The 112,793-nt window shown below is 70.9% G+C and carries 104 protein-coding genes, 2 pseudogenes and 1 riboswitch (1 of these 107 only partly in view); of the genes and pseudogenes, 54 read left to right on the top strand and 52 right to left on the bottom strand.

Translation table 11 applies throughout. The annotated features are described in order from the left end of the window. Positions 1-159: 159 nt before the first annotated feature. A complete protein-coding gene (locus ACFYO2_RS02060; protein ID WP_388342727.1) occupies positions 160-1,512 on the bottom strand; it encodes a class II 3-deoxy-7-phosphoheptulonate synthase in 1,353 nt (450 codons plus the stop codon). Between the two features lie 96 nt (positions 1,513-1,608). On the opposite strand from ACFYO2_RS02060, the gene ACFYO2_RS02065 reads away from it, so the two are divergent. Then, positions 1,609-1,665: a trp operon leader peptide gene (locus tag ACFYO2_RS02065; RefSeq protein WP_071528813.1), complete on the top strand. Its 57-nt coding sequence runs from the start codon at positions 1,609-1,611 to the stop codon at positions 1,663-1,665. 98 nt (positions 1,666-1,763) lie between these two features. Further along, positions 1,764-3,644: an anthranilate synthase family protein gene (locus tag ACFYO2_RS02070; RefSeq protein WP_388342729.1), complete on the top strand. Its 1,881-nt coding sequence runs from the start codon at positions 1,764-1,766 to the stop codon at positions 3,642-3,644. Here ACFYO2_RS02070 and ACFYO2_RS02075 read toward each other — a convergent pair. The 5 genes and pseudogenes from ACFYO2_RS02075 to ACFYO2_RS02095 form a co-directional block, all read right to left on the bottom strand. Then, positions 3,596-3,924, bottom strand: a pseudogene (locus tag ACFYO2_RS02075) (NAD(P)-dependent oxidoreductase); the annotation flags it as partial. The gene ACFYO2_RS02070 and the pseudogene ACFYO2_RS02075 sit on opposite strands and share 49 nt — an antisense overlap. A 17-nt stretch (positions 3,925-3,941) precedes the next feature. After that, positions 3,942-4,970, bottom strand: a complete 1,029-nt coding sequence (locus tag ACFYO2_RS02080; protein ID WP_388342731.1) for a 6-phosphofructokinase — start codon at positions 4,968-4,970, stop codon at positions 3,942-3,944. Between the two features lie 126 nt (positions 4,971-5,096). Further along, complete coding sequence (locus ACFYO2_RS02085) at positions 5,097-5,744, bottom strand: response regulator (protein ID WP_388343941.1); 648 nt, start codon at positions 5,742-5,744, stop codon at positions 5,097-5,099. Between the two features lie 38 nt (positions 5,745-5,782). Next, positions 5,783-7,009, bottom strand: coding sequence for a MacS family sensor histidine kinase (gene macS, locus ACFYO2_RS02090; RefSeq protein WP_388342733.1), 1,227 nt, complete (start codon positions 7,007-7,009; stop codon positions 5,783-5,785). A gap of 34 nt (positions 7,010-7,043) precedes the next feature. Next, positions 7,044-7,850, bottom strand: coding sequence for a lysophospholipid acyltransferase family protein (locus ACFYO2_RS02095; protein WP_388343943.1), 807 nt, complete (start codon positions 7,848-7,850; stop codon positions 7,044-7,046). A 160-nt stretch (positions 7,851-8,010) separates the two neighbouring features. Between ACFYO2_RS02095 and ACFYO2_RS02100 the strand changes: the two genes are divergently transcribed. Beyond that, on the top strand, positions 8,011-8,790 hold the full coding sequence (locus ACFYO2_RS02100) for an alpha/beta hydrolase (RefSeq protein ID WP_388343945.1): 780 nt from the start codon (positions 8,011-8,013) through the stop codon (positions 8,788-8,790). Then, entirely contained in the window at positions 8,783-9,391 is a 609-nt protein-coding gene (locus tag ACFYO2_RS02105; RefSeq protein WP_388342736.1) for a hypothetical protein, read from the top strand. The genes ACFYO2_RS02100 and ACFYO2_RS02105 overlap by 8 nt, the downstream gene beginning before the upstream one ends. Here the strand turns inward: ACFYO2_RS02105 and ACFYO2_RS02110 are convergent. The 6 genes from ACFYO2_RS02110 to ACFYO2_RS02135 form a co-directional block, all read right to left on the bottom strand. Continuing rightward, positions 9,388-10,134, bottom strand: coding sequence for an endonuclease/exonuclease/phosphatase family protein (locus tag ACFYO2_RS02110; protein ID WP_388342738.1), 747 nt, complete (start codon positions 10,132-10,134; stop codon positions 9,388-9,390). The genes ACFYO2_RS02105 and ACFYO2_RS02110 overlap by 4 nt on opposite strands. Positions 10,135-10,265: 131 nt before the next feature. Further along, positions 10,266-11,219 carry an ROK family glucokinase gene (locus tag ACFYO2_RS02115; RefSeq protein ID WP_388342741.1) on the bottom strand — a complete coding sequence of 318 codons (954 nt, stop codon included), beginning with the start codon at positions 11,217-11,219 and terminating at the stop codon, positions 10,266-10,268. Between the two features lie 93 nt (positions 11,220-11,312). Continuing rightward, positions 11,313-11,810, bottom strand: coding sequence for a DUF5304 domain-containing protein (locus ACFYO2_RS02120; protein WP_388342744.1), 498 nt, complete (start codon positions 11,808-11,810; stop codon positions 11,313-11,315). A gap of 57 nt (positions 11,811-11,867) precedes the next feature. Then, the gene (locus ACFYO2_RS02125; RefSeq protein ID WP_388342745.1) at positions 11,868-13,037 is read right to left on the bottom strand and encodes an ArsA family ATPase; all 1,170 of its coding nucleotides are present in this window, start codon (positions 13,035-13,037) and stop codon (positions 11,868-11,870) included. Positions 13,038-13,079: 42 nt separating this feature from the next. After that, a complete protein-coding gene (locus tag ACFYO2_RS02130; RefSeq protein WP_388342747.1) occupies positions 13,080-13,523 on the bottom strand; it encodes an SRPBCC family protein in 444 nt (147 codons plus the stop codon). A gap of 123 nt (positions 13,524-13,646) precedes the next feature. Next, positions 13,647-14,402, bottom strand: a complete 756-nt coding sequence (locus ACFYO2_RS02135; RefSeq protein WP_388343948.1) for a metallophosphoesterase — start codon at positions 14,400-14,402, stop codon at positions 13,647-13,649. Between the two features lie 359 nt (positions 14,403-14,761). Between ACFYO2_RS02135 and ACFYO2_RS02140 the strand changes: the two genes are divergently transcribed. Beyond that, on the top strand, positions 14,762-16,558 hold the full coding sequence (locus ACFYO2_RS02140) for an AMP-dependent synthetase/ligase (protein WP_388342750.1): 1,797 nt from the start codon (positions 14,762-14,764) through the stop codon (positions 16,556-16,558). A gap of 19 nt (positions 16,559-16,577) precedes the next feature. On the opposite strand, the gene ACFYO2_RS02145 is transcribed toward ACFYO2_RS02140, so the two are convergent. Continuing rightward, complete coding sequence (locus ACFYO2_RS02145) at positions 16,578-18,164, bottom strand: GMC oxidoreductase (RefSeq protein WP_388343950.1); 1,587 nt, start codon at positions 18,162-18,164, stop codon at positions 16,578-16,580. 95 nt (positions 18,165-18,259) lie between these two features. Next, positions 18,260-19,402: a glycosyltransferase family 4 protein gene (locus ACFYO2_RS02150; protein WP_388342752.1), complete on the bottom strand. Its 1,143-nt coding sequence runs from the start codon at positions 19,400-19,402 to the stop codon at positions 18,260-18,262. A 120-nt stretch (positions 19,403-19,522) separates the two neighbouring features. Between ACFYO2_RS02150 and ACFYO2_RS02155 the strand changes: the two genes are divergently transcribed. After that, positions 19,523-20,758, top strand: coding sequence for a glycosyltransferase 87 family protein (locus ACFYO2_RS02155; RefSeq protein ID WP_388342754.1), 1,236 nt, complete (start codon positions 19,523-19,525; stop codon positions 20,756-20,758). 73 nt (positions 20,759-20,831) lie between these two features. Here the strand turns inward: ACFYO2_RS02155 and ACFYO2_RS02160 are convergent, their stop codons facing one another. The 5 genes from ACFYO2_RS02160 to ACFYO2_RS02180 form a co-directional block, all read right to left on the bottom strand. Further along, positions 20,832-22,025, bottom strand: coding sequence for a hypothetical protein (locus ACFYO2_RS02160; protein WP_388342756.1), 1,194 nt, complete (start codon positions 22,023-22,025; stop codon positions 20,832-20,834). Positions 22,026-22,059: 34 nt separating this feature from the next. Then, the gene (locus ACFYO2_RS02165; protein WP_388342758.1) at positions 22,060-23,082 is read right to left on the bottom strand and encodes an NlpC/P60 family protein; all 1,023 of its coding nucleotides are present in this window, start codon (positions 23,080-23,082) and stop codon (positions 22,060-22,062) included. 220 nt (positions 23,083-23,302) lie between these two features. After that, positions 23,303-24,337: an NlpC/P60 family protein gene (locus ACFYO2_RS02170; protein WP_388342761.1), complete on the bottom strand. Its 1,035-nt coding sequence runs from the start codon at positions 24,335-24,337 to the stop codon at positions 23,303-23,305. A gap of 209 nt (positions 24,338-24,546) precedes the next feature. Beyond that, positions 24,547-25,890 carry an NYN domain-containing protein gene (locus ACFYO2_RS02175; protein WP_388342763.1) on the bottom strand — a complete coding sequence of 448 codons (1,344 nt, stop codon included), beginning with the start codon at positions 25,888-25,890 and terminating at the stop codon, positions 24,547-24,549. A gap of 32 nt (positions 25,891-25,922) precedes the next feature. Continuing rightward, positions 25,923-26,162: a hypothetical protein gene (locus ACFYO2_RS02180; protein ID WP_030039328.1), complete on the bottom strand. Its 240-nt coding sequence runs from the start codon at positions 26,160-26,162 to the stop codon at positions 25,923-25,925. A 167-nt stretch (positions 26,163-26,329) separates the two neighbouring features. On the opposite strand from ACFYO2_RS02180, the gene ACFYO2_RS02185 reads away from it, so the two are divergent. Next, a complete protein-coding gene (locus ACFYO2_RS02185; protein ID WP_388342765.1) occupies positions 26,330-27,073 on the top strand; it encodes a rhomboid family intramembrane serine protease in 744 nt (247 codons plus the stop codon). Continuing rightward, on the top strand, positions 27,070-27,351 hold the full coding sequence (locus ACFYO2_RS02190; protein WP_019758354.1) for an Lrp/AsnC family transcriptional regulator: 282 nt from the start codon (positions 27,070-27,072) through the stop codon (positions 27,349-27,351). The genes ACFYO2_RS02185 and ACFYO2_RS02190 overlap by 4 nt, the downstream gene beginning before the upstream one ends. Positions 27,352-27,361: 10 nt before the next feature. On the opposite strand, the gene ACFYO2_RS02195 is transcribed toward ACFYO2_RS02190, so the two are convergent. The 7 genes from ACFYO2_RS02195 to ACFYO2_RS02225 all read right to left on the bottom strand — a co-directional run bounded on the left by ACFYO2_RS02195 (position 27,362) and on the right by ACFYO2_RS02225 (position 36,689). Further along, positions 27,362-29,521, bottom strand: a complete 2,160-nt coding sequence (locus ACFYO2_RS02195; RefSeq protein WP_388342768.1) for a PQQ-binding-like beta-propeller repeat protein — start codon at positions 29,519-29,521, stop codon at positions 27,362-27,364. A 67-nt stretch (positions 29,522-29,588) separates the two neighbouring features. Then, on the bottom strand, positions 29,589-30,950 hold the full coding sequence (locus ACFYO2_RS02200; protein ID WP_388342771.1) for an aminotransferase class V-fold PLP-dependent enzyme: 1,362 nt from the start codon (positions 30,948-30,950) through the stop codon (positions 29,589-29,591). 161 nt (positions 30,951-31,111) lie between these two features. Next, a riboswitch (SAM riboswitch) is annotated at positions 31,112-31,228 on the bottom strand. 75 nt (positions 31,229-31,303) lie between these two features. Beyond that, entirely contained in the window at positions 31,304-32,368 is a 1,065-nt protein-coding gene (gene trpD / locus ACFYO2_RS02205; protein WP_388342772.1) for an anthranilate phosphoribosyltransferase, read from the bottom strand. A 137-nt stretch (positions 32,369-32,505) separates the two neighbouring features. Continuing rightward, on the bottom strand, positions 32,506-34,143 hold the full coding sequence (locus ACFYO2_RS02210) for a cytochrome bc complex cytochrome b subunit (protein ID WP_388342774.1): 1,638 nt from the start codon (positions 34,141-34,143) through the stop codon (positions 32,506-32,508). Continuing rightward, positions 34,140-35,198: a Rieske 2Fe-2S domain-containing protein gene (locus ACFYO2_RS02215; RefSeq protein WP_388342776.1), complete on the bottom strand. Its 1,059-nt coding sequence runs from the start codon at positions 35,196-35,198 to the stop codon at positions 34,140-34,142. The genes ACFYO2_RS02210 and ACFYO2_RS02215 overlap by 4 nt, the downstream gene beginning before the upstream one ends. Continuing rightward, positions 35,195-36,004, bottom strand: a complete 810-nt coding sequence (locus ACFYO2_RS02220) for a c-type cytochrome (RefSeq protein WP_388342778.1) — start codon at positions 36,002-36,004, stop codon at positions 35,195-35,197. The genes ACFYO2_RS02215 and ACFYO2_RS02220 overlap by 4 nt, the downstream gene beginning before the upstream one ends. 64 nt (positions 36,005-36,068) lie before the next feature. Next, a complete protein-coding gene (locus ACFYO2_RS02225) occupies positions 36,069-36,689 on the bottom strand; it encodes a heme-copper oxidase subunit III (RefSeq protein WP_388342779.1) in 621 nt (206 codons plus the stop codon). 178 nt (positions 36,690-36,867) lie between these two features. Here ACFYO2_RS02225 and ACFYO2_RS02230 point away from each other — a divergent pair, with 178 nt between their 5' ends. Next, positions 36,868-37,269 (top strand): hypothetical protein, encoded by a 402-nt coding sequence (locus ACFYO2_RS02230; protein WP_388342781.1) that lies wholly within the window; start codon positions 36,868-36,870, stop codon positions 37,267-37,269. 38 nt (positions 37,270-37,307) lie between these two features. Here ACFYO2_RS02230 and ACFYO2_RS02235 read toward each other — a convergent pair whose 3' ends face one another. The 4 genes from ACFYO2_RS02235 to coxB form a co-directional block, all read right to left on the bottom strand. After that, positions 37,308-38,567, bottom strand: a complete 1,260-nt coding sequence (locus tag ACFYO2_RS02235) for an Ig-like domain-containing protein (protein WP_388342783.1) — start codon at positions 38,565-38,567, stop codon at positions 37,308-37,310. 130 nt (positions 38,568-38,697) lie between these two features. Next, positions 38,698-39,096, bottom strand: a complete 399-nt coding sequence (locus ACFYO2_RS02240; RefSeq protein ID WP_388342785.1) for a cytochrome c oxidase subunit 4 — start codon at positions 39,094-39,096, stop codon at positions 38,698-38,700. After that, complete coding sequence (gene ctaD, locus ACFYO2_RS02245) at positions 39,093-40,835, bottom strand: cytochrome c oxidase subunit I (protein WP_388342788.1); 1,743 nt, start codon at positions 40,833-40,835, stop codon at positions 39,093-39,095. Before ctaD ends, ACFYO2_RS02240 begins: the two co-directional genes overlap by 4 nt. Next, a complete protein-coding gene (gene coxB / locus ACFYO2_RS02250; protein ID WP_388342791.1) occupies positions 40,832-41,791 on the bottom strand; it encodes a cytochrome c oxidase subunit II in 960 nt (319 codons plus the stop codon). Before coxB ends, ctaD begins: the two co-directional genes overlap by 4 nt. Before the next feature lie 270 nt (positions 41,792-42,061). Between coxB and ACFYO2_RS02255 the strand changes: the two genes are divergently transcribed. Beyond that, positions 42,062-43,438 (top strand): cysteine desulfurase/sulfurtransferase TusA family protein, encoded by a 1,377-nt coding sequence (locus ACFYO2_RS02255; RefSeq protein ID WP_388342794.1) that lies wholly within the window; start codon positions 42,062-42,064, stop codon positions 43,436-43,438. Position 43,439: 1 nt separating this feature from the next. Here the strand turns inward: ACFYO2_RS02255 and ACFYO2_RS02260 are convergent, their stop codons facing one another. Beyond that, on the bottom strand, positions 43,440-44,414 hold the full coding sequence (locus tag ACFYO2_RS02260; RefSeq protein WP_388342796.1) for a carbohydrate kinase family protein: 975 nt from the start codon (positions 44,412-44,414) through the stop codon (positions 43,440-43,442). Positions 44,415-44,564: 150 nt separating this feature from the next. Between ACFYO2_RS02260 and ACFYO2_RS02265 the strand changes: the two genes are divergently transcribed. Further along, positions 44,565-44,774: a hypothetical protein gene (locus tag ACFYO2_RS02265; RefSeq protein WP_388342798.1), complete on the top strand. Its 210-nt coding sequence runs from the start codon at positions 44,565-44,567 to the stop codon at positions 44,772-44,774. A gap of 150 nt (positions 44,775-44,924) precedes the next feature. Next, positions 44,925-46,841 carry a hypothetical protein gene (locus ACFYO2_RS02270; RefSeq protein ID WP_388342801.1) on the top strand — a complete coding sequence of 639 codons (1,917 nt, stop codon included), beginning with the start codon at positions 44,925-44,927 and terminating at the stop codon, positions 46,839-46,841. Positions 46,842-46,925: 84 nt separating this feature from the next. On the opposite strand, the gene ACFYO2_RS02275 is transcribed toward ACFYO2_RS02270, so the two are convergent. Next, positions 46,926-47,282, bottom strand: a complete 357-nt coding sequence (locus tag ACFYO2_RS02275) for an iron-sulfur cluster assembly accessory protein (protein WP_093827773.1) — start codon at positions 47,280-47,282, stop codon at positions 46,926-46,928. Between the two features lie 270 nt (positions 47,283-47,552). Between ACFYO2_RS02275 and nadA the strand changes: the two genes are divergently transcribed. After that, positions 47,553-48,737 carry a quinolinate synthase NadA gene (nadA, locus tag ACFYO2_RS02280; RefSeq protein WP_388342804.1) on the top strand — a complete coding sequence of 395 codons (1,185 nt, stop codon included), beginning with the start codon at positions 47,553-47,555 and terminating at the stop codon, positions 48,735-48,737. Positions 48,738-48,755: 18 nt separating this feature from the next. Here nadA and ACFYO2_RS02285 read toward each other — a convergent pair whose 3' ends face one another. From ACFYO2_RS02285 to ACFYO2_RS02305, 5 genes are all read right to left on the bottom strand, one after another. Continuing rightward, entirely contained in the window at positions 48,756-50,963 is a 2,208-nt protein-coding gene (locus ACFYO2_RS02285; protein ID WP_388342806.1) for a protein kinase, read from the bottom strand. A gap of 55 nt (positions 50,964-51,018) precedes the next feature. Further along, complete coding sequence (locus tag ACFYO2_RS02290) at positions 51,019-51,702, bottom strand: response regulator (protein WP_388342809.1); 684 nt, start codon at positions 51,700-51,702, stop codon at positions 51,019-51,021. Then, a complete protein-coding gene (locus ACFYO2_RS02295; RefSeq protein WP_388342812.1) occupies positions 51,699-52,928 on the bottom strand; it encodes a sensor histidine kinase in 1,230 nt (409 codons plus the stop codon). The genes ACFYO2_RS02290 and ACFYO2_RS02295 overlap by 4 nt, the downstream gene beginning before the upstream one ends. Before the next feature lie 174 nt (positions 52,929-53,102). After that, a complete protein-coding gene (locus ACFYO2_RS02300) occupies positions 53,103-53,381 on the bottom strand; it encodes a hypothetical protein (protein WP_388342814.1) in 279 nt (92 codons plus the stop codon). 23 nt (positions 53,382-53,404) lie between these two features. Further along, entirely contained in the window at positions 53,405-54,169 is a 765-nt protein-coding gene (locus ACFYO2_RS02305; RefSeq protein ID WP_388343952.1) for a PspA/IM30 family protein, read from the bottom strand. A gap of 267 nt (positions 54,170-54,436) precedes the next feature. Here ACFYO2_RS02305 and ACFYO2_RS02310 point away from each other — a divergent pair, with 267 nt between their 5' ends. Both ACFYO2_RS02310 and ACFYO2_RS02315 read left to right on the top strand, forming a co-directional pair. After that, entirely contained in the window at positions 54,437-55,066 is a 630-nt protein-coding gene (locus ACFYO2_RS02310; protein ID WP_388342816.1) for a DUF3043 domain-containing protein, read from the top strand. An 80-nt stretch (positions 55,067-55,146) separates the two neighbouring features. After that, entirely contained in the window at positions 55,147-55,848 is a 702-nt protein-coding gene (locus tag ACFYO2_RS02315) for a class I SAM-dependent methyltransferase (protein WP_388342819.1), read from the top strand. Between the two features lie 46 nt (positions 55,849-55,894). Here ACFYO2_RS02315 and ACFYO2_RS02320 read toward each other — a convergent pair whose 3' ends face one another. Continuing rightward, the gene (locus ACFYO2_RS02320; protein WP_266440745.1) at positions 55,895-56,107 is read right to left on the bottom strand and encodes a hypothetical protein; all 213 of its coding nucleotides are present in this window, start codon (positions 56,105-56,107) and stop codon (positions 55,895-55,897) included. A 181-nt stretch (positions 56,108-56,288) separates the two neighbouring features. On the opposite strand from ACFYO2_RS02320, the gene ACFYO2_RS02325 reads away from it, so the two are divergent. Further along, a complete protein-coding gene (locus ACFYO2_RS02325; RefSeq protein ID WP_388342822.1) occupies positions 56,289-57,491 on the top strand; it encodes a bifunctional adenosylcobinamide kinase/adenosylcobinamide-phosphate guanylyltransferase in 1,203 nt (400 codons plus the stop codon). Here ACFYO2_RS02325 and ACFYO2_RS02330 read toward each other — a convergent pair. Then, complete coding sequence (locus ACFYO2_RS02330) at positions 57,415-58,197, bottom strand: class I SAM-dependent methyltransferase (protein ID WP_388342825.1); 783 nt, start codon at positions 58,195-58,197, stop codon at positions 57,415-57,417. The two genes, ACFYO2_RS02325 and ACFYO2_RS02330, sit on opposite strands and share 77 nt — an antisense overlap. 137 nt (positions 58,198-58,334) lie before the next feature. Between ACFYO2_RS02330 and cobT the strand changes: the two genes are divergently transcribed. Then, on the top strand, positions 58,335-59,480 hold the full coding sequence (gene cobT, locus ACFYO2_RS02335; protein WP_388342827.1) for a nicotinate-nucleotide--dimethylbenzimidazole phosphoribosyltransferase: 1,146 nt from the start codon (positions 58,335-58,337) through the stop codon (positions 59,478-59,480). 384 nt (positions 59,481-59,864) lie between these two features. On the opposite strand, the gene ACFYO2_RS02340 is transcribed toward cobT, so the two are convergent. Next, positions 59,865-60,629, bottom strand: coding sequence for a hypothetical protein (locus tag ACFYO2_RS02340; protein WP_388342830.1), 765 nt, complete (start codon positions 60,627-60,629; stop codon positions 59,865-59,867). Between the two features lie 60 nt (positions 60,630-60,689). On the opposite strand from ACFYO2_RS02340, the gene ACFYO2_RS02345 reads away from it, so the two are divergent. Then, on the top strand, positions 60,690-61,547 hold the full coding sequence (locus ACFYO2_RS02345; protein WP_388342833.1) for an adenosylcobinamide-GDP ribazoletransferase: 858 nt from the start codon (positions 60,690-60,692) through the stop codon (positions 61,545-61,547). Positions 61,548-61,553: 6 nt separating this feature from the next. Here ACFYO2_RS02345 and ACFYO2_RS02350 read toward each other — a convergent pair whose 3' ends face one another. After that, on the bottom strand, positions 61,554-62,339 hold the full coding sequence (locus tag ACFYO2_RS02350) for an endo alpha-1,4 polygalactosaminidase (RefSeq protein ID WP_388342836.1): 786 nt from the start codon (positions 62,337-62,339) through the stop codon (positions 61,554-61,556). A gap of 536 nt (positions 62,340-62,875) precedes the next feature. Between ACFYO2_RS02350 and ACFYO2_RS02355 the strand changes: the two genes are divergently transcribed. The 7 genes from ACFYO2_RS02355 (at position 62,876) to ACFYO2_RS02385 (ending at position 73,675) form a co-directional block, all read left to right on the top strand. Further along, entirely contained in the window at positions 62,876-64,405 is a 1,530-nt protein-coding gene (locus tag ACFYO2_RS02355) for a leucyl aminopeptidase (RefSeq protein ID WP_388342838.1), read from the top strand. 473 nt (positions 64,406-64,878) lie between these two features. Then, positions 64,879-66,267, top strand: coding sequence for a dihydrolipoyl dehydrogenase (lpdA, locus tag ACFYO2_RS02360; protein ID WP_388342841.1), 1,389 nt, complete (start codon positions 64,879-64,881; stop codon positions 66,265-66,267). Between the two features lie 53 nt (positions 66,268-66,320). Then, entirely contained in the window at positions 66,321-68,114 is a 1,794-nt protein-coding gene (gene sucB, locus ACFYO2_RS02365) for a 2-oxoglutarate dehydrogenase, E2 component, dihydrolipoamide succinyltransferase (protein WP_388342843.1), read from the top strand. A 304-nt stretch (positions 68,115-68,418) separates the two neighbouring features. Further along, on the top strand, positions 68,419-69,042 hold the full coding sequence (locus ACFYO2_RS02370; protein ID WP_388342845.1) for a GntR family transcriptional regulator: 624 nt from the start codon (positions 68,419-68,421) through the stop codon (positions 69,040-69,042). Positions 69,043-69,315: 273 nt separating this feature from the next. Next, on the top strand, positions 69,316-72,027 hold the full coding sequence (gene aceE, locus ACFYO2_RS02375; protein ID WP_388342848.1) for a pyruvate dehydrogenase (acetyl-transferring), homodimeric type: 2,712 nt from the start codon (positions 69,316-69,318) through the stop codon (positions 72,025-72,027). A gap of 83 nt (positions 72,028-72,110) precedes the next feature. Beyond that, the gene (locus tag ACFYO2_RS02380) at positions 72,111-73,100 is read left to right on the top strand and encodes a helix-turn-helix transcriptional regulator (RefSeq protein ID WP_388342851.1); all 990 of its coding nucleotides are present in this window, start codon (positions 72,111-72,113) and stop codon (positions 73,098-73,100) included. A gap of 56 nt (positions 73,101-73,156) precedes the next feature. Then, positions 73,157-73,675 carry a DUF4240 domain-containing protein gene (locus ACFYO2_RS02385; RefSeq protein ID WP_388343954.1) on the top strand — a complete coding sequence of 173 codons (519 nt, stop codon included), beginning with the start codon at positions 73,157-73,159 and terminating at the stop codon, positions 73,673-73,675. A gap of 3 nt (positions 73,676-73,678) precedes the next feature. Here the strand turns inward: ACFYO2_RS02385 and ACFYO2_RS02390 are convergent, their stop codons facing one another. Beyond that, positions 73,679-73,909 (bottom strand): hypothetical protein, encoded by a 231-nt coding sequence (locus ACFYO2_RS02390; protein WP_388342853.1) that lies wholly within the window; start codon positions 73,907-73,909, stop codon positions 73,679-73,681. 95 nt (positions 73,910-74,004) lie between these two features. Continuing rightward, positions 74,005-74,808: a peptidoglycan recognition protein gene (locus ACFYO2_RS02395; protein ID WP_388342855.1), complete on the bottom strand. Its 804-nt coding sequence runs from the start codon at positions 74,806-74,808 to the stop codon at positions 74,005-74,007. Positions 74,809-74,996: 188 nt separating this feature from the next. Between ACFYO2_RS02395 and ACFYO2_RS02400 the strand changes: the two genes are divergently transcribed. The 3 genes from ACFYO2_RS02400 to ACFYO2_RS02410 all read left to right on the top strand — a co-directional run bounded on the left by ACFYO2_RS02400 (position 74,997) and on the right by ACFYO2_RS02410 (position 77,253). After that, positions 74,997-76,190: a MarP family serine protease gene (locus ACFYO2_RS02400; protein ID WP_388342857.1), complete on the top strand. Its 1,194-nt coding sequence runs from the start codon at positions 74,997-74,999 to the stop codon at positions 76,188-76,190. A 122-nt stretch (positions 76,191-76,312) separates the two neighbouring features. Next, positions 76,313-76,942: a TetR family transcriptional regulator gene (locus ACFYO2_RS02405; protein WP_388342860.1), complete on the top strand. Its 630-nt coding sequence runs from the start codon at positions 76,313-76,315 to the stop codon at positions 76,940-76,942. 92 nt (positions 76,943-77,034) lie between these two features. Beyond that, complete coding sequence (locus tag ACFYO2_RS02410) at positions 77,035-77,253, top strand: hypothetical protein (RefSeq protein WP_388342863.1); 219 nt, start codon at positions 77,035-77,037, stop codon at positions 77,251-77,253. On the opposite strand, the gene ACFYO2_RS02415 is transcribed toward ACFYO2_RS02410, so the two are convergent. Continuing rightward, positions 77,234-77,722, bottom strand: a complete 489-nt coding sequence (locus ACFYO2_RS02415) for a GNAT family N-acetyltransferase (protein ID WP_388342866.1) — start codon at positions 77,720-77,722, stop codon at positions 77,234-77,236. The two genes, ACFYO2_RS02410 and ACFYO2_RS02415, sit on opposite strands and share 20 nt — an antisense overlap. A gap of 71 nt (positions 77,723-77,793) precedes the next feature. On the opposite strand from ACFYO2_RS02415, the gene ACFYO2_RS02420 reads away from it, so the two are divergent. From ACFYO2_RS02420 to ACFYO2_RS02430, 3 genes and pseudogenes are all read left to right on the top strand, one after another. After that, the gene (locus ACFYO2_RS02420) at positions 77,794-78,690 is read left to right on the top strand and encodes a TIGR01777 family oxidoreductase (protein WP_388342868.1); all 897 of its coding nucleotides are present in this window, start codon (positions 77,794-77,796) and stop codon (positions 78,688-78,690) included. Between the two features lie 194 nt (positions 78,691-78,884). Beyond that, a pseudogene (locus tag ACFYO2_RS02425) lies at positions 78,885-79,016 on the top strand (NAD(P)-binding protein); the annotation flags it as partial. A 303-nt stretch (positions 79,017-79,319) separates the two neighbouring features. After that, on the top strand, positions 79,320-80,723 hold the full coding sequence (locus ACFYO2_RS02430) for an FAD-dependent oxidoreductase (RefSeq protein WP_388343957.1): 1,404 nt from the start codon (positions 79,320-79,322) through the stop codon (positions 80,721-80,723). 90 nt (positions 80,724-80,813) lie between these two features. Here ACFYO2_RS02430 and ACFYO2_RS02435 read toward each other — a convergent pair whose 3' ends face one another. Continuing rightward, positions 80,814-82,286 (bottom strand): regulator, encoded by a 1,473-nt coding sequence (locus ACFYO2_RS02435; RefSeq protein ID WP_388342871.1) that lies wholly within the window; start codon positions 82,284-82,286, stop codon positions 80,814-80,816. 175 nt (positions 82,287-82,461) lie between these two features. On the opposite strand from ACFYO2_RS02435, the gene lipB reads away from it, so the two are divergent. The 4 genes from lipB (at position 82,462) to ACFYO2_RS02455 (ending at position 85,755) form a co-directional block, all read left to right on the top strand. Beyond that, on the top strand, positions 82,462-83,355 hold the full coding sequence (gene lipB / locus ACFYO2_RS02440; protein WP_388342873.1) for a lipoyl(octanoyl) transferase LipB: 894 nt from the start codon (positions 82,462-82,464) through the stop codon (positions 83,353-83,355). A 180-nt stretch (positions 83,356-83,535) separates the two neighbouring features. Next, positions 83,536-84,501, top strand: coding sequence for a lipoyl synthase (lipA, locus tag ACFYO2_RS02445; RefSeq protein ID WP_388342875.1), 966 nt, complete (start codon positions 83,536-83,538; stop codon positions 84,499-84,501). A gap of 280 nt (positions 84,502-84,781) precedes the next feature. Then, on the top strand, positions 84,782-84,982 hold the full coding sequence (locus tag ACFYO2_RS02450; protein WP_388342878.1) for a hypothetical protein: 201 nt from the start codon (positions 84,782-84,784) through the stop codon (positions 84,980-84,982). A 71-nt stretch (positions 84,983-85,053) separates the two neighbouring features. Then, positions 85,054-85,755: a DUF4191 domain-containing protein gene (locus ACFYO2_RS02455; RefSeq protein ID WP_388342880.1), complete on the top strand. Its 702-nt coding sequence runs from the start codon at positions 85,054-85,056 to the stop codon at positions 85,753-85,755. Positions 85,756-85,889: 134 nt separating this feature from the next. On the opposite strand, the gene ACFYO2_RS02460 is transcribed toward ACFYO2_RS02455, so the two are convergent. After that, positions 85,890-86,357 (bottom strand): RDD family protein, encoded by a 468-nt coding sequence (locus ACFYO2_RS02460; RefSeq protein WP_388342882.1) that lies wholly within the window; start codon positions 86,355-86,357, stop codon positions 85,890-85,892. Positions 86,358-86,557: 200 nt separating this feature from the next. Here ACFYO2_RS02460 and glnA point away from each other — a divergent pair, with 200 nt between their 5' ends. The 4 genes from glnA to ACFYO2_RS02480 all read left to right on the top strand — a co-directional run bounded on the left by glnA (position 86,558) and on the right by ACFYO2_RS02480 (position 90,209). Beyond that, entirely contained in the window at positions 86,558-87,967 is a 1,410-nt protein-coding gene (glnA, locus tag ACFYO2_RS02465; RefSeq protein ID WP_388342885.1) for a type I glutamate--ammonia ligase, read from the top strand. Between the two features lie 251 nt (positions 87,968-88,218). Beyond that, the gene (locus tag ACFYO2_RS02470) at positions 88,219-88,476 is read left to right on the top strand and encodes a hypothetical protein (RefSeq protein ID WP_388342888.1); all 258 of its coding nucleotides are present in this window, start codon (positions 88,219-88,221) and stop codon (positions 88,474-88,476) included. 225 nt (positions 88,477-88,701) lie between these two features. Beyond that, positions 88,702-89,622 (top strand): zinc metalloprotease HtpX, encoded by a 921-nt coding sequence (gene htpX / locus ACFYO2_RS02475; protein WP_388342890.1) that lies wholly within the window; start codon positions 88,702-88,704, stop codon positions 89,620-89,622. A gap of 2 nt (positions 89,623-89,624) precedes the next feature. Beyond that, positions 89,625-90,209, top strand: a complete 585-nt coding sequence (locus tag ACFYO2_RS02480) for a hypothetical protein (protein WP_388342892.1) — start codon at positions 89,625-89,627, stop codon at positions 90,207-90,209. Positions 90,210-90,278: 69 nt separating this feature from the next. On the opposite strand, the gene ACFYO2_RS02485 is transcribed toward ACFYO2_RS02480, so the two are convergent. Beyond that, on the bottom strand, positions 90,279-90,560 hold the full coding sequence (locus ACFYO2_RS02485; protein WP_388342894.1) for a hypothetical protein: 282 nt from the start codon (positions 90,558-90,560) through the stop codon (positions 90,279-90,281). 241 nt (positions 90,561-90,801) lie between these two features. Here ACFYO2_RS02485 and ACFYO2_RS02490 point away from each other — a divergent pair, with 241 nt between their 5' ends. Both ACFYO2_RS02490 and ACFYO2_RS02495 read left to right on the top strand, forming a co-directional pair. Next, entirely contained in the window at positions 90,802-92,436 is a 1,635-nt protein-coding gene (locus ACFYO2_RS02490; RefSeq protein WP_388342897.1) for an alpha/beta fold hydrolase, read from the top strand. A 270-nt stretch (positions 92,437-92,706) separates the two neighbouring features. Next, complete coding sequence (locus ACFYO2_RS02495; RefSeq protein WP_388342899.1) at positions 92,707-93,891, top strand: winged helix DNA-binding domain-containing protein; 1,185 nt, start codon at positions 92,707-92,709, stop codon at positions 93,889-93,891. Positions 93,892-94,156: 265 nt separating this feature from the next. On the opposite strand, the gene ACFYO2_RS02500 is transcribed toward ACFYO2_RS02495, so the two are convergent. Further along, positions 94,157-94,471, bottom strand: a complete 315-nt coding sequence (locus ACFYO2_RS02500) for a hypothetical protein (RefSeq protein WP_388342902.1) — start codon at positions 94,469-94,471, stop codon at positions 94,157-94,159. Positions 94,472-94,645: 174 nt separating this feature from the next. Here ACFYO2_RS02500 and ACFYO2_RS02505 point away from each other — a divergent pair, with 174 nt between their 5' ends. The 10 genes from ACFYO2_RS02505 to ACFYO2_RS02550 all read left to right on the top strand — a co-directional run bounded on the left by ACFYO2_RS02505 (position 94,646) and on the right by ACFYO2_RS02550 (position 103,886). Beyond that, positions 94,646-95,005, top strand: coding sequence for an arsenate reductase family protein (locus ACFYO2_RS02505; protein ID WP_388342905.1), 360 nt, complete (start codon positions 94,646-94,648; stop codon positions 95,003-95,005). A 58-nt stretch (positions 95,006-95,063) separates the two neighbouring features. Beyond that, a complete protein-coding gene (locus ACFYO2_RS02510; protein WP_388342909.1) occupies positions 95,064-95,882 on the top strand; it encodes a hypothetical protein in 819 nt (272 codons plus the stop codon). Positions 95,883-95,989: 107 nt separating this feature from the next. Beyond that, positions 95,990-96,679 (top strand): hypothetical protein, encoded by a 690-nt coding sequence (locus ACFYO2_RS02515; RefSeq protein WP_388342911.1) that lies wholly within the window; start codon positions 95,990-95,992, stop codon positions 96,677-96,679. Positions 96,680-97,067: 388 nt separating this feature from the next. Further along, positions 97,068-98,096 (top strand): glutamine synthetase, encoded by a 1,029-nt coding sequence (gene glnII, locus ACFYO2_RS02520; RefSeq protein WP_388342914.1) that lies wholly within the window; start codon positions 97,068-97,070, stop codon positions 98,094-98,096. A gap of 144 nt (positions 98,097-98,240) precedes the next feature. Continuing rightward, on the top strand, positions 98,241-98,363 hold the full coding sequence (locus tag ACFYO2_RS02525) for a hypothetical protein (protein WP_388342916.1): 123 nt from the start codon (positions 98,241-98,243) through the stop codon (positions 98,361-98,363). An 80-nt stretch (positions 98,364-98,443) separates the two neighbouring features. Next, entirely contained in the window at positions 98,444-99,019 is a 576-nt protein-coding gene (locus ACFYO2_RS02530; RefSeq protein ID WP_388342919.1) for a winged helix-turn-helix domain-containing protein, read from the top strand. 63 nt (positions 99,020-99,082) lie between these two features. Continuing rightward, complete coding sequence (locus ACFYO2_RS02535; protein WP_388342922.1) at positions 99,083-100,117, top strand: NAD-dependent epimerase/dehydratase family protein; 1,035 nt, start codon at positions 99,083-99,085, stop codon at positions 100,115-100,117. Positions 100,118-100,169: 52 nt separating this feature from the next. After that, a complete protein-coding gene (locus ACFYO2_RS02540) occupies positions 100,170-101,453 on the top strand; it encodes a sensor histidine kinase (protein WP_388342925.1) in 1,284 nt (427 codons plus the stop codon). Further along, complete coding sequence (locus tag ACFYO2_RS02545; RefSeq protein WP_388342926.1) at positions 101,438-102,091, top strand: LuxR C-terminal-related transcriptional regulator; 654 nt, start codon at positions 101,438-101,440, stop codon at positions 102,089-102,091. Before ACFYO2_RS02540 ends, ACFYO2_RS02545 begins: the two co-directional genes overlap by 16 nt. Before the next feature lie 202 nt (positions 102,092-102,293). Next, positions 102,294-103,886: a DUF1996 domain-containing protein gene (locus ACFYO2_RS02550; protein WP_388342929.1), complete on the top strand. Its 1,593-nt coding sequence runs from the start codon at positions 102,294-102,296 to the stop codon at positions 103,884-103,886. 62 nt (positions 103,887-103,948) lie between these two features. On the opposite strand, the gene ACFYO2_RS02555 is transcribed toward ACFYO2_RS02550, so the two are convergent. Then, complete coding sequence (locus ACFYO2_RS02555; protein ID WP_388342932.1) at positions 103,949-104,389, bottom strand: hypothetical protein; 441 nt, start codon at positions 104,387-104,389, stop codon at positions 103,949-103,951. 135 nt (positions 104,390-104,524) lie between these two features. Here ACFYO2_RS02555 and ACFYO2_RS02560 point away from each other — a divergent pair, with 135 nt between their 5' ends. The 3 genes from ACFYO2_RS02560 (at position 104,525) to ACFYO2_RS02570 (ending at position 107,801) form a co-directional block, all read left to right on the top strand. After that, on the top strand, positions 104,525-105,025 hold the full coding sequence (locus ACFYO2_RS02560) for a tetratricopeptide repeat protein (RefSeq protein ID WP_388342935.1): 501 nt from the start codon (positions 104,525-104,527) through the stop codon (positions 105,023-105,025). A 49-nt stretch (positions 105,026-105,074) separates the two neighbouring features. Continuing rightward, on the top strand, positions 105,075-107,018 hold the full coding sequence (locus ACFYO2_RS02565; RefSeq protein ID WP_388342938.1) for a hypothetical protein: 1,944 nt from the start codon (positions 105,075-105,077) through the stop codon (positions 107,016-107,018). 93 nt (positions 107,019-107,111) lie between these two features. Then, a complete protein-coding gene (locus ACFYO2_RS02570) occupies positions 107,112-107,801 on the top strand; it encodes a TetR/AcrR family transcriptional regulator (protein ID WP_388342941.1) in 690 nt (229 codons plus the stop codon). 18 nt (positions 107,802-107,819) lie between these two features. Here ACFYO2_RS02570 and ACFYO2_RS02575 read toward each other — a convergent pair whose 3' ends face one another. From ACFYO2_RS02575 to pulA, 3 genes are all read right to left on the bottom strand, one after another. Further along, a complete protein-coding gene (locus tag ACFYO2_RS02575) occupies positions 107,820-108,173 on the bottom strand; it encodes a 5-carboxymethyl-2-hydroxymuconate Delta-isomerase (protein WP_388342944.1) in 354 nt (117 codons plus the stop codon). Between the two features lie 47 nt (positions 108,174-108,220). Further along, complete coding sequence (locus tag ACFYO2_RS02580; RefSeq protein ID WP_388342947.1) at positions 108,221-109,843, bottom strand: SpoIIE family protein phosphatase; 1,623 nt, start codon at positions 109,841-109,843, stop codon at positions 108,221-108,223. Between the two features lie 71 nt (positions 109,844-109,914). Continuing rightward, positions 109,915-112,793: the 3' portion of a pullulanase-type alpha-1,6-glucosidase gene (gene pulA, locus ACFYO2_RS02585; protein ID WP_388342950.1), read on the bottom strand. 2,524 nt of this gene lie beyond the right edge of the window; the window shows 2,879 of its 5,403 coding nt (coding positions 2,525-5,403); its start codon lies off the right edge, out of view; its stop codon occupies positions 109,915-109,917.

Genomic DNA, 112,793 nt, shown 5'->3' on the forward strand with positions numbered 1-112,793 from the left:
CACGACCCCCCCTCTGGCCCCCACCCCGCTAATAAAAAACAACAAACACCCCCCCCCCCCCCCCCCCCGCCCGCCGGGGGGGGGGGGGGGGGGGCCGCCCCCCCCCCCCCCCCCCCCCCACTTCACGCTCCTGTAACAGGCGCGCCTACTGGTGATCTGCTACTGGTCCCGGTACATCTCCGCGACGAGGAACGCCAGGTCGAGGGACTGGCTGCGGTTCAGACGCGGGTCGCAGGCCGTCTCGTAGCGCTGGTGCAGGTCGTCGACGAAGATCTCGTCGCCGCCGCCCACGCACTCGGTGACGTCGTCACCGGTGAGCTCCACATGGATGCCGCCCGGGTGGGTGCCCAGGCCCTTGTGGACCTCGAAGAAGCCCTTGACCTCGTCGAGCACGTCGTCGAAGCGGCGGGTCTTGTGACCGGAGGCCGCCTCGAAGGTGTTGCCGTGCATCGGGTCGGTCACCCAGGCCACGGTCGCGCCCGAGGCGGTGACCTTCTCGACCAGCTCGGGCAGCTTGTCGCGGACCTTGTCGGCGCCCATGCGGACGATGAAGGTCAGCCGGCCCGGCTCGCGGTCCGGGTCCAGGCGCTCGATGTACTGCAGCGCCTCCTCGGCCGTGGTCGTCGGGCCGAGCTTGATGCCGATCGGGTTGCGGATCTGCGAGGCGAACTCGATGTGGGCGTGGTCCAGCTGCCGGGTGCGCTCACCGATCCACACCATGTGCGCCGAGACGTCGTACAGGTGCCCGGTGCGGGAGTCGACCCTGGTCAGCGCGGACTCGTAGTCGAGCAGCAGCGCCTCGTGCGAGGAGTAGAACTCGACCGTCTTGAACTCCTCCGGGTCGGCCCCGCAGGCGTGCATGAAGTTGAGCGCCTGGTCGATCTCACGGGCGAGCTGCTCGTAGCGCTGGCCGGAGGGCGAGGACCGCACGAAGTCCTGGTTCCAGGCATGCACCTGGCGCAGGTCGGCGTAGCCGCCGGTGGTGAAGGCGCGCACCAGGTTGAGCGTCGAGGCGGAGGCGTTGTACATCCGCTTCAGGCGCTCGGGGTCCGGAATCCGGGCGGCCTCGTTGAAGTCGAAGCCGTTGACCGAGTCGCCGCGGTAGGTCGGCAGGGTCACGCCGTCACGGGTCTCGGTGCCCTTGGAGCGCGGCTTGGAGTACTGGCCGGCGATGCGGCCGACCTTCACCACGGGCACCGAGCCGGCGTACGTCAGCACGGCGCCCATCTGGAGCAGTGTCTTGAGCTTGTTGCGGATCTGGTCGGCGGACACCGCGTCGAAGGCCTCGGCGCAGTCGCCGCCCTGGAGGAGGAACGCCTCTCCCTTGGCGACGGCCGCCATCCGGGCGCGCAGCTGGTCGCACTCGCCCGCGAAGACGAGTGGCGGATACGACTCGAGGTCCGCGATCACTGCGCGCAGAGCCTCGGTGTCGGGGTACTCGGGCTGCTGCGCCGCGGGCAGGTCTCGCCAGGTGTTGCCAGCGCTGGCGCTGGTCTTAGCGTTCACGGTCACGCCCTCAACATTACGGGGTCGTGTCGACCGATTTTCCTCCGGCCCGACAGGTGAGACACGCCCACGCTCAGGTGCGTGTGGGGTAGGGTGCGTCGCATGTTCGCGCATTCGACCCAGAACTGGTGGTGGACCGCTCATCCGGCGGCCCACTGACTGCGCGTACGCAAGACTTCGCGAAGGCCGCCCGAGGGGCGGCCTTCGGTGTTTTCCGGCACTGAGGTCGTCTCTCCTTCAGAGAAGGAACACGACCGATGAACCTGCTCGACCTGCTGGACGATCCCCGTCCCTTCGCCCTGCTGCGCCGCCGCACCCCCGGCCGCGACGAGCACGCGGTCGAGCTGCTGCTCGGCCCGGTCAGCTCGCACGACCGCCTCGCCGACCTCCCCGAGCACGGTCTGGCCCTCGTGCCCTTCCGGCAGATCCGCGAGCGCGGCTTCGACGTCCGCGACGACGGGACGCCGCTGTCGGTGCTGACGCCCGAGGAGACGTACGAGATCCCGCTCGCCGAAGCCCTCGCGCAGCTCCCCGCGCACGAGGTGCGGGTGGAGGACGGCGGCTTCGACGTGGCCGACGAGGAGTACGCGGAGATCGTCGGGCGGGTGCTGCGCGAGGAGATCGGCGCCGGCGAAGGCGCGAACTTCGTGATCCGGCGGACGTACGAGGGCGCGATCCCGGGGTTCGGAAGGGCCGACGCGCTGGCGCTGTTCCGGCGGCTGCTGGTGGGTGAGCGGGGCGCGTACTGGACGTTCGTCGTGCACACCGGGGACCGCACGCTCGTCGGGGCCAGTCCCGAGGTGCATGTGCGGATGTCCGGCGGGACCGTCGTCATGAACCCGATCAGCGGGACGTACCGCTATCCGGCCGAGGGCCCCGCCCCCGAGCACCTGCTGGACTTCCTCGCCGACGGCAAGGAGATCGAGGAGCTGTCGATGGTCGTCGACGAGGAGCTCAAGATGATGTGCACGGTCGGCGACATGGGCGGGGTCGTGGTCGGGCCCCGGCTGAAGGAGATGGCGCACCTCGCGCACACCGAGTACGAGCTGCGCGGCAAGTCCTCGCTGGATGTGCGGGAAGTGCTGAAGGAGACGATGTTCGCGGCGACCGTCACGGGCTCGCCGGTGCAGAACGCCTGCCGGGTCATCGAGCGGCACGAGGTCGGCGGGCGGGGTTACTACGCCGGTGCGCTGGCGCTTGTCGGCAGGGATCCGGGCGGTGCCCAGACCCTTGACTCCCCCATCCTGATCCGTACCGCCGACATCGATGCGGCCGGGCGGCTGCGGGTGCCGGTCGGCGCCACGCTGGTGCGCGGCTCGGACCCGGCGGGCGAGGTCGCGGAGACGCACGCGAAGGCGGCGGGGGTGCTGGCCGCGTTGGGAGTACGGCCGTCCGGGCCCCGTAGGGAGCACACGCGCCCCCCGCTGGCCGACGACCCCCGGGTGCGGGCCGCGCTGGACGGGCGCCGGGCCTCGCTGGCGCCGTTCTGGCTGCGGATGCAGGAGCGGACGGACGAGCTGGCCGGGCACGCCCTCGTCGTCGACGCTGAGGACACCTTCACGGCGATGCTCGCGCACGTGCTGCGGTCGAGCGGCCTGGAGGTGACCGTCCGGCGCTATGACGAGCCCGGGCTGCGGGAGGCGGTCCGTGCGCACGAGGGGCCGATCGTCCTCGGCCCCGGACCGGGCGACCCCTCCGACACCGACGACCCGAAGATGCGGTTCCTGCGCGCGCTGACCGCCGAGGTGATCCGGGAGAACCGGCACGGCGTGCTCGGCGTCTGCCTCGGGCACGAGCTGATCGCGGCCGAGCTGGGGCTGGAGATCGTACGGAAGGAAGTGCCGTACCAGGGGGCGCAGACGGAGATCGACCTGTTCGGGCGGCGCGAGACCGTCGGCTTCTACAACAGCTTCGTGGCGCGCTGCGACGACGACGCGCTCGTCGAACTGTCGGCGCACGACGTCGAGGTGAGCCGGAGCGACACCGGCGAGGTGCACGCGCTGCGCGGGCCCGGGTTCGCGGGCGTGCAGTTCCACCCGGAGTCGGTGCTCACGTTGAACGGCGCTCTCGTCGTACGGGAGTTGGTGGGTCAGCTGCGCGGCACCAGCACGTTCTCGGAGCGGCGGCCCGTGGTGTAGTCGGGGACGTTCTTCACCGTGGCGTCGACGATCTGGCTGACGGCGTCCTCGGTGCAGTAGGCCTGGTGGGAGGTGACCAGGACGTTCGGGAAGGTGAGGCGGGCCAGGGTGTCGTCCTCGACGGCCTGTAGGGACTTGTCGAGGAAGAACTGGCCCGCCTCGGCCTCGTGGACGTCGAGGCCGACGCCCGCGAAACGGCCCGCGCAGCTCCATGACGAGCGCCGCGGTTTCGACCGGTGCCTCGGCCGGAGTTCACCAGGATCGTGTCGTCCTTCGTCGCCGCCCGGCGGTGCCGGGTCAGCCGAAGAACACCCCGACCTCCTCGTAGAGCTTCGGGTCCACCGTCTTCAGCCGGGCCGTCGCCTCCGCGATCGGGACGCGCACGATGTCCGTGCCGCGCAGGGCGACCATCTTGCCGAAGTCGCCGTCGCGGACGGCCTCGATGGCGTGCAGGCCGAAGCGGGTGGCGAGCCAGCGGTCGAAGGCGCTGGGCGTGCCACCGCGCTGGATGTGTCCGAGGACCGTGGTGCGGGCCTCCTTGCCGGTGCGTCGCTCGATCTCCTTGGCCAGCCACTCGCCGACGCCGGACAGCCGCACATGCCCGAAGGAGTCCAGCGATCCGTCCTTGAGGACCAGGTCGCCGTCCTTGGGCATCGCGCCCTCGGCGACGACCACGATGGGTGCGTACGCCGCCTTGAAGCGGGAGGCCACCCAGGCGCACACCTGCTCGACGTCGAAGCGCTGCTCGGGGATGAGGATGACGTTGGCGCCGCCGGCCAGGCCCGAGTGGAGGGCGATCCAGCCCGCGTGGCGGCCCATCACCTCGCAGACCAGGACCCGCATGTGGGACTCGGCGGTGGTGTGCAGCCGGTCGATCGCCTCCGTGGCGATGCCGACGGCCGTGTCGAAGCCGAAGGTGTAGTCGGTGCCGGAGAGGTCGTTGTCGATCGTCTTCGGCACGCCGACGCAGGGCACGCCGTACTCGTCGGACAGCCGGGCGGCGACGCCCAGGGTGTCCTCGCCGCCGATCGTGATGAGCGCCCCGACGTCCTGCTGGGCGAGGTTCTCCTTGATGCGCCGGATGCCGTCCTCCTGCTTCAGCGGATTGGTGCGTGAGGAGCCGAGGATGGTGCCGCCGCGGGGCAGGATGCCGCGCACCGCCGGGATGTCCAGACGCACGGTGCGGTTCTCCAGGGGGCCTCGCCAGCCGTCCCGGAAGCCGACGAAGTCGTAGCCGTACTCCTGCACGCCCTTGCGGACGATGCCCCGGATGACGGCGTTGAGCCCGGGGCAGTCGCCGCCTCCGGTCAGTACTCCGACGCGCATGGAAGTGTCCCTTCGCCGCGGTTGCCTGATGGGATCACGCTAGTAGTGATCCAGGTCACACAGGGATGGGCGGGAACGACAATTCCGTTGAAACGTCGAGTGGTTGATCCGGTCGGACCGGTTGATCTACTCGTCGTCGAGTCCGCGTTCTATCGCGTACCTCACCAGTTCGACCCTGTTGTGCAGTTGGAGCTTGCCGAGGGTGTTCTGGACGTGGTTCTGGACCGTGCGGTGCGAGATGACCAGGCGTTCGGCGATCTGCTTGTAGCTCAGGCCCTTGGCGACCAGGCGCAGCACCTCGGTCTCCCGGTCGGTGAGCTGCGGGGCCCCCGGCTGGTCGGTGTCGGGGGCGGGCGCGGGCTCGGCGGCCAGGCGCCGGTACTCGCCGAGGACCAGACCCGCCAGGCCGGGGGTGAACACCGGGTCGCCGACGGCCGTACGGCGCACGGCGTCCAGCAGCTCCTCCGTCGACGCCGACTTCAGCAGATAGCCGGTCGCGCCGGACTTCACCGCCTCCAGGACGTCGGCGTGCTCACCGCTCGCGGACAGCACCAGGACACGCAACGCCGGGTTGGCACCGACGAGTTCCTTGCAGACCTGGACGCCGGGCTTGGCGGGCAGGTTCAGGTCGAGGACCAGTACATCGGGCGCGGCGGCCCTGGCGCGGCGCACGGCCTGCTCGCCGTCACCCGCGGTGGCCACCACCTCGAAGCCCGACGCGGCCAGGTCGCGGGCGACCGCGTCGCGCCACATGGGGTGGTCGTCGACCACCATGACCCTGATCCGTTCCTGCCGGCCCTCGCTGCTGTCCGTCATCGCTTCTCCGCCTTCCCCCGTGAAGACTTCGTCTCCTTCGGTACTTTCAGCTCTACTTCCGTGCCCTGGCCGGGCACCGAGATCAGTTCGGCGCTGCCGCCGAGGTCGCGCAGCCTGCCCCGGATGGACAGGGCCACGCCGAGCCGTCCCTCCCCCTCGGCCTGCGCGAGGCGGCCCTCGGGGATGCCGGGGCCGTCGTCCCGTACGGTCACGATCACCTCGTCCGGCTCGTCCTCGACGAGGATCCACGCGCGCGCGTGCTCGCCGACGTGTTCTCGGACATTGTCCAGGGCGGCGCCCACGGCCGCGGCCAGCTCCCGCGCGGCCGCCGGGGACAGCGGCACCGGGGCGCCGGGCTCGGCGAGGTTGACGTTCGCGGAGGCGTACCGGGCGAGCAGTGCGCGCACGTCGACAGGGCCGGTGGAGTCGTCCGGCTCCTCTACGGCCCGTACGACCGCCCCCTCGGCCGCGTCCTCCGACACGCGGGAGACGGGCACCAGACCGCCGGAGACCAGGGTGCGCAGCGCGACCTCCTGCTCGCCCGCCATCCGGCCCAGCGCTGCCGCCTCACCGCCCAGGACGGCGCCGCGCCGCTGCACCATCGCCAGCACCTGGAGCACGCCGTCGTGGATGTCGCGGGCGAGCCGCTCCCGCTCCCTGGTCGCGGCCTCGATCTCCAGGGCGCGGGCGAGGGTGCGCTCGGAGGCGCGGGCGACCTCGACGACGTAGCCGATGGCGATGGAGGCGACCCAGACGAGGATCACGTTGTGGACGGTGTCGCGGGCCGGGCTGCCGCGCTCGACCAGGTTGGCGACGGCGACCGCGGAGGAGGCGACCGCCGCCCAGCGCCAACCACCCTTGACCGCGAAGGCCAGCACGGAGCCCGCGGTCCATATCGAGGGCAGGGTGGGTCCGCCCGACTGGATCCGCTCGTGCCCGTCGGCCACGAGGGTGAGCAGGATGCCGGTGAGCGCGATGGTGAGGTCGGCGGCGAGGAAGCGCTTGGTGCAGCTGGCCGCGTTCGCGACCTTCGGGAGGGTGGCCAGGGTCCAGACGAACAGGACGCAGTAGTAGGCGATGGCGACCCAGGGGCGCGCGAACTCGTCGTAGGCGGTGGCGAAGAACCCGATCGCGTACAGCATGGTGAGCACCCGGTAGCCGGCGAGCGCACGCCACAGCGGCTGCTCGACCGACATCCTCATGACTCTCTCGCGCCTGGCCATGTCCCCCACCCCCGGCCGACCCCCAGACTGCCGTCTAGGACTCGGCTCTGTCCTTCTCGGCCTGTTCCTGCTCCGCCTGCTCCTGCTCGGCCTGTTCCTTGGCCGCCCGTTCCTTCGCCGCCTGCGCGAGGGCGGCCCTGGCCGCCTTCTCGGCTTCCTTCTCCGCCTTCGCCGCGTCCGCGATCTGCCGCTTGGCAGCGGTCGCGTACATGTCGACGTACTCCTGGCCGGAGAGCTTCATGATCTCGTACATGACCTCGTCGGTCAGCGCGCGCAGCACGAAACGGTCATGCTCCATGCCCTGGTAGCGGCTGAAGTCCAGTGGCTCGCCGATGCGGATGCCCGGGCGCATCAGCTTGGGCATCACCTTCCCGGGCGGCTGGATCTTCTCCGTGTCGATCATGGCCACCGGGATGACGGGCGCGCCGGTGGCGAGCGCCACGCGCGCGAGGCCGCCGGGCTTGCCCCGATAGAGCCGGCCGTCGGGCGAACGGGTGCCCTCCGGGTAGATCCCGAACAGCTCGCCGCGCTCCAGCACCTCTATGCCGCTGTTGACGGCCGCCTCGCCCGCGCCGCGCGCGCCGGAGCGGTCCACCGGGAGCTGGCCGACGCCCTTGAAGAAGGCGGCCGTCAGCCTTCCCTTCACCCCGGGCGTGGTGAAGTACTCGGCCTTCGCGATGAAGGTGACCTTGCGGTCGAGGACCGCGGGCAGGAAGAACGAGTCGGAGAACGACAGGTGATTGCTGGCCAGGATGGCGGGGCCCTCGGCCGGAATGTGCTCCAGGCCTTCCACCCAGGGCCTGAAGGCGACCTTCAGCGGCCCTCCGATGGCGACCTTCATCGTGCCGTACAACAACCGAGTGCCTCCTGTGTCTGTCGGTCAGACCATAACCCGGAGCACTGGCAATGAGCCCGACGGCCCTGGTCGGTGTCAGTACGGTCGCGTACGGTGAACCACACCTGGACTCGTTCACGCCCTTCTCATGAACAGGAGACCGAAGGTGCCGGTCCTCCCTGGAGCCGAGCCGTTCCGCCACGAGGGCGGGGACACGGGGGTCCTCCTCTGTCATGGTTTCACCGGTTCCCCCCAGTCGCTGCGCCCCTGGGCGGAGTATCTGGCCGCGCGCGGTCTGACCGTCTCGCTGCCGCTGCTGCCCGGCCACGGCACCCGCTGGCAGGACATGCAGCTCACCGGCTGGCAGGACTGGTACGCCGAGGTGGACCGTGAGCTGCGCGCCCTGCGCGAGCGCTGCACGCGGGTGTTCGTGGCGGGCCTGTCGATGGGCGCCACACTCGCGCTCAGGCTCGCGGCCAAGCATGGTGACGAGGTCAGCGGCCTCGTGGTCGTCAACCCGGCGAACCGTATGCACGGACTGGCCGCCTACACCCTTCCGGTGGTGCGTCACCTCGTGCGTACGACGAAGGGCATCGCCGACGACATCGCCAAGGAGGGCGGCGCCGAGCTGGGGTACGACCGGGTGCCGCTGAACTCCGCGCACTCCCTGCGGACCTTCTTCCGGCTGGTCGACGGCGAGCTTCCGCAGGTCACCCAGCCGCTGCTGGTCCTGCGCAGCGCCCAGGACCATGTGGTGCCGGCCGCCGACTCCGCGCGCGTGCTGAGCCGGGTCTCGTCCACGGACGTAACTGAGATCGTGCTGGAACAGAGTTACCACGTCGCGACGTTGGACCACGAGGCGGACCGGATCTTCGAGGAGAGCTACGCGTTCATCGGCCGCCTCGCACCCAGCATCGGCAAGGAAGGGACGGCCGCACGTGGCTGAGCACGACTCCGATCGCGAGGACCGTGAGGAGCGCGAGGACCGCGAGCCGGACGAGCAGAACGTCCCGTTCGACGAGGAGGCCGCCTGGGCGGCCATCGTCGCCGGGTACGGCGAGGAACCGCCGGACCCGCCCGGCTCCAAGCCCTACAAGTCGGTCGAGGACCTTGCCCTGCTGGAGTCCGAGACGAACGACACGAACGACGGGGGCTCCAAAGACGCCAAGGAGACCAAGGAGACCAAGGAGGACAAGCCCGCGAAGCCGCTGGGCGGCTCCATCGCCTTCGCGCCAGGTGTCGGCCCCCGCGACTACAGCCCGCCCGAGCCGGCCGAGGAGGACTTCGAGGAGGACGACGAGGGCCACTTCGTGCCTCCGGAACCGCCGCCGCTTCCCGCCGCCGACGCCACCGCGAAGTTCGCCTGGCTGGGGCTGCTGGGCGGGCCGGTCCTGCTCCTGCTCGCCGTGCTGCTCGGCTGGGACATGACCTGGTGGCTCGCCACGCTCGGCATCGGCGGCTTCCTGGGCGGCTTCGCCACGCTGGTGATGCGGATGCGGTCGGACGACGAGGACGGCGACGACCCCGGGCGGGGAGCCGTCGTCTAGTTCGCCGGAATTCTGAGGGCGGCCAGCACCGGAAGGTGATCCGTGGCCGCCCTCAGGTGTGTCTCCGTCACCCCGGGATGGCCCAGCGGCACGCCGCAGCCCAGGACCTCGATGCCCTTCGTCGCGAAGATCGCGTCGATGCGCCGTTGGGGGTCGGTGCGCGTCCAGGTGTGTTCGCCGCCCCAGGGCGCGGTGGCCCAGCAGTCCTGGAGGTCCTCGGAGAGCTTGGCGAAGGTGCGGCCGCCGGGGCGTTCGTTCAGGTCGCCGCCCGCGATCGCGTGCTCCACACCCATGCCGGCGAGCCGGTCGAGGAGCATGCCGGCCTGCTCGTACCGCTCGTCCTGATGGAGCGAGAGGTGACAGCTGAGGACGCCGACGCGGACGCCTGCGATCCGTACGACCGCGGTGGCGAAGCCCCGCCGGTGCCGGCCCGGAGTGAGCGGGAGCAGGACGTCCTCCGTGCGCTCGACGGTCGCCCGGAGTGAGCAGAGGATCGCCGGGCCCGCGGCCGTGCCGCCGCCGGAGAGGATCACCTGGCCGGATGCCGCGGCGAGTCTTGCCAGTTTCTTGCGCCAGCGGAAGAAACGGGGCGCTTCCTGGAGAAGGACCAGGTCGGGGGCGCAGGCGGTGATCACACGGGCGAGGGCGGCGGGGTCGTCGCGCATCGAGCGGATGTTGTAGCTCAGGACGCGGATGACGGCGGAACCGTCGGGCTCGGTGCGGGAGTCGGGGAGCAGCGTCATGTGGATCAATGTACGCCTGACAGCTCGGGCGTAATTGTCCGTTTGCGACGGGCCGGTGCGTTGTGGTTGCTCGCGCAGTTCCCCGCGCCCCTTTGGGGCACGGGGAACCCACGTACCTCGAAAAGGTGCCGCTACATGATCGGGTCGGGCTCCCGCGCCAGGTCCGCCGCGCCCACCAGGCCCGCCTTGTTGCCCAGCTGGGCGGCGATGACGTCCGCCACCGGGCGCCAGTTGCCGCCGACCAGCCAGCGCTTGTACGACTTGCGGATCGGGTCGAGGACCAGCTCGCCCTCGTCCGAAAGCCCGCCGCCGACGATGAAGGCGGAGGGGTCGAAGAGGGAGGCCAGGTCGGCGAGGCCGGCGCCGGCCCAGCGGGCGAGCTCGCGGTAGGAGTCGACGGCGACGGGGTCGCCCTGGCGGGCGGCCATCGAGATGTGCTTGCCCTCGATGCCGTCGGGGGTGCCGTCGCCGAGGCCGAGCAGGATCTCCGCGTTCTCGGGGGTCGCGTTGGCACGCTGCTTGGCGTACCTCACGAGGGCACGCCCGGAGGCGTACTGCTCCCAGCAGCCCTGGCTGCCGCAGCCGCACAGCAGCCCGTCCGGGACCATGCGGATGTGGCCGAACTCGGCAGCCACGCCGAAGTGCCCGCGGCGCAGCTTGTTGCCGATGATGATGCCGCCGCCGAGGCCGGTGCCGAGGGTGATGCAGATGACGTTGCGGTGGCCCTTGCCGCCGCCGAACTTGTACTCGCCCCACGCGGCCGCGTTGGCGTCGTTCTCCACCACGACCGGCAGGTGGACGCGCGCCTCGACCTTCTCCTTCAGTGGTTCCTGGCGCCAGTCGATGTTCGGCGCGAAGTAGACCGTGGAGCGCTGACGGTTGACGTATCCGGCGGCACCGATGCCCACGCCGACGATCTGGTGACCGGCCCGCGCGCCCTCCACCGCGGAGGCGATGGCGTCCACGATGCCTGCGGACGTACCCGGGGTCGGCACCTTGAAGGTCGAGAGGATGTTGCCTTCCTCATCGACCACGCCGGCCGCGATCTTCGTGCCGCCGATATCGACGCCGATGGTGAGTCCCATGAATCCCTCAGTTTCGGTCGAGCCCCGCTACGGCCAACCGTACCCGAGGCCCTGCCGTCGGGGTCCCGACGTCCGCCCGTCAGGACGGGGCCCTCAGTCCAGGTCGATGCGTTCCCCGGGGCCGGGTTCGTCGCCCTTGCCGTGGTCGCCCTCGTCCAGGTCGCGTGGGTCGTTTCCGCGGGTCGTCCAGCGTCGTTCCTGGGTCTCGACGGCCGAGCGGTAGGCGGCGAGCAGTTCGTTGCCCGCGGCCGCCAGGTGGTCGAAGACGTCCGGGTTGCGTTCGATGACGGGCTCGACGGCGGCCTTGGCCTGCTGCACGACCTGCTTGACCACCTGCTGGGCGGCGGGCCCCGCGACCGCGCCGAACAGCGGTGACTGGAGGCCGGACAGCTTGTCCGCGACGGTGTCGACGAGCTTGCGCAGTTCCTCGGCGGCCGAGCCCGGAGGCGGGCCGTAATCGGCGCGGCGGCGGGCCTTCTCCGCCGCGAGGTCCTCGGCACACGCCGTCGCCCACGCGTCGGCGTCGGTGGCCCGCACCTCGTCGACAGCCTCGCGCCCGGCGGAGTCGAACGGGGGGAGCTCTTCGCTCATGACGGACTCCTGACTACGGTTCGTCTCTACGACGTTACCCGAACGGGCGTATGCGGTTCACCGTGTCCCGGGCCACAGATCCGGGTCGGGCGCGAAGCGGATGCGCAGCTCGCCCTCCCGCAGCGCGGCCCCGTCGACGGTGCAGCGGCGCAAGGCCGACGGGAGGGGGAGGATCCGCCGGAACCGCCCCGCGCTGACGACGAGTTCGTCGCCGCGCCGGATGAGGTCCAGTTCGTCGCGTATCGCGCCGGGCAGCGGTAGGTGCCAGATCAGGACGCCGTCCTCGGCGAGGTGGTCGGTGACGGGCCACTCGACGGTGGAGGGCTCCGCCTTGACGGTGGGGGCGACCAGCTCGGCCAGGTCGTCGGCGCCGCGCGGGTCCCGGCCGAGATGGGCGACCTCGCGGACGTCGTACGACTCCTGCCACTCCGCCAGGACCTTGCGCTGCTGGGCGACGGGCCCGGCGAGCCAGCTGTCTGCCGCCGTCTCCGGCAGGACTCGGTTGGCCACCAGCGCGTCGGGCCGCAGGCCGCGCAGGGCGAGCCCGAGGCCGGCGGTGCGGACGGCGTCGGCGCCGGCCGGGGAGGGCTCGGCGACCACTCGTACGACGGTGTTCCGGTCGGCGACGACCGCCTCGACGGCTGCCAGTTCGACGTCCCAGCGGGCGGCGGTCTCGTACAGCCACTGCGCGGGCATGGGGATGCCGGCCAGCCGGCCGAGGACGGGGCGCAGGGCGCGGGCCGCCTGTCGCTCGGCCGGGAGCAGACGGCGCAGATAGCGGCGCAGCTCCTCGGGGAGGGCGAGGAGGGCGAGGGCCTGTGGGGCGGGCGGCAGGTCGACCACCAGCAGGTCGTGCGCCTCGGTGAGGGCAGCGTCGCGCAGGGCGCGCAGCAGGGTGAGCTCCTCGGCGCCGGGGAGAGGGGTGACCTCCTCGGGGTCCAGGCGGGAGGCGCCCAGGAGGTCGAGGACGGAGGAGGCGCGGTCCTGGAAGGCGGCCAGGTCGTCACGGAAGCCCGAGGTGGCGTCGGGTCGCCAAGCGGTGAGGTTCGCGGCGGCCCGCACCGGCGCGGGGCCCGTCGGCGTGCCGAGCACCGCGCCGAGGGTGTCGGTGCGGTCGGCACTGAGGACGAGGGTGCGGGTGCCCGCACCGGCGGCGGCCAGTGCGGTGGCGGCCGCGACCGTCGTACGACCGCTGCCGCCGGGGCCCGTGATCAGGATGGTGCGCATGGGGGTGAACGGTACCTCCGCGTACCGCCGCTGCGGGGACGGCTACTTCGCCCCCGACTCCACCCGCTTCTTCAGTCCGGCCAGCGCCCGGTCGATGATGACCTTCTCCGCCTTGCGCTTGATCATGCCGAGCATCGGGATCTTGACGTCGACGGTGAGCCGGTACGTCACCTCGGTCGCTCCCGCGCCGGCAGGCTTGAGGATGTACGAGCCGTCGAGCGAGCGCAGCATCTGGGACTTCACCAGAGTCCAGGAGACCTCGTTCTCGCCGGTCCAGGTGTAGCCCAGGACCTGGTCGTCCTTGATCGCCCCGGCGTCCATGACCAGGCGGACCTGTTCGGCGCGTCCCTGAGCGTCCGTCGCCAGGACCTCCGCCTCCTTCACCTCTCCGGTCCAGTCCGGGTAGCGGGCGAAGTCGGCGATCACCCCCATGACATCGGCCGGTGCCGCCTCGATCGTGATGCTCGAGCTGGTGTGTTCCGCCATCGCTGTGGCTCCTCCAGATGCGGGCCGGTAGGCAAGTCCACCGTGCGCGAGTCTGCGCACGTGTGTGCAGCGTGAAGGCTACCGCGCGGTCGCCCGGCCGACTTCACCCCCATCTGCGGATTCTCACCATTCGAGTGCCCAGGGCTTCCCGGATCCCGCGAAGTGCCCCACGTTGACGCACTCGGTCGCCCCGATCCGCATCCGCCGTACGAGCGGCTGGTGGACGTGACCGAACAGCGCGTACCGGGGCCGGGTGCGGCGGATCGCGTCCAGCAGCGCCCGGCTGCCCCGTTCGAAGCGCCGCGCGACCGTGTCGTAGACCAGCTCGGGCACCTCCGGCGGGATGTGGGTGCACAGCACGTCCACCTCACCCACCGCCTCGATCTTCGCCGCGTACTCCTCATCGCTGATCTCGTACGGCGTCCGCATCGGCGTCCGCAGTCCCCCGCCCACGAAGCCGAAGACGCGGCCCCCGATCTCGACCCGCTCCCCGTCGAGCACGGTGGTGCCGGACCCGGCGTACTCCGGCCACAGAGGCGGCATGTCGACATTGCCGTAGGTCGCGTACGTCGGTGTGGGGAACGCCGCGAACATCTCGGCGTACTGCTTGCGTACCGCCTGTTCGATCACCTCGGCCCGGTGCTCGCCGACCCCCGCCCAGAGCCGGGCCCCGAGCTCGCGCGCCTCCTCGAAGCGGCGGGCGGTGCGCAGCTCGACGATGCGGTCGGCGTTCTCTACGCCGAAGAGGTCGGGGAAGATCCCGCGCGAGTGGTCGGCGTAGTCGAGGAAGAGGACCAGGTCACCCAGACAGATCAGGGCGTCGGCGCCCTCGCCGGCGCCGGCCAGGTCACGGGCGTTGCCGTGCACGTCACTGACCACATGAACGCGTGTCCTCCGGTTACCGGCTGGTGTGGGTGCCATGACGATCAAGCGTAAGGGTGTGGGGCATACGTGAACAGTGGCGGCGGGACCAGTGGTTACTGGCCAGTCAGTTAATGGGTGGACTACTGTGCGCCAAGGAAAACCCAATCCGTGTGACGCAGCGAACATCTCGCCGGGACCCCCTGTCGAAGAAGCCATACCGGCGGGTAACGTCCGGTCGGTCCAGTCGTGCTCAGGATTTCAACCACCGGTCCCCAAGGCCCCGGGGTGACCCACTGAGCACCCGCCCGAGCCTTGGACCGGACCGTCGCATCACACAACGTCGTGGCGCCGGCGCCCTATGAGGAGCAGCAGTCTTGCGCGAGTTCAGCCTTCCGGCTTTGTACGAGGTCCCCGCGGACGGCAATCTCACCGACATCGTCCGCAGAAACGCCGCGCAGCATCCGGACGTGGCCGTGATCGCCCGCAAGGTCGACGGTGCCTGGCAGGACGTGCCGGCCACCGTCTTCCTCGCCGAGGTGCACACGGCCGCGAAGGGGCTCATCGCCTCCGGCGTCCAGCCCGGCGACCGGGTCGGCCTGATGTCCCGGACGCGGTACGAGTGGACCCTTCTCGACTTCGCGATCTGGTGCGCGGGCGGGGTCACCGTGCCGGTGTACGAGACCAGCTCGGCCGAGCAGGTCCAGTGGATCCTCAGCGACTCGGGAGCCACCGCCTGCATCGTCGAGCTCGACAACCACACGGCCGCCGTCGAGTCGGTGCGCGACAGCCTGCCCGCACTCAAGCACGTCTGGCAGATCGAGGCCGGTGGCCTGGAGGAGCTGGGACGCCTGGGCCAGGACGTCTCCGACGAGACCGTCGAGGAGCGCAGCTCCCAAGCCAAGGCCGACGACCCGGCGACCATCGTGTACACGTCGGGCACGACCGGCCGCCCGAAGGGCTGTGTGCTCACCCACCGCAGCTTCTTCGCCGAGTGCGGCAACATCGTGGAACGCCTGCGTCCGCTCTTCCGCACCGGTGAGTGCAGCGTCCTGCTGTTCCTGCCGCTCGCGCACGTCTTCGGACGGCTCGTGCAGGTCGCGCCGATGATGGCGCCGATCAAGCTGGGCCTCGTGCCGGACATCAAGAACCTCACCGACGAGCTGGCCTCCTTCCGGCCGACGCTGATCCTGGGCGTGCCGCGGGTCTTCGAGAAGGTCTATAACTCGGCCCGGGCCAAGGCGCAGGCGGACGGCAAGGGCAAGATCTTCGACAAGGCCGCGGACACCGCGATCGCGTACAGCAAGGCGCTGGACACCCCGTCGGGCCCGTCCCTCGGTCTGAAGATCAAGCACAAGACCTTCGACAAGCTGGTCTACAGCAAGCTGCGCGCGGTGCTCGGCGGCAAGGGCGAGTTCGCCATCTCCGGCGGTGCCCCGCTGGGCGAGCGCCTGGGGCACTTCTTCCGCGGCATCGGCTTCACGGTCCTGGAGGGCTACGGCCTGACCGAGTCCTGTGCGGCGACCGCGTTCAACCCCTGGGACCGCCAGAAGATCGGCACGGTCGGCCAGCCGCTGCCCGGCTCGGTCGTCAGGATCGCGGACGACGGCGAGGTGCTGCTGCACGGCGAGCACCTCTTCAAGGGCTACTGGAACAACGAGGCGGCGACCGCCGAGGCGCTTGCCGACGGCTGGTTCCACACGGGTGACATCGGCACCTTGGACGAGGACGGCTACCTCCGGATCACCGGCCGCAAGAAGGAGATCATCGTCACCGCGGGCGGCAAGAACGTCGCCCCGGCCGTGATCGAGGACCGTATCCGCGCGCATGCGCTGGTCGCGGAGTGCATGGTGGTCGGCGACGGGCGGCCGTTCGTGGGCGCGCTGGTCACCGTCGACGAGGAGTTCCTGGGCCGCTGGGCCGCCGAGCACGGCAAGCCGGAGGGTTCCACCGCGGCGTCGCTGCGTGAGGACGCGGACCTGCTGGCCGCCATCCAGTCGGCGATCGACGACGGCAACGCCGCGGTGTCGAAGGCGGAATCGGTGCGGAAGTTCCGCATTCTGTCCTCCCAGTTCACGGAGGAGTCGGGCCACCTCACGCCCTCCCTGAAGCTCAAGCGCAATGTGGTGGCGAAGGACTACGCGTCCGAGATCGAGGCCATCTACCAGAAGTAGCAAGGTCCCTGACGGGCTGTCATGGCGCGGTGTCCTCGGCGAGGACCCGCGCCATCGTCCGTTCGGCGAGCGCGGTGATCGTCACGAACGGGTTCACCCCGATCGACCCGGGCACGAGCGAGCCGTCGGTGACGTACAGCCTCGGATACCCCTTCACCCGGCCGTAGTTGTCGGTCGCCTTCCCCAACACGCAGCCACCCAGGGGGTGGTAGGTGAAGTCGTCGGCGAAGACCTTGTCGGCCGAGCCGAACAGGTCGTATCGGTAGATCGTCGAGTTCGCCGCGTTGATCCGGTCGAACAGCTTCTTCGCCATGGCGACGGAGACCGCGCTGTGGGCGGCGGTCCAGCCGAGCTTCACACCGCCCGTCCCGCTGTCGTACGAGAACGACGCCCGCGACGGGTTCTTGGTGATCGCCAGATACAGGCTGACCCAGTGTTCGAGTCCCGTCGGCAGCGGGGCGATCTCCGCGAAGACGGGGTTCGCGGTGTTGGCCCAGTCGTCGATGCCCATGACCGGCATGGTCGACTGGTTCGCCCCGACGGTGTCCCACAGGTGGTTGGCGCGGCCGAGCATCACGTTGCCGTTGGTGCCCCAGCCGCCGCCGACGCTCGCGTCCAGGGCGGGCAGCGCGCCCGTCTCCCGGGCGCGGACGAGGAGTTCGGTGGTGCCGACGCTGCCGCCGCCGAGGAAGAGGTACGTGCAGCCGTACTGCTTGGTCTCGACGACCGTGCCGGTGGTGTCGATGCGGTCGACGGTGAGCAGCCACGAGCCGTCGGCCGCCCGGTTGACGGCCCTGACCTTCTCCAGGGTGTGGATGGTGACGTTGCCGGTGCCGAGCGCCGCGGCGAGGTACGTCCTGTCGAGGCTGCGCTTGCCGTGGTTGTTGCCGTAGATGACCTCGCCGGCGAGCGCGGACTTGGTGGCCGTACCGGCCGCCTCGCGCTGCATGTACCCGAAGTCGTAGACGTTCGGCACGAAGGTGGTCTTCAGGCCGGTCTTCTGGGCATGGGCGCGGGAGACGCGGGTGAACCGGTACCACTCCGTCGACTCGAACCAGGCGGGGTCGACGGTGTTGACGCCGAGCATGGAGCGGGCGCGCGGGAAGTAGGTGCCGTACATCTCCGCGTCGTCCACGGTCGGGAACTGCTCCTTGAAGTACGACTGCAGGGGCGTGACCGCCATCCCGCCGTTGACGAGGGAGCCGCCGCCGACGCCGCGGCCGACGTACACGGACATGGCGTCGAAGTGCACCCGGTCCAGGACGCCCGGGTAGGCGCCGATGTCCCTGTTGACGACGTCCAGCCACAGGAAGGTGGCCAGCGGGGCCTCGGTGCGGGTGCGGAACCACATGGACCGCTCGTCCGGGGCGCTGGTGGAGCAGAAGACCTTGCCGTCGGCGCCGGGGGTGTTCCATGCCCGGCCCATCTCGAGGACGAGGGTGCGGATGCCGGCCTGGCCGAGTCGGAGGGCGGCGACGGCACCGCCGTAGCCCGAACCGACCACGATGGCGGGGGCGTTGTCGACGGCGGCGGGCTCCGCGCCCGAGGCCGTCTGGAGACCGATGCGGTTGAGACCGGAGGCGGCGGCGGTCTGCAGGGCCACCATTCCAAGGATGTGACGTCTCGTCAGCTGACGCTGCATCAGTTTTGCTGTCATGTGCGCAGCATCGGCGGATTATTTCCCTCCGCCTAGGAGTCTCGCTACAGCAACGTCTTCAACTTTTCCGCCAGCAGGTCCCAGCGCCACTTCTCCTCGACCCACGCCCGCCCCCGCTCCCCCATCCGGCGGCGCAGCTCGCCGTCCCGGAGGAGAACGAGGATCCGGTCGGCCGCCTCCTCGGCAAAGCCGCCGCGGACGACCCAGCCGGTCTCGCCGTCGAGGACGGCGTCCGGGGCGCCGCCGGAGTCGCCCGCGACGACGGGCAGCCCGGTCGCGGAGGCCTCCAGGTAGACGATGCCGAGCCCCTCGACGTCGAGCCCGCCCCGCCGGGTCCGGCACGGCATCGCGAACACGTCACCGGCGCCGTAGTGCGCGGGCAGCTCCGCCCAGGGCACCGCGCCGGTGAAGTGGACCGAGTCCGCGACCCGGGTCTCGTGCGCGAGCCGGCGCAGCTCCTTCTCGTACGGCCCGCCGCCCACGATCAGCAGCACGGCGTCCGGCTCGGCGGCCAGGATCCGGGGCATGGCGAGGATCAGCGTGTCCTGCCCCTTGCGCGGCACGAGCCGGGACACGCACACGATCACCGGCCGCTCGGTCAGCCCGAGCCGCGCCCGGACCTCGGCACCGCCCGAGGCGGGGTGGAAGGTCTTCTCGTCGACGCCCGGCGGCAGCTGCACCATCCGCCCGGCCGCGGCCGGTGTCAGCGCGGCGGCGATCCGCGAGCGCGTGTACTCGCCGAGGTAGGTGATGGTGTCCGTCGACTCCCCGATCCGGCGCAGCAGCTGCCGCGCGGCGGGCAGCTGGGCCCACCCGGCTTCGTGCCCGTGGGTGGTGGCCACCAGCCGCTCGGCGCCCGCCTTCCTGAGCGCCGGCGCCATCAGCCCGAGCGGCGCCGCCGCCCCGAACCACACCGACGTGCACCCGTGCTCGCGCAGCAGCCCGACGGCCCGCCGGGTCGCCCCGGGCGTGGGCAGCAGCATCGTCGTGGAGTCCCGTACGACGGTGAAGGGCTGCTCGGCGTCGAAGGCGGCGGTGGCCTCCACGCCCTCGCGGCCGCGCTTCCAGGTGGAGGCGTAGACGACGAGCCGCTCGGGATCGAGGCGCAGCGCCATGTTGTGCAGGAACGCCTGGATGCCGCCCGGACGGGGCGGGAAGTCGTTCGTGACGATCAGGGTCTTGTGCATCGCCGCAGACCCTACCGAACCGGCTGCTCACAGTGGTCCGCGGCCGCCTTGTGGCACGCTCACAGGAGGGCAGGACATCATGTTCCCCTCAAGACCAGCGGCGAACGGGCAGGGGATCACGTGGAGACGACGGGTGCGAGGCGGTCGCTGGTGTGGCTGCTGCCGACCTGGGGCGTGACCAGGCTGTTGCTGCTGCTGTTCGTCTTCAAGGTGTACGTCTTCCCGGGTCCGGACGTCACCAGTGACGTCTCCGTCATCTACCAGGGCTGGTTCGACGTGCTGCGCACCGGCACCTTCCCGCTGGACGACGTGACCTGGCAGTATCCGCCCGCCGCGGCCCTCGCGATCCTCTCCCCCGGCCTGCTGTCCTTCCTCGACTACGCCTCGGCCTTCTTCGTCCTCGCCTTCCTCGCCGACCTGGTCGCCCTGTCCCTGCTGCTGTACGCGGCCCGGCGCCCGGACCGACGCCTGCACGGTGCCTGGGTGTGGGTGGTGGGCGTACCGCTGCTCGGCCCCACCGTCTACGCCCGCTACGACGTCATGGTCACCGCGGTCGCGGTGGCGGCCCTGCTCGCGGGCGCCCGGCACCCCCGGCTGATGGGTGCCGTCGCGGGCTTCGGGGCGATGCTGAAGGTGTGGCCGGCACTGCTGCTGCTGGGCGTTCGGCGGCGCGGTGCCTGGACGTCGGCGGTGGCGACCGTCGCCGCGCTGGCCGCGATGTTCGCCCTGGCGATGCCCGGCGCGTTCGCCTTCCTGACCTTCCAGCGCGACCGGGGCACCGAAGTGGAGTCGCTGGGCGCGCTGGTCTTCCACGTGGCCCGGCACCACGGCTGGGACGGCCAGGTGCTGCTCAACTACGGCTCGGTGGAGTTCCTCGGCCCGTGGGTGAACGTGGTGAGCACGGCCGCGCTCGCCCTCACCGGCATGACCTTCGGCTGGCTGCTGCTGTGGCGGCTGATGGCGACCCGCTTCGAGGCGCACACGGCGGCCGACGCGGCGTTCGTGGCGGTGCTCATGTTCACCGTGACCAGCCGGGTCATCAGCCCGCAGTACCTGGTGTGGCTGGTCGGTGTCGCGGCCGTGTGCCTGTGCTTCCGTGCCAGCCGGATGGGCGTGCCGGCCGGCCTGGTGCTGGTGGCGTGCTTCATGACGGTCCTGGAGTTCCCGGTGTGGTTCGGGGACGTGGTGACGAGCACCCCGCTCGGCATCACCCTCATGGTCGTCCGCAACGGCCTGCTGGTCCTCGCCGCCGCCGTCGCGGCCCGCCGACTGTGGCGCTCGACGGTGCCGAAGCCCGCACCTGCCGAGCTCCCCGACCAGACCGCCCGCACCAAGGAGACGTCGGCCTCCTCCTGACCGGACCGAGCGGGTCCGGGCAAGCGTGTCCGGGCAAGCGTGTCCGGCTCGGGGAGACCATCGCCCGGCTCGGTCAGCCCAGCTGAGCCCGCAGATACTCCCGCCACTGCGCGGTGAACTCCCCCGGCGTCGTGTCGAGCACCCTCGTCATCGCGTCCTCGACCGCCCCGGCCCGCTTCTCGTGTGCGCCGACGGCCTTGTAGAACTCCTCCAGCCGTACCTCGCCCCAGCGCTCGGCGATCATCCGGCAGGCCATCCAGCCGCCCTCGTAGGCCCGCGCGAGCCCGGCCGCGTCGCCGCCGAAGCCGAAGTCCCGGTCGGTCGGCAGGGCGGTCGGCAGCCCGCCCTCGGTCACGGCGTGCCACAGCTCGGGCGCGGCCTGGACCGGCGTACGCCCGCTGCCCCGGTAGCCGACCCAGTCGGCGTACCCCTCGGACAGCCACAGGGGCGTCGCGGGGGTGGTGTGGGCGCGGGTGGCGACATGGGTCGTCTCGTGGGTGAGCACGACCTGCTTGCCGACGGGGCCGAGGATGCCGTACGCGTCCGGGTTGACGATGATCCGGTCCGCGGGCGCCCGCGCCGGCGTCCCGGTCTCGGCGGTGGTGACCGCCGCGATCCCGCGGTAGGAGGAGGCGGGCGAGCCGAGCAGCCCCGCCATGCCCTCCAGCGACCTCGGTACGAGCACGACGACGTGCCGGGGCCAGTCCGTGGCCCATGCGTCCGACACGGCCGGTACCGCGCGGTCGGCCAGATCCGCGTAGGTGTGCAGTTCCTCGCCGGACCGGCCGACGCCGAGGACGAGGCTGTGCTCACCCCGTACGACCATGACCTCGCCCTGGTCCCACAACTGCTGGGCGGCCTTCTTCGCGGGCCGCTCGGCGTCCACGTACCACTGCCCGCCCGCGTCCAGGCTCAGGGTGAGGGTGCGGCCGACCGTGACGGGCGCCCGGTCGTAGCCCTGGACGCGGTAGCGCAACTCGGCGTCGGCGGTGGCGGTGCTGCCGGTGCGGTGCACGGCGGTGACGCGGTAGGACCAGTCCGCGAGGGGGACCGCGGTGAGGTTCGTGAACCAGCTCAGCGCGCCCGTCTTCACGAAGGCCGCCCGGTCGCGGTCCATGACCGCGGTCGCCCGCCGGTCCAGGACCCGCTGCACCGCCGCCTTCGCACGGTCGGTGGCGGGTTTCCCCCCGCACCCCACGAGGCCGACGAGCAACAGCAGACACAGCGCCACGACTCCGTGTCCCGACGCCCGCCCTCGACCAGCCACGTTCCCGATCGTACGGTGGCCCGCCGGTGGGAGGTCAGACCCTGGTGACGGTCGCTCCCGGAATCATGCCCACGGGGTCGTAGCGCACCGGCGCACCGGGGTAAGGCGCGTGGATCACCTGGCCGTTGCCCATGTACATCGCCACATGGCTGGCATCCGACCGGTAGGTGACCAGGTCGCCGGGCCGCGCCTGGGAGAGCGGGACCTGGCGGCCGGCGTAGCGCTGGCCCTGCGAAGTGCGCGGCAGGGAGACCCCGGCCTGTGCGTAGGACCACTGCATCAAGCCCGAACAGTCGAAGCCCGAGGGGCCGTTGGCCCCCCAGACGTACGGCTTGCCGAGCGCGGAGCGGGCGGCGGCGATCGCGGCGGCCGCGCGGGCGGACGGCGGGACGGCGCTGCCGAGGTCGAGCATGTCGGTATGGCCGGAGCGGGAGGCCCGGTCGTAGGCGTCGCGCTCGCCGGACGGCAGGACGTTGAGGAGCGCGCGCGCCTTGGCGAGCTTCTTCTCGACGGTGCGCTTGTGGGAGGCGACGGCCTTGCGGCTCTTCTCCAGTTCGCGGAGCTTCTCGGCCGCTACGGAGCGCTCCTGGGCGAGTTCGCGCATGGCCTCCTGGAGCTCCTTGAGCTCGCCCGCCTGGTGCGTGGTGATCCGGTCGAGGACGGATGCCTTGTCGAGGTAGTCGTCCGGGTCGTCGGAGAACAGCAGCGCGAGGGAGGGATCGAGGCCGCCGGAGCGGTACTGGGCGCCGGCGAGCGAACCGAGGGCCTCCCGCATGCGGTTGATGCGCTCCTGCTGCCGGGCGATCACGTCCTGCGCGGTACCGACCTCCGCACGGAGGTCGTCGGCGCGCTCGTCGGCCTTGTTGTAGGCCTCGGTCGCCTGCTCGGCCTCCTCGTAGAGGCGGTCCACCTCCGCGCGGGTCTCGTCGTGCGGCGCGGCGACGGCCGACGTGGCCGGCAGGACGCCGAGGGCCGCGGCGGCGGCTGACATGACGCAGAGCGCTGCACCGGCGCCCCGGTCGAACCCGGACGGTGCATGGCGGCGATGGGACCCCACGGGAAGCCGCACTCCTTCCGCTGGCGGACAGGGAAACGCGGCAGACAGTAGCCCCGCAAGGGCGCGCCCACCAACGACCTCCGTGGGCACAAAACGTGACGCCCCGCCTCAGACGCAGGTCATGGGCGGGGCGTGCGGTCAGTTCAGGTTGCCGGGATTCGCCCGAACGGGCGGCACGATGTCGGGATCTTGATGGTGATCGGACCCGTCGTGAAGGTGCTCAGACCCGGACGCCGAACTGGAACGGCATGTTGTTGATCGACTCGTAGCGGACGACCGTGCCGGTGCGCGGGGCGTGCAGCACCTGGCCATTGCCGGCGTAGAGGGCGACGTGGTGCAGGTCGCTGTAGAAGAGCACCAGGTCGCCGACCTTGAGGTCGCTCATGCTGTAGATGCGGGTACCGGCGCTGGCCTGGGCCTGCGAGGTGCGCGGGATGCCGACGCCGGCCTGCGCGTAGGCCCAGGAGGTCAGGCCCGAGCAGTCGTAGGAGGCGGTGCCGGTGGCGCCGTAGACGTACGGCTTGCCGATCTGGCTCTGCGCGGCCTGGAAGGCAGCCATCGCCCGGCCGGAGCCGGCGGGGGCATCACCGAGGTCCACGCGCTCGCCGGCGTCGCGGCTGGCGCGGGCGTCCTGGGCGGCGAGGGCGGCCTTCTCGGCGGCCGTCAGCGTGTTGAGGAGCTTCTGCGCCGCGGCGAGCTTGCTCTGGACTTCCTTCTTCTTCTTGCTCAGTTCGGTGCGGGTGCTCGCGAGGTCCTTGAGCTTCTCGGAGGCCTCGGAGCGGTCCTGGGCGAGCTCGCGCTGCTTGTCCTGGATCTTCTTCAGCGCCTCGACCTGCTGGGAGCTCAGCTGGTCGGCGGTGGACGCCTTGTCCAGGTAGTCGTCCGGGTTGGACGACAGGAACAGCTGGAGGGAGGAGTCGATGCTGCCCGTGCGGTACTGGGCGGCGGCCGCCAGGCCCATGGAGTCACGGAGCCCGTTGAGCTCTTCCTGGCCGCGGGCGACGTTGTCCTGGATGGTGGAGATCTCCTTCTGGAGCTTCTCCTGCTTCTCCTCGGCCCCGTTGAGCTTCTCGGTGGCCTGCTCCGCCTCTTCGTAGAGCTTGTCGACCTTGGCCTTGACCTCGTCCTTGCTCGGCTTCTCGCTCGGCGCGGCATTCGCGGCCTGCGAGCTCAGGGCGACCGCAGCAGCGGCTGCGGTGGTCAGCACGGTCACGCGTGCACGGCTCGGTTGCTTGGGTCGACGGTGGGACGCCACGGAGGTGAACTCCTTCTTTTGAGTGATCACCTGCTCGGAGGTTCGAAGCCAGACCCTAGTGACCTTCCCGTGATCAGTTCAAATCCTCACGAGGAAAATCTCGTCACACCAATCATTCTTTACACTCAACTCACATGCAGTGAGATGCGCTTGACGCTGGGTTGCGTGACGGATCCGTCAATTCGGGCATTAAGTACGTACGTTGACCTTCAGGACAAACGCTTGAGAAGCATCGCGGAAGCGATCGGACGCGCCCCCGCCCGAGCCACCCCGTCCGCGACCTCGCGGTCGGTCGAGGCGACGATGACCGGACGGCCCGGCGGCTCCGCGCGCACCAGCTGGCGGATCAACTCGTCGGCGGTGATGCCCGGTTTGGAGAACAGCACCCGCACCCCGCGCGGCGGCGCCAGCAGCACCGGCGCGGCCAGCTCGGCCCCGTCGAAGACGCAGGTCACCTCGGCGCCGGTCTGCGCGGCGAGCTGCGAGAGCTGCCCGAGGAGCCTCAACCGCTGCTTCTCCAGGGGCATCTGGGGATAGCCGGTCTTGGTGACGTTGTAGCCGTCGACGAGCAGATGGGCCTGCGGCAGGGCGAGGAGCTGGTCGAGGATCGCGGGGTCGTTTTCGGACAGGGCCCGCGCCGCGATGTCCTTCGGGGTCATTCGTCCCGGTTCGACAGCGTCCACGGTCTCGGCCGGCCGTACGGACACGGGCGGCAGCGCGAGTTCCCGCCGCAACCCCTGGGTCGCGTCCAGCAGGGTGTCCAGCAGCAGCCGCACCCGCATGTCCTCGACGCTGCGTCCCTCGCGGGCCGCCTTGCGGGTGGCCTCCAGGGCGGCCTCCGCCTCGCCGAGCCGTGACTTGAGCCGCCGGGACTCGCTCTCGGCGGCGGACACCTGAGCCTGCCCCTCGGCGCGCACGGTCTCCATCTCGGCGTGCACCTTGCGCAGGGCCGCCTCGCCGCGCTTGACGTCGCTGAGCGCGGCACGCAGCTTGCGGTGCAGCGACTCCGCTTCCTTCTTGGCCGAATCCAGCTCGGTGCGCAGCCGCTCGGTCTCGCCCCGGATCTGCTCACGGGCCCGGTCGAGCTCCTCGCGCAGCCGCTCAAGCTCGGCCCGGCTCTCCTCGTCGGCGCGCTCGGCGTCGGCCCGCTGGGCCTCCTCGCCGGCCGCGGTCACGAGCTTCACCCAGCCGGTGGGCCGCAGTACGTAGGCCGCGGCCGCCACGTCGAGCGGGTCCGCGGCCGGGGGCGGCGAGCCGGAGTCGAGGGCGCCGGAGAGCTCCGGCTGCGCCTCTCTGAACTTCTCCCCGATGCGCTGGCGGAACAGCGGATCGGTCTCCAGGGCGGCGGCCATGGCGTTGCCCGCGAACTTGGCCCGCCGGTTCGGCGCGAAGCGGGCGTACTGCCTGAGCTGGGCGGGCAGTTCGCCGACGGTCAGCCCGCCGAAACCGTCGGAGACGATCTGTACGACCCGTCGGCGCACGCCGTCGGGCAGGGGGCGGTCGAGCACCTCAGCGGCGCCGTCGCCCGGCCCCCCGCCTGCGGTCTCCACCATCCTCACCCCATCGCTGTGCGGGGCCCGCTCCCTCAGGAGCCGGCGCCCGGCCTGTCCACGAGTTCCACCTGGTCCACGGCGTTGCACCAGCGGCAGCGCACCGACTCGATGGTCTCACTGACCACGTCGCGCTCCTCGACCTTCGGCTCACCGGCCAGGTCGAGGTGGACGTACTCGACCACCTTCGACGAGCGGGTCACGTCGAAGCGCGTGAGGTTGCCGCAGAGGGTGCAGCGCCACCGCGTCGAGGCAGTCGGCAGGGGAACCGTCATCGTGGCTGTTCGCCTTCCTTCTTGTTCCTTCTAGTGTCCGTGACGCGCCGGGCACCCCGGTGCGTGTGGCTCGTTACCCTACGGCCTGGCGGGTACTCGCCGCTCCGCCGTCCGCCGCGGCGAGGCACTCTGTGCCGTTCGGTCCCCTTACGTCATGCTCTGTGTCCATGATCAGCAACTGGAGCGGGACGGTCGGCAGGGTGGTCGAGGTGGTCCGGCGGCCGTCGGCGCCGATGACATACGGGCTGATCACCGTGTGCTGTCTGCTCTTCCTGGTCGGCCCGGCCTCGGGACTCAATCCGTCGTACGGCTCCGGCGACGCGCTGCTCGCCGCGCAGCGCACCTATTTCCACCGCTGGGGCGTGGTCCCCGCCGAACTGTTCGAGGGCTCGCCGGGGACCGCTCTCACCCCCGCCACGGCCCTCTTCGTCCACGGCAGCTGGGTCCACCTGCTGGGCAACATGCTCTTCCTCTACGTCTTCGGCGTACTGACCGAGGAACGGATGGGCCGCGTCGAGTTCACCCTCTTCCACCTCGGCTGCGGCTACCTGGCCCTGCTGGGCTACGCGGCCGCCAACGCCGACTCCGAGCAGTCCCTGGTCGGCGCTTCCGGGGCGATCTCGGCAGTCCTCGGCGCGTTCCTCTACCTGTTCCCCGGGGCCCGCGTCACCAGTCTCCTGCCGTTCCTCTTCTTCCTCCCGCTGCGCTTCCCCGCCTGGGTCGTCCTGCCCTTCTGGGCAGCCCTCCAGTGGCTGGCCGCGGGCCAGGCCGGGCAGGGGCCGGGGGTGGCCTATCTGGCCCACCTGGTGGGGTTCGGCCTGGGGCTCGCGTTCGCGTGGGTGCGATTCGGGCGTGCGACTAGAGTGAAGCCCGCCCCAGCTCCGTCCCCCGAGGGAGAGAACCAGCCGTGATCACCGCGATCGTCCTCATCAAGACCAGCGTGGACCGGATCCCCGAGATCGCGGAGTCGATCGCGGCGCTGGAGAACGTCAGCGAGGTGTTCTCCGTGACCGGCACGTACGACCTGATCGCGATGGTCCGGGTGAAGCAGCACGAGGACCTGGCCGAGGTCATCCCGGGCCGCATCAGCAAGATCCCGGGCGTGGAGGGGACGGACACGCACGTGGCGTTCCGGACGTACTCGCAGCACGACCTGGAGGCGGCGTTCGCGATCGGGCTCGACAGCTAGTGCCTCGGCACTAGGACTTCTTGAGCGCGAGGACGGTGATTCCGTCGGCGGTCGCGGCATAGACGCGTCCGTCGCGGACGACCGGGCTCTGGGTGCCGACGGACGCTCCGCCCTCGACCCGCTTCTGCCAGGTCCGCTTGCCCTGACGGTTCAAGCCGTAGAGCGTCGCCCCCTGGCGTGCGTAGAGCGTGGCGCCGGCGACCGTCGGATCGCTGTACTGGTTCCCGTCGTCGACGAACCGGAAGGTCCACGCCGTGGATCCGTCGGCCGGGTCCACGGCGACGACTTCATAGTCGGTCGCGGCGACACCGAGACCGCCGAAGGCGACACAGCTGAAGTAGCGGCTGCCGTACAGCATCTCGTCGGCCATGTGCCACAGGGTCTTTCCGGACCGGCTGATGCCGTGCAGCGACTGCTCGCCACCCGACCCGACCAGCAGCGTGTCCCCGACCAGCGTGGGCCGCCCGGTGTCCGTTCCCGCCCGCGTCGCCCAGAGCCGATTCCCGGTCTTCGCGTCCAGGGCCTGCACCTCGTCCTGGAAGGTGCCGACGTACACCACCGAGTCCGCCACCATGGGCTCGCTGGTGGGCGCCGCCCCTGTCGGCGTGCTCCAGCGCACGCTGCCGTCGGGAGCGTACGCCCGCACCCCGCCCTCGTCCGACGAAGAGGCGTAGGAAACCAGGACAAGTCCGCCCGCGGCCACCGGGACCTGGCTGTTCGAGGGGACCGGCCTGGTCCAGCGCACCTTGCCGCCCCGGCCGAGCGCGCAGAGCTCGGAGGCGCCCTCCTGCCCGTCGAACAGCAGGCAGTACACGCCGTCGGCGGTGGCGAGCGGGGACATGACCTCGCCGCCCAGCGCGGTGCGCCAGATACTCAGGCCGTTCAGGTCCACGGCGTGCAGCGAGCCGTCCGCGCCACCGACGTACACACGCCTGCCGTCGGGCGACAGCGAGGCACAGGGCCCGTGTCCTCCACCCAGTCCCTCGACCTTGTACTGCCAGCCCACCCGAGGCGTTCCCGACGGGGAGGACCGGGCCGGGGTGCCGGACCCGCCCGCGGCGCCTGCCTCGCCGTCCGACGAGTCCCGCAACAGCAGCCATCCGCCGAGGCCACCAGCCGCCACCACCCCCGCGCCACCGGTCAGCGCCCCCAGCAACCGCCGCCGCGAGGGCGGCCGCGGCTGGGTCTCCGCGACCGCCGGCAAGTCCGTGACCGTCACGGGCGCCACGTATTCGACCCGGCTCTCCCGCTCCCCCGACCCGTGCTCCGGGATCCAGCGCTCACCGCCCCCGACGGACTCGGCCCCTTTGGAGGCACCGGTCGCGCACCACCCCGACCGCAGGCCCTCGCGCAGCGAACGCGCGGTGTGCCCCGTCGCCGCGACCACGTCCGCGGGCGTCGGCCGGGCGCCCGGATCGTCCCGCAGACACGCCTCCACCAGGGGCAGGTGGTCCTTCGGTACGGCGGACAGGTCGACGTCCCCGGTCAGGATCCGCAGCAGGACGACCGAATCCTGTCCCTCGCCGAACGGCTCCTTGCCGCCGGACGCGTACGCGAGCACCGCGCCCAGCGAGAAGACGTCACTGGCCGGCCCCACCTGGGCACCGTTGCGGATCTGCTCGGGCGAGACATAGCCGACCGACCCGACGACCACCCCGGTCCGGGTCAGCGCCGTCCCCTCCAGGGCCCGGACGATCCCGAAGTCGATCACCCGAGGACCGTCCTGCGCCAGCAGGATGTTGGACGGCTTGAGGTCCCGGTGCACCAGCCCCTTGGCGTGGATCGCTGCGAGCGCCTCGGCGAGCGCGGCCGCCAGCAGCCGTACCGCGTCTCCCGTCAGGGGGCCGCCGTCGAACACCGCGTCCCGCAGGTTCGGCCCGTCGACGAACTCGGTGGCCATCCACGGCCGTGGGGCCTCGGTGTCCGCGTCCACGACCCGCGCGGTGTACGTCCCCGCCCCGCCGACGGTCTGCGCGGCCCGCACCTCGTGCCGGAACCGCGCCCGGAACGTGCGGTCCTCCGCATGCTCGGCCCGCACCACCTTCACGGCCAGCCGCGGCCCGCGCCGCGCCTCGGCGAGATACACCTCGCCCATGCCACCGGACCCGAGCCTGCCCAGGACCTCATAGGGGCCGATGACCCGAGGATCCGTCTCGCGCAGCTCCTGCACCCCGTGTTCCCCCTACGTCGTACGGCTGCCGAGAGGGAGCGTATACGCGCCGGTGGACGTCAGTCCCTCAGACGGCCGGTACGCAGCGGCCGTCCTCCGTGCGGTACGTCCACTTCGCACCGTCCCGGACCAGTTCCTTCACGGCGCCGACGAACCGCTGCACGTGCTCGTCGGGCGTGCCCGCGCCGAAGCTCACCCGGATCGCGTTGAGGGACTTCTCGCCGGGCGCGGCCTCGGGGGCACCGCACTCGCCCTGGGTCTGGGCGTCGCTCCCGAGCAGGGTGCGAACCAGCGGGTGGGCGCAGAAGAGGCCGTCGCGGACGCCGATGCCGTACTCGGCGGAGAGCGCGGCGGCGAAGTGGGAGCTGTTCCAGCCCTCGACGACGAAGGAGATCACGCCGACCCGCGGGGCGTCGTCGCCGAAGAGGGAGAGGACCTGGACCTCGGGGACCTCGGCGAGGCCCGCGCGGACCGTGTCGATCAGGTACTGCTCCCGGGCGACCAGCGTGTCGAAGCCGGCCTCGGTGAGCGCCTTGCAGGCGGAGGCGATGGAGTAGACCCCGATGACGTTGGGCGAGCCGGCCTCGTGCCGGGCGGCGCTCTCGTGCCACTCCACGTCCACTCCCCCGTCCGCGCGCCGCGTGACCTTGCGGCTGGCGCCGCCGCCCGCGAGGTACGGCTCGGCCGCGCGCAGCCAGTCGGCACGGCCGGCCAGGACGCCGGAGCCGAAGGGGGCGTACAGCTTGTGCCCGGAGAACGCGACCCAGTCGACGTCGAGGTCCCGGACCGAAAGGGGGTGGTGCGGGGCCAGTTGGGCGGCGTCCAGGACGATCCGGGCGCCGTGCGCGTGCGCGGCGGCGGCCAGCTCCCGTACCGGCCACAGCTCACCGGTGACGTTCGAGGCGCCGGTCACGCAGACCAGGGCCGGGCTGTACGGGTCACGGTCCGCGAGGGCGCGCTCCAGGGTCGCCACCGCCTGCCGCGGGGTGCGCGGGGCGTCGAGGTAGCTGACGCGGGCGTCCTGCCAGGGCAGCAGCGAGGCGTGGTGCTCGGTCTCGAAGACGAAGACCTGGCAGTCTGCCGGGAGCGCGGCGGCCAGGAGGTTGAGCGAGTCGGTGGTGGACCGGGTGAAGACCACCTGGTCGTCGGCGCGGCAGTCGAGGAACTCGGCGACCGTCGTGCGGGCGTTCTCGAAGAGGTCGGTGGACAGCTGGGAGAGGTAGCCGGCGCCTCGGTGCACGCTGCCGTAGTAGGGCGCGTACGCCGCCACGTCGTCCCAGACCCGCTGCAGCGCCGGCGCGCTGGCCGCGTAGTCGAGCGCGGCGTAGGTGACCTCGCCGCCGGTGACGAGCGGGACGGTGACATCCCGGCCCAGAACGGGCAGCGGCGCACAAAGCGACTGGGCGGCGGCAACGGTGGAGACAGACATGGCGAACTCCCGTGACAGACAAGGCGGAATAACCGTGCGAGCGCGTACGGCTCCAGCACGGAGGAAAGTGAAAGGGGTAGGCGGAAGCGGGGCTCTGCGCCCTATCGCATTCGCTTGCTCACGAGAGACTCCTCGACGACCAGGACCCCTGGTGTGCGAGGGATCCGCGCTTGCCGTAGGCCTTGCTGCCCACGACCTGGTCTTCACCCGGGGCACCCCGCCACGGACGGAGGGTTGCCGGACAGTCGGCCGGGGCCTCATGACTGTCACTCATGACCTGTACAGAAACGTATGCGAAGTGATCGTGGTCCCGCAACCCGTGTCCGGATCGCGGGACAACACCACGTGCGGTGCTACGCGTTGCTGGCCGCCACCCACCGCTCCAGCGTCCGCTTGGCCGCCCCGGAGTCGATCGAGTGAGCCGCCCTGGCCATCCCGGCGCCGATCTGCTCGGCCAGCGGCGCTCCGGTCGGCTCCAGCGCCACCAGCGCCGCCGCCGAGTTCAGCAGTACGGCATCCCGCACCGGGCCCGGCTCACCGTCCAGCAGCCGCCGGGCGACCTCGGCGTTGTACGACGCGTCGGCGCCCCGCAGCGCCTCGACCGGCACCAGTTCGAGGCCGACGTCCCGCGGATCGAAGGCCTCCTCGGCGACCTTGCCGTCGCGCACGACCCACACCCGGGAGGTGGCCGTGGTCGTCAGCTCGTCGAGGCCGTCGTCGCCGCGGAACACCAGCGCCGAGGAGCCGCGCTCGGCCAGTACGCCGGCGATGAGCCCCGCCATCCGGGTGTCGAAGCAGCCGACCGCCGAGGCGGTGACCCGGGCCGGGTTGGTCAGCGGACCGAGGAGGTTGAAGGAGGTCGGAATCCCCAGATCCCGCCGGACCGCGCCGACGAAGCGCATCGAGGGGTGGAACTTGGCCGCGAAGCAGAAGGTGATCCCGGCCTCCTGAACCACCCGAGCGACCCCCTCGGGCGACAGCTCCAGGTTGATGCCGAGCTTCTCCAGCACGTCCGACGACCCGCTCGCCGAGGACGACGCCCGGTTGCCGTGCTTGACGACCTTCGCCCCGGCGCCCGCGATCACGATGGCGGACATCGTCGAGATGTTGACCGTCTTGGCCCGGTCGCCACCCGTTCCGACGATGTCGACGGCCGGCCCCGGGATGTCCAGCGGCAGCGCGTGCGCGTACATCGCCTCGACGAGACCGTTGATCTCCTCGACCGTTTCTCCCTTGGCCCGCAGCGCCACCATGAAGCCCGCGATCTGGGCGTCCGTGGCCTCGCCGCTCATGAAGCGGTCCATCGCCCACGCCGTGTCGCCGGCACTCAGGTCCCGCCCGCCGAGCAGTGCGCTCAGTACCTCGGGCCAGGAACGGTCCGCCGCGGTGTCGCCTCCAGCGGGGGTCACAGCGCTCATCAGCCGCTCCTGGGTGTAGTCCCGTACAACACGGGACGCGAGTCTCGACGGGTCCCACCCTATCCAGCGACGGGCACGGCGAAGGGCCCCGTCCGGTCTTCGGACGGGGCCCTTCGCCGCGCGTGGCGACGCAACGATCAGTGGTGGCCGTGGCCGCTCGTGATCTCCTTGTACTCCTCGACGGTCGGCTTGGGGATCTGGGCTTCCTCGCCGTAGTACGCCTCGCTGAGCTTGGCGCGCAGCCTCTCGGAGCCCTTCACCTTGCGCTCGACGCCGTTCCCGTCCACCGTCGGGCCGATCTGCGCCGGCACGTACTGCTCGTGCGCGGTGAGCGTGTGCAGCTGCTCCTGGCTGAGCGGCTCGTGCACCTCGATGAACTCACCGTGCGGCAGGCGCTTGATGATGCCCGACTCGCGGCCGTGCAGCACCTTCTCCTTGTCGCGGCGCTGGAGGCCGAGGCAGATCCGCTTGGTGATGACGAACGCGATGACCGGGGCGACGAAGAACGCGACCCGGACGAACCAGGTGATGGCGTTGATCGACAGGTGGAAGTGGGTGGCCCAGAGGTCGTTCCCACCACCGATCAGCAGCACCATGTACCAGGTGATCCACGCGACACCGAAGGCCGAACGCGTCGGCACGTTGCGCGGGCGGTCCAGGATGTGGTGCTCGCGCTTGTCGCCGGTGACCCAGGACTCGATGAACGGGTAGACCGCGATCGCGACCAGGACCAGCGGGAAGATCATCAGCGGGATGAACACACCCAGGACGAGAGTGTGGCCCCAGAAGTTGATCTCCCAGCCCGGCATCACACGGATCAGGCCCTCGGAGAAGCCCATGTACCAGTCGGGCTGGGCGCCGGTGGACACCTGGTCCGGCCGGTAGGGGCCCATGGCCCAGATCGGGTTGATGGAGGCGATCGCCGCGATGGCCGCGATGGCACCGAAGACCAGGAAGAAGAACCCGCCGGCCTTGGCCATGTACACCGGAAGCAGCGGCATGCCGACGACGTTGTTGTTCGTCTTGCCGGGGCCCACGAACTGCGTGTGCTTGTGGTAGAAGACCAGGATCAGGTGGCCGACCACCAGGCCGAGCATGATGCCCGGCAGCAGCAGCACGTGGATCGAGTAGAAGCGGGCCACGAAGTCGCCGCCCGGGAACTCCCCGCCGAAGAGGAAGAACGACAGGTACGTGCCGACGATCGGCACGGACAGGACCGCGCCCTCCATGAAGCGGACACCGGTGCCGGAGAGCAGGTCGTCCGGGAGCGAGTAGCCGGTGAAGCCGGTGAACATGCCCAGGACGAACAGCAGGAAGCCGAACAGCCAGTTGACCTCGCGCGGCTTGCGGAACGCGCCCGTGAAGAACACGCGCATCATGTGCACGAACATGCCCGCGAGGAAGATCAGCGCCGCCCAGTGGTGGATCTGCCGGATCAGCAGACCACCGCGCACATCGAAGGAGATGTGCATGGTCGAGTTGAACGCCTCGGACATCAGCTGACCCTGCAGCGGGACGTAGCTGCCGTGGTACTCCACCTCGTTCATCGACGGGTGGAAGAACAGCGTCAGATACACACCCGTGAGGATGATGATGATGAAGCTGTAGAGGCAGACCTCACCCAACATGAACGACCAGTGGTCGGGGAAGATCTTGCGCATGTTGGCCTTGGCCAGGGAGTAGATCCCCAGGCGGCCGTCGGCCCAGTCGGCGACCCGCTCACCGGCGGGTGCCTTCTCGCGCGAGCGCGAGTCGGAGGTGTTCGTAGTGCTCATCCGCGCTCCCAGAATGCAGGGCCGACGGGCTCTTCGAAGTCGCCGAGCGCCTCGAGGTAGCCCTCGTCGTTCACGCCGATGCGCAGCTGCGGCAGGGCGTGACCGGCGGGGCCGAAGATCACCCGGGCACCGTCGGAGAGGTCGAAGGTGGACTGGTGGCAGGGGCACAGCACGTGGTGCGTCTGCTGCTCGTACAGGGAGATCGGGCAACCGACGTGGGTGCAGATCTTCGAGTACGCCACGATGCCCTCGTGCGACCACTCGAGCTCGCGCTTGTCCTTGATGTTGTCCGGCTGGATCCGGACGATCATCAGGGCCGCCTTGGCGATCTCGGTCTGGAACTCCTCGTCGTGCTCCTCCAGGCCCTCGGGCTTGGCGAAGGTCAGCGAGCCGACCGCGACGTCGGAGGCACGCAGCGGCTCGTTGGTGTTCATGTTGACGAGCAGCTTGCCCTTGGACCACAGGGTGTGGCGGAGCTTGGTGCCCGGCAGCGGACCGAGGTCGCGCAGCAGCATGACGCCGGAGAGCGGGAACAGGGCCAGCGCGCCGAGCATCGTGTTGCGGATCAGCTTGCGACGGCCGAGCGCGGACTCTTTGGCGCCCTGCTTGAAGTCGGCCATGACCTTGGCCCTGACCTCGGGTTCCGCCTCGATCGGGTGCCGCTCGTCGGTGATCTCCTCGTCGGACATCAGGGTGCGGGCCCAGTGGACCGCGCCCGCGCCGATCAGGAACAGCGCCGCACCGAGGGTCAGGCCCAACGCGAAGTTCAGCGCGTTGACGTGCCCGATCGGGAAGACGTAGATCGCCCTGTCGTGCGGGATCGCCACGTACGAGACGATGAAGCCGACGGTGGCCAGCATCGACAGCACGAACATCATGGCGACCGTGCGCTCGGACCGCCTGGCGGCCCGCTCGTCGATGTCCTGGACGCGGTGCTCGTGGGGCGGCAGCCCGGGGTCGGCGAACGGGTCCTTCTCGTCCGCGACGCCTACGGCACCGTGAGCGTGGTCCTGCTCAACGGGCAGGTTCTCTTCTGGAATGTCTTGGCTACTCATGACTTCTTGGCCTTTGCGGTCCGAGCGGCGACCCAGACGGCGACCGCGATCAGCGCGCCGAGTCCGAAGATCCAGGCGAACAGTCCCTCACTGACGGGACCGAGCCCGCCCAGCTCGAGACCGCCGGGGCTCACGGTGTCGTCGCCGTTGACCGCGTCGAGGTACGCGATGATGTCCTTCTTGTTCTGCTCCGACAGCGTGGTGTCGGGGAAGGAGGGCATGTTCTGCGGGCCGGTCTGCATGGCCTCGTAGATGTGTTTCGGGGCGACGCCTTCGAGGTCCGGGGCGAACTTGCCGTGCGTCAGCGCACCGCCCTTGCCGGTGAAGTTGTGGCACTGCGCGCAGTTCGTACGGAACAGCTCGCCGCCCTTGGCGATGTCGGCGCCGTCGGGGCCGTACTGCGCCTCGGTCGGGACGTTCGGACCGGCACCGAGCGAAGAGATGTACGTCGCGAGCTGGTCGATCTCGGCCTGCGAGTAGATGTTCTTCTTCTTCGGGACCTGCGCGCCCGGCTGCTGGGCCGGCATACGGCCGGTGCCGACCTGGAAGTCGACGGCCGCGGCGCCCACGCCCACGAGGCTCGGACCGTCAGTGGTGCCCTGACCACCGGTGCCGTGGCAGCTGGCGCAGCCGACGGCGAAGAGCTTCTTGCCCTCGTCGATGGCCAGGGACTGGGCGGTTGTGTCTGCCTTCGCCTGGCTCGTGGGTGCGAGCAGGACGTACAGCCCCCCGGTGCATGCCAGCGCGAGGAGTAGGACGACGACCGCCGCCAACGGGTGGCGTCGTCGTGCGGAGAGCTTTTTCACGGATTACTCCGGGGTCAGGATCTTCTGCGTCGATGCTTCTGGAAGGTGCGGGAGCGGGCCCCGGCTACTTGATCAAATAGATCGTGGCGAAGAGGCCGATCCAGACGACATCGACGAAGTGCCAGTAGTAGGACACGACGATGGCCGCGGTCGCCTGCTCGTGGGTGAACCTCTTCGCCGCGTAGGTGCGGCCGAGGACGAACAGGAAGGCGATGAGGCCGCCCGTCACGTGCAGGCCGTGGAACCCGGTGGTCAGGTAGAAGACCGAGCCGTACGGGTCGGAGGAGAGCGAGAGCCCGTCCTTCTTGACCAGCTCGGTGTATTCGTACACCTGACCGCCGATGAAGATCGCACCCATGATGAAGGTGACGATGAACCACATCCGGAGCTTCTTCACATCACCGCGCTCGGCGGCGAACACGCCGAGCTGGCAGGTGAGGGAGGAGAGCACCAGGACCGTGGTGTTGGTCGCCGAGAACGGAAGGTTCAGGGCGTGCGCCATTTCCTTCCAGTGCTCGGGACCGGTCACCGATCGCAGGGTGAAGTACATCGCGAAGAGGGCCGCGAAGAACATCAGCTCGGAACTCAGCCAGATGATGGTTCCGACGCTGGTGAGGTTCGGCCGGTTGACCGACGGGTGCGCGTGCCCGGTTTCTACTGTCGTTGCTGTCGCCACGACCGACATTATGTCGGTCGCTTATCTCGCCCTCACTACGGGGGGTGCAGTTCGGAGTGTTCGCAGGTCCTGTACTGCCCGGATGGCCCATCGAAGCGATGTTCCAACAGGTGTTGGGGGGGTGTTCAAGGGAGTAGCATCCGCCGCATCGGTTCTGTCCGTACGACGCTGACGTCCCGGAGGAAGAATGCAGCCGACCGCCACGGTGCTGGTCTACAGCGACGACTCCAACACCCGCGAGCAGGTGCGGTTGGCCTCCGGCAGGCGGCCGGCTCCTGACGTGCCTCTCGTCGAGTTCCTGGAGTGTGCAACGCCGGCCGCCGTGCTCAAGGAGCTGGATCGGGGCGGGATCGATGTGTGCGTCCTGGACGGTGAGGCCGTGCCGATGGGGGGCATGGGGCTGTGCCGTCAGATCAAGGACGAGATCTTCAACTGCCCGCCGGTGCTGCTGCTGATCGGGCGGCCGCAGGATGCGTGGCTGGCCACGTGGAGCCGTGCGGAGGCGGCGGTGACGCTGCCGGTGGATCCGGTGGAGTTCGCGGCGGCGTTGGCTTCCTTGTTGCGGGAGCGGAAGGCTTTGAGCGCGTAGGGGCTCGGTTCAGCTGATACAGCCCCGCCCCGGGTAGCTCAGACGGCCGTTGGTTGCAGTCTTGCCGCTTCCTCAGGGCCGGGGCCCTCCGGGTTGCCGGCGACCAGGGCGCTGCCGCCGCGCCAGTTCTTCCAGGCGAGGTTCCAGTCGCCGAAGCCGTTGCCGAAGCTCTCCATCGTGTGGCCGTCGGAGTTTATGACCTGGACGACGTCGCCCTCGCGGACGTGCTCGAAGAACCAGGCGGCGTTGGCGGTGCTCATGCCGGTGCAGCCGTGGCTGACGTTGGCGTAGCCCTGGGAGCCGACGGACCAGGGGGCGGCGTGGACGTACTCGCCGCTCCAGGTGACGCGGGTGGCGTAGTAGACCGGTAGGTCGTACGACTCCGAGGAGCCCTCGGCGATGCCGATGCTGGTGCCGCGCATCCGTACGAAGTACTCCTTGGCCAGGACGACCTTGACGCCGTTGCGGGTCTCGAAGCCGGGCTTGCCGGTGGTGACGGGTATCTCCTTGATCACCTCGCCGTTCTTGTAGACCTTCATCGCGTGGGACGAGGCGTCGGTCACCGCGATGAGACGGTCACCGGTGGTGAGCTTCAGCGGCTTCGAGGTGCCGCCCCACACACGGTCGCTGATCTTTATGCCCTCCAGGTTGCTGCGTATCTGGATGGTGGCGTGGGCGGGCCAGTACTCCTTGGGGCGGTAGTGGAGTTCCTTGTCGTTCACCCAGTGCCAGCCGCCGCTCGCGGCGGGCATGGAGTCGACCTTGAGGGCGCGCTCGACGACGGCCCGCTGGGCCTTGTCCTTGACGGGCATGCTCAGTTCGGCCGTGATGGGCTGGCCGACGCCGTACGTGCCCGACTTGGGCCCGAAGGTCACCTTCAGGCGCTTGTGGGTGCGGGGCTTGCCGGTGTCGAAGTCGAGGACCCGGCGGCCAGGCGCCCCGTCCTCGTTCTCGGTGCTCACCCGGACCGTGTAGTGGGCGTTGGCGGCCAGCGGAGCGGTGCTGTGCCAGCGGCCGCCGTCGGCGGAGAGTTCGCCCGCCAGGTAGCGTCCTGCCGCGTCCCTGGCCGTGACGTCCGTGATGCGGCCGTCGTCCTCGGCGGTGACTTCCAGGGGCTTGTCCGGGTCGGCCTTCTTCCGGTCGCCGGTGGGGCCGTTGAAGGAGATCTGGTCCGTCGCGTCGTACGGCGTGGCGGACAATGGGTGGCCGTCGCCGCCGCAGGCGGTGACGCCCACGCCGAGGGCGATCACCAGCAGCGTGCAGCCGACGACGGTGCGGGTGCGGGGTGCGTGGCTCATGACTTCACGCTAGGGAGCTACGTCAAGGGCGGCGCGCCGGGTGACTCGTACGAGTGACACACATTGCGGCAAAAGCAGGAGCCCGGACACTCCTGGCGGAGTGTCCGGGCTCCTGGGAGCTCAGCTCGTGCTACTGGGTGCGGTTCTCACCACGGTAGTACTCGAAGACCCAGCCCCACAGACCGATCATGATCAGCGGCGCCGAGAAGTACATCAGCCACCAGCCGATCGCGACCGCCAGGAAGGCGAGCGCCCCGCCGATCGCGAGGGAGAGGGGCTGCCAGCTGTGCGGGCTGAAGAACCCGACCTCGCCGGCGTCGTCCGCGACGTCCGCTTCCTTGTCGTCCTGCGCGCCCGCGTCGACCCGCCGGGCCGTGAAGCCCAGGTAGAAGCCGATCATGATGGACAGGCCGAACGCCAGGAAGAGGGCCGTGGTGCCCGCCGGCTCCTTCGACCACACGCCATAGACGATCGCCATGGCGAGGATGAAGACGCTCAGCCAGATGAACATCCTGCCCTGGATCTTCACTTGCCGGCCTCCTTGCCGCCGTTGCCGGCCAGAGCCTTGTCACCGTGAGGCGCGTTCTCGAGCTGGTCGAGAGCGGCGATCTCCGGGTGGTGCAGGTCGAACGCCGGGGATTCGCTGCGGATCCGCGGCAGGGTGAGGAAGTTGTGCCGCGGGGGCGGGCACGAGGTCGCCCACTCGAGCGAGCGGCCGTAGCCCCACGGGTCGTCGACGTTGACCGGCTTGCCGTACTTGGCCGTCTTCCACACGTTGTAGAGGAACGGCAGGATCGACAGGCCGAGCAGGAACGAGCTGATCGTCGAGATCGTGTTCAGGGCGGTGAAGCCGTCGGCCGCGAGGTAGTCGGCGTAACGACGGGGCATGCCCTCGGCACCCAGCCAGTGCTGGACCAGGAAGGTGCCGTGGAAGCCGATGAACAGCGTCCAGAAGGTGATCTTGCCGAGGCGCTCGTCGAGCATCTTGCCGGTCATCTTCGGCCACCAGAAGTGGAAGCCGGAGAACATCGCGAAGACGACGGTGCCGAAGACGACGTAGTGGAAGTGCGCCACCACGAAGTACGAGTCGGAGACGTGGAAGTCCATCGGCGGCGAGGCCAGGATGACGCCGGTCAGACCACCGAAAGTGAAGGTGACCAGGAAGCCGGTCGCCCAGAGCATCGGGGTCTCGAAACTCAGGGACCCCTTCCACATCGTTCCGATCCAGTTGAAGAACTTCACGCCGGTCGGCACGGCGATCAGGAACGTCATGAAGGAGAAGAACGGCAGGAGCACACCGCCGGTGACGTACATGTGGTGCGCCCACACCGTCACGGACAGGCCCGCGATGGAGATGGTCGCCGCGATCAGGCCCATGTAACCGAACATCGGCTTGCGGGAGAACACCGGGATCACTTCGGAAATGATCCCGAAGAAGGGCAAGGCGATGATGTACACCTCTGGATGGCCGAAGAACCAGAAGAGGTGTTGCCACAGCAGGGCTCCGCCGTTGGCCGAGTCGAAGACGTGAGCCCCGAATTTTCGGTCCGCCTCCAGGGCGAACAGCGCGGCCGCCAGCACCGGGAAGGCCAGCAGCACCAGCACCGCGGTGAGCAGCACGTTCCACACGAAGATCGGCATGCGGAACATGGTCATGCCGGGGGCGCGCATGCAGATGATGGTGGTGATGAAGTTGACCGCGCCCAGGATGGTGCCGAAGCCGGAGAAGGCCAGGCCCATGATCCACATGTCGGCGCCGATGCCCGGCGAGCGGACCGCGTCCGACAGCGGGCTGTAGGCGAACCAGCCGAAGTCGGCCGCGCCCTGCGGGGTGAGGAAGCCGCCGACCGCGATCGTCGAGCCGAACAGGTAGAGCCAGTAGGCGAACATGTTCAGCCGCGGGAACGCCACGTCGGGCGCGCCGATCTGCAGCGGCATGATCCAGTTCGTGAAGCCGGCGAACAACGGCGTCGCGAACATCAGCAGCATGATCGTGCCGTGCATCGTGAACGCCTGGTTGAACTGCTCGTTCGACATGATCTGCAGGCCCGGACGGGCCAGCTCGGCGCGCATGAACAGCGCCATCACGCCGCCGACCATGAAGAACGCGAACGACGTGACCAGGTACAGCGTGCCGATCGTCTTGTGGTCAGTGGTCGTCAGCCACTTGATGACCACGCTGCCGCGGGTCTGGCGCCGGACCGGCAGCTCGTCCGTGTAGTGGGACCCTGCTGCCGCGGCACCCTGGGGTTCGTTGAGGATGCTCACAGGTTGTTCGTCTCCCGGTTCTTCTCGTGGCTCGTCTGCGCGATGCCGGCGGGAACGTAACCGGTCTGCCCCTTCTTGGCGAGGTCCTTGAGGTGCTGCTCATAGCGCTCGGGGGAGACGACCTTCACGTTGAACAGCATCCGGGAGTGGTCGACGCCGCACAGCTCGGCGCACTTGCCTCGGAAGGTGCCCTCCTTGTTGGGAGTCACCTCGAAGGCGTTGGTGTGGCCCGGGATGACGTCCTGCTTCATCAGGAACGGCAGCACCCAGAAGGAGTGGATGACGTCACGCGAAGTGAGGACGAAGCGGACCGTCTTGCCCTTGGGCAGCCAGAGGGTCGGGCCCGGGTTGCCGTTCTGCGGGTTCCGCGTGCCGGGCGTGCCGACGTCGTAGACACCGCCGGCGTTCGCCGGGAAGTCCTCCTTGAACCGGTCCGGAATCGCGTCCAGGTTCTTGTCGGTCTTCGCGTCACCGGTGGAACCCGCGACGGGCTCGACGTAGTTGAAGCCCCAGCTCCACTGGAAGCCGACGACGTTGATCGTGACGTCGGGCTCCTTCTTGAGGCTGAGGAGCTTCGTCTCGTCGCGGGCCGTGAAGTAGAAGAGCACCGAGACGATGATGAGCGGGACCACCGTGTACAGCGCCTCGATGGGCATGTTGTACCGGGTCTGCGGAGGGACCTCGACCTTGGTGCGGGTGCGCCGGTGGAATATCGCACTCCAGAGGATCAGGCCCCACACCAGCACGCCGACGGCGAGCGCGGCAGCCCAGGAGCCCTGCCACAGGGAGAGGATCCGCGGAGCCTCTTCCGTGGTCGGGGTGGGCATACCAAGGCGGGGGAAGTCCTTGTATGTGCAACCGGTCGCGGTCGCCAGGACCAGGCCGGCGGTCATTGCCTGCAGCAGCTTCCGCCGCATCGGGCGCCGCGGCGAGCGGTCGGAGCCGTTGGGACTCACGTAGCGCCTTCCCGAGAGTCTCGCCCGCGCGGTTGAGCTGCGGCCTTCTCGCTGGTCGGTCGCCGCCCTGCGTCGGGCAGGGGTTTGGATGTTTATGCGGACCAAACCCTAGCCGACGCGATTTGGGGGTGCGCGGGGAGGGGGGCGCAACGCGCCGCGGGTTGTGCGGGGCGCCCAGTACCTCGAGGGGTCCTGTCAGTTGGCGGCTGCGGGTACGTCGTGGATTCTCGCGCGGTTCCCGCGCCCCTTCAGGGCGCTTAGCGTTGCCGTATGCCCTACTTCGACGCAGCTTCCGCCGCTCCTCTTCATCCTGTCGCCCGTCAGGCGCTGCAGGCCTCGCTCGACGAGGGGTGGGCGGATCCCGCGCGCCTGTACCGGGAGGGGCGGCGGGCTCGGATGTTGTTGGACGCGGCGCGGGAGGCGATGGCCGAAGCCGTCGGGTGTCGGCCGGACGAGGTGGTGTTCGCCTCGTCCGGCACTCGTGCGGTGCACTCCGGGGTCGCCGGGGCGCTGGCGGGGCGGCGGCGGGTGGGACGCCACCTGGTCGTGTCGGCGGTCGAACACTCTTCGGTACTGCATTCGGCGGAGGTGTTCGAGGCGGACGGCGGGTCGGTGACCGAGGTGCCGGTGCTGCGGTCGGGGGCGGTGACCGCGGAGTCGTACGAGGAGGCCCTGCGGCCCGACACCGCGCTGGCGTGTCTGCAGTCGGCCAATCACGAGGTGGGGACGGAGCAGCCGGTGGCGGGCGTCGCCGAGCTGTGCCGGGCGGCCGGGGTGCCGTTGCTGGTGGACGCGGCGCAGTCGCTCGGGTGGGGGCGGGTCGAGGGTGACTGGTCGCTGCTGACGGCGAGCGCGCACAAATGGGGCGGGCCGTCGGGGGTCGGGGTGCTCGTGGTGCGGAAGGGGGTGCGGTTCGCTCCTCAAGGGCCGGTGGACGAGCGGGAGTCGGGGCGGGCGGCCGGGTTCGAGAACATTCCGGCGATCGTGGCGGCGGCGGCCTCGCTGCGGGCGGTGCGGGCCGAGGCGGCGCAAGAGGCGGTACGGCTGCGGGAGCTGACGGAGCAGATCCGGGCGCGGGTGCCGCGGCTGGTGCCGGACGTGGAGGTGGTCGGCGATCCGGAGCGGCGGCTGCCCGGGATCGTGACCTTCTCCTGTCTCTATGTCGACGGGGAGACACTGCTGCACGAGCTGGACCGTGCCGGTTTCTCCGTCTCGTCCGGATCGTCCTGCACGAGCAGCACGCTGACTCCCAGCCATGTGCTGAGGGCGATGGGGGTGCTGAGTGAGGGAAATGTGCGGATCTCGCTGCCGGTCGGGACGCCGGAGGAGGACGTCGAGCGGTTTCTCGACGTGCTGCCGGGGGCGGTGGCGGCGGTGCGGGAGAAGCTGGGGGCGCCGGTCGCCGAGGCGGTCGTACGTGACGACGCCCTGGTCGTCGACTCCCTGGGCAAGCGCTGCCCGATCCCGGTCATCGAGCTGGCGAAGGTCATCGGCGATGTGCCGGTCGGCGGCGTGGTCCGGGTGCTCTCGGACGACGAGGCCGCGCGGCTGGACATTCCGGCGTGGTGCGAGATGCGGGGCCAGGAGTACGTCGGTGAGGAGCCGGCGGACCGGGGTTCGGCCTACGTGGTCCGCCGGCTCTCCTGACTCAGCGCAGGTGCGCCTGGACCTCGGCGGCGGCCTCATGGCCGTACGCCTTGGTGAAGCGGTCCATGAAGTGGGCGCGGCGCAGCTGGTACTCCTGTGTGCCCACCGTCTCGATGACGAGGGTGGCGAGCATGCAGCCGACCTGGGCGGCGCGCTCCAGGGTCACGCCCCAGGCGAGGCCGGAGAGGAAGCCGGCGCGGAAGGCGTCGCCGACGCCGGTGGGGTCGGCCTTGCGCTCCTCCTCCGGGCAGCCGACGACGATCGGCTTGTCGCCGACCCGCTCGATGCGGACGCCCTGTGCGCCGAGGGTGGTGACGCGGTGGCCGACCTTGGACAGGATCTGCTCGTCCGTCCAGCCGGTCTTGGACTCGATGAGGCCCTTTTCGTACTCGTTCGAGAAGAGGTACGTCGCCCCGTCCAGCAGTATCCGGATCTCGTCGCCCCCCATACGGGCGATCTGCTGGGAGAAGTCGGCGGCGAAGGGGATGGAGCGAGAGCGGCACTCCTCGGTGTGGCGGAGCATCGCCTCCGGGTCGTCGGCGCCGATCAGCACCAGGTCGAGGCCGTCGACGCGGTCGGCGACGGTCTTGAGCTCGATCTGGCGGGCCTCGCTCATCGCGCCGGTGTAGAAGGAGCCGATCTGGTTGTGGTCGGCGTCCGTCGTACAGACGAAGCGGGCGGTGTGCAGCGTCTCGGAGATACGCACCGAGGCGGTGTCTACGCCGTGCCGGTCCAGCCAGGCCCGGTACTCGTCGAAGTCGAAGCCCGCGGCCCCGACCAGGATCGGCTCGGTGCCCAGCTGGCCCATGCCGAAAGCGATGTTGGCGCCGACGCCGCCCCGGCGGACGTCGAGGTTGTCGACCAGGAAGGAGAGCGAGACCGTGTGCATTTGGTCCGCGACGAACTGGTCGGCGAAGCGGCCGGGGAAGGTCATGAGGTGGTCGGTGGCGATGGAGCCGGTGACTGCGATGCGCACGGCGTTGACTCTCCTGTGGGGAGACGGATTGACAGCTCACGCTATCGGGTCGGCGTGGGACTCTGCGAGGCACGAAGGACCACTGAAGAGGCCAAAACTACCCGATAGTAGATCTTTCTTCGCAGGGTCGGCCGTGCCTACGGTGCCGCTATGACGAACCTCGAGGTCCATGCTCCCGCCCCCGCCGACCTGGACGGCGACCTGGCGTCGCTGCGCGGCGACTGCGCGCGGATGGCTCCCCACTGGGCGGTTCCCGACCGGATGACCGCCCTTCCGGTCTCCCCGTCACGCATCCACGGCGTGACCGTGCCCCCGGCGTCGGCGCGGCTGCTGGACGCGATGTCGGAGTACGGCGACTGAGGCGGCGCTTTTAGGGGAACCGCGCGCTCCCCCGCTGCGTCCCATCGGCGTCCCCCGTAAAGGGGATGCGGGATACGACCCGTGGACCGACCCCTTTGTCAGGGGCGGGTCAGGGTTATGGGACGGATGCACAGCCGAAGGAGCGATGCGGTGAACACCGAGCGACCCGACAACGACGACGTCGGCCCGGAGGACGGCGCCGCCGAGAAGGCCGGTACGCCGCGGGACGCCGATGACACCACCGGGCCCGCCGCGGAGAAGGGCGCCGCCTCGGAGTCGGCCTCGGAACAGGAGGAGACCCCGGACGCAACCGAGTCGGCCGCCGAGCGGGAGCAGGCCCCGGACGCAACCGGGTCCGCCTCGCAGCAGGAGCAAGCCCCGGACGCAGCCGAGTCGGCCGCCGAGCAGGAGGAGACCCCGGAAGCCGGTGAGCCGGTCTCCGAGCAGGAAGCCTCGGCGGGCGCCCCTGAGACCGACGCGTCTCCCGCCCTTGAGGCCGACGCGTCTCCCGCCCTTGAGGCCGGCTCGGCCCCCGCTCCCGACACCGACGTGTCCCCCTCTCTGGGCGGCGACGCGTCCGAGAGTGACGTCCGCCACAGCGACAACCGGCCACGCCGCCGCCCCACCCTGGTCGCCGCCTCCGTCGCAGCCGCCGTGCTGCTCGTCGGCGGTGGTGGGGCGTACCTCGCCACCACCGCCTCCGGGGGCTCTGACGGCCGTACGGCGTCCGGGGCCGGCGGTGACGGCACTCCCCCGCCACTCGCCCTCGACGGGTACTCCGAGGGCGCCGGCTCGAACGGCATCGCGCCCGGCGAGCCCAACCCGTACGGCGTCACCTACCGCGCCGACGGCACGCTCCCGGACGGTCCCGGTTCGGCGCCCGTGTACCGGTCGGGCGGCGCCGTCACCGAGGAGCAGGCGGCCGGGCTGGCGAAGGCACTCGGTGTCGAGGGGAAGCCGGTGGTGCAGGGGCAGACCTGGAGGGTCGGGGCGACGGACGGTTCGGGGCCGAGTCTGCAGGTGAACCGGCAGGCGCCGGGCACCTGGACGTTCCATCGGTACGCGCCCGGCCCCGACGCCTGCCAGAGCGAGACCGTGTGCGTGAGCGACCCCGCCGACCCGTCCGTCGACCCGGTGAGCGAGGCGGTCGCGAAGCAGGCGGCCGCGCCGGTCCTGAAGGCGGTGGGTCAGGACGACGCGAAGCTGGACGCGAGCCAGTCCGTCGGCGCCCAGCGGATCGTGAACGCCGATCCCGCCGTCGGCGGGCTGCCGACCTACGGCTGGACGACCGGGGTCACCGTCAGCGCACAGGGCGAAGTGGTGGGCGGCAACGGTCAGTTGGAGGTGCCGACGAAGGGCGATACGTACCCCGTGCTGAGCGCGGAGAAGACGCTGGGCCTGATGAACGCGGCACCCGGGAGCGACCCCCGCATGGGCATCGGCGGCTGCGTCACCCCCGTACCGCTGAAGGACCGGCTGGAAGCTCCCTGCGGCGAGTCCAGTGGCTCGCCGAAGGCGGGGCGGAAGGAGACGATCACGGTCGAGAAGGCCGTGTTCGGGCTGGCGTCGCATCTGGTGGACGGACGGCAGGCGCTGGTGCCGTCCTGGCTGTTCGAGGTGCGGGCGGCGGGCGCGCAGGACACGTTCGAGGTGACGCATCCGGCGGTCGACCCGAAGTACCTGACCTCGCCCACGCCCTCCGCCCAGCCGCCAACGCCCTCCGCCCAGCCGACCGAGCCGGGCGACGAGCCGACCGCCGCGCCGGCCACCCGGGACGTCCGGGTGGAGGGCTACACGGCCGAGGGGACGGAGCTGACCGTGAGCTTCACGGGGGGCGTGTGCGCCGACTACAAGGCGACGGCGAGCGAGAGTTCGGGCGAGGTGAGGGTCACGGTGACCGAGACGCCCTGGCCGGACAAGGTCTGCATCATGATCGCCAAGGTGTACCACCAGACCGTGCGGCTGGAGGAGCCGCTCGGCGACCGCAAGGTCGTGGGGGCGGACGGCAAGGAGATCCCGCTGGAGAAGGCGGGGGCACGGCTCCCGGAGACGTCCGGAGCGCGGTAGCGCGGCACCGGACATGCGCGAAGGCGGCGGCCCTGTCGGAGGGGGCCGCCGCCTTCTTGTCGCTGGGCAGTCCAGCTGTGGGGCTTAGCTGAAGGAGTCGCCGCAGGCGCAGGAGCCCGTCGCGTTCGGGTTGTCGATCGTGAAGCCCTGCTTCTCGATGGTGTCGACGAAGTCGATGGACGCGCCGCCCAGGTACGGGGCACTCATGCGGTCGGTGACGACCTTGACACCGCCGAAGTCCTTCACGACGTCGCCGTCGAGCGAACGCTCGTCGAAGAAGAGCTGGTAGCGCAGGCCGGAGCAGCCGCCGGGCTGAACGGCGACGCGCAGGGCCAGGTCTTCGCGGCCTTCCTGGTCGAGCAGGGCCTTGACCTTCGCCGCGGCGGCGTCGGACAGGATGATGCCGTCGGTGACGGTGCTGGTCTCGTCCGATACGGACATCTACATCTCTCCCGGGTTGTACGGAGACTGCTTGCCGACGGTTGCAACCGACGGGGCCGCGGATTCATTCCGGGCCGAGGACGTGTTCTCCACTTCCCTCTACTTCATTCATGCTCGCACACCCGCGCTGAAGCGAACAGCGGCCTCAGGGGGCTTCGACCCGGGCTTCGGGATTCACGTCACATCGACGTTATGACCATCGTGAAAAGGGCGTGAACCGGGTTATGATAGATAACGTCAGTTCGACGAAAAGTAGAAAGGGTGCGTGACGTGACCACCGCCCAGACCACGGAGCTCGACGTACAGCCGACTCCGCTCGCCCTGTTGCTGCTCGGCCGCGAGGCCGACCCGAGGAGCGAGCGGGGCGTCGAGTGTCCCGGCGACCTGCCTTCGCCCTCCGACCCTGACCTGGTCGAGCGCGCCCGCGCGGCCAAGGAGAAGCTCGGCGACAAGGTGTTCGTCCTCGGCCACCACTACCAGCGCGACGAGGTCATCCAGTTCGCCGACGTCACGGGCGACTCCTTCAAGCTGGCCCGGGACGCGGCCGCGCGCCCGGAGGCCGAGTACATCGTGTTCTGCGGTGTGCACTTCATGGCGGAGTCGGCCGACATCCTGACGTCCGACGACCAGAAGGTGGTCCTGCCCGACCTCGCCGCCGGGTGCTCGATGGCCGACATGGCCACGGCCGAGCAGGTAGCCGAGTGCTGGGACGCGCTGACCGAGGCCGGCATAGCCGAGCAGGTCGTGCCCGTCTCGTACATGAACTCCTCGGCGGACATCAAGGCGTTCACCGGCAAGCACGGCGGCACGATCTGCACCTCGTCCAATGCGAAGAAGGCCCTGGAGTGGGCCTTCGAGCAGGGCGAGAAGGTCCTGTTCCTGCCCGACCAGCACCTCGGCCGCAACACCGCCGTGCGGGACCTGGGGATGACGCTGGAGGACTGCGTCCTCTACAACCCGCACAAGCCGAACGGGGGGCTGACCGCCGAGCAGCTGCGCGACGCGAAGATGATCCTGTGGCGGGGCCACTGCTCGGTGCACGGCCGCTTCAGCCTGGAGTCGGTGCGGGATGTGCGCGAGCGCATCCCCGGCGTGAACGTGCTCGTCCACCCCGAGTGCAAGAACGAGGTCGTGGCGGCGGCGGACTACGTCGGCTCGACCGAGTACATCATCAAGGCCCTGGAGGCGGCCCCCGCCGGTTCCAAGTGGGCCATCGGGACCGAGCTGAATCTCGTACGACGCCTGGCGAACCGTTTCGCTCCCGAGGGCAAGGAGATCGTCTTCCTCGACAAGACGGTCTGCTTCTGCTCGACGATGAACCGCATCGACCTCCCCCACCTGGTGTGGACCCTGGAGTCACTCGCCGAGGGCAACCTGGTCAACCGCATCGAGGTCGACAAGGAGACCGAGGCGTTCGCGAAGCTGGCGCTGGAGCGGATGCTGGCGCTGCCGTAGCCCCGTTCCCGGCCCCGTTCACTCCGCCGCGGGTTTCCGCTCGGGGTGGGCGGGGTCGAGGGCGAAGAGGTGGCCGTTCGGGGTGGACACGACCAGCGCGCCGTCGTGGAGCAACACCTTGGGCTGGAACATGCCGGAGGTCACCCACTCGGTGCGCGGCAACGTCTCCCACAGCACCGTTCCCCTGCGGCCGTCGAGGGCGGCCACGCGCCCGCTGGCGCTGGCCATGTACAGAGCCCCGGCCCGAGGGTCGTACCGCGCCTCTCCCGGTTGTTCCAGGCTGGTGCTGGTCTTCCACAGCAGCTTGCCCGTACGCGCCGACACGGCGGTCACCTGACCGTTGGACGCGGTGAACCACAGGGTGGCGTCCGCCATCGTCACGTTGTCCCCGTAGTCGTCCGCCAGCTTCGTCGAGGTGCGCGCGCCGGTCTTCGGGTCCAACAGCAGGATCCCGAAGTAGTTCAGGTCCTCCGCGTCCATCTCCATCAGGACCAGCCGGTCGTCGAGGGCCCCGAGAATGCCGCTGGCGGCCGGGGTCTTCAGGGTCCGCACCGAACCGTCGGTCCGGTCCACCTCCAGGAGCCGGGCGGTCGTTTGATCGGCGGCCTCGGCCGGGCTGCAGTTCGCGTACAACCCGTCGCCGGCCGTCAGGAACGAGCAGTAGTAGCCGGCGGGCAGCCGTGCGGTCCAGAGCTCGGCGCCCGTGCGCGGCGACCTGGCCGTCGCCTCCCGGCCGGTGTCGGAGGTCAGCACGACGTCGCCGGACAGGGCCGGCTCGAGGTTCGCTTCGTTCACCCTGCGGTGCCACCGCTCGGCGCCGGTCTCGATGTCGAGGGCGAAGACGTCGACCGGGTCGCTCTCGCCGGATTCGCTGGAGACGGACTGGCTCAGGAGCAGCGTGTCGTCCCGGACGCCGAGCAGCGAGGCGGAGTACGTCCCGCTCCCGGCACGGGACGGTGCGACCTCGGCGCGCCAGACGGTCTTGCCGGTCAGGGCGTCCACGCGTACCGGAAGAATGCTCTCACCCGCGCAGTAGACGGCGTCCTCGTGCAGCAAACAGTCGGGCTCACCCGACAGCAGACCCTCCTGCGCTCCCAACGCCTTCTCGGCGCCGAGCGGCGCCGCCTTGAACACCGTGGTCTCCCACGGCTTCCAGCCGCCGGGCAGCGCCGACCACCGCGAGGTCGCCCCGCCGCCGCTCTCCGCCCATCCCGGCCCGAGCATCAGATAGGCCGTCAGCCCGAGGGCGAGTGCGCCGACCGTGCCGGTCGCGGCCAGCAGCGGGCGGATACGGCGGCTCCGGCGGCCGGGGTGGGTCGTTTCGGCCGGATCGGCGAGGGTCCCGAGGCGGGTGTCCGGCGTGGCGGGGAGGTGCTCCAGGCGCAGCGACACGGTGGCAAGGTCGCCCGCGTCGGGCTCGGGCAGGGCGGCGGCGAACTCCCTGGCCAACTCGTCGAGTCCGGGCCGGTCCGCCGCCTCCTTGGCCAGGCAGCGCTTCAGGATGCCGCTCAGCGGCTGCCCCACCCCGTCCAGCACGGGTTCGTCGTGGACCACCCGGTAGGCCGTCAGATAGGGGCTGTCGGCGTCGAAGGGCCCCCGCCCGGTCGTCGCGTAGACCAGGAGCGCGCCGAGCGAGAAGACGTCGGAGGCGGGGCCGACCGTGCGGGCGTCGGTGAGTTGTTCCGGGGACATGAAGGGCGGGGTGCCGATCATCTGGCCCGTCTCGGTGAGGGTGTTGTGGTTCTCCGCGGCGCGGGAGATGCCGAAGTCGATGACGCGGGGGCCGTCCTCGGCCATCAGGACGTTCGCCGGCTTCAGGTCCCGGTGCACCACACCGGCCCGGTGGATGTCCCTCAGTGCCTCCACCAGCCCCAGCGCCAGCTGCCGCAGCTCGCCGCCGCGGAGCGCGCCCCGGTCGCGGATGCGCTGGGCGAGCGAGCGCCCGGGCACGTACTGGGTCGCCATCCAGGGCCGGGCCGCGTCCGGGTCGGCGTCGACGACCGGTGCGGTGAAGGCGCCGCTCACCTTGCGGACGGCCTCGATCTCCTGCCGGAACCGGGTGCGGAAGACGGCGTCCTCGGCGTACTGGGCGTGCACCACCTTCACGGCGACCTCCCGGCCCGACCGCGATCTGGCCCGGTAGACGGCTCCCATGCCACCGGCTCCGAGGCGGTCGACCAGCTTGTACCCGCCGACCGACCTGGGGTCGTCCCTGTGCAGTGACACCGCCCGATCACCCTTCCCCCGTAAGGCAGTTCGAGGGCACAGGATACGTGTGAGGTCAGTCCGCCCTCGGACGTACCAGCCCCGACTCGTACGCGATCACCACGAGCTGGGCACGGTCCCGGGCGCCCAGTTTGGCCATGGCCCGGTTGACGTGTGTCTTCACCGTGAGCGGGCTGACTTCGAGGCGTTCGGCGATCTCGTCGTTGGAGTGGCCGCCCGCGACCTGGACGAGGACCTCGCGCTCCCGGACGGTGAGCGCTGCGAGGCGCTGCGCGCGGGCGGGGTCATGGTCGTCGTCACCCGCGTCGCCCTGGGCGAGGAAGCGGGCGATGAGGCCCTTGGTCGCCGCCGGGGACAGCAGCGCCTCGCCGCCCGCCGCGACCCGGATCGCGCTGAGGAGTTCCTCGGGCTCGGACCCCTTGCCGAGAAAGCCCGAGGCACCCGCGCGCAGCGACTGCACGACGTAGTCGTCGACCTCGAAGGTCGTCAGGATGACCACGCGGACATGGGCGAGCGAGGGGTCGGCGCTGATCATGCGGGTGGCGGCGAGGCCGTCGGTGCCCGGCATCCGGATGTCCATCAGGACGAGGTCGGCCCGCTTCTCCTTGGTCAGCCGTACCGCCTCCGCGCCGTCCGACGCCTCACCCACGACCTCCATGTCGGGCTCCGAGTCGACGAGCACACGGAAGGCGCTGCGCAGCAGCGCCTGGTCGTCGGCGAGCAGGACACGGATGGTCATACGGATTCCCCCGGCTTTCCGGTGACGGCTGTGCGGGTCTTGATCGGCAGGATCGCATGGACGCGGAACCCGCCTCCGTAGCGGGGACCGGTGGTGAGGGTGCCGCGCAGGGCGTTGACGCGCTCGCGCATGCCGAGCAGGCCGTGGCCGCCCACGGTCTCCGGGTCGTGGTCCTCGCCGGCGCCGTTGTCGAGGACGGTGATCTCGACGTTCGGTCCCACGCGTACGACGCTGACCTCGGCCTTCGCCTCGGTCCCGGCGTGCTTCTGCACGTTGGTGAGGGCTTCTTGGATGACGCGGTAGGCAGCCAGGCCGACGGCGGCGGGCAGGGTGGTCCCGTTGTCCGCGCGGGCCACCTCGATGCGCAGCCCCGCGCTGCGGAAGGTGCCGACGAGTTCGTCGAGCCGGTCCAGGCCGGGCGCGGGCTCGGTCGGTGCCTCCGGGTCGCCGGACTGTCTGAGCAGCCCGACGGTGGCGCGCAGCTCGTTCAGCGCCGAGCGGCTGGCCTCCCGTACGTGGGCCAGGGCCTCCTTGGCCTGGTCGGGCCGTTTGTCCATGACATGGGCGGCGACGCCGGCCTGGACGTTGACCAGGGCGATGTGGTGGGCGACGACGTCGTGCAGGTCGCGGGCTATCCGCAGGCGTTCCTCGGCGACCCGGCGGCGGGCCTCCTCCTCGCGGGTGCGCTCGGCCCGCTCGGCGCGCTCCCTTATGGCGTGGACGAAGGCTCGGCGGCTGCGGACGGCGTCGCCCGCGGTGGCGCCGATGCCGGTCCAGGCGAAGATCGCGAGGTTCTCCTGGGCGTACCACGGGAGGGGGCCGGCGAGCATGGAGGCGCCGGTGAGGACGGTCATGGTGAGCAGGCCGACGCGCCAGGTGGTGGGGCGGTCGGTGGTGGAGGCGACGGTGTAGAGGGCGATGACCGCGGACATGGCGACGGGGGCGCGGGGGTCGCCGGTGACGGCCTCTACGAGGGAGACGGTGCCGGTGAGCGCCAGGACCGTCATGGGGGCGCGGCGGCGGAACACCAGTGCGGCGGCGCCGAGGGTCATGAGGACCAGGCTGAGGGGGGCGGGGGTGCGGAAGCCCCAGCTGACGTCGTGCTTTTCGTGCGGGTCCACGAACGAGCCGGCCACCATGCAGGCGAGTACGCCGGCCGCGAGGGCCGCGTCCAGCGCCATGGGGTGCGCTTTGAGGTGACGCCGGGCGCGCTCGAGGGTGCTCACGTTTGTCCAAGGTACGGGGGCCCTGCCGGAGGCGGAACGGGGGCCGGCTGAACGTTCCGTTTCGGCGTCAGGGCGTTGACGCGGGCCTCGCCCGGGGCTCCGCCCCCGGACCCCCGTCCCATGCCCACCCACCACCCGACTCGGTCGGCCGAATGGTGACCCTCGCCTCGGAGCTCAACCCGGGATCAGTCCGTCGTCGCTCAGTAGTTCCCGTACCTCCTCCAGCGTCGCGTCCGGCGACGGCAGGATGAGTTCCGAGGGGTGCAGGGAGTCGTCCGGCAACGGCTCGCCCAGTTCGCGGACCTTGGACAGCAGGGCCGCCAGGGTGCTGCGGAAACCGGGACCGTCGCCGTTCTCCATCTCCCTCAGGAGTTCGTCGTCCAGCTTGCTCAGCTCGGTGAGGTGGCTGTCGGCCAGACTCACCTGCCCCTCCCCCATGATCCGAACGATCATGTCGCCCTCCTCAGGCGCGGGCCCTACTGCTTGTCGAAGCGTGGAGTGTCCTGCGGCTGCTGCTGGGACTGGCCGTTGCCGCCCTCGATGGCCTGCTGGGACGACGACGAGCCACCGGCCAGCTCCGCCTTCATGCGCTGCAGTTCCAGCTCTACATCCGTACCACCGGAGAGCCGGTCCAGCTCGGCCTGGATGTCGTCCTTGTGCATGCCGGACTGGTCGTCCAGGGCGCCGGAGGCCAGCAGTTCGTCGATGGCTCCCGCCCTCGCCTGGAGCTGGGCCGTCTTGTCCTCGGCCCGCTGTATCGCCAGGCCGACGTCGCCCATCTCCTCGGAGATGCCGGAGAACGCCTCGCCGATGCGGGTCTGTGCCTGGGCCGCGGTGTACGTGGCCTTGATCGTCTCCTTCTTGGTGCGGAAGGCGTCGACCTTGGCCTGGAGCCGCTGGGCCGCCAGGGTGAGCTTCTCCTCCTCGCCCTGCAGGGTGGAGTGCTGGGTCTCGAGGTCCGTCACCTGCTGCTGCAGCGCGGCGCGGCGGGAGAGCGCCTCACGGGCCAGGTCCTCACGGCCCAGCGCGAGCGCCTTGCGGCCCTGGTCCTCCAGCTTGGACGACTGGGACTGCAGCTGGTTCAGCTGGAGTTCCAGGCGCTTGCGGGACGTGGCCACGTCGGCCACGCCTCGGCGCACCTTCTGGAGCAGCTCCAGCTGCTTCTGGTACGAGTAATCGAGGGTTTCGCGCGGGTCCTCGGCCCGGTCAAGGGCCTTGTTCGCCTTCGCGCGGAAGATCATCCCCATACGCTTCATGACACCGCTCATGGGCTTCGCGCGCCCCCTTCTGACGGACTTCCAGCTCCAGCTCTGCAACAGAACCCACAGTACGGGCCCTGCATCCATTACCGCACTGTTCGGGGACGGATGCGCTCATCCCCAAGGACGACTGGCCAAGGCACTGCTCCGGCGTAGGGAGTAGGTGACCTTCAGGGTCGCCCTGCCCTCACTCTGTCCCCTCTACAGACGACCGGTGTTGCCGGATCGTTCCCCACCGGGCCTGGGTCCATGCCCCCGCACCCCGTACCCTTGGGTTTTGTGTTCCGAAGCCGTGCCAAGGATGAGAAGGCCCCGGCCGCCGACAAGGCGCCCCTGACCGACTCCAAGCAAACCCGTGATCCGCAGGCCCCGAAGGGCCGGCCGACGCCCAAGCGCAGTGCGGCCCAGGGCCAGCGCCGCAGCGTCGCCAATACGACGACGTCGCGCAAGGAGGCATCCAAGCGTCAGCGCGACGAGCGTCGTGCGCAGCTGGAGAAGCAGCGCCAGGCGCTCGCCGGCGGTGACGAGCGCTACCTGCCCGCGCGTGACAAGGGTCCGGTGCGCAAGTTCGCGCGCGACACCATCGACTCGCGGTTCAACATCGCGGAGTTCTTCCTGCCGATGGCCGTGGTCATCCTGGTGCTGAGCATGGTGCGGGTCGGTGCGCTGCAGAGCATCGCGCTGCTGCTGTGGCTGGTCGTGATCGTGCTGATCGTGCTCGACTCGGCCCTCAACGGCTTCCGGCTGAAGAAGCGGCTGGCCGAGCGCTTCCCGGACCAGAACCGGCGCGGCGCTGTCGCCTACGCGCTGATGCGCTCCCTCCAGATGCGTCGGCTCCGGCTGCCGAAGCCGACGGTCAAGCGCGGAGAGCGGCCCTGAGCACTACGCCGTTCACCGGGGGCGCGGATGCCTGGCTGAGCAGGCTGGGCGGACTGCGGGACGTCGTACGACAGGAGCTGGTGGCCCGGCAGCTCGACGAGCAGATAGTCGGGCGGTTCCCGGTGGGGCAGCGCCTGCGAGTGCTCGACGTGGGGATGGGCCAGGGCACGCAGGCCCTGCGGCTGGCCCGGGCCGGGCATCGGGTCACCGGCGTCGAGCAGGACCCGAAGATGATCTCCGCCGTCCGGGAGGCCCTCGCCGCCGAGCCCGAGGGGATCCGGGAGCGGGTGCGGCTCGTCCAGAGCGACGGCCGGGACACCGGGGTGCACTTCCTGCCGGGCAGCTTCGACGTGGTGCTGTGCCACGGCGTGCTCATGTACGTCGACGAGCCGGATCCGCTACTGGCGGGGCTGGCCCGGATGCTCGCCCAGGGCGGGCTGCTGTCGCTGCTGGTGCGCAACGCGGACGCGCTGGCCATGCGGCCCGGGCTGTCGGGCGACTGGGCCGGGGCACTGACCGCCTTCGACACCCCCGCGTACACCAACCGGCTCGGCCTCGACGTACGCGCCGACCGTCTGGCGACCCTGACCGCGACCCTCGCGGGCATCGGGGCGCCACTCGCGGCCTGGTACGGCGTGCGGGTCTTCACGGACACCGCGGCGGACGACGCTCAGATCCCGGCCGACATCGAGACGCTGCTGACGGCCGAGGAGCGGGCCGGGCGGACGGATCCGTACCGGGGGGTCGCGGCGTTGCTGCATCTGTGCGGGGTGCGGGGCTGAACCCGAAACGGGCGAGGGGCGGCCGGTGTCCGGCCGCCCCTTCCGGCTACGCCTCCTGGGCGTGCAGGCTCATCGGACCGTAGATCTTCGTACCGTCCTCGAAGAGGTGCACCTGATCCGCACCGCCTTCGAGAAGGTCCTTCCAGTACTCCCCGATCCAGGACTCGGCGTCCCCCTGCGTGGTGAACTCCTCCGGAACCACCGCGGGCTGAACCTCGGTGCCGTCGGACTTCTCGAACCGCCACGTCCATGCCGCCATGTACGCCTCCCTGATGTGAGCACATTTCACAGCGGGAGCCGGATCTTGGTCCGGCTCCTGCCCGCAGCCTATTCGCTCCTCTGGGTACGCCGTTAAAAGACAGTGAGTGATCGGTCGTCCGACAGCCCTCAGAGGTGTCCCGGACGCGCAAGTCGAGCGGTGAACAGCGAGAATCAGGGCTGTGGAAGCTACTTTGCTCGGCACCGGCGGACCCGCGGGGCTCCCCCGCCCCGACTGTTCCTGCGCTGCCTGCGCGACCTCGCTCGGCATGGACGCCCGGGCGGCGACCTCGTTGCTCGTGGACGGGGCGCTGCTGCTGGATCTGACGCCGGGGGCGGCGTTCGCGGCGGCGCGGGTGGGGCGTTCGCTGAGCGGCGTACGGCAGGTGCTGTTGTCGCATCCGCACAGCGGGCCGGCGGTCGAGGTGCCGGCCGGGCTGCCGCGGCCCGGGCGGGTGCCGGACGGGCGGGAGTTGGCGCTGCTGACGGGGCATCGGGTGCGGGCGGTGGCGATGGACGCGCCGGGGACCGGGTACGCGGTGACCGGCCCTGACGGGCAGCGGCTGCTGTATCTGCCGCCCGGGGGTGCGCCGGCCGGACTGGAGAACGGCTCCGCGGAGACGTACGACATGGTGCTCGCCGATGTCGTGGCGCGGCCGGACGCGCTCGCCAAGCTGCGGGCGGTGGGGGCGGTCGGGCCCACCACGGACGTCGTCGCCGTGCACCTCGACCACGACGTGCCGCCGGGGGCCGAGTTGCGGCGGCGGCTCGCGGCGGCGGGGGCGCGGGCCGTGCCGGACGGGACGGCGCTGGCGGTCGGCGTCTACGAGGACGTACCGGATGTGCCGCGGCGGACGCTGGTGCTGGGCGGGGCGAGGTCCGGGAAGTCGGTGGAGGCCGAGCGGCGCCTGGAGGCGTTCCCGGACGTGCTGTACGTCGCGACGGGCGGCACACGGGGCGGGGACGGCGAGTGGGCCGCGCGGGTGACCGCGCACCGGGAGCGGCGGCCGGGGTCGTGGCGTACGGCCGAGACGTGCGACCTGGTGCCGCTGCTGAAGGACGACGGGCCGCCGCTGCTCATCGACTGTCTGTCCCTGTGGCTGACGGACGCGATGGACGCCGTCGGGGCGTGGGACGACGCCGAGTGGGCCGACGGCGGGGAGCGGGCGCTGCGGGCGCGGGCGGGGGAATTGACGGAGGCGGTGCGGGCGACGCGGCGGACCGTCGTCGCCGTGTCGAACGAGGTCGGCTCGGGCATCGTCCCGGCCACGGCGTCCGGGCGGCGCTACCGGGACGAGCTCGGGCGTCTCAACGCGGCGTTCGCGGACGAGTGCGAGCAGGTGCTGCTGGTGGTGGCGGGCCAGGCGCTGGTGCTGCGGGGCTGACGCGTCCCTTGCGGGCGATCACGCGGTACGTGTTCGCGAACCGGGTGTGGCGCAGGAGGGGCGCCAGGGTGTGGTCCGCCGCCTTGGCCGCGGCCAGCAGCGACGTGGTCAGCCAGGTGGGCAGCGACTTGGGCAGGGCCAGGGCGAGCGTGTACGACAGGTCATGGGGGAGGTGCGCCGCGCGGCGGTCCGTCGTGATGATCGTGCAGCCCTGGGACTCCAGTACCTCGAGGAGGTCGTCCAGGGGCGTCAGCGGAGGGTTTCCGGGCGGAGGGTGGGCGTGCCATCGCTTGCCCAGAATTCTCGCGAACGCGCACCGCGGGTCCGGGAGTTCGAGGACGAGGTGGCCGCCGGGGCGGAGCAGGGCCAGGGCGGCGTGGAGTTCCGCACCGGGGTCCGGGGTGTGCGGCAGGTGGTGGAGCAGGCTGACCACGTCGTAGCGGGCGTGCAGGCGCGCGGTGATCTGCGAGTCCGTCAGATCGCCCAGGTAGGCCTCCTCCACACGTTCCGCCCAGCGGGCCCGCTCGACCCGGGGGGTGGGGTCGAGGCCGTCGAACGCCGTGTAGGGGAAGAGCTGCTTGGCCGCCTCGGGAAAGCGGGCGTCGCCCGTGCCCACGTCCAGCCAGCTCTCCGGCTCGGGGAACGCCAGCATCGCGCGGGCGGTGGAGCGAAGGCGCCGTACGGAGGGCGCGAGGGATGCTGACATGGCGGCTCCCGAAGTAATACGACATTCCGCTGCAAACCGGAATGTATGGGATGCGGATCTTGAGCGCAACGACGTCGCGCGGTCGTCGTGGCGATGTGGCGCCGCCGTGTTCGATCAGGGCCGGTACTGTTCGGCGAATGAGCTCGCTTAATCTCGACGACTTCACCGATCTGATCGAGCGCCCCGACGGCGGCGTGCGCCGCGATGCCGAGGCGCGCCGGGAGCGTCAGATCGTGCCGCCCGGAGCGCTGGGGCGGCTGGACGAACTGGGTGAGTGGCTGGCCGCGGCGCAGTCGGCCGTGCCGGTACGGCCGATCGAACGGCCGCGGGTCGTGCTGTTCGCCGGTGACCACGGCATCGCCGAACTGGGCGTGTCGGGGCGCCCCGCGGGCAGCGCCGCCACGTTGGTGCGCGAGGTCCTGGAGGGCGGCCGGCCCGTGTCGGTGCTCGCCCGGCGGCTCGGCGTGCCGGTGCGGGTGGTCGACATGGCGCTGGACTGCGATCCGCGGACGCTGCCCGGCGATGTCTCCGGGCACCGGGTGCGGCGCGGCAGCGGACGCATCGACATCGAGGACGCGCTCACGCTGGAGGAGGCGGCGACCGCGTTCCTGGCCGGGGTCGCCGTCGCCGACGAGGAGGCCGACTCCGGTACGGATCTGGTGGTGCTCGGCGACGTGAGCGTGGGCGGGACCACGGCCGCGGGCACGCTGATCGCCGCGCTGTGCGGGACCGACGCGTCCGTCGTGACCGGGCGGGGCGGGCAGGCGATCGACGACCTGACGTGGATGCGCAAGTGCGCGGCGATCCGGGACGCGCTGCGACGGGCCCGGCCGGTGCTCGGGGACCAGTTGCAGCTGCTGGCGACGGTGGGCGGGGCCGACCTCGCCGCCCTGACCGGGTTCCTGCTGCAGAGTGCGGTGCGGAAGATGCCGGTGATCCTGGACGGCGTCGTGGTGGCCGCCTGTGCGCTGGTGGGGCAGCGGATCGCGTTCCGAGCACCGGACTGGTGGCTGGCCGGGCAGAACAGCGGGGAGCCGGGGCAGGCGAAGGCGCTGGACCGGATGGCGCTGGAACCACTGCTCGACCACGGCGTGACGGTCGGGGAGGGGGCGGGAGCCTTGCTGGCGTTGCCGCTCGTGCAGGCCGCGGCGGCGCTGGCCGCCGAGCTCCCCGAGAAGCCGGAGGCTACCGAGAAGCCGGAGGAGTCCGAGGAGCCCGAGAAGCCGGCGGAGTCCGAGGAGTCCGAGGAGTCCGAGAAGTCCGAGAAGTCCGAGAAGGAGTAGACGGGCTCGGTCCTGGCACCTGCAGGATTGGGGGCGCCGGGCGCACACGGCAACCCGGCGGGCAGCACGGCGCACGAGATCCAGGCCACTCGGGCCTGTCTCAACTTCGCCACGTCCCGGTCGGTCTTCGCACGTGGTGCACGTTGCACTGCGCCGACGCACGTACCGGCTCGTCCGGGAGCCGCGATGAGGACCGCCGAATGAGCACGCTCGCCGCTGGGCCCATGCCGAATGGGGACCGCTGTACGTCACCGTTCGCGGGCCGCTGCTCAAGAGGAGCCGACGGGCGATCCCCATGACCCTCGGGGCGGTCTGCCTGACAGCGGCCCTGCACTTGGTGCACACCCGGTCCGTGCTGGTGCTGTGCGGGCTGTCGGCGCTGCGTCACCGGCGTTCGAGGGCGGGGGCGGGTTCCGGGTCGGGCGTGCCGCCGATCAGGTCCTGGATCCGGCGCCGGGGGCCCGCCCAGCGGCGGTCGTGGTGGTAGGCGCGCAGGCTGGATCGGGCGCGGGCGCGCGGGCGGCGACGGTAGAAGCGCTTGGCCCAGAGCGAGCCGGGGCGGGCCAGCCGGATGGAACCGACGAGGGCGATGAGAGGGACGATCACGCCGAAAATGGCGGTGCGGGCTTTGCCCTTGGCCAGGGCGAGGAGCGAGAAGAAGAAGTTCACGGCCACGCTCACGATGACGGAGCCGCGGTCCTGGAGCTCGTCCTCGCTGAGGTCGTTGACCCCGAAGGGCACGAATCCGCACAGGACCAGGCCGACCAGGGCCGCCGTGAGCACCACGACCTCGACACTCTTGCGTCCCGCCTCGGTCCAGTAGACGTCTTGGAGGTGCAGGATCAGCGCGAACTCGTCGAGGACCAGGCCCGCGCCGATGCCGAAGACGACCGCGAACGCCGCCGAGCCGAAGCCGTGCCGGGTGCTGGCGACCGCTCCGAAGCCGCCGAGAACGGTGAGGACGACGCCGGGGACCACGTGGTGGATGTGCACTCCCCCGGCGCTGACGTTGCCGAAGGGTCCCTTGCCCGCCCGGATCATGCGGGTGACGACGCGGGTGATCAGGAACGTGAGCACGAACGCGGTGAGGGCGCACAGCAGCGGCAACTTGCCCGGTTCGATGATGTTCCTCTCAAGCCAATGTCCCATATGGGCACTTTATCCATGGGTGCCCTGGGCGCTCTCGCGACCGCCGGGTAACCTGCGCCGGTGTCCACGACCTCCTCGCCCTCCTCCTGGCCGGACGGCCTCCGCTTCGCCTTCGGAACCCTCACCGTGCTCCCGGTCAGGGTGACCCGCTGGGACCGGGAGGCCGCCCGCGGCGGCATGCTGTGCGCCCCGGCGGCCGGGCTGGCGGTCGGCGCGGGTGCGGCCGCACTCGGCGTGTTCCTGCTGTTCCTGGGCGCGGGACCGCTGTTGGCCGCCGTCGCTTCCGCCGCCGTACCGGCCGCCCTCACCCGCGGGCTGCACCTGGACGGGCTCGCGGACACCGCGGACGGGCTGGGCAGCGGCAAGCCCGCCGAGGACGCGCTGCGGATCATGAAGCAGTCGGACATCGGGCCGTTCGGCGTGATCACCCTCGTGCTCGTGCTGTTCGCCCAGGTGGCCGCACTGTCACAGCTGTACGCCGACTCCTGGGCCCGGGGCGCCCTCGCCGCCGTCGTCTCGGCGACCGCCGCCCGCCTGGCCCTCACCCTCGCCGCCCGGACCGGGGTGCCGGCCGCCCGGCCGGAGGGGCTGGGGGCCGCGGTGGCGGGGGTGGTGCCGGTGCGGAGCGCGATGATCGCCGTCGTCGCCGTCACGCTGGCGGCGGCGGGCGCGGCGGCGTACCTCGGACCGTACGACGGCGGCGTCGTCGTCGTGATCGGGCCGGTAGACCCGGGGCCGATCTTCGAGCCGTACGACGCCGTCCGCACGGGACTCGCGGTCCTCGCCGCCCTCGCCGTCGCCGAACTTCTCCTGCGCCACTGTGTCCGGCGGTTCGGCGGGGTGACCGGGGACGTGTTCGGGGGGCTCGCGGAGACGGCGGCCACGACTGCGCTCGTCGCCCTGAGCCTGGGGCGTTAGCCCCGTCTAGCAGGCCCGGCGCCACACCCCCAGGTCGTACTTCTTGAGCATCGAACTCAGCTTCAGACTGCGGGAGTCGGCGCAGAAGCGGCGGGTCGGCAGCTCGTACTCGACGTGGAAGACGGCCTTGCCCGCCGCGATGAAGGGCAACAGGTCGGCGCATTCGTGGTACTGGGCGCACTGTTCGTTGACCGCGAAGTCGAAGTCGCCGACCAGTTGGGGGATCTGGTCCAGGTCGTTCTTCAGGCCGACGGACAGGCCGCGGTCGTGGGCGAGTTCCGCGATCAGGCGGTTGTAGCGGAGCTGGTCGGATGCCTTCAGCGGGAAGCCGGTTCTGTTGCGGTAGCCGTCCATGTTGTCGGGCTCGACCGCGTCGAAGCCCTTCTCGCGGCACATGTCGATACGGGCCGCCATCAGGGGTTCCAGGACCTCGGTGCGGCGGATGTCGAGCCAGCGCTCGCCCTCCCAGCCGTTGCCGCGGCCCAGCAGCGACTTGGGGAACTCGTCCGCGTCAGGGCGCCAGTCCTCCCAGGCGCCGGTCGAGAGGTAGCAGATGACTTTGCGGTCCTCGCGGTGCAGCTCCGTGACGGTCGCCTCGGAGTGGTCGAAGCCGTCGATGTCGTAGACCGGGACGTCGACGCTCATGTCGAGACGGCCGCTGAGCTGCCACTGCCAGGCGACGCCGGGGCGGGGCTGCCAGCGCTCGCCGCTCGGCTTGTCGGCGTCGCCTTCGGGGGTCGTGCAGGACGCCAGCAGCAGGAACAGGGCTGCGAGCAGGATCGGACGTCTCACCGTGCGGGCTCCAGGGTGTGCGGCAACGTACCCCAAGGATGATCGCCCGCGCCCGGCTCCTGGACGCAGTCCAGGTACTGGAGCCCAGGTACTGCCGGGGGAGGAACCACGCCGGTGGGTCGTCCCTCCCCCGGCAGATCCCCTTGCGGCCATGTGGCCATGTGGCCATGTGGCCATGTGGCCATGTGGCCATGTGGCCATGTGGCCATGTGGCCATGTGGCCATGTGGCCATGTGGCCATTCAGAGGAGGAACCGTGGAAATGATGTGAAGCAGCGAGGCGTACGCTCGCCCGGAACCAGGTGAGTGTGACTCAGCTCACCGGGGCTGGGGATCAAGAAGTGGCCAGGACGCCACCAATAGGTGAGTTGCCGTGGGAATGATCGCCGGCGAGCCCGAGCGTAGGCTCATGGTGGGTGTTTACCTGCCCTGGTAGAGACCGGGCCACAAGAGCGTTCTAGGGTCGGTTTTCGGGCTCGGCCGACCCACCCCTTGTACGGCCGCACCAGACTTCAATGGAAGCGAGATTTCACCACCGTGACTGCTCTCACTCTCAGCACCGCCGCGGCGCCCGGCCTGCGGGCCGACGCGATCGTGATCGGTGTTGCCAAGGGCGCCGAAGGACCGGTCGTCGCACCGGGCGCCGAGGCCGTGGACAAGGCGTACGACGGCAGGCTCGCCGGCGTCCTGGAGACCCTCGGTGCCTCCGGCGCCGAGGGCGAGGTGACGAAGCTGCCCGCCCCGGCCGGCTTCAAGGCGCCGCTCGTGGTGGCGGTGGGCCTGGGCACCGAGCCCGAGAAGGACTCCGGCTTCGACGCGGAGGCGCTGCGCAGGGCCGCCGGCGTCGCCGCCCGCACCCTCTTCGGCTCCAGGAAGGCCGCGTTCGCGCTGCCGCTCGCGGACGCCGCGGACGCGGGTGTGGTGGGCGAGGGCGTGCTGCTCGGGGCGTACTCCTTCGACGCCTACAAGGAGAACGGCAGGAGCGACGCCAAGGCCAAGAACGGCAAGGCACCGCTCGCCGAGGCCGCGCTGCTCGGCGGCAAGCCCCGCGACCGCGCCTACAAGGCGGCGATCGAGCGGGCCGTGGCCGTGGCCGAGGAGCTCAACCGCGCCCGCGACCTGATCAACATGCCGCCGAACGACCTCAACCCCGAGGCGTTCGCCGCCGTCGCGCAGACCGCGGCCAAGGAGCACGGCATCAAGGTGCAGGTGCTCGACGAGAAGGCCCTGGTCAAAGGCGGCTACGGCGGCATCCTGGGCGTCGGCTCCGGCTCGGCGTCGGCCCCGCGGCTGGTGAAGCTGTCGTACACCTCCCCGAAGGCGGACAAGCACCTGGCCTTCGTCGGCAAGGGCATCACCTACGACTCGGGCGGCATCTCGCTCAAGCCGGCCGGCCACAACGAGACGATGAAGTGCGACATGAGCGGTGCGGCGGCGGTCTTCGCCGCCGTGGTCGCCGCCGCGCGCCTGGGGCTGGAGGTCAACGTCACCGGCTGGCTGGCGCTGGCCGAGAACATGCCGTCGGGCACCGCGACCCGGCCGGGTGACGTGCTGCGCATGTACAGCGGCAAGACCGTGGAGGTGCTCAACACCGACGCCGAGGGCCGGCTCGTCCTCGCCGACGCGCTGTGGGCCGCCTCAGAGGAGCAGCCGGACGCGATCGTCGACGTGGCGACGCTGACCGGCGCGATGATGCTGGCGCTGGGCAACCGGACGTTCGGGATCATGGCGAACGACGAGGCGTTCCGCTCCGCGATCCACGAGGCCGCGGAGGAGGTCGGCGAGCCGGCGTGGCCGATGCCGCTGCCGGAGCACCTGCGCAAGGGGATGGACTCGCCCACGGCCGACATCGCGAACATGGGTGAGCGGATGGGCGGCGGGCTGGTCGCCGGGCTCTTCCTGCGCGAGTTCGTGGGCGAGGGGATCACCTGGGCACACCTGGACATCGCCGGACCCGCCTTCAACGAGGGCGGCCCCTTCGGGTACACGCCGAAGGGCGGTACGGGGACCGCTGTGCGGACGCTGGTGCGGCTGGCCGAGCTGACGGCCACGGGGGATCTGGGGTGACGTCCGCCTAGGAGCTCGGTCCGTTCCGTTGTCCGGCGGCTGCGGGGGCGTGGGGGCTGGTCGCGCAGTTCCCCGCGCCCCTGGGCGCTGCAGTTCCCGGCGCGGCTGGTCGCGCCCACGCGGCGGAGCCGCAGATCGACACAGCCCCGCGCCCCTGGGCGCTGCAGTTCCCCGCGCGGCCGGTCGCGCCCACGCGGCGGAGCCGCAGATCGACACAGCCCCGCGCCCATGAGGCGTTGCGGTCGCCGGGCTCATCGACACAGCCCCGCGCCACGGGGGCGGTCGACTCGTCGTTGCTCGTATGAGTGCGATGTCTCACACACCGGCCCGGCGTCTCTTCCTGTGCTGACAAGTGCGAAGATGGGGCTCGGCAGGACAGGGCCCCACCGAAGGGCCGAAGAACGAGCGGCCGGACACCAGCCGCCGACCGGTCACCGCAGACCGGCGTGGCGCACATGCATGGAGGACGTGACGTGGCGAACGACGCCAGCACCGTTTTCGACCTAGTGATCCTCGGCGGTGGTAGCGGTGGTTACGCCGCGGCCCTGCGCGGGGCGCAGCTGGGCCTGGACGTCGCCCTGATCGAGAAGGACAAGGTCGGCGGTACCTGCCTGCACCGGGGGTGCATCCCCACCAAGGCCCTGCTGCACGCGGGCGAGATCGCCGACCAGGCTCGCGAGAGCGAGCAGTTCGGTGTGAAGACCACCTTCGAGGGCATCGACATCGCCGGGGTCCACAAGTACAAGGACGGCGTGATCTCCGGCCTGTACAAGGGTCTCCAGGGTCTCGTCGCCTCCCGCAAGGTGACGTACATCGAGGGTGAGGGCCGTCTCTCGTCCCCCACCTCCGTCGACGTTAACGGCCAGCGCGTCCAGGGCCGCCATGTGCTCCTCGCGACCGGCTCCGTGCCGAAGTCGCTGCCGGGCCTGGAGATCGACGGCAACCGCATCATCTCCTCCGACCACGCCCTCGTCCTGGACCGGGTGCCGAAGTCGGCGATCGTCCTCGGCGGCGGTGTCATCGGCGTCGAGTTCGCCTCCGCGTGGAAGTCCTTCGGTACGGACATCACGATCATCGAAGGCCTCAAGCACCTCGCCCCGCTCGAGGACGAGAACTCCTCCAAGCTTCTTGAGCGCGCGTTCCGCAAGCGCGGCATCAAGTTCAACCTGGGCACCTTCTTCTCGAAGGCCGAGTACACCGCCGACGGCGTCAAGGTCACCCTGGCCGACGGCAAGGAGTTCGAGGCCGAGCTCCTGCTCGTCGCGGTGGGCCGCGGGCCCGTCTCCGCCGGTCTCGGCTACGAGGAGCAGGGCGTCGCCATGGACCGCGGCTACGTCCTGGTCGACGAGTACATGCGCACCAACGTCCCGACCATCTCCGCCGTGGGTGACCTGGTACCCACGCTCCAGCTCGCGCACGTCGGCTTCGCCGAGGGCATCTTGGTGGCGGAGCGTCTGGCCGGTCTGAAGACCGTTCCGATCGACTACGACGGTGTCCCCCGGGTGACGTACTGCCACCCCGAGGTCGCCTCCGTGGGCATCACCGAGGCCAAGGCCAAGGAGATCTACGGTGCGGACAAGGTCGTCGCTCTGAAGTACAACCTCGCGGGCAACGGCAAGAGCAAGATCCTGAACACCTCGGGCGAGATCAAGCTCGTCCAGGTCAAGGACGGTGCAGTGGTCGGCGTCCACATGGTCGGCGACCGCATGGGCGAGCAGGTCGGCGAAGCCCAGCTGATCTACAACTGGGAGGCGCTGCCCGCCGAGGTCGCGCAGCTCATCCACGCCCACCCGACGCAGAGCGAAGCGCTCGGCGAGGCCCACCTGGCCCTGGCCGGCAAGCCCCTCCACTCGCACGACTGACCCCTCGGTCGACGAACCCCAGACTTCCGCACTTGTAAGGAGCAACCGAAACCATGGCGGTTTCCGTAACCCTTCCGGCGCTCGGTGAGAGCGTCACCGAGGGCACTGTCACCCGCTGGCTGAAGGCCGAGGGCGAGCGCGTCGAGGCCGACGAGCCGCTGCTCGAGGTGTCGACCGACAAGGTCGACACCGAGATCCCCTCGCCCGCCGCCGGTGTTCTGGCGTCCATCAAGGTCGCCGAGGACGAGACCGTTGAGGTCGGCGCCGAGCTGGCCGTCATCGACGACGGCACGGGCGCGCCCGCTGCCGCCCCCGCCCCGGCCGCCGAGCCCGCCCCGGAGCCGGCCCCCCAGGCCGCCCCGTCCACCGAGCAGGCCGCCCCGGCTCCTGCTCCCACCGCCGAGGCCGCCGCCGGCGGCGGCAGCGCCGAGGGCACGGACGTCGTCCTGCCCGCGCTCGGCGAGTCCGTCACCGAGGGCACCGTCACCCGCTGGCTCAAGGAGGTCGGCGACTCCGTCGAGGCCGACGAGCCGCTGCTCGAGGTCTCCACGGACAAGGTCGACACCGAGATCCCGGCGCCCACCTCCGGTGTGCTGCTCGAGATCACGGTCGGCGAGGACGAGACCGCCGAGGTCGGCGCCAAGCTCGCCGTCATCGGCGCCCCGGGCGCGGCTCCGGCCGCCGCTCCGGCCCCCGCCGCTCCGGCTCCGGCTCCCGCCGCCGAGGCTCCGGCCCCGGCTCCGGCGCCCGCCCCCGCGGCACCCGCTCCGGCTCCGCAGGCGCCCACGGCTCCGGCCCCGCAGCAGCAGGCCACCCCGGCTCCCGAGCCGGCCCCGGCCGCTCCGGCGCCCGCCCCGGCTCCGGTCACCCCGGCCGCCGCGCCCGCCGCCACCTCCGGTGACGACGGCGCGTACGTGACCCCGCTGGTGCGCAAGCTCGCCGCCGAGAACGGCGTCGACCTGGCCACCGTCAAGGGCACCGGCGTCGGCGGCCGTGTCCGCAAGCAGGACGTCATCGCTGCCGCCGAGGCAGCGAAGGCCGCCGCCGCTCCGGCTCCGGCCGCTGCCGCGACTGCCGGAGGCCATGCCGCCGCCGCCAAGAAGGCGCCGGTCCTGGAGACCTCCCCGCTGCGTGGCCAGACCATCAAGATGCCGCGCATCCGCAAGGTCATCGGCGACAACATGGTCAAGGCCCTGCACGAGCAGGCCCAGCTGTCGTCGGTCGTCGAGGTCGACGTGACCCGCCTGATGCGCCTGCGCAACCGGGCCAAGGACTCGTTCGCCGCGCGCGAGGGTGTCAAGCTCTCCCCGATGCCGTTCTTCGTGAAGGCGGCTGCCCAGGCGCTGAAGGCCCACCCGGCCGTCAACGCCCGGATCAACGTGGACGAGGGCACGATCACCTACTTCGACACCGAGAACGTCGGTATCGCGGTGGACTCCGAGAAGGGCCTGATGACCCCGGTCATCAAGCACGCCGGTGACCTCAACATCGCCGGTATCGCCAAGGCCACGGCGGAGCTCGCGGGCAAGGTCCGCGCCAACAAGATCACCCCGGACGAGCTGTCCGGCGCGACCTTCACCATCAGCAACACCGGTTCGCGCGGCGCGCTGTTCGACACGATCATCGTGCCGCCGAACCAGGTCGCGATCCTCGGTATCGGTGCCACGGTCAAGCGTCCGGCCGTCATCGAGACGGAGGAGGGCTCGGTCATCGGCGTCCGCGACATGACGTACCTGACCCTCTCCTACGACCACCGTCTGGTGGACGGCGCCGACGCGGCCCGTTACCTGACCGCGGTCAAGGCGATCCTGGAGGCGGGCGAGTTCGAGGTCGAGCTCGGCCTGTAATCGCCGCTCTGTGCCATACGTCGGTGCCCTCGCCCGGAATGTCCGGGCGAGGGCACCGACGTTTGGGGGCGCGGGGCTGTATCGGCATGCGGCTCCGCCGCGCGGGCGCGACCGGCCACAGACCGCCCGCAGTCGCCCGACGACAGACCGACCCGAGCTCCAGGGCGCCGTAACGAACATGTAAGTCTCGTCTCACCTGCGCGAAAGCGCCCCCACGCGCCCCACCCGCGGAGCGAACCGGCCTTATTGTCTAAACGTCAAACGCCCCCGGGGCCGATGGGCGGCCCCTCCTTAAGGAGCCCTCATGACCGCGCCCGTCGTCCACTCGCTGCGCGAGCAGATCCGCGAGCACATCGTGGAGGGGATCGTCAGCGGGCGCTGGAAGCCGGGCGAGCGGATCGTGGAGCGCCGTATCGCCACCGAGCTGGAGGTCAGTCAGACGCCGGTGCGGGAGGCGCTGCGCGAGTTGGAGTCACTGCGGCTGATCGAGTCGGCGCCGAACAAGGGCGTACGGGTGCGGAACCTGACCGCGGCCGACCTGGAGGAGAGCTACCCGGTCCGGGCGGGTCTGGAGGCGATCGCGGCGGAGCTGGCGGCGGCGCGGCTGGCGGAGGACTGCTCGGCCCTGGAGCCGCATGTCGCCGCCCTGTACGAGGCCGACCGCGAGTCGGACGGCACGGCCCAGGTGCGGCACACGGTGGCCTTCCACCGTGAGCTGGTCCGGGCGGCGGACAACTCGGTGCTGCTGCACACCTGGGAGGGACTGGGCATCGAGGTCTTCACCGCGCTGTCGATCCGCTGGCTGGGGACGGTCCAGCAGTCGTACGCGGAGGAGCACGAGGAGTTGGTGGCCGCGTTCCGCCGCCGGGATCCCCGCATCGCCGAGATCGTGAAGGCACACGTCCTGGGCTGCGCGCCGCAGGCCTGACGGCCGGCCTCCTTGAGCACACCACCGCTCAAACGTGGTCCCACCTGGGAAAACCGACAGAAAAGGCGGCACCCGGTGTCTTTCTCGAAGGCACCCCGTGCCTACTTTCTCGTTATCAAGAGGTTTTGCCTCGCAACCCTTTGATCGATCATCGATCAGCGAGTTAGAGTCGCCGACGGGCTTCCACCGAGGCCCCAGCCCTGTCCTGCCAAAGACCAAGGGCACCCCCGAACCCTGATGAGGGAACCCCCTTCGACTGAGGAAGGCGGCGACATGACCGACCCCAACGGCATCCAGCCGAGCGCGCTCGACCAGCTCCCGGACCGGGACCCGGAGGAGACTGCCGAATGGCAGGCCTCACTGGACGCGGTCGCCAAGGCGGCCGGGCCGCACCGCGCTGCATACCTGATGCGTCGCACGCTGGAGCGGGCCGAGGGCACCGGCATCGCGCTGCCCAAGCTTCTCGAGACCGACTACGTCAACACCATCCCGACCGCCGCCGAGCCGTCCGCGCCCGGTGACGAGGCGATGGAAGCCCGGATCACCGCCTGGAACCGCTGGAACGCGGCGGCGATGGTCAGCCGGGGCAGCAAATACGGCGTCGGCGGCCACATCGCCACCTTCGCCTCCGCGGCCTGGCTGTACGAGACGGGCTTCAACCACTTCTTCAAGGGCAAGGAATCGCAGGAGTCACCCGGCTCCGGCGACCAGCTGTACATCCAAGGCCACGCCTCCCCCGGTATCTACGCCCGCGCCTTCCTCGACGGCCGGCTCGGCGAGGAGCAGCTCGACAACTTCCGCCGCGAGTCCGGCGGCAACGGCCTCCCGTCGTACCCGCACCCCCGCCGCCTGCCCTGGCTGTGGGAGTTCCCGACGGTGTCGATGGGCCTCGGCCCGCTGTCGGCGATCTACCAGGCGCGCTTCAACCGCTACCTCACCGCCCGCGGCATCAAGGACGTCTCCCAGTCGCACGTCTGGGCGTTCCTCGGCGACGGCGAGATGGACGAGCCGGAGTCGACGGCCGCACTCGCACTGGCCTCCCGCGAGGGTCTGGACAACCTGACCTTCGTCATCAACTGCAACCTGCAGCGCCTCGACGGCCCGGTCCGCGCGAACTTCAAGATCGTGCAGGAGCTGGAGGCCCAGTTCCGCGGCGCCGGCTGGAACGTCATCAAGACGCTGTGGGGCACCGCCTGGGACGAGCTGTTCCGGCTCGACACCACGGGCGCGCTCGTACGCCGCCTGCGCGAGGTACCCGACGCCCAGGTGCAGACGTACCAGACCCGCGGCGCCGCCTACATCCGCGAGGACTTCTTCGGCAAGGACCCGGCGCTCGCCGAGATGGCGAAGCTGCTGAGCGACGACAAGATCCTCGAGTGTTTCCACCTCTCCCGCGGTGGTCACGAGGCGCGCAAGGTGTACGCGGCCTACAAGGCGGCCGTGGAGTTCAAGGGCGCCCCGACGGTCATCCTGGCCCAGACGGTCAAGGGCCACACCCTCGGCGAGGGCTTCGCGTCGAAGAACGCCAACCACCAGATGAAGAAGCTCTCGGTGGACGAGTTCAAGACGATGCGCGACCTGCTGGAGCTGCCGATCTCCGACAGCCAGTTCGTCGACGGGGTCGTGCCCTACGGCCACCCCGGCGCCGACTCCCCCGAGGTCCGCTACCTCCAGGAGCGCCGTGCGACCCTCGGCGGCCCGGCCCCGGCCCGCCGTACGCAGCCGCTGGCCCCGCTGCCGGCTCCGGCGGAGAAGGCGTTCGCCTCCTTCGACAAGGGCTCCGGCACGCAGAACGTGGCCACCACCATGGCCTTCGTCCGGCTCGTCAAGGACCTGGTCCGCGACAAGGAGTCCGGCAAGCGCTGGGTGCCGATCGTCCCCGACGAGGCGCGCACCTTCGGCATGGAGAGCCTCTTCCCCTCCCTGGGCATCTACTCGCCCAAGGGCCAGACGTACGAGCCGGTCGACCGTGACCAGCTGATGTACTACAAGGAGGCCACGAACGGCCAGATCCTCAACGAGGGGATCACCGAGGCCGGTTCGATGGCCGACTTCATCGCCGCGTCCACCGCGTACTCCACGCACGGCGAAGCGATGATCCCGTTCTACATCTTCTACTCGATGTTCGGCTGGCAGCGCACGGCCGACCAGATGTGGCAGCTCGGCGACCAGCTCGGCCGCGGCTTCCTCGTCGGCGCGACGGCCGGCCGCACGACCCTGACGGGCGAGGGCCTCCAGCACGCCGACGGCCACTCGCCGGTGATCGCGGCGACGAACCCCGCCGCGCTGACGTACGACCCGGCGTTCGCGTACGAGGTCGCCGCGATCGTCAAGGACGGTCTGCGCCGGATGTACGGCGAGACGGCCCCGGGTGAGGACCCGAACGTCTTCTACTACCTGACCGTCTACAACGAGCCGCTGCCGCAGCCCGCGAAGCCGTCGGGTCCGGGTATCGACGAGGGCATCGTCAAGGGCCTGTACAGGTTCAGCACGGCGGAGTCGGCCGGGCTCTCGCCGGTTGCGAACGCCCCGCGCATCCAGCTGCTGGGCTCCGGCACGGCGATCCACTGGGCGATCAAGGCGCAGAAGCTGCTCGCCGAGGAGTGGGGCGTGGCCGCCGACGTGTGGTCCGCGACCTCCTGGACCGAGCTGCGCCGCGACGCGCTGGAGGCCGACGCGGCCCTCCTGGAGGGCGAGGAGCGGGTGCCGTACGTCCGTCAGGCACTGCTCGGCGCCGAGGGCCCGGTGCTCGCGGTCTCCGACTACATGCGCCAGGTCCCCGACCAGATCGCGCAGTGGGTCGAGCAGGACTACTCCTCGCTGGGCGCCGACGGCTTCGGTCTGTCGGACACCCGTGACGCGGCCCGCCGGCACTTCGGTGTCGACGCCGAGTCGATCGTCGTCGCGGCCCTGGCACAGCTCGCCAAGCGGGGCGAGGTCAAGGCGACCGCGGTGAAGGAAGCGCGGGCGAAGTACGGCCTGTAAGGACTCAGGGCCCGAGGTCCGGTGAAGGGGTACGGCTGCTGCCGTACCCCTTCGTTGTCGGTGGGGCCCGGCATCATGGCCGTATGCGTGCTGCCCGTCTGATCAAAATGGTGCTGCTGCTCCAGTCCCGGCCGTCCATGACCGGCGCCGAGCTGGCCCGTGAGCTGGAGGTGTCCGAGCGGACCGTCACACGCGACGCGCAGGCGCTGTCGGAGGCGGGGGTACCGGTCTACGCGGACCGGGGGCGGGCCGGCGGCTACCGGCTGATCGGCGGGTACCGCACGCGGCTGACCGGGCTGGCCCGCGGCGAGGCCGAGGCGCTGTTCCTGTCCGGGGTGCCCGGGGCGCTGCGGGAGATGGGCCTCGAGGACGCGGCCTCGGCGGCCCGGCTGAAGGTGTCGGCGGCCCTGCTGCCCTCGTTGAGCGACGCCTCCCGTACGGCGGCGCAGCGGTTCCACCTGGACGCGCCGAACTGGTTCAAGGAGCCGAAGACCCCCGAGCTGCTGCCCGCCGTCGCGGACGCGGTGTGGGACGACCGGCGGATCAGCGCGCGCTATCGCGGCCGGGAGGGGGAGCGCTCGCAGGACGTCGTGCGTGATCTGGAGCCGTACGGACTCGTGCTCAAGGCGGGCGTCTGGTACCTGTGCGCCCGGGTGGCCGGGCAGAGCGGCTCCTACCGGGTGTACCGGATCGACCGGTTCACCGCGGTGACAGCCGATGAGGAGCGGTTCGAGCGGGACGAGGAGTTCGATCTGCCGGGCTTCTGGGACGAGCGGGCCGAGCAGTTCGCGCGGTCGCTGCTGCGGGCGGAGGTCGTGGTGCGGCTGTCGGGGGACGGGGTGCGCAGACTGCCGCACGCCGTCGATCCCGTGTCGGTGCGGGAGGCGCTGGCAGCGGCCGGCGCGCCGGACGACGACGGGTGGGTGACACTGACCTTCCCGGTGGAGTCCGAGGAGGTCGCGCACACGCAGCTCGCGGCGCTCGGGCCGGAGGTGGAGGTGCTGGCGCCGGAGAGTCTGCGGGCGCGTTTCGTGGCGGACGCGGCCAGACTGGCCGCGCTGTACGGGACATAACAATCCGCCGCACTCCACGTGCGTCCCACCTCTTCAGGGCCGATGCTGGACCCGTGATGGACGAGACGGAGTTCTGGGAGCTGGTGGACGCCACCCGCGAGGCCGCCGAGGGCGACCCCGAGGAGCAGGCCGATCTGCTCGTGGACCGGCTTCTCCAGCTGGACCCGGACATGGTCCTCGACTTCGCCCGTCACTTCGAGGCCCGCTACAACCGCGCGTACACCTGGGACCTGTGGGGCGCCGCCTGGGTCCTGCTGGACGGCGCGAGCGACGACGCCTTCGACTTCTTCCGGTGCTGGCTGATCGGCCAGGGCCGCGAGGTGTACGAGGGCGGGGTGCACGACCCCGACTCGCTGGCCGACCTCCTGGACGACTTCGACGAGGAGGTGGACGGCGACGGCGAGGAACTCGGCTACGCGGCGGACGAGGCGTACGAACAGCTCACCGGCACCGTCGCCCCCGACCTGGGTATCGCGCCCGCCCCGTCCGAGCCGCTGGGCACGCCGATCGACTTCGAGGACGAGGCCGTGCTGGCGGGGCGGTATCCGAAGCTGTGGGAGCGCTTTCGGGGCTGAGGCCTACGCGGTGGCGCGGCGGCGGGTCGTGTCCGTCGGGATGTACGCCTGCGCGGTGTCCGCCTTCACCGCGTGGTGGAGCGGTGCCGCGTTGGCCTGTTCCAGGGCGGACGCCGTGACGGCGGCCGGGCCCAGGACGACGGCCGCGACCGCGCAGACGACCGCCCAGGGGCCGCGGGCGGTCCTCGCCCAACCACCCGTGGTCTCCATGGTGTCGGCGTGACTGCTGTTCATGATCCCCACCTCCGGTCAGTGCGTGTCCACGACGTTATGGCGGCTGCCTCGGGGGGATCAGTGAGCCGGCTGGGAGAAACCTGTGAGCCCCACTGCTACGTCCTGCCCTGCAGGCGGGCCGCCAGGTCCCTGATCTCCGGGAGGCGGGCGCTGAGGGCCGCGCCCGGGCAGCTCGTGCTGTAGGCGTCCTTGTGACCGGCCAGGACGGGGAGGGTGGCGGCGGTGCCGTCGGCGTAGCGGCTGCGGCCGTTGCTGGAGACCAGGCGGACCGTCCCCCGGGGGTCGATGCCGGCGAGGCCCAGCTTCCAGGCGGCGAGGTGGGCGATCGCGTCGGTCATCACCTTGGGGACCGGCACTCCGTCGGTGAAGGTGCCGAGGGCGGCGATGCCGGTGGTGCGGTGGTTGAAGCCCTGGGTGTGGGCACCGGTGACGGGGCGGTCGGTGCCGCCCGCGCGGCCTTCGTAGACGTTGCCGCAGCGGTCGACGAGGAAGTTGTAGCCGATGTCGTCCCAGTCGCGGGATTCGGTCATGCCCGCGGCGAGGTAGCGGATGATGCGGGGGGCCTCGGCGCAGTCGTAGGCGTTGGGCGAGTCGGTGTGGTGGATGAACACCGCGACGACCTTGTCGTCGTAGCGCGGCGGCGGCCGGGTCCGGCTGCGGTCCTCCCCCGCCCAGACCGACCGCGGCACGATGGGCGGTCTGGGCGGGGGATGGGCCGCGGCGGGGCGGGGGACGACCGGCCCTCCACCGGCGGCGACCGTGCGCTCGACGCCATGCGCGCACAGCACCAGCGCGACGACGGCGGCGAGGCCGGGCACACAGCCGAGCAGCACGAGCGCGGCCTTCGGTATGCGCACCGCGCGCGTCCCGCGGGAGCCCGTCGGTCTTGGGACACGCATGCTTTCCACTGTCCGGCCGATCCGGTCCGCCCGCGATGTGTGCTGTGCCACCCGGTGGAACCATCGTCCTGGTCCGTGACGTTTTTCCTGGTGCACGCACGCGTGGCGGGTTCCGGGCGCCACGCGCGCGTGGCTGATCACTGGGCGCATCCCGTGCGTACTAAGGGGTCCTGGAGAAAGGCGGCTCAGTGGACCTGCTCGACATCCTGCTGTTGCTGGTGATCCTCGCCTACGCGGCCTCCGGCTACCGACGCGGACTGGTCGCCGGCTGTGTCTCGCTCGCCGGGTTCGTGGGCGGCGCGGTCATCGGCGTGTGGGTGCTGCCATGGGTGATGGACCTGGCGGCACCAGGCACGACCGCGGCGACGGTGACCGCGGTGGTGACGGTGCTCGTCCCGGCGGTGGTCGGGCACGAGCTGGCGGGACGGCTCGCGCTGCGGCTGCGCCGGGAGCTGGGCCGTGCCAGTCTCGGTCCGCTCAGAGTGGCCGACGGGGTCGGCGGGGCCGCGGCCAACTCGGTGGCCGTGCTGATCGTGGCGTGGGTGGCCGCGAGCGTCCTCGGCGCGTCCTCGTCGCCGCTGGTCACGACCGCGATCCGGGACTCGGCGCTGCTGGGCGCCGTGCAGGACACCATGCCGGACACGACCCCCGCCTGGTTCTCGCGGGCCACGTCCGCGCTCACCCAGGCGGGCTTCCCACAGGTCTTCAACCCGTTCGAGAACGAGTCGACCGCCGAGGTCGCCAAGCCCACCGGCGACAGCGTCACCGCCAGCGCCACCAACGCCGCCAAGCTCAGCACCGTCAAGATCGAGGGCGTCTCGGGCACCCAGGGCCGCGAGGGCAGCGGGTTCGTGTACGCGCCGCAGCACGTGATGACCAACGCCCACGTGGTGGCCGGCATCGACGACCCGAGCGTGCGGATCGGCGGGGTCGGGCGGTCGTACGAGGCACGCGTGGTGCTCTTCGACCCGGACAAGGACGTGGCCGTGCTGTACGCCCCCGACCTGAACGCCCCCGTCCTGCGCTTCGACGACAGCGCCTCGCGGGGCGACTCGGCCGTGGTCGCGGGCTATCCGCAGGACGGCGACCTGAACCTGCAGGCGGCCACCGTCGCGGGCCGGGTGCAGGCGAACGGGCAGAACATCTACAACGACGGGATCGTCACCCGCGAGATCTACTCGATCCGCTCCACCGTCCGCCCCGGCAACTCCGGCGGCCCCCTCCTCACCACCGACGGCAAGGTCTACGGCGTCGTCTTCGCCCGCTCCACCTCCGACGCCGAGACGGGCTACGTCCTGACGGCCGACGAGGTCGCCGACGACGCCGGACGCGCGGTGGACGCGACGGCGCCGGTGGACACGGGCGAGCTGGTGACGTCCTAGGCGTCGGCATTGCCGGCTTCGAATCCGCCGTCCGCCCGCGTATGGCAGGTACGGCCGTATGGCACGTATTGCCATGTTGCCCAAACACGCCGATCGCGGCGTCTCGGCGTACGCTTCCACGGGTGAGCTCCAGGCCCCCCTCGCTGACCGAGCGCCGCAAGGCGGCGACCCAGCTGGACATCGCGCGCGCCGCCGCCGAGCTCTTCACCGAGCGCGGCCCGGACGGCACGACGGCTGAGGAGATCGCCGAGCGGGCCGGGGTCGCGCTGCGCACCTTCTACCGCTACTTCCGCAACAAGCAGGACGCCGTGGGCCCCCTGCTCGCCGCCGGCGGCGACCGCTGGCGGGCGCTGCTCGCGGCGACCGAGCCGGGCGCGGCCGTGCCCGAGTCGCTGGAGCGGGCGATGCGGGAGGCGCTGGCCGCGCCGGACGAGCACGCGGCCGAGGGTCTCCGGCAGACACGGGAGCTGCTGCGGGCGGCCGCCGCCGACCCGGCCCTGCGTGCCGTCTGGTATCGGGTGCACCAGGAGTCCGAGGAGAAGCTGATCCCCGTACTGACGCGGCTGGCGGGCCTGGACGCCAAGGAGCTGGAGACCCGCCTGGCCGCGGCCGCGGCCACCGACGCCATCCGGGTGGCGCTGGAGGTCTGGGCCGCCACGGACGCCGACCTGACCGGACCGGGGTCGCCCGCCGAGCTGGCCGGGCGGTGCCTGCGGAAACTGATGGGCGGGATGCGGTCACTGACGGCGTGACCGGCCGGGCAGGCGCCGGCTCCCGCCCCTCGCGTCGCCCTCGTACGGATCAATGCCCTGCGCCGGGGCACCCCTGGGCGACCCTCTGAGCCATGTCACGTACTTTCGCCGTGCTCCGACCCGCCACTTCGGCCCTCGTCTCCCTGCTCGCCCTCACCGCCGCGGCTCCGGCGCCGGATTCCGGCGGCAAGGGCTGGGTGCTCGCCGGTTTCGCCACGGCGGCCGCGCCGGCGGGGGTGCCCATGTTTCTGGTGGCGCGCAGGCGTCGTGCGACCGCCTCGGCGGACCAGGTCAGAGACTGCGGCCCATGAGCACGTCGTCGACGTACCGGTCCTCCAGGAAGAACTCCTCGGGCAGCACACCCTCCACGACGAAGCCCTCGGCCTCGTAGAGCTTGCGGGCCGGCGTGTTGTGGCCGAGCACACGCAGGGTGATCCGGCGTGCCCCCTGCTGCCGGGCCTCGTCCTGTGCGGCCCGCAGCAGCGCCCGGCCGACCCCTGCGCCGCGCGCCTCCTCGGCGACGGCGAGGCCCTGGATCTGGCGGACGTGGGTGTTGCAGGCGAGCGAGGTCGGGTAGCCGATGCGGATGTAGCCGACGATGCTGCCGCCGAGCTCCGCGACCAGATGGTCCCGCGGGCCGAACCGCTCGTTGAAGAAGGGGTCGTACGGCGGCTGCGGACGGGGTTGCACGGCGTGCTGCGGGGACCAGGTGGCGCGGTCGAGGCGGCCCAGCGGTTCCTCGTCGTCCGGGGTGGCGTGGCGTATGTGGGGTACCGGCATGACCGTCACCCTACGGCGGGCACACCGGAAACAGACCCGGATTTTATTCACCTACCAGGCAGAATGAGATCATGGAACTTTCAAGAATTGCCGTGTCCGGCGCCTCCGGCCTCATCGGCAGCGCTCTCGTGCGGTCGCTGACGGCCGACGGACACGAGGTGGTGCGCCTGGTGCGCCGGGAGCCCAGGACGCCGGACGAGGTTCGCTGGGATCCGGAGCGGAAGTACGTCGACACGGCCGGGCTCGCCGGGTGCGACGCGGTGGTCAACCTGGCCGGCGCGAACGTGGGGTCGCGCCGCTGGACGGACGCGTACAAGGCGAAGATCCGGGCCGGCCGGGTGCTGGGCACGGCCGCCCTCGCCGAGGCGGTCGCGTCCCTGGACCGGCCGCCGCGGGTCTTCGTCAACGGCAGCGCGATGGGCATCTACGGCGAGACCGGCGACCGGGCCGTCGACGAGGACGCCCCGCCCGGGGTGGGCTTCCTGCCCGAGCTGTGCGTGGAGTGGGAGTCAGCCGCGGCGCCGGCCGAGGCGGCGGGCGTGCGGACGGCGTTCGCCCGGACGGGCCTGGTGGTGTCCCGGAAGGGCGGGGCGTGGGGGCGGCTGTTTCCGTTGTTCCTGGCGGGGCTCGGCGGGCGGATGGGGGACGGACGGCAGTACTGGTCGTTCGTCTCGCTGCACGACGAGGTGGCCGCGATCCGGCATCTCATGGACACCGACGGTCTGTCGGGGCCGTTCAACGTGACCGCCCCGCACCCGCTGACGAACAGTGAGATCACCGCGGCGATGGGGCGCGTACTGCACCGGCCGACCGTGTTCACGGTGCCCGCGCCCGTGCTGCGGGCCGTGCTCGGTGAGATGGCCGGGGACGTGCTGGGCAGCCAACGGGTGTTGCCGATGCGGCTGTTGGAGTCGGGGTTCACCTTCGCGTTCCCGGAGATCGAGGAGGCGATCCGGGCGGCGAGGTGACTCTTGCGATCGTATGCGACCGTCGTGCGACCGTGCCCTGTCGATGCGCGACTGCCCCGGACCGATCACGGCCCTACCCTCGACCCGAACTCGGGTATCCCCGGAGCCAGTTGGGGGCCTGACGTCTCCACCGGCCGCGCAACCTCGAGGAGGGGCCCGTGCTTGAGCCCGCGTACCAGGCGGACGTCGTGATCGTGGGAGCCGGGGTCGCCGGGCTGTCCGCGGCGCATCGGCTGACCAGCGCAGGAGTGACGACCGCGGTGCTGGAGGCCGCCCCCTGTGTGGGCGGCCGGATGACGACGGAGAAGGTCGACGGCTTCCGGCTCGACCGCGTCGGACAGCTGCTGTCCACGGCGTATCCCGAACTACGGCTGACACCAGGGCTCGACGGGCTCGTGCTGCGGCCCTTCGCACCGGGCGTCCTGCTGCACTGCGACGGCCGCCACCACCAAGCCGGCCCGCCCCCGAACGCGGGGGGCGCACGGGGCGCACTCCACGCGGTGCGCGCCCTTGCAAACGCCCCCAGGCCGGCCTCCGCACCGAAGGGCCGGGGCGTGCCGCGGCAGGGCTCCTCCGCGTCCGCGGGCTGGGGTGATCCGGAGCCGGCTGCCCCGCCGAGGGGCCGGGGGGTGCCTCGACCGGGCGTCGGGTCGAGGGGAGCCGCTTCGCCGGGCGCGGCGCCAAAGGCCCGGGGTGTTCCTTGGCGGGGGGCCGGGGCGAAGAACCGGGGTGGCGCCCAGTCGGGCGCCGATGCGAAAAGCCGGGGTAGTGCTCGGTCGGGCGCCGAGGCGAACAGCCCGGGTCGCGCCCCATCAGGCACCGGAGCCCGAACCCCGATCGGCACCCAGCCGGACACCGGAGTGAACAGCGCGGATCGTGCTCGGTCGGGCGCCGGGGCGCGGAGCCGAGGCATTGCCTGGCCAGGCGGCGGGTCGAACGGCCGGGGTGTTTCACCGCCTGGCCCCGGGGCCGAGAGTCACGGTGTTCCTCCGTCGGGCTGGGCGCCCAAGACCCGGTCGGTGTATGGCGCCGGTGCCGGCCGCGGTGGAGCCTGGGGGTCCCGGGCGCCCCGGGGAACCGCCCCGCTCGGCACCGCCGTCGACCAGGCCCGGCTCGGCGCCGCGCTGTCCCGGATCGCGAACACCCCCGTGGAGCGTCTCCTGGCCCGCCCGGAACTGCCCGCCGGGCAGGCCCTCGCCGCCCGCGGTGTACCGGCCCGCACGATCGACGGATTCCTGCGTCCGCTGCTCGCGGCCCTGCTGTGCGACCCGGAGCTGACCACGTCCAGCCGGTGCGCGGACCTGGCGCTGCGGGCGTTCGCGGGTGGGCGGCTGTGCGTGCCGGAGGGCGGCGCCGAGGTGCTGCCGGAGCTGCTCGCGCAGACGCTGCCGCCGGGCACCGTGCACACCGGCGTCCGGGTCACCTCGATCTCCACGACCTCGGTGACGACGGCCGAGCACGGCGAGATCCGCTGCCGGGCCGTCCTGATCGCGACCGACGCCCGCGCCGCCGCCGAGCTGATGCCCGGCCTGCGGGTACCGGACTTCCACCCGGTGACGGTGGTCCACCACACGACGGACGAGCCGCCGACGACGGGCGCGGCCCTGCTGCTCGACGCGGACCGGGGCGGCCCGGTCGCGCACACGGCGGTGGTCAGCCGTGTCGACCCGTCCCGCGCCCCCGCGGGCCGCACCCTCGTCTCCTCCACGGTCCTCGGCCCGCCGCCGTCCGACCTGGACACGGCCGTCCGCATGCACCTGTCCCGCCTGTACGGCACCTCCACCCGCCGGTGGGAGACCCTCGCCGTCCACCACACCGCCGAGGCGGTCCCGGTGATGCGCCCACCGCACGACCCGCGCCGCCCGGTACGGCTGCTGGCGGGCCTGTACGTGTGCGGCGACCACAGGGACACCAGCACGGTGCAGGGCGCGTTGCACTCGGCGCACCGTGCCGCCTCGGCGATCCTGGCGGATCTGGGCGTGGCCGGGTCGCTGCACCGGGCAGACCCGAGGCCGACAACAAAGGCCGCCTGAAGCGCCCCCGGAAGGGGCGCGGGGAACTGCGCGACCAGCCACAACGAACCCGCACCGGGCACACAACAGTCAGCCCTACGGCGATTTCCCCTACCCCAGGGCCGCGATCTTGTCGCGATACCCCCGTACCGGCGCCGCGTCCTTGTACGGCTCCAGCCGCCGCTCGAAGTCCCGTACGTACTCGACGGCCCGCACCGAGCGCATCTCCGCCGCCTGGCCGGCGGCCTCCGCGCCCAGTGCGCAGGCCTGGTCGAGTTCGCCGAGGCCGAGGCGGGCGGAGGCGAGGACGACTCGGCAGAACAGGCGGCTGCGGGCGTAGGAGGGGGCGCGCAGTTGCAGGGAGCGCTCGGCGTGCTGGGCGGCCGAGCGGAACTGCTGGAGGTCCCGGTGGCAGTGCCCGAACTCGTCGGCGAGCTGTGCCTCGTCGAAGAAGCGGGCCCAGTGCGGGACTTCGTCACCGGGCCGGGCCGCCTCCAGGGCGCGCTCGGCCCGTACCAGCGACCCGGTGCAGGCACGCACCTCGCCGAGCACCCCGTGCCCGCGCGCCTCGGCGGCGTGCAGCAGCGCCTGGACGACGGGCGGGGCGTTGGTCCCCACCCCCTGCTGCGCCACCCGCGCGAGCTGCACGGCCTCGCGCCCGTGCCCGAGGTAGACGGCCTGCCGGCTCATCGTGACCAGCACATACGAGCCGTACGCCCGGTCCCCGGCCGCCTGCGCGAGCCGCAGCGCCTGCACGAAGTAGCGCTGGGCGAGGCCGTGCGCGGTGATGTCGTACGACGTCCAGCCCGCGAGCCTCGTGAGGTCGGCGGCGGCGGCGAACAGGCGGCGGCCGGTCTGCTCGCCGTAGGTGCCGCGCAGCATCGGCTCGCACTCGTGCTCCAGGTAGCGCACGAGGGCCTGGCGGGCGTGGCCGCCGCCGTACATGTCGTCGAGGGAGCGGAACAGCTCGCCGACCGAGCGGAGCGCGGCGATGTCGCCGCCCGTGACCTTCTGGCCGGGACCGCGCTCGGCCTGGCCGCGCTGGCGGCGCCCGCCCGGACGTCCCTGCGCGGGGACGGTGGGGGCCCCTCCCGCTCGAACGAAGTCGCGAGTGGGGGAGGGCGCCTCGCCGCGGGCCACCCTGTCGTCGGGCCGTCCGATCAGCCAGTCCCGGCTCGGGACGACCAGGCCGGCCGGAGTGAACGCGATCTTGCGGAGTTCGGCGTGGCTGCCGGTGTCCTTGCGCCACAGCCCGCTGATGATGTCGACGGCCTCCTCGGGCGTGGCGGCGAACTCCAGGCCCGCGTAGACGGGGGCGCAGGCGTCGAGTCCGAGGTCCTGGGCGGTGAGCCTGCGGCCGAGACGGCGGGTGAAGACCTCGGCGATGAGGGCGGGGGTGGTGCCGCGGGGCTGCTGGCCTCGCAGCCACCGGGTCACGGATGTCTTGTCGTATCTGAGGTCAAGCCCGTGTTCGAGACCGAGCTGGTCAACGCGACGGGCGAGACCCGCGTTGGAGAACCCCGCTTCTGCGATGAGCGCGGCGAGCTGGCGGTTGGGAGTGCGCTGCGCGGGTCGTTCCGTCATCTGCGGTGCGGTCTCCTGCCTTCGGGCCTCGCTGAGGCCGCTTCGTGCCTGCGGTGCCTGCGGTGCCCGGATTGCCTGTGAGCAGCCCTTATGGCCTCTGTGAACGGCGCGAATGTAGCGGAGAGTGAGCAGACGATCGCACACTTCGACGCTCGTTCATCCGATCGTGTGAGGATTGGCCGCACGGCTGACGCGCGACGCTCGGTCGTACAGTGACGTAGGCACGCTTTGTGCCTTACGACCTGCCAGGGCTTCTAGGGAGGCGCTTGCCGTGAGTGAGTTGCGGTTCGTCCGGATGGGATTCGGTGCGGACGCCGTCGAGTACCAGGAGGCGTGGGACGAACAGCGCCGGGTGCACGCGGCACGGTTCGCCGACGAGATCGCCGACACCGTTCTGCTCCTGGAGCACCCGCCGGTCTACACGGCCGGCCGGCGCACGGCGGACAGCGAGCGACCGCTCGACGGCACTCCCGTCATCGACGTCGACCGCGGCGGCAAGATCACCTGGCACGGTCCGGGCCAGCTGGTCGGCTATCCCATCCAGAAGCTCCCGCGTCCGGTGGACGTCGTGGCGCACGTACGGCGCCTTGAGGAGGCCCTGATCCGCACCTGCGCGGAGTTCGGCCTGGAGACCTCCCGGGTCGAGGGCCGCAGCGGGGTGTGGGTGCTCGGCGACCCGGTCGAGCAGCGGCCGTCGCTCGGTGGGCTGTCCCTGGACTTCGACCCGCGGCTGCACGACGAGGAGTTCGACCCGCGCATGAACGGGCCGGAGTACGCCCCCTCCAACGCCGGTCAGCGCCGCGAGGACCGCAAGATCGCCGCGATCGGCATCCGCGTGGCCAAGGGCGTCACGATGCACGGATTCGCGCTGAACGTGAACCCGGACAACCGGTGGTTCGACCGGATCATCCCGTGCGGGATCCGCGACGCGGGCGTCGCCTCCCTCACGAACGAGCTCGGGCGTGACGTCACGATCGACGAGGTGCTGCCCGTCGTGGAGCGGCACCTTCTGGATGTGCTGGAGAACGCGGACTTGAAACCGCGGGTGGTCGAGCGGGCACCGGCGTAACCCGACCGTCCTGGGGGCTCCGCCCCCTGGACCCCCGGCCTTCGCCCACCTCGGACAAAAGTGACCTTCGCCCCGGGCATGGAATTCCCCACGGTTCCGCACGGTTGCCCACCCCGGGGACCGAAAACGCACGGGCGTACCCTGGTGTACGCCGAAGAATCGAAGCTACAGGGAGCCGATGTGTCCGCAGTCGCACCCGACGGACGCAAGATGCTGCGCCTGGAGGTCCGCAACAGCCAGACCCCCATCGAGCGCAAGCCCGAGTGGATCAAGACCCGGGCGAAAATGGGTCCCGAATACACCAAGATGCAGAACCTCGTGAAGAGCGAGGGCCTGCACACGGTCTGCCAGGAAGCCGGCTGCCCCAACATCTACGAGTGCTGGGAAGACCGCGAGGCCACCTTCCTCATCGGCGGCGACCAGTGCACCCGGCGCTGCGACTTCTGCCAGATCGACACCGGCAAGCCCGAGGCGCTGGACCGTGACGAGCCCCGGCGCGTGGGCGAGTCCGTGGTCACCATGGACCTGAACTACGCCACGATCACCGGCGTCGCCCGCGACGACCTGGAGGACGGCGGCGCCTGGCTCTACGCCGAGACGGTCCGCCAGATCCACGAGCAGACCGCCTCCCGCGAGGCCGGCCGCACCAAGGTGGAACTCCTCGCCCCGGACTTCAACGCCGTACCGGAGCTCCTGGCGGAGGTCTTCGCCTCCCGCCCCGAGGTCTTCGCGCACAACGTCGAGACGGTCCCCCGGATCTTCAAGCGCATCCGCCCCGGCTTCCGCTACGAGCGCTCGCTGAAGGTCATCACCGACGCCCGCGACTACGGCCTCGTCACCAAGTCGAACCTGATCCTCGGCATGGGCGAGACCCGCGAGGAGGTCAGCGAGGCGCTCCGGCAGCTGCACGACGCGGGCTGCGAGCTGGTGACCATCACGCAGTACCTGCGCCCGTCCGTGCGCCACCACCCCGTGGAGCGCTGGGTCAAGCCGCACGAGTTCGTGGAGCTGAAGGACGAGGCCGAGCAGATCGGCTTCTCCGGTGTGATGTCCGGTCCGCTGGTGCGTTCCTCGTACCGCGCTGGACGGCTGTACCAGATGGCCGTCGAGAAGCGGGGCTCGTACGTCGCCTCGCAGGCCGTCTGACCCCCTGACACACCGTCACCCACCTTGCCCGACAAGGAGTGACCCAAGCGTGTGAATTCACGCACAAGAGGCTACCCGTCGGTAGTGACCGATATGACGCGGTCCTGACCGTCCTCGCTGATGAGGGCGCATGTCAGGGCCGCGTCGGCGTTCAAGGGCTCCGCATCCAGGCTTCATTGGCGTTTGACCGGCCGGTCACGCCCTGGTAACACCAATCAGTGACGCTGGACTTACACCACGTACACCCATACCCGCAGCTGTATCGAGGGGGACCTCCATCATGCAGGCCGCGCCCGTACGCGCCACACCGATTCCGACGTTCACCGACGCACTCCGCGCCGTCGAGTCCCTGCTCATGAGCAGCGGCCAGCGCACCGCCCGTCGCAATGCCTGGACGTCCGTCCTGGAGGACCGCCGCCGCGCCAAGGACCGGGTCGAGGTCCAGCGCGTCCTCGAGCAGACGTTCACCGTACGCCCCTGAAGCACCCCCGTTCCCCCTCCTGAGGGCACCGCCGTCGTCGTGCACTCCCCGGGCCACGTAGACTTCGTGCCATGGCGAGGAAGGACACGGCAGCGGACGCTGCGAATCCCGGGCGACTCAAGCAGATCGCTCTGACCTACAAGATGACCCGCAAGGCCGACAAGAAGATCGGTCTTGTACTCGCGGCTGTCGGAATCGTCACCTTCGGTGCCTTCCTCGCGATCGGTTTCTTGATCGGTCACCCCATCTATCTCGGCATTCTGGGCCTCCTGCTCGCCTTCCTCGCGTCGGCGATCGTGTTCGGGCGCCGGGCCGAGCGAGCGGCCTTCGGGCAAATGGAGGGCCAGCCGGGCGCGGCGGCAGCGGTACTGGACAACATCGGCCGGGGCTGGACGACCACCCCCGCGGTGGCGATGAACCGCAGTCAGGACGTGGTGCACCGGGCCGTCGGCAAGGCCGGCATCGTCCTGGTCGCCGAGGGCAACCCGAACCGGGTCAAGAGCCTGCTGGCCGCCGAGAAGAAGAAGATGAACCGCATCGTCGCGGACGTGCCGGTGCACGACCTGATGGTGGGCACCGGCGAGAGCCAGGTCGAGCTGAAGAAGCTGCGCACGACCATGCTGAAGCTGCCGCGCGTGCTGACCGGTCCGCAGGTGACAGCCACCAACGACCGGCTGCGTGCCCTCGGTGACCTGATGAGCAACATGCCGCTGCCGAAGGGGCCGATGCCGAAGGGCATGAAGCTCCCGAAGGGCGGACCGAAGGCCCGCTGACTCCCTCGTACACGAAGGGGGGCGCCCGGATCACTCCGGGCGCCCCCCTTCGTCGTGTTCGTCGTAGAGGCGCATTCGTCGAGTTCGTCGAGTTCGTCGAGTTCGTCGAGTTCGTCGAGTTCGTCGAGGAGACGCTAGATGCGTACTTCCACCGTGCGGGCCAGCCGGTCGTGCAGGCCGCGGCCGTCGCGGTCCCAGATCAGGGCGGGGATGGCGAGGCAGAGCAGGGCCGTGCGGAGCAGGGCGCGGGCGGGGCTGACGCGGCCGGTGTCGACGGCGACCACGCGCAGGCCGAAGAGTCGCTTGCCCGGGGTGAAGCCGACGGTGCCCACGGTCAGGGCGCCGAGCAGGAAGAAGACGAGGAGTGCCCAGTTGCTGGTCGCCTGGTCGTAGCCGTGCGTGATGAGACCGTATGCGATCAAGAGGCACAGGCCCCAGTCGACGGCGATGGCACCGAGGCGCCGACCGGGACGGGCGATCGAACCCGGTCCCTCCTCCGGCAGACCGAGCTGCTCGCCCCGGTATCCGAAGTCGACACCGGCTTCTTCCGCGGCCGCGCGCGGTCCGGAAAGCCACGATCCGATTGCATGCCTGTTGTCCACCCGTCCACGGTACTGTGCCCGTTTCGCCATACGGACAGGTGGGGTAGGCGCGACGATGTCCGGTTAACTTGTGCGAAACAAATGGGTCACGCCTGAGAAATCACCCGTACCTAGGGTCGAGGTCAGCGTGTGCCACCGCACTGGCCGCACGAACGAACTACCACCCCGGCACGGGAACGGCCGGGAGTAGGAGGAGCTGGATGTTCCAGAACGCCGACGAGGCCAAGAAGTTCATCGCGGACGAGGACGTCAAGTTCATCGACGTCCGCTTCTGCGACCTGCCGGGCGTCATGCAGCACTTCACGGTGCCCGTCGAGTCGTTCGACCCGGACGAGGAGCTGGCCTTCGACGGATCCTCGATCCGCGGCTTCCAGGCCATTCACGAGTCCGACATGGCGCTGCGCGCGGACCTGTCGACCGCCCGGGTCGACGCCTTCCGCCGTGACAAGACGCTGAACATCAACTTCTTCATCCACGACCCGATCACCGGCGAGCAGTACAGCCGTGACCCGCGCAACGTTGCGAAGAAGGCCGAGGCGTACCTGGCGTCGACCGGGATCGCGGACACCGCGTACTTCGGTCCCGAGGCCGAGTTCTACGTCTTCGACTCCGTCCGCTTCGCGACCACCGCGAACGAGTCCTTCTACCACATCGACTCCGAGGCCGGCGCCTGGAACACCGGCGCCCTCGAGGACAACCGTGGTTACAAGGTCCGCTACAAGGGCGGCTACTTCCCGGTCCCGCCGGTCGACCACTTCGCCGACCTGCGTGCCGAGATCTCCCTGGAGCTGGGCAAGGCCGGCCTGCGGGTCGAGCGCCAGCACCACGAGGTGGGAACCGCCGGCCAGGCCGAGATCAACTACAAGTTCAACACGCTGCTCGCCGCGGCCGACGACCTCCAGCTCTTCAAGTACATCGTGAAGAACGTGGCCTGGCGCAACGGCAAGACCGCGACCTTCATGCCGAAGCCGATCTTCGGCGACAACGGCTCGGGCATGCACGTCCACCAGTCGCTGTGGGCGAACGGCGACCCGCTGTTCTACGACGAGGCCGGTTACGCGGGCCTGTCGGACACCGCCCGCTTCTACATCGGCGGCATCCTCAAGCACGCCCCGTCGCTGCTGGCCTTCACCAACCCGACGGTGAACTCGTACCACCGTCTGGTGCCGGGCTTCGAGGCGCCGATCAACCTGGTGTACTCGCAGCGCAACCGCTCCGCGGCCATGCGTATCCCGATCACGGGCTCCAACCCGAAGGCCAAGCGCGTCGAGTTCCGTGCGCCCGACTCCTCCGGCAACCCGTACCTGGCCTTCTCGGCCCTGCTGCTCGCGGGCCTGGACGGCATCAAGAACAAGATCGAGCCGGCCGAGCCGATCGACAAGGACCTGTACGAGCTGGCTCCCGAGGAGCACGCGAGCGTGGCGCAGGTCCCGACGTCCCTCCCGGCCGTCCTCGCCTCCCTCGAAGCCGACCACGAGTTCCTCCTCCAGGGCGACGTCTTCACGCCGGACCTGATCGAGACGTGGATCGACTTCAAGCGCGCCAACGAGATCGCGCCGCTCCAGCTGCGTCCGCACCCGCACGAGTTCGAGCTCTACTTCGACGTGTGATCGACGCGCCTCACCAGCGCTTCAGGGCCGCCACCCGTGAGGGGGCGGCCCTGCCGCGTTGCCGGGGCCGCTCGGCACGCGGTCACTCCGCCGGCGACTCGGGCACCCGCCAAGTGATCCGGAGGACCGGGACCCTCCGGCCGGGCGGAACATGGGCTGATCCCTCGCTTCACAGACCTGTCATGGTCAGGGGATCATCCTTGCTGACACTGACACGGTTGTTCGACCCAGACATGGGAGAGGTAACGGGGATGCACGAACAGGACGACGCGGAGCGGGAGTTCGACCTCAAGTGGGCCGACAACGCCGAGCACAAGGAGCCCTCCGCGCGGGCCAGGATGCTGGCCGCGCGCTGGAAGGAGAACCCGCCCGAGCCGCAGCCGTTCCGCGCCGATCCCGACCCGGCGGGGCCGCGCCGGTCGTCGTGGATGTCGACGGTCATCGTGCTCGGGAGTGTGGCGGCGATCATCCTGCTGCTGGGATACGCCAACTTCCGGGCGCCGTACTAGAGATGCGCGAGGACGCCGACGACCCGCTGTGCCCCCATGGCCAGGTCGCGTAGGAAACCGGCCTCCCGGGAGCCCCAGCGAGTACGTGCTGAAGGGAGGAAGTGGGAGCCCGGATCGGGGGCTGAGCCTTTGCTGGTCCTAGGGGTGATCGCGACCGCTTCATGGGACGGGGCGGGTGCACACTGGGCTGTGGGGCGAGTGCCTGACTGCTGAGGGTGATGCAACATGCAGAGCCGCTTTCGGAGCGACCGGCGGTTGACCGTACGGATGACGGTCACGATGTTTCTGCTCGGGCTGTTGTACGTGGCCTTCGTCGCGGCGCTGGTCGTGCTGTTGAAGTCGTGGGTGCTGGTCGTGGTGGTCGCGGCGGCGATGCTTGGCGCGCAGTACTGGTTCTCCGACCGGATCGCGCTGTTCGCGATGCGTGGACGGGTCGTGGAGCGGGAGGAGTACCCCGAGCTGCATGCCGTCGTCGACCGGCTGTGTGCCCTGGCGGACATGCCCAAGCCGGTGGTCGCCGTGTCGGAGATGGACATGCCGAACGCGTTCGCGACCGGACGGAACGCCGACAACGCCGTCGTCTGCGTGACGACCGGGCTGCTGCGGCGGCTGGAGCCGGCGGAGCTGGAGGGCGTCCTCGCGCACGAGCTGTCGCATGTGGCGCACAAGGATGTCGCCGTGATCACCATCGCCTCGTTCCTCGGCGTGATCGCGGGGCTGATCGTGCGGTTCGCGTTCTACTCGCAGCTGTTCGGCGGGGGCCGCAGGGACCAGAACACCGCCGTGGTCTTCGCCGCCGTGATGGGGGTGTCGGCGACCGTGTACGCGATCAGCTTCCTGCTGATCAGGGCCCTGTCCCGGTACCGGGAGCTGGCGGCGGACCGGGCGGCGGCGCTGCTCACCGGCCGGCCCTCGGCGCTGGCGTCCGCGCTCACCAAGGTCACCGGCGACATCGCCCGCATCCCCAGCAAGGACCTGCGCACGGCCCAGGCGTTCAACGCCTTCTACTTCACCCCCGCGCTGGGCGCCGAGCCGGGAGTGGCGCGGCTCTTCTCCACCCACCCGAGCCTGGAGCAGCGGCTGGAGCAGCTGGGGCGGATCTCCGGTGAGCTGGGCGAGGCGGCGAGGCCGGGGAGGTCGGGCTGAGGATGGGGCTGCTGGACATCCTGCTCGGCCGCACGAAGCCGGTCGCACCCGATCTCGACCAGCTCTTCGCGCTGCCGTCGGCGGCTGTGACGCTGGAGGCGGCAGCCTCCTTCACGCCGACCGGGCGGGGTGCGGTGTGCTTCGCCACGGTGGAAGGCGCGGCCTTCGAGCAGACGCACCGCGAGGTCCAGGCCCTGCTCGACGCGGACACGGACCGCGACGGGCCGCCGGTGGAGCTGCGGCGGGACGGCTACGGGTATTCGTGGCTGGTGTCTGAGCGCACTCCCGACCAGCTGCCGCTGCTGGTCAACGACCTGCACGCGGTGAACAGCTCGATGGAGGTCAACGGCTTCGGGCCGCAACTGCTGTGCTCCCTGGCCGGGTTCCAGGATCCGGAGGGCCGGTCGCTGGCGCTGGTCTACCTCTACAAGCGCGGCACCTTCTACCCGTTCGCGCCGCTGCCCGGCCAGGGGCAGCGGCGCGACAACGCACTGGAACTGCGGGTGAAGGCGGCGCTGGGGGACGATCTGCGGATCGAGCCCGACCTGAGCCGCTGGTTCCCGGTGTGGGGCGCCCCCGGGCTGTGACGACGACCGAGGGCCGCCGGGATCACCGAGATCACCGAGATCACGAGGCTACCGAGATCATCAGCAGTCTCACTTGCTCTTCCCGCGCTCCTGACGGCGTGCCTCGAAGGGGTGCTCACGGCGGTAGCGGCGCTCCCACTTGGCCTGCTTGTCACGGCGGTCGCGATACGCGCGGTAGCTCGAGGGCCTGGGCCCCGCCGAGGATCCCCCCGTCGACGACGAGGGCGCGGACGCGCCGCGTCCGTACTGCATGTACAGGAAGAGCACGGCGACGGCGGCGAGCCACCAGATGTGGTTTCCGAATCCGAGAACGACCAGGACGACGGTCCCGGATGTGACGATGGTGCCCATGACGGGCCTCCGTGGGCGTGGTTGGTCCGAGCGGTGATCGGTGCTCCGACGGGGCGCCGGGGGTGGGCGGCCGTCCGTCGGTGCGTAGAGAGTAGCCCCGGGTCCGCGGGGTGATGCCTGTCCTGCGGTACCCGGTGGTGGGCACTTCCTCGACGCTTGTCCAGCGTAGGGAGGCGGTCACTGGGCGTGCATCTCCTTTTATTCGTCGCCGCCGACCACGACCTCGCAGAAGAATGGGCGCATGAGCGAGCCCTCCTTCTTCACATACGGTCACGCCGGTGAACAGCTCAGTGGCGTGTACGGCGGTGACGACGGTGGTCCGGACCGGGCCACCGTCGTTCTGCTGCACGGAGCGGGCAACGGCACCAAGGAGCGGTTGCTCCCGCTGTTGGCGGAGTTCGTGGCGCACGGCTGCCGCGGACTCGCCTTCGACTTCTCCGGGCACGGCGAAAGCACGGGGACCTTACGGGAGTTGAGCCTGCGTCGGCGCTTCGAGCAGGCGGTGGCGGTCGTCGACGCGGTCGTCCCGGCGGGCGGGCCGCTGATCCTGGTCGGGTTCAGCATGAGCGGCCAGACGGTCGCCGACCTCGCCGCGCACTACGGCGACCGGGTCACGGCGCTCGGGCTGTGCGCTCCCGCGGTGTACGCGGGCGAGGTGTGGGACGTGCCGTTCGGGGCGGGCGACGACCGGTTCAGCGCGATCATCCGCACCCCCGGGAGCTGGCGTACGTCACCCGCACTCGACGTGCTCCGGGCGTACGAGGGGCGTGCGGTGCTCGCGGTCCCGGGGACGGACGCGGTGATCCCGCCCGAGGTGACCGAGGCCGTGCAGGACGCGCTGTGCGCTCGCGCGCAGTTCACGCGCCTTGAACTGCCGAACGCGGACCACCACTTGGGGCTGTGGCTGCGGGATCACACCGAGGACCGGCGGGAGTTCGTGTCGGCCGTTCTCGCCCAGGGCTGGGCGGCGACCCGGTCCTGGCTGGCCAAGCAGCTCCCTGAGGGGCGTACGGTCCGTGAGAGCCTTCCGCTGGCCGGCGGTTGGAGCTCTCAGATGCGCCGCCTCACCCTCGACGACGGCACCGGGCTGGTGCTGCGGACCTTCGTGAAGCCGTTCTTCCGCCTGCATGCCCCGGGGCTGCTGACCCGCGAGGCGGCCGTCCTGGCGCTCCTCGCCGGGCAGGACGGCATTCCCGCCGCGCGGCCGGTCGCCGTCGACGCGTCGGCCGAACTCTGCGACCACCCCTCGCTGTTGATGTCGCTGCTCCCGGGCCGGGTGCGCGTCGACGAGGACGACACCGCCGAGCTGGAGCGGCGCCTGGACCTGCTGGCGGCGCAACTCGTGCGGATCCACGAGGTCGTACCTGACGATCGCCCGCGCCTGTACCAGGCGTGGACGTCACCGGAGCGGGCGGTCGTCCCGTCGGGGGCGCCGTGGGAGCGGGCGGTGGACGTGATCCGCCGCGAACCCCCGTCCTACGAGGGCTGTTTCCTGCACCGGGACTTCCACCCGGGGAACGTCCTCTTCGACGGCGGCGGCGACGGACTGCGGGTCAGCGGAGTCGTCGACTGGGTCGAGACGTCGTGGGGCCCCGCCGATCTGGACGTCGCCCACTGCTCGACGGCCCTGGCCCTGCTGCACGGCCCCGGGTACGGACTCGGCTTCCGCGCCCGCTACGAGGCGCACGGCGGCCGCCGCCTCGCCGACGGACCCGACCACCTGTACTGGCGCCTGCTGGACGCCCTCGGCTACGCCCCCGACGCGGCGAAGCTCGCGGGTCCCTGGCGGGAGCTGGGCCGGACCGACCTGACGGCCGAGGTGCTGGGCGGGCGGCTGGAGGCGTATGTGACCGGACTGCTGGAGGCGTACGCCTGATGGTGGTCCGGTCGGCGTAGGCGAGGGCGAAGTCGGCGAGGCGCGTTCGAGGGCGGCCGCACCACCCAGGTAGCCGGCGGTCGCGATGCGGTCGCCGGAACGGGCGGGTGCGCGGGCCGGCGCCGTGCCGCACCGCCGGGCGCACGCCGCGAGGTCGGCGGGATCATCCCGGCGACGCCCCGGTGCCCCGGCGCGGCGGACGGCGATCGAGTGACGGCAGCCGGGCCTCGGGGCGGTCCGATTGTCAGTGCCGTCGGGGAGGATGCCGGTATGGGTGACGAGGAGCGGTACTTCGGCGTGGCGGAGCGGCGGGCGCGGCTCGCACTGCGGCACCGGCTGGCCGGGGCAGCACGGGCGGCGAGTCCTGAGGAGGTCGCCGACTGGCTGGTCGCGCTGCACGGCTCGGACCCCGCGGCGGTGTACCTGGCCGTGGGCGCGCGGCTGGCGGACCCGGCGAGGACCGTGTCGGAGACCGGCCGGGCGCTGTACGAGGACCGTGCGCTGGTCCGTATGCACGGCATGCGGCACACGGTCTTCGTGTTCCCGACGGATCTGACCGCGGTCGTGCACGCCTCCACGGGCCTCACGGTCGCCGCACGGGAGCGGGCCAAGCTGCTGAAGGACATGGCGAAGGCCGGCGCGCCGGACGCGGCCTGGCTGAAGGAGGTGGAGGAGTCGGCGCTGTCCGCGTTGGCGCGGCGCGGGCAGGCGACGGCGGCGGAGCTCGCCGAGGACGAGCCGAGGCTGCGGGAGCAGTTCGTGTACGCGGCCGGGAAGAGCTACCAGGGCGTCCACACCGTCTCGACGCGGCTGCTGAAGGTGCTGGGCGTCGAGGGCAAGGTCGTCCGGGGCCGGCCGCTCGGCTCGTGGACGTCCAGCCAGTTCCGCTGGGCGTTGGCCCCCGCGCACCCCGAACTGAACGAGGCTGAGGCCCAGGCATCCCTGCTCGGGCGCTGGCTCGCCGCGTGCGGCCCGGCCACGGAGGCCGACCTCAAGTGGTGGACGGGGTGGAGAGTGACCGACGTCCGCCGGGCGTTGGCGGCGATCGGGGCGCGGCCGGTGTCCCTGGACGAGGGTGTGGGGTACGTCGTCGAAGGCGACGTCGGCCCGGTGGCGGAGCCGGCCGAGCCCTGGGCCGCGCTGCTGCCGGCGCTCGATCCCACGGCGATGGGCTGGCAGCAGCGGGACTGGTATCTGGCGCCGGAGTTGCGGCCCGCGTTGTTCGACTACAGCGGCAACGTGGGGCCGACGGTGTGGTGGAACGGCCGGGTGGTGGGCGGGTGGGCCCAGCGGGCCGACGGGGAGATCGTGTGGCGGTTGCTCGACACGGAGGGGGTGGGGCGCGATGCGGAGGCGGCGATCGAGGCGGAGGCGGAGCGGTTGCGGGGGTGGGTGGGGATGACGAGGGTGACGCCGCGGTTCCGGACGCCGGTGGAGAAGGAGTTGTCGGCGTAGGTAGGCGATGGGGCGATTCTGCACCGGCGGTTTCTCGCCCCCGCCGCCCCTTCCCGTCCCGTCCCCAGGGGGCTGCGCCCCCCTGGAACCCCCGGCCTTCGCCCGCCCACCACCCGAATCGGTAGGAGGAGTGGTGAGCCATTCAGCTGACCGAGTCGGGTGGTGGGTTGGGCAAAGGTACGGGGGTCTGGGGCCGGAGCCCCCAGGGACGGCAACGTCGGCGCCGGGTGCCCCGTACAGACACAGGGCACCCGGCGCCAGACGCTCACCGCGAGTAACGCATCAACGCCCGCACCATGTGGCACGTCGTGTCCGACGGCGGGTGGACGCCGATCGACTCCGCCGTGCTCCGTATCGTCTCGTTGCGGGCCTGGTTGGGCATGAAGACGCCCGAGTCGAGCAGGGCGATCGCGAGGCGCATCGCCTTGAGGCGGCGGTTGTGGCTGACGTACCACTCACGCGGACGCCCCGGCGGCAGCGGGCGCTTCTCCACGGGTGCGTACGGCATGTCGAGCAGCACGGAGCGCTTCGCGGTGGACTGGGTGGGCAACGGCTTCGGCTTCAGTGCGGCAGCGGGCACAGGCATCCTCCTGTCGCGGTCAGGGCATCGACCCCGGGGATCTCGACACCCCGGCGACACCCTCGAACACTGCTTCTATTCTACTGCCCGGCACTGACAAAAGGCCCTGGCCACAAGGCTTTCGGGGGTGCTGGGGCGCGGGTGAAGGACGGGTTTTCGCGTACCGTGGGCCGTATGGAGATCTGGATCAACCCGGCCTGTTCGAAGTGCCGCAGCGCGCTCACCCTGCTCGACGCGGAGGGCGCGGACTACACCGTCCGCCGCTATCTGGAGGACGTGCCGAGCGAGGACGAGATCCGGGACGTCCTGGATCGCCTCGGTCTCGAACCCTGGGACATCTCCCGCACCCAGGAGGCCGCGGCGAAGGAGCTCGGCCTCAAGGACTGGCCGCGGGAGGAGACGTCGCGCGAGCGTTGGATCACCGCCCTCGCCGAGCATCCGAAGCTGATCCAGCGTCCGATCATCACCGCGGAGGACGGTACGGCGGTGGTGGCCCGCACCGACGAGGCCGTACGGGACGCCTTGTCCCGATAGTCAACCGTTTGTCGGGCGGCGGGAGTTGAGGGCGCTCGCACTGTTACCCTCCGCCGCCATGACCTTCGGTGATCAAGGAATGCCCCCGCGCACCCCCGACCCGTACGCTCAGTGGGTGGCCGAGCAGGAGCGAATACGCAGAAGCCGCCGCACCCGGCGCGCGGTCGCCGCCGGCACGGGAGTCGTCCTCGTGGCCGCGATCGCCGCGGGCGCCGTGACGTACGCGGGCGGCGGCGAGGGGGACGAAGCGACGACGACGACGGCCCCGCTGACATCGGCCGGCACGGACTCCGGCGCCCCTGTCCCCTCCGTCACCGCCTCCCTCCCCTCCGACGCCCCGACCGCCCTGCCCTCCCTCCTGGCGCGGCCCGTCATCCGGCCCGAGCGGGCGTTTCCCCAGCAGAACGTGCGCCTCAAGGACGGTTCCCGGCACCACCGTGTCGACCTCGCCACCACGACGGACTGCGCCCGCGGCGTGTCTCCCGAGCTGGCCGCCCTGCTCGAACAGGGCGAGGGCTGCGTCCGGTTGACGGCCGCACTGTTCACGGACACCGAGCGGCGTTCGCAGGTGACGGTCAGCGTGCTGAGTTTCCGGCGCGTCCAGGAGGCCTCGGCGGTGTTCACGCTGGCCTCGATGGATCCGGTGACGTATCAGGTGGTCTCGCTCGACCCGCCGTCCGAGGCGGGGCGGCCGACCGTGCCGCCCGGTTCGGCGGGGGTCTTCCGGCGGCTGATGACCGTGCGCTCGGTGGTGTTCGCGAACGGGCAGTGGGCCGACGGGGCGGAGACCGGGGAGGAGGAACTCACGCGCCAGACCGAGGGGCTGCTCCGGTACGTCAACGACACCGTGGCGGCCTACGAGCAGGGGAAGAGCTGACGCCGGTGTGATGCGCACCACTTTGGTGACTCCTGTAACCACTGAGTAACTTCGTTCGGTATCTCGTACATGACGGCGTACGCTCCCCTACCTCTCAGGAGCCGCGCATGTCACGCAAGAGAACGCTGGGCACGAAGAAGAAGCTCGCGCTGCTGGCGGGAGCCGCGACGGTGGCGGGAGGCGGCGCCTTCGTCATGGCGGCCACCTCGAACGCCGCGCAGTCCCCGCAGACGGCGGCCGAGTCGACCGTCTGCCAAGGACTCGCCACCGCCCTCGGCAACAACCAGCGGTTCATCGACGGCCAGCGGGCCGCCCCGGACGCGCAGTCCGAGGCCCGGATCGCCAACCGCGAGGCCGTCATCGCACAGATCAAGGTGCAGCAGGAGGCGTCCGGGTGCGTCGTCGGGGAGTCGGCTCAGGGCTCCCAGGCGACGCAGCCGGCACAGGCGGCCACGCCGGCCGCACCGGCCGCGTCACCCGCCCGGACCACGCCGGCCGCACCGGCCGCGTCACCCGCCCGGACCACGCCGCCCGCGCAGGCCGCCTCCGGCCAGCAGGTGTGCAACGGCTCGACCGTCACCCTGTCCGGCGAGGACGGCGCCCCGGCCGCGTCCAGCAACCAGTTCCCGGCCGGCACGAAGCTGAAGGTCACCAACCTGGACAACCGGAAGTCCACGACGGTGGAGGTCACCTCGGTCTCCGGCAGCTGTGTCCTGCTCAACAACGCGGCTTTCGAACAGGTGCGGGAGCCCGGCAAGTTCCTGATCCGCCGGGCAGTGATCGAGAAGGTGGGGTGATGCCAGGACGCCGGTAACCGTACGTGTCACCGGTCCCGCCACCCCCGGCCAGGGGTGGCGGGACCGGCATGTCCGCGTCCCGGACGCCCCGGCGCCCGTACCTCAACCCCATCGCATACGAGCCGCCTCGGCGCTTCATTTCGCAGCCCCTTTCCGCGCCCCGTTCCGCGGCGCTCCGAATGCCGCTCTCCGTGGCCCTCTGCGCGCCGTGCGGCCCCTCACAGCGTGAGTCGCGCCACAGCACGACCAGGTAACACGGGGTTCACATTCGAGCAATGACCGGGAAATCGCCTGTTGACAGGCTGCCTGGCATTGAAAGCGGTGCCCCAGTGCCGCAGCGCCGCAGCACCCGCAAGTGCGTCTAGACACACCCCGAAGGAAGTGGCCCGTGACCTTCAAGGCTGAGTACATCTGGATCGACGGCACCCAGCCGACGGCCAAGCTCCGTTCCAAGACGAAGATAATGGCCGATGGCGACAAGGGTGCCGAGCTGCCGATCTGGGGCTTCGACGGGTCTTCCACGAACCAGGCCGAGGGCCACTCCTCGGACCGTGTCCTCAAGCCGGTCTTCTCCTGCCCCGACCCGATCCGCGGCGGCGACGACATCCTCGTCCTGTGCGAGGTCCTCAACATCGACATGACGCCGCACGAGTCCAACACCCGTGCCGCGCTGGTCGAGGTCGCCGAGAAGTTCGCCGCCCAGGAGCCGATCTTCGGCATCGAGCAGGAGTACACGTTCTTCCAGGACGGCTACCCGCTGGGCTTCCCCAAGGGCGGCTTCCCGGCCCCGCAGGGCGGCTACTACTGCGGTGTCGGCGCCGACGAGATCTTCGGCCGTGACGTCGTCGAGGCGCACCTGGAGAACTGCCTGAAGGCGGGCCTCGCGATCTCCGGCATCAACGCCGAGGTCATGCCGGGCCAGTGGGAGTTCCAGGTCGGCCCGGTCTCCCCGCTGGAGGTCTCCGACCACCTGTGGGTGGCCCGCTGGCTGCTCTACCGCACCGCCGAGGACTTCGGCGTCGCCGCGACGCTGGACCCGAAGCCGGTGAAGGGCGACTGGAACGGCGCCGGTGCGCACACCAACTTCTCCACCAAGGCGATGCGCGAGGGCTACGAGGCCATCATCACCGCCTGCGAGTCGCTCGGTGAGGGCTCGAAGCCGCTCGACCACGTCAAGCACTACGGCGCCGGCATCGACGACCGCCTGACCGGTCTGCACGAGACCGCCCCGTGGAACGAGTACTCCTACGGCGTCTCCAACCGTGGTGCCTCGGTCCGCATCCCGTGGCAGGTCGAGAAGGACGGCAAGGGCTACATCGAGGACCGCCGCCCGAACGCCAACGTCGACCCGTACCTGGTCACCCGACTGATCGTCGACACCTGCTGCTCCGCGCTGGAGAAGGCCGGACAGATCTGATTCCCGCAGCTTCCCGGAAGGGGCGCCCGCCATCTCGGCGGGCGCCCCTTCCGCGTGTCGGACGAGAGCGACTTCACGCCAGGCAGGTGTCCAAGCAGTGGGAGGAGGCTCCTGTTGCGGGCTTGTGTCTGCTTCAATGGGGGCATGGCCAGCTTCCAGAACCACACCTCGACGGGTCGCCATGACCTCGAGCCGTTCTGGCCTTCCCGTCAGCACCACGACTTCGACCGGGTGTGTCGCCGCGCGATGAACGCGCCGGCCCTCTAAAGCCGTACATCCCGGCCTTCGGCCAGCGCGCACGACGTACGTTCCCCTCGTCGGACCTCGCGCGAAAGAGCTGACATCTCATGGCGACCACTCGTTCCCTGTCCACCGCCGTTCCCTCCTCCCCCGACGGTTCGCGTCATCGGCTGCGGGCCGTCGACCGGGACGAGGTGATCGACGTCGCGGAGTTCCTGCCGCCGGGTGCCACCTGGCTGCCCGCTCCCCCGCACACCCTGCCCACCCTGCCGGGCCGGCCGCCGATGATCGGCTACCTGGTGCTCGTCCCGGCCGACCAGCAGCCGCCGTTCCTGCCCGTGGCGGTGCCTGACGCGCCGGAGGCCGGCGAGCCCGGCGCCGACGCCGTCGACCCGCTCGTCCGCATCGACACCGTGCAGCGCACGGCCGAGGTGAACGGGCGCGAACTCGACCTCACCTACCTGGAGTTCGAGCTGCTCGCGCATCTGGTGACCCACCCCCACCGGGTGCACACCCGCGACCAGCTGGTCACCACGGTGTGGGGGTACGGCCATGTCGGCGACGGCCGCACGGTCGACGTCCACATCGCCCGGCTGCGCCGCAAACTCGGCTCCGAGAACCGCCGGGCGATCCAGACGGTGCGCCGGGTCGGCTACAAGTACGCGCCGCCGACCGGGCGTTGACCCCGCTCTGCCGACGGCAGATCGGGGTTCCCTCCCGCGGCCGAGCGGGGCACAGTCACCGGCATGAGACTTCTGATGCTGGGCGGTACGGAGTTCGCGGGACGGGCCGTCGTCGAGGCGGCCCTCGGGCGCGGCTGGGAGGTGACCGTCTTCCACCGGGGGCGCCACGAGCCTCCGGCCGGCGTGCGGTCGCTGCACGGCGACCGCACCGCGCCCGACGGTCTCGCCGTCCTGGCCGGAGCGGACGGCGACTGGGACGTGGTCGTCGACACCTGGTCGGCGGCGCCCCGGGCGGTGCACGAGGCGGCGCGGCTGCTGCGGGGTCGCACCGAGCGGTATGTGTACGTGTCGAGCAGCTCGGTGTACGCCTGGGCCCCGCCCGCCGGGTACGCCGAGGACGCGCCCCTGGTCGAGGGCGCCGAGCCGGACGCCGACACGACCGACTACGCCCGCGACAAGCGCGGCGCCGAGCTGGCCGTCGTCGACGCCTTCGGCGAGGAGGACTCCGTCCTCGTACGGGCCGGGCTGATCCTCGGCCCGTACGAGAACGTCGGCCGGCTGCCCTGGTGGCTGAACCGGATCGCCCGCGGCGGCCCGGTCCTCGCGCCGGGCCCGCGGGAGCTGCCCCTGCAGTACGTCGACGTCCGCGACCTCGCCGAGTGGATCCTCGGGGCGGTCGAGCGGGGGCTGAGCGGGCCGTTCAACCTGAAGAGCATTCAAGGGCACGCGACGATGGGCGAGTTGCTCCAGGCGTGCGTCCAGGTAACCGGTTCGGACGCCGAACTGCGCTGGACCGAGCCGGAGATCGTCCTCGGCGCGGGCATCGAGCCGTGGACGCAGCTGCCGGTGTGGGTGCCGCCGGGCACGGACATGCACGACGCGCTGCACGCCGCGGACGTCTCGCGTGCGGTGGCGACGGGACTGTCCTGCCGCCCGGTCGGGGAGACCGTCGCCGACACCTGGGGCTGGCTGCGGGCGATCGGCGGGACGGCGCCGCAGCGCCCGGACCGGCCGTCCCTGGGTCTGGACCCGGAGGTGGAGGCCAAGGTACTCGCGAGTGGACCCGACGTGGGTGGTGTACCTGACACCACCCCCTGACCGGGGGCTTCGGGCCAGTGCCCGCGCCGAAGAGGTCGGCCAGACTGACAGCATGAACACCGACACGAAAGACGGCGGCGGGAGTTCGAAGGCCCGGGGGATGGTGCTCGCCGCCGTGCAGGGGCTTGTGCTGGCCGTGGCGGTCCTGCCCTTCACGATCGCGTGCTACGTCCTGGCCCTCGTCTCCATCACGCTGATTCCGCTCGGCATCGGCGTCGTCACGACCCCGTGGATCCTGACCGGGGTGCGGGCCCTCGCGGACAACCGCCGTGAACTCGCGCAGAGGTGGTGCGGCATACACATACCCTCGGCGTACCGGCCGCTGCCCGAGACCGCCAACCCGTGGAAGCGCACCTACGCACTGCTGCGGGACCCGGCGACCTGGCGGGACGTGCGCTGGCTGCAGGTGGACATGACGGCGGGGTTCGTGACCGCGCTGCTGCCGACCGTCCTGGTCTTCTACCCCTTGGAGGGGTTCGCGCTGGCGGCCGGGCTGTGGCGGGCCGTGAGCGGCGCCGACGGCGCGTACTGGTACGGCTTCGTCCCGGTCGACGGACAGGCGTCCGCCTTCGGCGCCGCGGCTCTGGGCGCCGTCCTCCTCGTCGTCGGCCACCGGTACGCCGTGAGCGCGCTTCGGCTCCACTTCCGCCTCACCCGGGCGGTGCTCACCCCCAGCCAGGACGAACTGGCCGAGCGAGTAAGGGTGTTGACCGAGACCCGCCGCGACGCCGTGGACACCTCCGCCGCCGAACTGCGGCGCATCGAGCGCGATCTGCACGACGGGGCGCAGGCCCGGCTGGTCGCGATGGGCATGGACCTCGGGACGATCGAGATGCTCCTGGACAAGGACCCGGAGCAGGCGAAGAAGTTGCTCGCGCAGGCCCGTCAGTCGTCCGTGGACGCCCTCGTCGAGCTGCGGGACCTGGTGCGCGGCATCCATCCGCCGGTGCTCGCCGAGCGCGGACTGGGCGACGCCGTGAGGGCGTTGGCGCTGCGGCTGCCCGTCGCCACCGAGGTGCGGGTGGACCTGCCCGGCCGGGCGGACGCGCCCGTGGAGTCGGCGGCCTACTTCGCCATCAGCGAGGTGCTCACCAACGCGGTCAAGCACGCGGACGCCGACCGGATCTGGGTCGACCTGCATCACGTCGCGGAAGGCGCGGGCATGCTGCGGATCTCGGTCACCGACAACGGCAAGGGCGGCGCGACGACCGGAGCCGGTTCGGGCCTGGCCGGGGTCGAGCGGCGACTGGGTACATTCGACGGCGTCCTGGCCGTCAGCAGCCCCGCGGGCGGTCCCACCATGGTCACCATGGAGATCCCTTGCGTGTTGTCCTAGCCGAAGACCTGTTCCTGCTGCGCGACGGACTCGTCCGGCTCCTTCAGGCCTACGACTTCGAGATCGCCGCGGCCGTCGAGAGCGGGCCGGAGCTGGCCGCCGCGCTGGCCGAACTGGAGCCGGACGTCGCGGTGGTGGACGTACGACTGCCGCCGACGCACACGGACGAGGGGTTGCAGTGCGCGTTGAACGCCCGCCGGGACAGACCTGGCCTGCCGGTGCTGGTGCTGTCGCAGCACGTGGAGCAGCTGTACGCGCGTGAGCTGCTCGCCGACGGCAGTGGCGGGGTCGGCTATCTGCTCAAGGACCGGGTGTTCGACGCGGAGCAGTTCGTGGACGCGGTACGGCGGGTCGCGGCGGGCGGTACGGCGATGGACCCGCAGGTGATCCAGCAGTTGCTGTCCCGGCGGTCGGCCGCGGACCAGCCGCTCGGCCGGCTCACGCCCCGGGAACGCGAGGTGCTGGAACTGATGGCGCAGGGCCGCACCAACGCGGCGATCGCCGCCAAGCTCGTGGTCACGGAACGGGCCATCGCCAAGCACACCGCCAATATCTTCGCCAAACTGGGCCTGGAGGTGTCGGACGACGACAACCGTCGCGTCCTGGCGGTTCTCGCGTATCTCGACCACGGCCGCTGAAACCGGGACCCCGCCCGGGCACCCCCTGTGAGGGGTCATCAACTCCGCGTACTTGCGGGGCAGTTGAAACCGAATTGTCTCGCGAATCTCTCATCAATTTCTGAGACGGCTGAACACCTGTGGGACCACTTGCGTATTCAGGGGAGCCGCTTCACTCCTGTCGGGCGCCTCGATAGCCCCGCAAGGAAGTCAGAGGAGTTCCATGGGACGCAATACACGTAAACGCCGTACGCCGCTGGCCACCAAGGCCATAGCCGCATCGGCGGCCCTAGCGCTCGGTGGGGGCGGGCTGATCTGGGCGAACTTCTACGCTTCGGCGCACGAGTCGAACACCTCGTCGCAGAACCAGACCAAGGCCGCAGCCGCGCAGGTCGCCACCATCGCCTGCCCGGACGTGGGCCAGCAACTGACGGACGTGCCCGACAAGGCGCGTACCGGCGTCGACACGGAGCTGGCGAACCTCGACAAGCAGATCACCGAGGCCTACGCCCGTCTCGCCTCCACCCGCCAGGCGCAGACAGGCGACGCGAGCTTCGTACAGAACGCGATCGTCGGCCCGCTCAAGGAGAAGCGGGCCGCGACGATCGACCGCATCAGGATCGACATCCAGCGAGTCGGTGGCTCGGTGGACGCCAACTCGCTGAGCCAGCTCGCCCCCTGCACCACGCAGACCGCCGCCCCCGAGACCAACGCCGGCGAGGCCGACAACGGCCAGCAGGGCGACGGTCAGAACACCGGTGACCAACAGCAGGGCGGCGACGGCCAGGACGCCGGCGACCAGCAGCAGGGTGGCGACGGCCAGCAGCAGGGTGGCGACGGCCAGGACGCCGGCCAGCAGCAGGGCAACGGCGGCCAGGGCGGCAACGGCCCGGCGGCGGCGGACTTCGTGGACATCACGACGGTCCAGCAGAACGCCCAGGTGGGCGTGGGCGCGAACGGGCTCGCAGCGAACGGGAACAGCGGTTCGCGGGGCACCTTCACCTCGTCCTGCGGCACCAACGGGAACGACAACCACAACACGGACAACGTGATCGTCGCCCCCGGTGTCACCAACGGCGCGCACCACCTGCACGACTACGTCGGCAACCAGAACAACGACGCCTTCGCGAGTGACGAGGAGCTGGCGGCGGCCACCACCAGCTGCCAGAACCAGGGCGACAAGTCCTCGTACTTCTGGCCGGTGCTGCGTGTCCAGGACGGCACCCAGGACTTCGACCAGAACAACGACGGCGGCGGCAAGGAGGGCAACGTCGGCAAGATCCTCCAGCCCGCCCAGGCGCAGCTCAAGTTCGTCGGCAACAAGAAGGGCAAGGTCGTCGCGATGCCGTCGGCCCTGCGCATCATCACCGGTGACGCGAAGGCGTTCGTCAACGGCAACGCCAACGCCAACGTGAACTGGAGCTGCACCGGCTTCGAGAACAAGGTGCAGCTGAAGGACCAGTACCCGATCTGCCCCGAGGGCAGCCAGGTGGTCCGGACGACCAACTTCCAGAGCTGCTGGGACGGCCAGAACATCGACAGCGCCAACCACCGCACCCACGTGGCGTTCGTCCAGGCCGACGGCACCTGCGCCAATGGCTTCAAGGCGATCCCCCAGCTCCAGGTCAAACTGGTCTACGACGTACCGGCCCCGACGCTCGAGAACGGCGCGGTCGTGAACCCGTATGCGGTGGACACCTTCCCGGAGCAGCTGCACAAGCCGATCACCGACCACAACGACTTCATCAACTTCTTCTCCACGAACCTGATGAACAAGATGGTCAACTGCATCAACACCGGCAAGAAGTGCAAGTAGCGCACTGAGAGAGCCGGCGGTGAGGATTCCTCACCGCCGGCTCTTTCGTGTGCCGGTGCTGGTCAGTGACCGGAGTGCGTCGCGCTCTCGGAGGGCTCGTGCGACTCGTGCGCGGAGTGGTCCGTGCCTTCTTCGATGTCGCCGCCGAGCGTGTCCCGCAGCGCCGTCACCGTGCTGGTCTCGCCCACGGCCACCCACTTGCGGCCGACCAGGTAGTGACCGCCGTAGTCCTTGGCCCCGTTGATCCACTCGCGCTGGCCGCGGTCGGTGCTGAAGGTCGCGAGGATGAACTTGCCGGCCTCGGACTTCTGGCAGACGGCCTGGCGGATCTCGTCGGCGTCGGTCTGCATGTTCGGCGTGCACTTCACCTCGGCGGCCAGGTGCTCCAGGCTGCCGGTGGCCGTCTCGGGCACGGCGTCCTGTTCCTCGCCGGATCCGCAGCCCGCCAGCGCCAGCGCCAGCGCCGCGCCGCTCAGCGCGAGCATCGGTCGGGTCACCCTCATCTGTTCCTCCGGTCGCCTGCATCGGACCATGCCTCGGCCGGGCCCGGCAAGGGGCCCGTCCCCTTCGGTACGGCTCCGGGGCCCACCGTGCTCAATTCGCCACCCCGACGGGCACACCCGTGCGAAAGTGTCCCGGTGAACCAGGACTGGGAAGACCGCGTGATCGCCGCTTGGGCGACCTTCGACGACTACGCCGAGGACGATGCCGCCGACTTCCGCGCGGTGATCGACGCACTCGTCGCCGAGCTGCCGTCGGACAGCCCGCTCGGCCCCTTCGAACAGGCCTGCGCCTGGGACTCGACGGGCCACTCGGACAAGGCCGTTCCGCTGTACCGGGAGGCGATCGCGCGCGGCCTCGACGGCTACAAGGGGCGGCGCGCCAAGATCCAGCTCTCCAGCTCCCTGCGGAACATCGGGCAGGCGGCGGAGGGTGTCAAGCTGCTGACACCCGAACTGGACGGTCCTTCGGACGAGTTGGACGACGCGGTACGCGCGACGCTCGCCCTGTGTCTGTCGAGTCTCGGCCGCGACCGCGAGGGCCTCTCCCTCGTCCTGGGCGCCCTCGCCCCCCATCTGCCGTGCTACCGGCGGTCGATGGCGAACTACGCGCGGGCCCTGGTCGCACCCGAGGGTTGAGTCCCCCGGGTGGCGGTGACCAACCACCGATTCGCTCGTTCTGCTGAACGTGCAGTCACAGGATGTCGCCCCGCGCCCCGCACCCGGCTCCGGCTCCGCCACCGCTTCCTCGTCGTCCGACCCGCTCGTCGACGTCGAGCAGGCCGAGGCGGCGCTCGTCGAGCACTACCCCCGCCTCGTCCGGCTCGCCTATCTGGTGCTGCCGACCGGCCTCGGCCGCAACCGGCGCGTCCTGACCGCGCACGCGCTCACCCAGCGCGCCCTGCCCCGGGGCCGGACGCCCGCGCCGGTGATCCCGGCCCAGTCGACGGGCCGCGAGGCCGACCCCGGCTACGCCTTCGTCCGCCTCCAGGTGCTGCGTACCGCACTGGAGGCCGGCCTGCCGCTGACCTTCAGGACGTGGCCCAAGCGGTCCCAGCTGCCGCCGCTGCTCCCCCAGGTGTGGGGCCTGCGCCTCTTCCCGCGCTCCGGCGGCGCCGACGAACTCACCCTGGACCAGCGGCTGTCCGCCCTGTCCGGTCCGGCCCGCGCCGCGTACGTGCTGCGCGGCCTGGAGAAACTCCCGGACGGCGACGTACGCGAGGTACTGACGGCCGCGGGCGCCGACGACGTGGACGCCGCGCTGGACGAGGCCGCCGCGGTCCCCGCGCAGTACGCGCTGCTCGACTCCCCCGAGTTCGACCCCTGTTCGCTGCAGGCGCGGCCCACCGACCTGATGCGGCGCCGGCAGCACATGAAGGCCGCCCTCGCCGCCGCGGCGGCCGTCGCCGTGTGCGGGGCGCTGCTCGGCATGCCCGGCGACGGCTGGGCACCCGACGGCGCCGCCGCCCCGTCGTACGCGCAGAACCCGGCGGCCCAGGCCGCCCTGGATCCCGGTCGGTTGACCAAGGTCCCGGCCACCGCGTGGCAGTCCGCCGCGCGCACCGACTTCTCCGTCTGGCCCGCCCGCGGCGAGCTCACCGGCGACAAGGCGCTGCTGCGCCGCGCCCTCGCCGTCTGGGCCCGCCCCGGCGAGACCGTCCAGGTCTCCGCCACCCCAGGCACCCCGTCGGGCGGCCCGGCCGGCCCGCCGCAGCTGCTGTACGCCGGGGACGTGGACAACGCGCGCGTGGTGATCCTCTACGACGGTCTGCGCATCGCCCGGTACGCCGAACCGAAGGACAGCACGAAGGGTGCCGCCCTCGACTTCGCGCGGGTCGACGGCGCGACCGGCGCCGGGGCGAGCGCGGTGGTGCTGGGCCGGGCCGACGGCAACGTCCGTTATCTGACGGCCCCTTGGGTGAAGAAGGCGGCCGAGCGGGACCTGCTGAAGCCGGGCTCGGGAGCGATGGACCTCACCCTGACGGACGGCGTCACCTCACCGCTGGCCAGCGCCGCCCAGCAGACCGGCGCCTGCACCTCGTGGAACGCGCTCCAGCTGACGGACGCCACCGGCACCCGCCTGTCGACCGACCTCGGCGAACTGGTTCCGGCCCGCCTCACCACCGGTCGCCCGGGCTCGGAGCGCAACGCGTCCGGTGCGGCGGCTCAGCGGGCCTGGGCACCCTTCGTCTGCTCCCTGTCCGCCGTGCGCTCACAGGGCGTACGGTCCGTGAACGCCTGGGAGTACGCCAGGCAGCCGCTGCCGGACGCGAGCGGCTCGGCCTCGTGGGTGTGCACCCGCGCCGAGACCTGGCGCGGCGGCGGCACCCGCGTGCTGGCGCAGTTCCGCACGCCGGGCGGGCCGTACGGGGCGGTCGCGGCGAAGGCCGAGAACGTACCGGCCTGCGGCCCGCACGACCCGCATGTGCTGGCCGGGGTGCTGTGGAAGTCGGAGGCGGGGTCCTGGTACCTGCTGGCGGCCGGCGACCGGGACACGGCGTCGATCACGACGACGGGCGGCGTCGGCGGCTTCACGCAGGGCAACCTGCTGGCCGTGAAGACGAAGGCAGGAGCTCAGGCCGGCCTGAAGGGGACGTTGGAGAGCGGACGGCCGATCGACGCCCTGCGCTGACTGACACCGCGGTGATCGTCTCGTGCCGGATACGTGAACACCCCTGGCCGGTCCGGTCCGTTCGGGGCCGGATCCGATCGGTAAGGTGTTCGTATGACTACCGGGGTACGCCGCAGATTGGGTGTCGAGGAGCGGCGGCAGCAGTTGATCGGCGTCGCCCTCGACCTGTTCAGCCGTCGCTCGCCCGACGAGGTCTCCATCGACGAGATAGCCGCGGCCGCCGGCATCTCACGCCCGCTGGTCTACCACTACTTCCCCGGCAAACTCAGCCTGTACGAGGCCGCCTTGAAGCGTGCGTCGGAGGATCTGGCGAGTCGGTTCGTCGAGCCGCGGGAGGGTCCGCTGGGGGCCCGGCTACTGCGGGTGATGCACCGGTTCTTCGACTTCGTCGACGATCACGGGCCCGGTTTCTCGGCGTTGATGCGCGGCGGCCCGGCCGTCGGCTCCTCGACGACGAACGCGCTCATCGACTCCGTACGGCAGGCCGCGTATGACCAGATCCTTTCGCATCTGCGCGTCGAGAACCCGCCCGCCCGACTGGAACTGGTCATCCGTTCCTGGATCTCGCTCGCCGAGTCGACCGCGCTGATCTGGCTGGACGGCCGGCGCATCCCGCGCCGCGAGCTGGAGGCCCAGCTCGTGCACGACTTCGCCGCGCTGGCCGCCGTGAGCGCCGCCTACGACGAGGAGATGGCCGCGCTGATCCGCCACATGTTCAAGGAGGAACCGACCGACGGCCCGTTCACCGACCTGGTCGCCCGGCTGATCGCGCTGGGCTCCTGAGCGGTCCGAGGAGGCCGCTCAGCGTTCCAGCTTGCGGTACGACGGGTCCAGGTCGCGGACCTCGACGGCGGCGTGCAGGGCGAGACCGTCGTCCTCCACGTGCTTGGGCAGCAGCGCCACGACGGCCTCGGTCAGCCTCGCCTTGGTCTCGTCGGTGCGCCCGGCGAGCAGGCCGATCGTGACGTGGACGACCGCGTGCCCCTCGTCCTCGGAGCCGACCAGTGTGTACTCGCTGCGACGGAACTGCGTCTTGCACGCCTCCGGCTTCGCCGCCGCGATCTCGACGGCCGCCGCGTGCAGGGCCTGGGCGAAACCGGCCCGGTCGAAGGCTGGAGCCATCTCGGCGGAGTAGTCGACGATGATCTGCGGCATGGGCACTCCTGTTCTAGGACGACGGGGACCACCTTAATGCCGGGGCTCTAGTTCTTCAGTTGCAGCGCCAGCATCGCGATGTCGTCCTCGCGCTCGTGGCCGAAGCAGGCCAGGAGTGTGTCGCACAGGGCGTCCAGGCCGGGCAGCGAGCCGGTGGCGGCCGCGCGGAGGTGCTCCATCGAGACCTCCAGGTCCGTGCCCCGGTTCTCGATCAGGCCGTCGGTGACCATGAGGAGCCGGTCGGTGGGTTCGAGGAACAGCTCGGTGGGCGGCGGATGGGGCAGGCCCACGCCGAGCAGCGGACCGGAGACCTTGGTGTAGTCGGCGCTGCCGGTGTCCCGGATGATCAGCGGCGGGATGTGGCCCGCGTTGGCGATGCGGGTGCGCCCGGTGGCGGGGTCGATCAGGGCCAGGCAGACGGTGGCCGTGACGTCGGGGTGGTAGTTCTGCAGCATCCGGTCGAGGCGCTCGGCGAGCACGGCCGGGTCGCTCTCCTCCAGGCAGTAGGCGCGCAGCGCGTGCCGGATCTCGACCATGACCGTCGCCGCCTCCAGCGAGTGCCCGACGACGTCACCGACCGCGGCGAGCCCTCCGTCGCGGGTGCGCAGCACGGCGTAGAAGTCGCCGCCGATCTCGGTCTCCCGGGAGGCGGGCACGTAGCGGACCACGACGTCCACGCCCGGCAGGTCGGGCAGCCGGTGCGGCTGGGGCAGGAAGCTGTGCTGGAGGGTGAGGGCGACGTGCCGCTCGACCTGGTACATGAGCAGCGGCTCGGCGGCGAGCGCGGTGGCCTGGGCCAGCCGGGCGAGCAGGGCCTCGGCCTCGGGGCCCGCCCGGCGCAGCCCGCGGGTGGGCGCGGCCAGGCACACCGGGGCCTTGCCGTCCTGGGTGACGACCAGTGCCAGCCGGGCGTCGTGCTGCACGCCGGGCCGGAAGAACCCGGCGGGCCACAGCGGTGCGGGCACCGTGGTGAGCTGTACCCCGGCCTGCCCGCGGGTGAGCCGCCGCAGCAGACCGGCCACGGTCCGGTGGGCGCCCTCGTCCGGCAGGGCGACCGAGCTGCGGTCCGAGGAGAGGCCGCAGTACAGTTCGTCGTCCTGGTCGAGGAGGAAGACGGCGGCGGGCGAGCCGGTGAGCCGCGCGGTGCCGTCGGCGGCGGCGTCGGCGAGTTCCTGCACGGAGCGTGCCGCCTGGATGGTGACGATCGTCTCCGAGAGCAGCGTCAGCCGCCGCACCAGCGCCTGGCCGTCGGCCCGCAGCCTGGCTGCCCGCACCGCGGCCCGGACCGCCGCCTCGATCTCCTCGGGCTCGGCGGGCATGGTCAGAAAGGCCTCGGCGCCCTCGTCCAGCGCCTCGCAGCGGTTACCCGGGACCACGGACACGGCCGAGCAGTGCACGACGGGCAGGCCGGCCATGCGCGGCCGTTCCTTGAGCAGGCGGCACAGTTCGAAGCCGCTCATGTCCGGCAGGTTCACGTCGATCAGGGCCACGTCGGGGAGGTTCCCCTTGCGCAGCCGTTCGTCGATCTCGTCGAGCGCCTCGGAGCCGGTGGCGACCGGGACGACCCGGTGACCGGCGCGCCTCAGCACGGCGGCCAGGGCGTACCGGCTGTCCGCCGTGTCGTCCACGACCAGCACGGTCGTGCCTGTCTGCTTGTCGTTGACGTCCATCTGTCACCCCTCGGACACAACGGCGGGGCAGACCGGGGTACGGGGTCTGCCCCACCAAGGTAATGCCCTTGTCAGGAAACCGGGGAGAATACCGCCACGGTCCGCCCAGGAACGGCGAAGGTGCCCGATACCCGCTCGTAGGACGAGGACTTGACGACGGAGTCCGCGCCCGACGCCTGCACCGGGTGCAGCCGGTAGCCGGCTCCGGCGAGCGCGCCGACCTGCTGCTCCTGGGTCGTGGGCGTCGCGTTGAACACGACGACCAGGTCCCCGAGGGTCATGGTGATCACGCCGGGAGTCTCGTCCTTCCCGGACAGCGGGAAGAAGAGCTTCGACCGCACCTGGCCGGCCGTGTCGAGGGAGAAGTCCTGCTCCGTCGTACGGATCTTCAAGAGGTCCTGGTACGCCGCCGAGGTGCCCTCGATCTGCGGGCAGCCGACGCCGACCGCGCCCAACAGGGGTTTGGCGTAAGGCCACTTGGAGGCGTTGTCGGCGGCCGTCGGCAGTCCGCGTCCGAAGCCGTTGCCGTCCCGGCAGTTCCAGTGGACGGCGTTGAACCAGTCGCCGCTGTCGTAGGAGTTGCGGTCGAGGGACTTGGAGCGCAGCAGGTCGGTGCCCGCCTGGGAGAGGGCCGGGCCCTGCGAGAGGGTGGCCGTCGCCAGGGCGAGGACCTGCATCCGGGCGCGGTCGGACGCGGACGTGCCCGCGGGCAGTTTGTAGGTCAGCGCGTCGAACAGCGTCTCGTTGTCGTGCGCGTCGGCGTACGCGAGGGCGTCGCCGGGGGCGTCCGCGTACCCGGCGGGTTGGCCGTTGTAGTCGACCTCGGCGCCGGTGACCTCCTTGCCTTCGGTGTCGGTGAAGGTGAACGCCTTGAGGTTGCCGGAGAGCCCCACCTTGATCAGGTCCTGGTAGTGGAGGAGGCGGGCCTTCTGCTCTTCGGGCGTCCCCTTGCCCGTGGACGAATTGGGGTCGGTGTACAGCCCGGACGCGAAGCCCTGGACGCCCGGGTCCTCGTCGAACGGGCCGCCGCCGCGCACGGCGTCACGGGCGCGGTCGGAGAAGGTGGCGACACCGGTTCCGGCCATGTTCCGCTGCGTGGCCTGGACGAAGCGGGCGTCGTCGGCGACCTCGCCGAAGTTCCAGCCCTCGCCGTACAGGATGATCTTCTTGCCGTCGACGCCGTCCTCGGCGACGGTCAGCGCGTCGAGGGCCTTCCTGACCGCGAGGATGTTGGCCTTCGGGTGGTGGCCCATGAGGTCGAAGCGGAAGCCGTCGACCTTGTACTCCTTGGCCCAGGTGACGATCGAGTCGACGACCAGCTTGCCCATCATGGCGTTCTCGGTGGCCGTGTTGGCACAGCAGGTGCTGTTCGCGACCGAGCCGTCCGCGAGGAGCCGCTGGTAGTAGCCGGGGACGATCCGGTCGAGGACGCTGGTGTCCGCCTGGCCGCTCGCCGCCGTGTGATTGTAGACGACGTCCATGACGACCCTCAGGCCGTCCTCGTTCAGCGCCTTGACCATCTCGCGGAACTCGACGGTACGGGCCGTGCCGTCGGGGTTCGTCGCGTACGAGCCCTCGGGGACCGTGTAGTGGTACGGGTCGTAGCCCCAGTTGTAGGCGTCCTTCGCGGCCACCGCGGCGACGCATGACTGCTGCTTGTCCGAGTCGGCCGGGTAGGAAGCCAGGTCGCAGTCGACGGTCGCCTGGTCGGACTTCTTCTCCGGAATGGTGGCGATGTCGAACGCCGGGAGGAGATGGACGTACGACGTCCCGGCCTTCGCCAGCTCCCGCAGGTGCTTCGAGCCGTCGCTGTCCTTGTCGGTGAAGGCGAGGTAGGTGCCGGGGTCGGCAGCCGTCTTGTCCGCGACCGAGAAGTCGCGGATGTGCAGCTCCTGGATCTGGGCGTCCCTGAGGGCAACCGCCTTGGGCTTGACCAGCGAGGACCACCCCTTGGGGGCGAGGGACCGGTCGTCGAGATCGACGACCAGGCTGCGCTCGGAGTCGGTGGTCAGGGCGAGGGAGTAGGGGTCGGTGACCTTGTTGGTGACGACCTTGCGGACACTGGGCGCCCAGACCGTCACGACGTACCGATAGGCCTTGTTCTTCCAGGACTTGGAGCCGGTGACGGACCAGACGCCGGTGGTGGTGTCGCGCTTCATGGCGACGGTGGAGCCGTCGAGTTCCAAGGCGACCTTCTGGGCGGTCGGTGCCCAGACCGCCAGCGTCGGCCGGCCGTTGTGGAACGTCGGCCCGAGCTCCGCCTTCGTCGCCGCGGGGTACAGATCGTCGAGTACGCCGGCGAGCTGGACGCCCGTCGCGGCGAGCACGGCCCCGTTCGCGGCCCGCTGCGAGGCGACGACCTGCCCGCCGAGGGACTCGCGCACCCGGTCGCGGTCGCGCGGGTCGACGGACCAGGCGGTGTGGTCCTTGAGGTGCGGGAACTTGGCCTTCTGGGCGTCGGTGAGGGCGCTCTTGGAGAGGCGCAGCCATGTGGCCGGCCCGGTGAGCGTGCCGTTGTCGACGGAGATCGAGCCGTCGCGGGAGTACAGCAGCTGGGTGGAGGCGGCCGCCTCGGAGCCGTTCCAGGCGACCGTGTTCCGGTCGATCCAGACGGCCTTGGAGGTGGTCAGGTCGAGTGCGGCGGCCGAGCCGGCCGGCTGTGGGAGCAGGTACTTCTCCTGGCCGTTCAGCAGCCACACCTCGTGGCCGTTCGCCGTGAGGTCGAGCGACTGGTCGGTGGGCAGGTCCTTCTCGTCGCCCTTGTGGATGATGTAACTGAGGCTGCCCGCCCCCTCGGTGAGCGGTACCTCGAAGACCGCGCCATAGCTGTCGGTCCTCACCGGCTTCAGGGGGTTCGACCAGTCGGTGGGATGGGCGGCGCCCGACCAGACGTGCAGCCCCCAGCCGTCGTAGTTCCCGTCGGCGCGGTGGTAGTGCAGTACGGCCTTGG

The organism is Streptomyces sp. NPDC006602, assembly GCF_042870385.1.
Classification (GTDB): Bacteria; Actinomycetota; Actinomycetes; order Streptomycetales; family Streptomycetaceae; genus Streptomyces.

What these genes read in the sequence shown, in the direction of transcription:
- ACFYO2_RS02410 (WP_388342863.1), top strand. Translation starts at nt 77,035, where the DNA reads ATGTCACGTACTTTCGCCGTGCTCCGACCCGCCACTTCGGCCCTCGTC.
- ACFYO2_RS02180 (WP_030039328.1), bottom strand. Translation starts at nt 26,162, where the DNA reads ATGACGGTTCCCCTGCCGACTGCCTCGACGCGGTGGCGCTGCACCCTC.
- cobT (WP_388342827.1), top strand. Translation starts at nt 58,335, where the DNA reads ATGAGCTCGCTTAATCTCGACGACTTCACCGATCTGATCGAGCGCCCC.
- ACFYO2_RS02115 (WP_388342741.1), bottom strand. Translation starts at nt 11,219, where the DNA reads ATGGGACTCACCATCGGCGTCGATATCGGCGGCACGAAGATCGCGGCC.
- ACFYO2_RS02230 (WP_388342781.1), top strand. Translation starts at nt 36,868, where the DNA reads ATGCAGCCGACCGCCACGGTGCTGGTCTACAGCGACGACTCCAACACC.
- ACFYO2_RS02110 (WP_388342738.1), bottom strand. Translation starts at nt 10,134, where the DNA reads ATGACGCTGCTCCCCGACTCCCGCACCGAGCCCGACGGTTCCGCCGTC.
- ACFYO2_RS02310 (WP_388342816.1), top strand. Translation starts at nt 54,437, where the DNA reads ATGCCCCCGCACCCCGTACCCTTGGGTTTTGTGTTCCGAAGCCGTGCC.
- ACFYO2_RS02305 (WP_388343952.1), bottom strand. Translation starts at nt 54,169, where the DNA reads ATGATCTTCCGCGCGAAGGCGAACAAGGCCCTTGACCGGGCCGAGGAC.
- ACFYO2_RS02225 (WP_388342779.1), bottom strand. Translation starts at nt 36,689, where the DNA reads ATGTCGGTCGTGGCGACAGCAACGACAGTAGAAACCGGGCACGCGCAC.
- macS (WP_388342733.1), bottom strand. Translation starts at nt 7,009, where the DNA reads ATGGCCAGGCGCGAGAGAGTCATGAGGATGTCGGTCGAGCAGCCGCTG.
- ACFYO2_RS02200 (WP_388342771.1), bottom strand. Translation starts at nt 30,950, where the DNA reads ATGTCTGTCTCCACCGTTGCCGCCGCCCAGTCGCTTTGTGCGCCGCTG.
- ACFYO2_RS02185 (WP_388342765.1), top strand. Translation starts at nt 26,330, where the DNA reads ATGATCAGCAACTGGAGCGGGACGGTCGGCAGGGTGGTCGAGGTGGTC.
- ACFYO2_RS02370 (WP_388342845.1), top strand. Translation starts at nt 68,419, where the DNA reads ATGACCGCGCCCGTCGTCCACTCGCTGCGCGAGCAGATCCGCGAGCAC.
- ACFYO2_RS02085 (WP_388343941.1), bottom strand. Translation starts at nt 5,744, where the DNA reads ATGGTGGTCGACGACCACCCCATGTGGCGCGACGCGGTCGCCCGCGAC.
- ACFYO2_RS02580 (WP_388342947.1), bottom strand. Translation starts at nt 109,843, where the DNA reads ATGGACGTCAACGACAAGCAGACAGGCACGACCGTGCTGGTCGTGGAC.
- ACFYO2_RS02275 (WP_093827773.1), bottom strand. Translation starts at nt 47,282, where the DNA reads ATGTCCGTATCGGACGAGACCAGCACCGTCACCGACGGCATCATCCTG.
- ACFYO2_RS02480 (WP_388342892.1), top strand. Translation starts at nt 89,625, where the DNA reads ATGGGGCTGCTGGACATCCTGCTCGGCCGCACGAAGCCGGTCGCACCC.
- ACFYO2_RS02290 (WP_388342809.1), bottom strand. Translation starts at nt 51,702, where the DNA reads ATGACCATCCGTGTCCTGCTCGCCGACGACCAGGCGCTGCTGCGCAGC.
- ACFYO2_RS02490 (WP_388342897.1), top strand. Translation starts at nt 90,802, where the DNA reads ATGAGCGAGCCCTCCTTCTTCACATACGGTCACGCCGGTGAACAGCTC.
- ACFYO2_RS02210 (WP_388342774.1), bottom strand. Translation starts at nt 34,143, where the DNA reads ATGAGCACTACGAACACCTCCGACTCGCGCTCGCGCGAGAAGGCACCC.
- ACFYO2_RS02555 (WP_388342932.1), bottom strand. Translation starts at nt 104,389, where the DNA reads ATGAGGGTGACCCGACCGATGCTCGCGCTGAGCGGCGCGGCGCTGGCG.
- ACFYO2_RS02505 (WP_388342905.1), top strand. Translation starts at nt 94,646, where the DNA reads ATGGAGATCTGGATCAACCCGGCCTGTTCGAAGTGCCGCAGCGCGCTC.
- ACFYO2_RS02130 (WP_388342747.1), bottom strand. Translation starts at nt 13,523, where the DNA reads ATGGCGGAACACACCAGCTCGAGCATCACGATCGAGGCGGCACCGGCC.
- ACFYO2_RS02380 (WP_388342851.1), top strand. Translation starts at nt 72,111, where the DNA reads ATGCGTGCTGCCCGTCTGATCAAAATGGTGCTGCTGCTCCAGTCCCGG.
- ACFYO2_RS02535 (WP_388342922.1), top strand. Translation starts at nt 99,083, where the DNA reads ATGAGACTTCTGATGCTGGGCGGTACGGAGTTCGCGGGACGGGCCGTC.
- ACFYO2_RS02420 (WP_388342868.1), top strand. Translation starts at nt 77,794, where the DNA reads ATGGAACTTTCAAGAATTGCCGTGTCCGGCGCCTCCGGCCTCATCGGC.
- ACFYO2_RS02450 (WP_388342878.1), top strand. Translation starts at nt 84,782, where the DNA reads ATGCAGGCCGCGCCCGTACGCGCCACACCGATTCCGACGTTCACCGAC.
- ACFYO2_RS02330 (WP_388342825.1), bottom strand. Translation starts at nt 58,197, where the DNA reads ATGTCAGCATCCCTCGCGCCCTCCGTACGGCGCCTTCGCTCCACCGCC.
- ACFYO2_RS02095 (WP_388343943.1), bottom strand. Translation starts at nt 7,850, where the DNA reads ATGAAGGTCGCCATCGGAGGGCCGCTGAAGGTCGCCTTCAGGCCCTGG.
- ACFYO2_RS02215 (WP_388342776.1), bottom strand. Translation starts at nt 35,198, where the DNA reads ATGAGTAGCCAAGACATTCCAGAAGAGAACCTGCCCGTTGAGCAGGAC.
- aceE (WP_388342848.1), top strand. Translation starts at nt 69,316, where the DNA reads ATGACCGACCCCAACGGCATCCAGCCGAGCGCGCTCGACCAGCTCCCG.
- ACFYO2_RS02070 (WP_388342729.1), top strand. Translation starts at nt 1,764, where the DNA reads ATGAACCTGCTCGACCTGCTGGACGATCCCCGTCCCTTCGCCCTGCTG.
- ACFYO2_RS02455 (WP_388342880.1), top strand. Translation starts at nt 85,054, where the DNA reads ATGGCGAGGAAGGACACGGCAGCGGACGCTGCGAATCCCGGGCGACTC.
- glnA (WP_388342885.1), top strand. Translation starts at nt 86,558, where the DNA reads ATGTTCCAGAACGCCGACGAGGCCAAGAAGTTCATCGCGGACGAGGAC.
- ACFYO2_RS02415 (WP_388342866.1), bottom strand. Translation starts at nt 77,722, where the DNA reads ATGCCGGTACCCCACATACGCCACGCCACCCCGGACGACGAGGAACCG.
- ACFYO2_RS02340 (WP_388342830.1), bottom strand. Translation starts at nt 60,629, where the DNA reads ATGGGACATTGGCTTGAGAGGAACATCATCGAACCGGGCAAGTTGCCG.
- sucB (WP_388342843.1), top strand. Translation starts at nt 66,321, where the DNA reads ATGGCGGTTTCCGTAACCCTTCCGGCGCTCGGTGAGAGCGTCACCGAG.
- ACFYO2_RS02395 (WP_388342855.1), bottom strand. Translation starts at nt 74,808, where the DNA reads ATGCGTGTCCCAAGACCGACGGGCTCCCGCGGGACGCGCGCGGTGCGC.
- ACFYO2_RS02145 (WP_388343950.1), bottom strand. Translation starts at nt 18,164, where the DNA reads ATGGTGGCCCTGCAGACCGCCGCCGCCTCCGGTCTCAACCGCATCGGT.
- ACFYO2_RS02485 (WP_388342894.1), bottom strand. Translation starts at nt 90,560, where the DNA reads ATGGGCACCATCGTCACATCCGGGACCGTCGTCCTGGTCGTTCTCGGA.
- ACFYO2_RS02080 (WP_388342731.1), bottom strand. Translation starts at nt 4,970, where the DNA reads ATGCGCGTCGGAGTACTGACCGGAGGCGGCGACTGCCCCGGGCTCAAC.
- ACFYO2_RS02510 (WP_388342909.1), top strand. Translation starts at nt 95,064, where the DNA reads ATGACCTTCGGTGATCAAGGAATGCCCCCGCGCACCCCCGACCCGTAC.
- ACFYO2_RS02125 (WP_388342745.1), bottom strand. Translation starts at nt 13,037, where the DNA reads ATGCGCACCATCCTGATCACGGGCCCCGGCGGCAGCGGTCGTACGACG.
- ACFYO2_RS02575 (WP_388342944.1), bottom strand. Translation starts at nt 108,173, where the DNA reads ATGCCGCAGATCATCGTCGACTACTCCGCCGAGATGGCTCCAGCCTTC.
- ACFYO2_RS02495 (WP_388342899.1), top strand. Translation starts at nt 92,707, where the DNA reads ATGGGTGACGAGGAGCGGTACTTCGGCGTGGCGGAGCGGCGGGCGCGG.
- ACFYO2_RS02120 (WP_388342744.1), bottom strand. Translation starts at nt 11,810, where the DNA reads ATGAGCGAAGAGCTCCCCCCGTTCGACTCCGCCGGGCGCGAGGCTGTC.
- ACFYO2_RS02265 (WP_388342798.1), top strand. Translation starts at nt 44,565, where the DNA reads ATGACGAACCTCGAGGTCCATGCTCCCGCCCCCGCCGACCTGGACGGC.
- ACFYO2_RS02470 (WP_388342888.1), top strand. Translation starts at nt 88,219, where the DNA reads ATGCACGAACAGGACGACGCGGAGCGGGAGTTCGACCTCAAGTGGGCC.
- ACFYO2_RS02300 (WP_388342814.1), bottom strand. Translation starts at nt 53,381, where the DNA reads ATGATCGTTCGGATCATGGGGGAGGGGCAGGTGAGTCTGGCCGACAGC.
- ACFYO2_RS02550 (WP_388342929.1), top strand. Translation starts at nt 102,294, where the DNA reads ATGGGACGCAATACACGTAAACGCCGTACGCCGCTGGCCACCAAGGCC.
- trpD (WP_388342772.1), bottom strand. Translation starts at nt 32,368, where the DNA reads ATGAGCGCTGTGACCCCCGCTGGAGGCGACACCGCGGCGGACCGTTCC.
- ACFYO2_RS02320 (WP_266440745.1), bottom strand. Translation starts at nt 56,107, where the DNA reads ATGGCGGCATGGACGTGGCGGTTCGAGAAGTCCGACGGCACCGAGGTT.
- ACFYO2_RS02390 (WP_388342853.1), bottom strand. Translation starts at nt 73,909, where the DNA reads ATGAACAGCAGTCACGCCGACACCATGGAGACCACGGGTGGTTGGGCG.
- ACFYO2_RS02150 (WP_388342752.1), bottom strand. Translation starts at nt 19,402, where the DNA reads ATGCACAAGACCCTGATCGTCACGAACGACTTCCCGCCCCGTCCGGGC.
- ACFYO2_RS02435 (WP_388342871.1), bottom strand. Translation starts at nt 82,286, where the DNA reads ATGACGGAACGACCCGCGCAGCGCACTCCCAACCGCCAGCTCGCCGCG.
- ACFYO2_RS02570 (WP_388342941.1), top strand. Translation starts at nt 107,112, where the DNA reads ATGACTACCGGGGTACGCCGCAGATTGGGTGTCGAGGAGCGGCGGCAG.
- ACFYO2_RS02540 (WP_388342925.1), top strand. Translation starts at nt 100,170, where the DNA reads ATGAACACCGACACGAAAGACGGCGGCGGGAGTTCGAAGGCCCGGGGG.
- htpX (WP_388342890.1), top strand. Translation starts at nt 88,702, where the DNA reads ATGCAGAGCCGCTTTCGGAGCGACCGGCGGTTGACCGTACGGATGACG.
- ACFYO2_RS02525 (WP_388342916.1), top strand. Translation starts at nt 98,241, where the DNA reads ATGGCCAGCTTCCAGAACCACACCTCGACGGGTCGCCATGACCTCGAG.
- ACFYO2_RS02255 (WP_388342794.1), top strand. Translation starts at nt 42,062, where the DNA reads ATGCCCTACTTCGACGCAGCTTCCGCCGCTCCTCTTCATCCTGTCGCC.
- ACFYO2_RS02385 (WP_388343954.1), top strand. Translation starts at nt 73,157, where the DNA reads ATGGACGAGACGGAGTTCTGGGAGCTGGTGGACGCCACCCGCGAGGCC.
- ACFYO2_RS02530 (WP_388342919.1), top strand. Translation starts at nt 98,444, where the DNA reads ATGGCGACCACTCGTTCCCTGTCCACCGCCGTTCCCTCCTCCCCCGAC.
- ACFYO2_RS02175 (WP_388342763.1), bottom strand. Translation starts at nt 25,890, where the DNA reads ATGGTGGAGACCGCAGGCGGGGGGCCGGGCGACGGCGCCGCTGAGGTG.
- ACFYO2_RS02235 (WP_388342783.1), bottom strand. Translation starts at nt 38,567, where the DNA reads ATGAGCCACGCACCCCGCACCCGCACCGTCGTCGGCTGCACGCTGCTG.
- ACFYO2_RS02515 (WP_388342911.1), top strand. Translation starts at nt 95,990, where the DNA reads ATGTCACGCAAGAGAACGCTGGGCACGAAGAAGAAGCTCGCGCTGCTG.